Here is a 114,620-nt window from a genome sequence, read left to right on the forward strand (position 1 = left end):
GCGCGTGCCCCAGCCCTTCCGCCGCGACGCCCATCACTGGCTGATCCTGCATGGCCGCTATGTCTGCAAGGCGCGCAAGCCCGAATGCTGGCGCTGCATCGTGTCGGACCTGTGCCGCTTCAAGCCCAAGACGCCGGAACCCGGCAGCGTCGCGAAAGCCGCCTGATCGCGCCCGACAGCGGTGCTAGGATCGGTACGGAAATCAGCTCCGCGAATCGTCTTGTCAGCACGAAGGAGAGAGACAATGTCCATCCGCCCCATTCTCACCGCCGGTCTGCTGCTGGCCTGTGGCCTGACGCCTGCTTTCGCCAAGACCAAGGACAAGCCGGATCCCTATATGCCCAGCGGCGATCCGGTCGACTGTATTTCCATCAGCCAGATTCGGTCGAGCAACGTGCGTGACGATCGCACCATCGATTTCGAGGTGAGCGGCAAGAAGATCTATCGCAACAGCCTGCCCAACAGCTGCCCCAGCTTGGGCTTCGAGCGGCGCTTTTCCTATCGCACCAGCATGTCCCAGCTCTGTTCGGTCGACATCATCACCGTGCTGTTCAACGCCGGGCCGGGCCTGCAACCGGGCGCCAGCTGTGGCCTGGGCAATTTCCAGCCGATGGTGAAGGCCCCGAAATAAGTTTCGGGAACAGGTGATTTTGTGGCTGGCGCGGTTCGAAGCCCTTTGCTAAGCGCCCCTTCTGACCAGCGTCATGCACCCATAGCTCAGCTGGATAGAGCGTTGCCCTCCGAAGGCAAAGGCCAGTGGTTCGAATCCACTTGGGTGCACCAAACCTCGCATAGATCGGCTGGCTGACGCGCAGTTTCCTATTTTAGCGTTACGGAACGCTGGCGCCGATTGGTCGATTTCTGAGCCGTGATGCGATCAACGCATGATGACGAGGCGGCCTAAACCGATCTCGCTCCGGCATCGGCAAGCGGCATTGGCGCGAACGAAAAAAGATTGTCCCCGCCCTGCTCCAGGTCGAGCAGATATTTCTTGGTCTCGACGCCGCCGGCAAAGCCGGTGAGCGCGCCGTTGCTGCCGACCACCCGGTGGCATGGCGCGATGATCGAGATCGGGTTGCGGCCATTGGCAGCGCCAACGGCACGGGTCGCGGTCGGGCGGCCGATGGCGCGGGCGATGTCGGCATAGCTGCGCGTCTCGCCGAACGGGATGTCGAGCAGCGCAGCCCAGACCTGGCGCTGGAAATCCGTGCCCTGAAAATGCAGCGGGACGGAGAAATGCTGCCGCTGGCCGGCGAAATATTCCGATAGCTGGGAGGCCGTCTCGCGCAGCACCGGATGGTCGGTTGCTTCGGACCGGGCGCCCAGGCGGACGCGGGCGGGATCATCGTCGGGCCACAGGACCGCCATCAGTCCTTCGTCACTCGCGACCAGGGTCAGGTCGCCGACCGGCGAGGGCATCGTCATACAGGCCAGGGTCATCGTCATCCTCCATGCGTCATCGCTGGAGATAGGCGATGATCCCCGCCCCCGCTTCCTGCCGCTTGCGGTCAAAGTCCGCAAGCGGCAGGCCGCATCATTTCAGGCCACCGCCCATGGCGCGATACAGCTCGATCATGTTGGTGAGCCGTGCCAGCCGGGTCGATACCAGGCTCTGTTCCGCGCTCGACAGGGTCCGCTGCGACACCAGGGTCGGCAGGAAGCCGTCGACACCCGCGCGGAAGCGGGCCTGCGTCAGGTCATAGGCCTTGCGCGCAGCATCGCGTTGCGAGGTCTGCGCCTCGACCTGATCGGTCATCGTGCCACGCCGGGCGAGCGCATCGGCGACTTCGCGGAAGCCGGTCTGCACGCTCTTTTCATAGGTGGCCAGCATCGCGTCATAGGTCGCCCTGGCGTAACGCAGATTACCCTTGTTCCGGCCGAAGTCGAAGATCGGCAGGGTCGCACTGGGCGCCACCGACCAGGTATCGCTGCCCGACTTGAACAGGCCGGACAGGCCAAGGCTGACCGTGCCCAGCGCCGCCGTCAGCGACAGCTGCGGGAAGAAGGCCGCCCGCGCCGCACCGATATTGGCGTTGGCCGCGATCAGTTGATGCTCGGCCGACGCGATGTCGGGCCGGCGCAGCAACAGGGTCGAGGGCAGTTCCGCCGGAAGATTGTCGAGCGTGACATGGCCTTCCGGCAGGGCCGAGGGCAGATCCTCGCTGCCGAGCGTCGTGCCCGCCAGCAGGTTCAGCGCATTCTGGTCCTGCGCGACCAGCGTGGTGGCGCTGGCGATGGCGGCCCGCGCCTGGTCATAGCTGGTCTGTGCCTCGCGCACTTCCAGTTCGGACGCGATGCCCTTGTCGAAGCGGGCCTTGTTGAGGTCCAGCGTCTCCTTAAACGCGGTCGCCAGCGTCCGTGCGATCGACAGCAATTCCTGATCGGCGGCCATGTTCACCCAGGCCGTCGCCACTTCCGCCACCAATGCGGTCTGGGCCGCATTGCGGTTTTCGACCGAGGCGAAATATTGCTCCTGCGCCGCCTTTGTCAGGTTGCGCACCCGGCCGAACAGGTCGATTTCCCAGGCGGAGATGCCGACCTGCGCCTGATAGACGTCGGTGTTGAGCCGCTGGCTCTGGCCGAACTGGACCAGCGGCTGTTCCGAATAGGTCGCCGTGCCGGTGGCCCCGACGGTCGGCAACAGATCGGCCCGCTGCACCTTATATTGCGCCCGTGCCTGCTCCACATTGGCGACCGCGATCCGGAGATCGCGATTGTTGGCGAGGCTCGTCTCGATCACCCGCACCAGGCGCGGGTCGGTGAAGAAATCGCGCCAGGCGGTATCGGCCGGCACGATCGCCGCGCCGCCGTCCGCCGCGGCCGCATAGGCCGGCCCTTGGGGGCTGGCCTGCGGCACCGGCAGTTCGGGGCGGGCATATTTGGGCGCCATGTCACAGGCGGCCAGCGTCAGCGCCAAAGAGGCGACCGACATTGCTTTGATATTACGCAACATTCTTATGCCTCCTGCGGTGCGTTCGGCGTTTCGCCGTCGGCGTTACGCTGTTCTTCCCCTTCATGATGTTCGCGGAACAACCGCTTCACCACGGTGAAGAAGACCGGCACGAAGAAGATGGCGAGGACGGTGGCGGACAGCATGCCGCCGACCACGGCCCAGCCGATGGCGTTCTGGCCACCCGCGCCCGCGCCCTTGGACACGGCCAGCGGCAGCACGCCGAAGATGAAGGCGAAGCTGGTCATCAGGATCGGCCGCAGACGCAGCTTGCCCGCTTCCAGCGCCGCCTTGGCGGGCGGCAGCCCTTCGCGCATCTTCTCTTCGGCAAATTCCACGATCAGGATCGCGTTCTTCGCCGACACGCCGATGGTCGTGATCAGGCCCACCTGCAGATAGATGTCGTTGTTGAGGCCCGCCAGCGTCGCCGCGATCACCGCGCCGAGCACGCCGAGCGGCACGACCAGCATGACCGCGATCGGCACCGACCAGCTTTCATACAGCGCAGCCAGGCAGAGGAAGACAATCAGCATCGAGAGCGCATAGACATAGGGCGCCTGTCCACCGGAGGTCTGTTCCTCATAGGAAATGCCGTTCCAGGCATAGCCGATACCGGCCGGCAGCTTGGCCGCGAACTCTTCCATCGCCTGCATCGCGGTACCGCTCGACACGCCGGGTGCGGGGGCGCCCTGGATGTTCATCGACGGCACGCCATTATAGCGCTCCAGACGGGCCGGGCCCTGGACCCATTCCGTGGTGGAGAAGGCGGAGAGCGGCGCCATCACGCCCGTGCTGCCACGCACATGATAGGCGTTGATCGCGTCGGCCGAGGTGCGGAACGGTGCATCCGCCTGGACATAGACGCGCTTCACGCGGTCGCGGTCGATGAAGTCGTTGACATAGGATCCGCCCAGATTGGTGCTGATCGTGTCATTGACGTCCGACTGGGCGATGCCCAGCGCACCGGCTGCGGCCTGATCGACATTCAGCTTCAGCTGCGGCGTATCTTCCAGGCCATTGGGACGGACCTGCGCCAGGCGCTTGTCGCCCATCGCCATGCCCAGCAACTGGTTGCGGGCCTCCAACAGCTTCTCATGACCAAGATTGGCCTGATCGAGCAGCTGGAAATCGAAACCGGACGCATTGCCCAGTTCTTGCACGGCCGGCGGCACGAAGGCGAAGGCCATGCCCGACGAGATCTTCTGGAACGCCATATTGGCGCGCAGGGCGATCGCGGGCACGCGATTGTCCGCACCCGACCGTTCATGCCAGTCCTTCATGCGGGCAAAGACGATGCCGACATTCTGGCCCTGGCCCACGAAGCCGAAGCCGGCGACCGTGAACACGGCCGAGACATTCTTCTTCTCGTCGACCAGATAATGGTCGCGCATCCGGGCGAGGGCCCGCTCGGTCTCTTCCAGCGTCGTGCCCGCGGGCAGCGACACCTGGTTGATGATGATGCCCTGGTCCTCGTCCGGCAGGAAGCCGCTGGGCAGGCGCAGGAAGATGAAGGCCATGCCGACCACCACCAGGCCATAGACCAGCATGGTCCGAACCCAGCTGCGCTCGACCTTCTCGACGCCCTTGCCATAGCGCACCACGCCCTTGTCGAAGGTGCGGTTGAACCAGTCGAAGAAGCGGCCGAGGATCGAACCGATCGGCCCGTTCCAGCTATGCCCGTGCGAGGCGGGCTTGAGGATGGTGGCGCAGAGCGCCGGGGTCAGGATCAACGCGACCAGCACCGACAGGATCATCGACGACACGATGGTGATCGAGAACTGGCGGAAGATGACGCCGGTCGAGCCGCCGAAGAAGGCCATCGGCAGGAACACCGCCGACAGCACCAGGCCGATGCCGATCAGCGCGCCGCTGATCTCGTCCATCGACTTCTTGGCCGCTTCCTTGGGGCTGAGCCCTTCATCCTGGATCAGACGTTCGACGTTCTCGACGACGACGATCGCGTCGTCGACCAGCAGGCCGATCGCCAGCACCATGCCGAACAGGGTCAGGGTGTTGATGGTGAAGCCGGCTGCGCTGAGGATCGCCAGCGCGCCCAGCAGAACCACCGGCACCGCGATCGTCGGGATCAGCGTCGCACGCCAGTTCTGCAGGAACAGGAACATGACGACGAACACCAGCAGCACGGCTTCGAACAGGGTATGGACCACCTGCTCCACCGACAGCTTGACGAAGGTCGAGTTGTCGACCGGGAAGTCATATTTGACCCAGCTGGGGAAATTCTTCGACAGCTGGTCGACGCGCGCCTTGACCGCTTCCACCGTGTCGAGCGCGTTCGCGCCCGGTGCCAGCTTGATGCCGAAGCCCGATGCCGGATGGCCGTTGAACTTCACGCCGAAACCATAGGTTTCCGCGCCCAGTTCGACCTTGGCGACATCCTTCATCAGCACGACCGAACCGTCGCTGTTGCTGCGCAGGCGGATATTCTGGAATTCCTCCGGCGTGCGCAGGCGCGACTGGGCCGTGACGGTGGCGTTGAGCGCCTGGCCCTTGGGCGAAGGCGAACCACCGATCTGGCCGGCCGACACCTGGGCATTCTGCGCGGTGATCGCCGACTTCACGTCGCCGGTGGTCACGCCCAGATTGGCCATCTTGTAGGGGTCGAGCCAGATGCGCATCGCATATTGCGAACCGAACAGCTGGGTATCGCCAACGCCGGTGACGCGGCTCAGCGGATCCTGGAGGCTGGACGCGATGAAGTCCGCCGCGTCTTCCTGGTCATGGATGCCGTCGTCGGAATAGGCCGCCATGATGAGCAGGAAGCTGGACGTGGACTTGCCCACGCGCAGGCCCTGCTGCTGCACTTCCTGCGGCAACAGGGGGGTCGCCTGCGACAGCTTGTTCTGCACCTGCACCTGCGCGATGTCAGGATCGGTGCCCTGCTCGAAGGTCAGGGTGATGTTCAGATTGCCCGAACCGTCGCTGGTGGACGAGAAATAGCGCAGATTGTCGATGCCCTTAAGCTGTTGCTCGATGATCTGCGTCGTCGTGCTTTCCAGCGTCTGGGCGTTGGCACCGGGATAGGTGGTCTGGATCGTCACCGCCGGCGGGGCGATTTCCGGGAACTGCGCGACCGGCAGCGACCGGATCGCGAGCAGGCCCGCCAGCATGATGACGATGGCGATGACCCATGCGAAGATGGGCCTGTCGATAAAATAGCGGGCCATGGCTTAGTGCGCCTCGCCCGCGTTCGACGCGCCTTGTGCAGCGGCCGGCTTCGCGCCGCCCTGGGCGGCAGCGCCGCCTTCAGGCGCGGTCACCTGCTGCGGCGCGCCGGGCTTCACCACCGTGCCGGGGCGCAGATTGACCAGCCCCTCGACGATCAGCTGATCACCCGGCTTCAGGCCGCTGGTGACGATCCACTTGTCGCCGATCGCGCGATCGACGGTGACCTGGCGCATCTCGACCTTGTTGTCCTTGCCCACGACCATCGCCGTAGCCCGGCCGCGCGCGTCGCGCGAAATGCCCTGCTGCGGGGCCAGGATCGCCTGGGTGCGCTCACCCTCGATCAGCTTGGCGCGGACATACATGCCCGGCAGCAACAGGCCGTCAGCGTTGGGGAAGATCGCACGCAGCGTAACCGCGCCCGAGCTGGAATCCACCGTCACATCGGCAAATTGCAAGCGGCCTTCACCCGGATAGACGCTGCCATTGGGCAGGATCAGTTGGATGCGGGCGCCCTGCGCCTCGCTGATACCGCCAGCCTTCATCGCCTGCTTGAGGTCGATGATCTGCGCGGCCGACTGGGTCACGTCGACATAGACGCGGTCGGTGCGCTGGATGGTGGTCAGCGGATCGGCCTGGCCGGTCTGGACCAGTGCGCCCGGCGTCAACAGCGAACGGCCGATACGGCCCGAAATCGGCGCGCGGATGCGGGTGAAATTCTGGTTCACCTGCGCCGCCTGCACCGCGCCCTGTTGCGCCGCAACATTGGCACGCGCCTGCTGGGCCGCAGCCGCCGCGTCATCATATTCCTGCTTCGACACGGCGTTGATGCCGACCAGATCCTTGTAGCGCTGGGCCTGCAGCCCGGTCGAGCGGATCGCCGCCTGGGCATTGGCCAACGAGCCCTGAGCCTGGGCGAGCGCCGCGCGATAGGGCGCGTCCTCAATCTCGTAGAGCAATTGCCCGGCCTGGACATTGCCGCCTTCGGTAAACAGGCGGCGGCGGATCACGCCGCTGATCTGCGGCCGGACTTCGGCCGTTTCAAAGGCCGAGATGCGGCCCGGCAGTTCGTTCAGCAACGGTGCCGACTCGGTCTTGAGCGTCACCACGCCCACGCTCGGCGGCGGCGGCGCGGGCGGCGCTTCCTGACCGCAAGCGCTCAGCGCAAGGGCCGAAACACAGGCCAGCAATCCGAAGAAGTTCCCCTTTTGCATCAATTTTCCCAATCCGATAAATATCGCAGGACCGGAATGAACGTTCATTCCGCTTGCCGCGCACCTAAGAAGCTGTCAGAGGGAATTCAAGAGAAAAACAATTTTCCGAGGGTAAAATGGTTGCAGCGCAGCATGAAAAAAGCAGTCGCGACCGTGTACTTGCAGCGGCGCGAGACCTGTTCAACAGCCATGGTTTCCACCAGACGTCCATGGCCGAACTCGCTTCCGCCGCACAGGTATCAGTGGGGCAAATATATCGGCTTTTCAAAGGAAAGGAAGATATCATCGAGGCTATCGTCCATGCCGACGCCGATCAGTGGGCGGAGGACGTTGATATCCTGCGCAAACGACTCGACAGTGGCGAGTTGAGCATCGACGATACGTTCGAGCAACTGATGCTGCACGTCATTGACGAAAAGGATGAGGCACTGTCGTTCGACATCCTGGCCGAAAGCTTCCGCAATCCGACGGTCGGTGAGATGATCGGCACCATGTGCGGCCGCTTCCGCGACGATATTCGCGACTTTGCCTGCGCCGCCAATCCGGAGCTTTCGGGCGAGGCGCTGGACGGCGCGGAGGAGATGATCCTGGCCTGCATGTTCGGCCTGGGCCATCGCAGCCTGTCGCGCCCCAATCTCAGCCCGGAGGCGTCAGCCCGGCGCGCCGCCCAGATGATCGTGGCAGGCCTGAAGGCCGTGCGCTGATCGCAGCGAAAGCCGGTTCACGCCGATCGTGAACCGGCAGCGGCGGATCACTCCACCAGTTCGCCGCCCTTCACCACGTCGCTGACATGCTGCAGCAAGGTGACGTCCTTGAGCGGATCACCCTGCACTGCAACGATGTCGCCATAGCGGCCGACGGCGATCGCGCCGACATCGGCTTCCCAGCCCAGCGCCTTGGCGCCGCTGACGGTCGCCGCCTGGATCGCCTGCATCGGCGTCATGCCCCATTCGACCATCTTGGCGAACTGCTTGCCATTGTCGCCATGGGGATAGACGCCGGCATCGGTGCCGAACAGCATCGGCACGCCCGCCTTCACCGCCTTGCGGAAGGTTTCGCGTTGCAACCGGCCGATCAGCTTTTCCTTGTCCAGGCTTTCCTGCTCGGTGCCATTGGCCGTGCCCGTCGCCAGGATATAATCGTCATTATAGATATCCATGTCGAACCAGGTCTTCTTGCTGGCCGCCAGCTTGATCGTCTCGTCATCGGCCAGGCTGCAATGTTCGATCGTGTCGATCCCGGCTTCGATCGCGGTGCGGATACCGTCATTGCCATGGGCATGGGCCGCGACCTTGAGGCCCAGCATATGCGCCTCGTCGGCAATCGCCTTCATCTCGTCAAAGCTCAGTTGCTGGGCGCCGACCGCGTCGCCCAGCGAGAAGACGCCGCCGGTCGCACAGATCTTGATGACGCGCGCGCCATATTTGTGCAGCCAGCGCACCTTGGCGCGGCCTTCCTGCGGGCTGTCGACCACCGAGGGTTCCTTGCGATCCATCGATGGCGGCAGGCCACCGCCATCGCAATGGCCGCCGGTCGCACCGATTGCATAGCCGGCCGGAATGATCCGCGGCCCGACAATCTGCCCCTCCTCGATCGCCTGCTTGAGGCCCACATCGGCAAAATCGGCCGAACCGACATTGCGCACCGTGGTAAAGCCGGCCTTCAGCGTGATGCGCGCATTCTTGACGCCCACGGCCGTCCAGAAACTGTCGGTGTAACGCAGCCCCTGATAGCCGCCTACTTCCGCCAGGCTGGTCAAATGGACGTGCATGTCGATCAGGCCCGGCAGGATGGTCTTGCCCGACAGGTCGATATGCCGAACGTCGCTGCCCCAGCGCACGGTCCGGGCGTCGGCGATGCCGGTAATGCGACCATCGGTGATGAAGATGGCCGGATGATCGACCGTCTTGCCGGCCAGCACATCGACCATATGGTCCGCGGTGACGACCACCTGCTCGGCAAGCGCCGGCGCGGCAGCCAGCAACAACAGGATGGTGGTGGCCATGGCCGATGCCCGGACAGTCTTCAACATGCGATGCAAATCCCCTTGGGCGATCGATGTCAGGGCCGCGTATGGCCGGATCATCATTGCCCCAAGCCCCTGACCTAGCGACCAAAGCCCGCCAGCATCAAGGGCAAAGATGGATGGCGGCATCGCGCCACCCGCCCCTGTTTCACCCCCGTCCACCGCAAGCCGCTGCGCTGCCCGCAACCTGTTGGCGCCCCGCCCATTGGAGGGTCAATCGAGGGAGGTATTTCATGGATCTGGAAGCGAATTTCGGCCGCGCCTATTTCGAGCAGCGACGCGACCGCAATCGCCAGTTGGCGGCGCGATCGGCCACACCGGCGCTCCGCAACATGCATCTGGAATATGCGCGGCTCTACGAGCAATTGCTGCAGGCGGAGGACGCGCAAGCCGCCTCCGCCTGATCCAACCGCCTATTTGGCGGCGACGCCCTGAGGCAGCACCACTGCCGACCAGCTCTTGCCCGGCACCAGATATTTGGTGGCCAGCGCCTGGATGTCGGCCGGCGTGACGTTGAGCAGATCCTGGCTCATGGTCTGCATCGCCTGCACATAGCGGGGATCATGGGTCGATCCCTCCATCTGCCCCATCCAGAAGGCATTGCCGGTGCTGGCGCGCATCAGCAACTGCCGCATCGGCGCCACCGCCCGTTGCAGTTCGTCGGCGCTGATCGGCGTCTTCGCCAGATCGGCCGCCGTTTCCTTCACGACGCTGTAGAAATAATTGACCCGGTCAGGCCGCACCTGGCTCGTCACCAAGATATAGCCGCCACTGTCATAGGAGAAGGGCCAGCTATTCTGCACGCTGGGCGAATAGGCCGCGCCCTCGGTCGAGCGCAGCTTGTCGAACAACCGGTCATTGAAGATCTGGGTCAGGATTTCGAGCTGGCGCGCCTCCCTGGTCAGCGCAAAGCCGCCCGAGGTCGGCCAGGCCATGACGGCGGCTGCCTGCTCCTTGTCGCCATCATGGCGCAGGATGACCGGCTGTTCGACATGGGCAGGGAAACGCTGCACCTTGTTCGCAGCCGGCACCGGCACGTCCGGGCGGGCCGGCATCGCGCCAAAGGTCGCCGCCACGGCCTGGATCGCTTCTTCGGCCTTCACCTGGCCGAAAATCTGGATCTCGATCGGCCCCGAAGCCAGGATCGGCTCCCAGGTCTGGCGGAAGCTTTCGGGCGTCAGCGCGTTGATTTCCGCCTTGGACGGGGTGCGGAACCGCACATCCTTGTCATGCAGCAGCCAGTTGAGGTCGCGCCCCAGCACGCCATCGGGCGCGCGCGACATCGCGTCATAAGCGACCGAGGCGCCGGTCTTCACCCGCGCGATCGGCGCGGGATCCCAGCCGGGCTGGTACAGTTTGGCGGCGAACAGGCGCAACTGGTCCTTGTAATCGGCCGGGCGCGTCACCGCCTGCAATTCGAACGCGTCATCGTTGGTCGAAAACTGCATGCCCATGCGCCGGCCATTGGTCAGGTCGTCCAGCTCCCGCTGGCCCAGCTTGCCGATGCCGCTGGCCACCAGCGCATAATCGCCGGCCCAGCTTGCCACCGGCTTGGTCGGCGAGAAGGCCTGCTGGCCATGACCGAAGCGGACATTGATGCGCACCTTCTCGGTTTCCGCATCATTGGCGAACAGGGTCAGCTTGACGCCATTGGAGAAGGTGATGCTCTCCATGCCCTGCAACCCCACCGGCGTGCGCGACACGACGGTCGCGGGCGCACCGAATTTGGGCAGGTCGTCCATCGTCACCGCCTTGTCGGCCAGGCGGGCATTGGTCGCCGCCTTGACCGGCGCAGCGAGCGCAGCAGCCAGCTTCTGGTCCTGCCCCGCCTCGACCTTGCCGGTGATCAGCATCGCCCGGAACACCCCGGCGGAAAAGAGGCGGCGGGTGCAATCCAGTATCTTCTGCGGCGTCATCGCCGGCTTGCCGGAGCGGAAGATGTCGAGCGCGGCCTGCGGGCTGACCGTGGTTTCGCGAATGTCCACCGCGCTCACCAGATCGCTCGCCTGCTTCGCCCCGGCCTCCGTGTCGGCATTTTCGACCTGGATCGCCAGCGCCGTGTCAAGCTGCGCATATTCGCGGTCGATTTCCTGCTGGGTCGGCGGCGCGGCCTTGGCATCCTCGATGATCGCGCGCACATCGGCCAGCGCCTTCTCCCAATTTTCGCCGGTGGGCGTGATGGTGATGAAGGTACCGTCGGCCGACCGGCTGATATCCTGCTGATCGACACCCGCCGCCAGGAAGCTGCCCCCTGCCCGTGCCGCCTGCTCCAGCCGCCGGCTGACGATCTGCAGCGCCAGCATGTCGGTCAGCTTGTCCTGATTATAGACGATCGTGTCGGCATGCGGCTTCCACGGACGCAACCAGGCCATGGTGAGGCCCGTCGGCGAGCCCGGTTCCACCACGACGCGGGTAGCCGGCGCCTTGGCGTCCGGTTCTCCGAAATCGGGCTGCTCGGCGCCCTTGCCGCTATCCTGCCAGCTGGCAAAATTATCCTTGAGCAATTGTTCGGCCAGCGCCGGGTCGATATCGCCGGCAATCGCGATCACCGTGTTTTCCGGGCGATACCAGCGCTGGTGGAAGGCTTCGGCCTTGGCCGCGGTCACCGCGTTGAGCGTCGCGACCGTGCCGATCGGCGCATGGTCGGCCAAGGCCTGGCCGGCGAAGAAATGCTGGCGGCTGGCATCGGAAATGCGCATCTGCGGCCCGTCGCTCTCGCGCCGTTCGGCCAGCACCACCGCCCGCTCGGCATCGACCGCGCTGTCGACGATATTGGGGTCGGTCATCATGCCGGCCAGGATTTTCAGGCTTTCGCCAAGGCTCGTCTGATTGGCCTGGGGCAGGTCGAGCGCATAGGTGGTGCCGGTCGGCGTGGTCGCGGCATTGCTGTCGCTGCCGAAGGTTACGCCCAGCCGCTGCCAGATGCGCTTCGATTCGCCATCGGGCACATGGCGCGACCCGCGCATCGACAGATGTTCCATGAAATGGGCATAGCCCTGCTCATCGGGCCGCTCCATCAGCGATCCGGCGTCGATGCGCAGGCGGATCGACACCTGCCCTGGCGGCACGCCGTTACGGCGGATGGCATAGCGCAGCCCGTTGGACAGCGTGCCGAACCGCCACGCCGTGTCGATCGGCACGTCACTATTTTCGTAGAGCCAGGGGCGGATATCCGCCTGGCTGCCGCCCGGCGCAGCCTTTGCCCCGGCGACCGAAGTATCGGTCCTTGCCGCCAGCGGCAGGGGAGAGCCCGACAGAAGCAGGGCAAGAATGGTGAGCGAAGCGGCCGAACGGCGAGAGGTCAAACGCATAGGCATGGGAGCCTAACGGCATTTTCCTGAATGACCACTGACAAAGATGGTCACGCCGCGGCATCGGAGCATCGCGCACAGAAGTGAGAACCGGCTTTGCGCCCCACACGATCCGATAATGGAAATATGGCGCGCGCAAAATGGCACGCGCCAGAGCGGGGCGCCCCGGACGCTCCATGGGGGAGCGCCCGGAACCCCTTAGCCATTAGCCGCGCGGTGCGCCGGTGCGCTGGACCGCGCCCTTGTGCGTGCCGACGGCGCCACCGCCGCCACCGCGACGACGACGGAAATTCTTCTTGGCGCCGGCACCATCGCCCTCGCCACGATGCGCGCCCTCGCCACGATGCCCCCCTTCACCACGGCGAGCCTTGTCGGGCGCGCCGCGCTGGGCCTTCTGCCCTTCCTGATAGCGACGCTGGCCTTCGGCGCGCTTGGCCTGCTGGGCCGGGCTCTGGCTCGGCCCCTTGCGCTGCGGCGCGGGCTTGGGAAGGTTGCGCACGGCCTCCAGGAAATTCTCCGGCAGGGGCACGATCTCGGGCTTCACCTTGGTCGCCCGCTCGATCGCCTTCAGATAAGGCCGTTCATCATCCGCCACGAAGCTGATGGCGATGCCGTCCGCGCCGGCACGCGCCGTCCGGCCGATGCGGTGGACATATTGTTCCGGCACGTTCGGGATTTCGAAGTTGATGACGTGGGACACGCCCGACACGTCGATGCCGCGCGCGGCGATGTCGGTCGCGACCAGCAGCTTGCAATGGCCGTGGCGGAACGCCTGCAGCGCGGTGGTGCGCTGTGCCTGGCTCTTGTTGCCATGGATCGCGAAGGCCTGGATGCCCGCGCCCTCCAGGAAGCGCACGACGCGGTCGGCGCCATGCTTGGTGCGGGTGAAGATCAGCGCGCGGTCAATCTCCTCGGTCTTCAGCACGATATGCAGCAGCGCCTGCTTCTCCGCCTGGTTGACGAAGGTCAACTGCTGGCGGACGCGCTCAGCCGTGGTCGACTGCGGCGCGACGCTGACCTTGACCGGATCATTGAGGAACTGGCCGGCCAGCGCCTCGATCTCCTTAGGCATGGTGGCCGAGAAGAACAGGTTCTGGCGATCGCGCGGCAGCAGCTTGGCAATGCGCTTCAGGGGATGGATGAAGCCCATGTCCATCATCTGGTCGGCCTCGTCGAGGACGAAGATTTCCGTGTCCTTGATGGTGAAGGCGCGCTGGTCGATCAGGTCGAGCAGGCGGCCGGGGGTGGCGACGACGATGTCGACGCCGGCCGACAGGGCACGGATCTGCTTGTTGACCGGCACGCCGCCGAACACGGTTTCCACCGACAGGCGCAGGAAGCGGCCATAGTCGCGGAAGCTCTGGGCGATCTGGGCGGCCAGTTCGCGGGTCGGCGACAGCACCAGCATGCGACAGCCCTTGATCGGCGTCGGCTTGGGGTTGCGCGCGAAATAGTCGAGGCTGGGCAGCGCAAAGGCTGCGGTCTTGCCGGTGCCCGTCTGGGCGATGCCGCACAGGTCGCGGCCTTCCAGCAGGACCGGAATGGCCTTTTGCTGGATCGGCGTCGGCTCGGCATATTTCTTGGCGGTAAGCGCCTTGATGATCGGCTCGGAAAGACCAAGTTCATTGAAATGCATGAGAAACTCACAAGTCGGCCGGGCGCCAACCTGTCTGCGGACGCAGCAAGGGCGCAAGGCGGGTTAGGAAACGACCCGCGTGAATAGGGAAGCCTCAAGCTTGGCGCAGACTGTCATTGGCCGGTTCCCAGGGCCTGTCAGAGCCGGGAACGATCACGCTGCCAATCGCTATCGGGCCCCAAGGGCCATGCTGCGCTGCCGCACATATGGGGCAAATGCCGCCGAAAAGCAAGCGGCCACGGGATTTCGCCCGCGGCCGCCCAACATCATACCAGTCCTTTAGAGGCTGACCTCGGCATGCTTATCGCGCAACTCCGCCCGGACATCGCCGCCGAACATCATCTTGAACACCCCGCCGATCGACAGATCGGCGCGCCAGATCTCCGCCGTGCCAAGGTCAAAGCGCAGCATCAGCAGGTTGGGATCCTGCCGTCCGCCCGGATACCAGGCCTCGACCTGCTTCGACCAATAACGGTCGATCACCGCCTCGTCGGTCTCCGGCACCAGCGTGCCGTTGATGCAGGCGAACAGATAATGATCCTTCGCCGCGAACTGCGCCATCGCCGGGCCGCCGGGCGCCAGCCGATTGTCGCGACTGGTGTAGAACCAGAAGCAATGATCGGCATCCTTGTCCAGCTGCGCGGTCATCGGCACGCTGTGCGCATGGGCATCCTGCAACCCCACCATCAGGAACGGGCTGCTCGACAGATCCGTCCAGAAACGTTCGCGAATATCCTTGTCGTCGCTCATCTTTCCATCTCCTTATCTGGGGCTTCACCAAAGGAAATGGCCCGACGCCGCCGAAGTTCCGTTTGACCGCTTGATCTCGCGCGCGCACGTCGCCACATAGCGGCCATGCTGATCGAGACCGAACTCACGCCCAATCCGGCGACCGTCAAATTCCTCCCCGGCCAGGCCGTCATGGGCGCCGCGGGCACCCGCGACTTCGCCAGCCCCGAAGAGGCGGAAGTCTCGCCGCTGGCTGATGCGCTGTTCGGCCTGGGTGACGTGACCGGTGTCTTCTTCGGCGCCGATTTCATTTCGGTGACGATCGCGCCGGGCGCCGAGTGGAGCGACGTGAAGCCGGAAATTCTCTCGATCCTGCTCGATCATTTCTCGGCGAACATGCCGCTGTTCGCCGCCGGCAGCGCCGCAGGCTTCAGCGTCCCGGCCGAGGAAGAGGCTTTCACCGACGATCCGGAAGATGCCGAGATCGTCGACCAGATCAAGGATCTGATCGAAACCCGCGTGCGCCCGGCCGTGGCCAATGACGGCGGCGACATCATCTATCGCGGCTTCGACAAGGGCACCGTTTATCTGCGCATGCAGGGCGCCTGCGCCGGCTGCCCCTCCTCCTCCGCCACGCTCAAGAACGGCATCGAGCAGTTGCTCAAGCATTATGTGCCGGAAGTGACGGAAGTCCGCGCGGTCTGACGCTGCGATGACCGGATTTGGCAAATCGCCCCGGATCGATTAACCGCAGCCTTATCCATATCGGCACCGCGGCTTCGGGGGAGTGAATTTGCGCATATTGGTCATCGACACCGCCACACAGGCGCTGTCCGTTGCGCTGCTGGAAGACGGCCAGCCAATCGGCCATTTTCATGAAATCGTCGGCCGCGGCCATGCCGAGGCGCTGCTGCCTGCGATCGCCGCGCTGCCCGATGGCGGGCGCGCCGATGCGATCGCGGTCGATGTCGGGCCGGGCAGCTTCACCGGCGTGCGCATCGGCATCGCCGCTGCCCGCGCCTTGGCGCTCGCCTGGTCGGTGCCGCTCCATGGCTATAGCGCCTTTTCGCTGATCGCCGCGATGGCGGCCGTTGACCATCGGGGCGGCCCGGTCGCGGTCACCATCACCGGCGGCCATGGCGAACTCTTCTGGCAATTGTTCGAGACCGATGGCCGCACCGCAACGACCCAGCCCGCCTCCACGCCGATCGTCACGCTCGCGACCCAGCTGGACATGGCGCAATTTTACGGCACCGGCGCCGAGGCGCTGGTCACCGCACGCGGCGACGGCACCGCAATAGCCCTCTATCCCGAAGCCGCGCGCTACAGCCTGATCGCAGAGCTGCCGCCACTTGCCCCCTCCCCGCTCTATGGCCGCGAGGCCGACGCCAAGACGATCGCGGAGCGCGCCGCTTCATGATCCCCGCCGGCCTGACGCTCGACACCTATGATGAGGGCGAGCGCAATGCGCTCGCCGACGCCATGGAAGTGATGACCCGCGCCTTCGACCCGCTGTTCGGCGAGGCCTGGACCCTGCCCCAATTGTCGGGGGTCATGACCATGCCGGGCACCTGGCTGACCATCGCCCATGTCGATGCGGCCCCGCTCGGCTTCGCCCTGGTCCGCTCGGTACTGGATGAATGCGAACTGCTGCTGCTGGCGGTCGATCCGCTGTGGCGTGGCCGTGGCATCGGCCGGTCCCTGCTGGGACACAGCCTGACGCTGGCGCGTCGCCGTGGCATCACGTCGATGAACCTGGAAGTCCGCGCATCGAACATGGCGGTCAAACTTTATGAGACTATTGGTTTCGAATATGTACATCGTCGCCCCGGTTACTATCGAGGCAATGATGGAAAGCTTCATGACGCTTTGAGTTTTCGCATCGACATGCTTGTTTAAGGCAATCTTCTCTTGCGAAGGCAGGCCACAGGGTCTAGCCAAGATATACCGCTCTGAATCCATTTCCTCAGGCGGGTCGCACAATAGAAGCCTTTGCAGGAACCAAGAAAAATGGAAAACGAATCGGCACAGAGCGAACTGCTCGTCACTCTGACCTCCGACATTGTCGCTGCGCATGTCTCGAACAACAGTGTTGCTGTTTCCGACGTCGCAACCCTGATCCAGAATGTTCATGCCGCGCTGACCGGTCTTTCGACCCCGGCGCCCGCCCCCGAAGTCAAGCCGGAACCGGCTGTTTCGGTGCGCGCATCGATCAAGCCGGATTACATCATCTGTCTGGAAGACGGTAAGAAGCTGAAGATGCTCAAGCGTCACCTGATGACCCATTATCAGATGACGCCCGAAGATTATCGCGCCAAGTGGGGCCTGCCGGCCGATTACCCGATGGTCGCCCCCAATTATGCCGAACAGCGCCGCTCGCTGGCCAAGAAGATTGGTTTGGGCACCAAGCGCCGCCGGACCCGTGGCGGCAAATAAGCCCCACAACTTCGGCATTTACCTATTGCGAAAGGGGCGCATCGACGATGCGCCCCTTTTCCGTTGGAACAAAAGCGGCTAGGCAATGTCCGACTTTTCCATTTTTGAAGCGAGCCAGCCCCCCGCATGAACCGCAAGATCGACGTCGAAGCCCTTTGCCACGAGAAGGGCCTGCGCATCACCGAACAGCGCCGGGTCATCGCCCAAGTGCTGAGCGACGCGACCGATCACCCCGATGTCGAGGAACTGCACAAGCGCGCGTCCACCATCGATCCGGGCATCTCGATCGCCACCGTCTACCGCACCGTGCGCCTGTTCGAGGAAGCCGGCATTCTGGAGCGCCACGATTTTGGTGACGGCCGCGCCCGCTACGAAGCCGCCCCGGAATCGCATCACGACCATCTGATCGACGTCGAAACCGGCAACGTCATCGAGTTCGTCGATCCCGAGCTGGAACTGCTGCAGAAGCAGATCGCCGAAAAGCTCGGCTTCCGCCTGGTCGACCACCGCATGGAACTGTACGGCGTCGCCCTCGACCGCAAGGACTGACGCCTTGGCGCCACTGCGCCGGGCAGGCCGCATCGCCGCCCTGCTGGGCAGCCTGCTGCTCTGCCTGCCCCCGCACCTCTTGTGGCGCCTGCTTCGCCGTCCATCCCCCTGGCCACGCCGCTTCCTGGGGATGGCGGCCCGCTCGGTCGGCGCCAGCGTCCGGGTGGAAGGTCGCCCGGTCGACAGCGACATGTTCCTGGTCGCCAATCATGTCAGCTGGATCGACATTCTCGCCCTGGCCGACGCGACCGGTGCCGCGTTTGTTGCCCATGACGGCATTGCCAGCTGGCCGGTGATCGGCTGGCTCGCGGCCCAGAACAACACTTTGTTCGTCTCGCGCGAGAAGCGCGGCAGCCTGTCGGGCCAGCTCGATGCGTTGCGCGCCGCGCTCGCCGGCCATCAGCCGGTCGCGCTTTTCCCGGAAGGCACGACCAGCGATGGCAGTGGCCTTCTGCCCTTCAAACCCTCGCTGCTCGCTGTGCTGATGCCGCCGCCCCGCGCGGTGATGATCCAGCCGGTCCATATCGATTATGGCGCCGCCACGGCGGAAATCGCCTGGCATGGCGACGAGCCCGCCGGCGCCAATGCGAAGCGGCTGCTTGAGCGCAAGGGCAACCTGCCCGTCATCATCCGGTTCCTGGAGCCGTTCGACCCGGCAAGTTGCGCCGATCGCAAGATATTGGCCGCCACCGCGCACCAGCGGATCGCCGCGAGCATTGCCGCGCACCTGCCACCTTCCTCTTCGGGCCAAGCGCCTGTATAGCTGGACGGCATGAATCGTAACGACGCCCCCGAACATAAAGCCGGCAAGGGCCCGGCCACCTTCCAGGTCAAATCCTTCGGCTGCCAGATGAACGTCTATGATGGCGAACGCATGGCCGAAATGCTGGGCGAGCGCGGCATGACCGCTGCTGCCGATGGCGCAGAGGCAGACCTCGTCATTCTCAACACCTGCCACATCCGCGAAAAGGCGGTGGACAAGGTCTATTCCGACATTGGCCGCCTGACCCGCGAGGATGGCACGCGCCCGATGATCGCCGTCGCCGGCTGCGTCGCCCAGGCCGAAGGTGGCGAGATCCAGCGTCGCGCCCGCAATGTCGATATCGTCGTCGGCCCGCAAGCCTATCACCGCCTGCCCGACCTGATTGGCAAGGCGCAGCGCGGCGAGGAGGCTGTCGACACCGACATGCCGGCCAATTCCAAGTTCGCCGCCCTGCCCGGCCGCACCAAGCAGGCCCGGCCGACCGCCTTCCTGACGATCATGGAAGGCTGCGACAAATTCTGCACCTATTGCGTCGTGCCCTATACCCGCGGCGCGGAAATCAGCCGCAGCTGGACCGCGATCCTGGACGAGGCCAGGGCGCTGGTCGATGGCGGCGTGCGCGAGATCACCCTGCTCGGCCAGAACGTCAACGCCTGGACCGGCGAAGATGATCGGGGCCGGATGCAAGGCATGGACGGCCTGGCCCGCGAACTGGCGAAGCTGGGCGGGCTGGAGCGTATCCGTTACACCACCAGCCACCCCAACGACATGAGCGATGGCCTGATCGCCGCCCATGGCGACGAACCCAAGCTGATGCCCTTCCTCCACCTGCCGGTGCAATCGGGCAATGACCGCATTTTGAAGGCAATGAACCGCAGCCACAGCGTGGACAGCTATCTGCGCATCATCGAACGCGTGCGCGAGGCCCGGCCGGACATCGCCCTGTCGGGCGATTTCATCGTCGGCTTCCCCGGCGAGAGCGACGCAGAGTTCGAAGATACTCTCAAGATCGTCGACCAAGTGCGCTACGCGCAATGCTATTCCTTCAAATACAGCCCCCGCCCCGGCACGCCGGCGGCGGACATGGATCACCAGATCCCGGCGGCGGTGATGGACGAACGGCTGGCCCGGCTGCAGGCCGCGATCAATCGCCATCAGGTCGATTTCAACGCCGCCACGGTGGGCCGCACCACCAGCATCCTGCTCGAACGCAAGGGCCGCTATCCCGGCCAGCTGATCGGCAAGACGCCCTGGCTGCAATCCGTCCATGTCACCGCGCCCGAATATGGCATTGGCGACATGGTCGATGTCGATATCATCAGCGCCGGCCCGAACAGCCTGGCCGGCGAAATCAGCAGGAGGAAAGCCGCTTGAACCAAAGCCTCGTCATTCCCGCACAGCCGGGAAGCCATCTCCCCGACCCACGGCGCCTGCCGGTCCTTACGAGATGCATGACGAGCCAGGGAGGCTTTTGAATGGGCAAGAAACCGCACCATCCCCGCACCGACATTGCCGAGCGCGCGCGCCTGGAAGTGACGTTCGAGAAACCGCATCTTCTGGGTGCGCTGTTCGGCCAATATGATCAGAATCTGGTCGCGATCGAGAACCGGCTCGGCGTCTATATCGCCGCGCGTGGCAACAAGCTGCAGATCGAGGGCGAGGCCGAAGCCGCTGCCCGCGCCCGCGATGTGATGACCGGCCTCTACAACCGCATCGTCGCCGGGCAGGAAATCGACAATGGCGCGGTGGAAGCCGTGATCGCCATGTCGGCCGAACCGACGCTGGATGGCATCATCCGCCATGACGTCGCCGAACCGCCCAAGGTGATGATCCGCACCCGCAAGAAGACGATCGTCCCGCGCTCCGCCACTCAGGTCGCCTATATGGAGGCGCTGACCCGGAACGACATCATCTTCGCGCTTGGCCCGGCAGGCACCGGCAAGACCTATCTGGCGGTCGCCCAGGCGGTCAGCCAGCTCATCACCGGCAGCGTCGACCGCCTGATCCTCTCCCGTCCCGCCGTCGAGGCGGGCGAGAAGCTCGGCTTCCTGCCCGGCGACATGAAGGAAAAGGTCGATCCCTATCTGCGGCCGATCTACGACGCGCTGCACGACACGCTGCCGGCCGAACAGGTCGAACGGCGGATCGCCAGCGGCGAGATCGAGATCGCGCCGCTCGCCTTCATGCGCGGCCGGACGCTCGCCAATGCCTTCATCGTGCTGGACGAGGCGCAGAACACCACCATCGCCCAGATGAAGATGTTCCTGACCCGCTTTGGCGAAGGCAGCCGCATGGTCATCTGCGGCGATCCCAAGCAGGTCGACCTGCCGCAGCCGGGCATTTCGGGTCTGGCCGACGCGGTCGCGCGGCTGGACGGGGTCGAGGGCATCGCCATGGTCCCCTTCGGCATTGGCGACGTCGTCCGCCATCCGGTGGTCGGCCGCATCGTCCAGGCCTATGAGGGGCCGGATGCCTAAATCTTCACAACGGATCTTAACAATATGATCGAAGTCGCTGTCCTTCATGAAGAAGGCTGGCCCGGCCCGGACTGGGAATTTCTCGCGCAACAGGCGGTTTCGGCCGCCATTGCGCACAGTCCCTATGCCGCCTTCGCGACCGACTCCACCCTCTATGAAGTCGCGGTCAAGCTGACCGACGACGATGAGGTGCATCAGCTCAACCGCGCCTATCGCGAGAAGGACAAGCCGACCAACGTCCTGTCCTTCCCGATGGTGCAGGAAGACCTGCTGGAAGTGACGGCCAATACCGACGATGGCGAGGTTCTGCTGGGCGATATCGTGCTGGCCGAGGGGGTCTGCGCCGCCGAAGCCGCCGAAAAGGGCATATCGGTCGCCGATCATGCCACGCATCTGATCGTCCACGGGACTTTTCATTTGCTTGGATATGACCATATGGACGACAATGAGGCCGAGGCGATGGAAGCGCTGGAAATCCGCGCGCTCCTCAGCCTTGGTCTGGCTGATCCCTACGGGGATCGAGAAACAGGGGAATAGGAAGTAAGATGGCTGAAGGCAGCCCGAAGGATAGCGCCGGTTCGAAGGAAGCGGACAGTAGTAACGAGGGCGGTTTATGGAGCGGCCTGAAGTCGCTCCTGTTCGGCGAGAATGAAGCCCCCAGCCTCCGCAAGGAACTGGAAGAGGCGCTCGACGAATATGATGAGGAAGAGCAGGAAGAGGGCGCGGCCCCGCCTGCCAAGGGCGACCTGTCCGCGATCGAGCGGCAGATGGTCCGCAACCTGCTGCATTTTTCAGAACATACGGTCGACGACGTCGCCCTGCCTCGCGCCGATATCGTCGCGATCGAGGAAAAGGCGAGCTTTTCCGAACTGGCAGAATTGTTCGCCGAGGCCGGGCATAGCCGCATCCCGGTCTATCGCGAGACGCTCGATACGATCGTCGGCATGGTCCACATCCGCGATGCCTTCGCGATCCTCGCCGGCAAGGCGCCGGTGCCCGACACGCTGGCGCCGCTGATCCGCCAGCCGCTCTATGTGCCCGAAAGCATGGGCGCGCTCGATCTGCTCGCCGAAATGCGCGCCAAGCGCACCCATCTCGCCATCGTGCTGGACGAATATTCGGGCACCGAAGGCCTGCTGACGTTCGAGGATCTGGTCGAGGAAATCGTCGGCGAGGTCGAGGACGAGCATGACGACGCGCCCGAAGCGATGCTGGTGCCGCTGGAAGGCGGCATGTGGGACGCCGACGCCCGCGCCGAACTGGACGATGTGGCCGAGGAAATCGACCCGCGTTTGGGCGAGATCGAGGAGGATGTCGACACGCTGGGCGGCCTCGCCTTCGTGCTCGCCGGCCGCGTCCCCGAACCGGGCGAGATCATCCCGCACGAACAGAGCGGCTGGAAACTGGAAGTCCTGGCCAGCGACGGCCGCCGCGTCACCCGCCTGCGGCTCCACCCGCCGGTCGAGCAGGAACTGGAAGCGGAAGAGGCTTGAGGGCCTCTTCCTTTTTCATCCCCCAACCTAGGGCGTTTGGCTGTCAATTTCGCCGTCATCTTTGGCCTCAGGCACTAGCGCTAGTACGCCCAAGGGCTCGCGTTTTACCATCTTCCGGGCAATTCCCAGCAGATCGGCCGGCGAAGCGACATGACAATAGCGGGTGTTCAATATGTCGAGTTGCCGCCCTTTGCGCAGGGCTTGCCCCGTGCAGTCACGCTGCAAAAGAAAGAAGCGCCTGATGATCCCATCGCCGCGCTCGCGCGCCAGCAGCAGATAATCGCTGCCCGGTACAGCGCCCTTCTGCAACGCCCAAAGTTCCGTTGCGCCTTGCGTGCCCAGAAATATGAAAAAGGATGGCACGACCTCCGCATGAGCCAGCGCCTCGCGCGCAGATGCCTGCGCGACATTGGCCCAGCAATGGAACACCCCATAGTTGCTGATCCGGTACCAGAATGGATCCTCATCAGGATCGGACGGCTGGATCTGCCAGTCGCCGAAGGCAACACGACTAGTGCAACCAAATTCCTTGGCATCATCGCTCGAAAAAGCCTGAGGCCATTTATCCTCGGTCTCATCACCAAACAACGGCGTGTCGGCATGCAGGATCATTCCGGCCGGCAACTCCTCATCTGGCTCTTCCGCCCATGCCGGCGCCGCGAGCAGCATCAGGGCCGAAACAAACCAATATCGCATATTTTCGACCTTCATCTTCATCGCAAAATGTTAACGGGGCATATCTAGGGCGTATCAATATTAAACCGAACGGCGGGCATGCGCAGCGAGCGATCTTCTTCCAGACACCATCCTTATGCCGACATGGCGGTCGCCACGCCATGGTCGCGTCTCGAACGGATAGTGTTTCTTGCGATCGGCCTCGCGACTTTGTTCTTCGCGACCCTGACGCCTCCTTTCCAGGCGCCGGATGAGAACCAGCATTATATGAAGGCGCTGGCTCTGTCGCAGGGCCATGTGGTGACGCAAATCCAGGGCGACCGGATCGGCGCGGAACTGCCGCGCGCGGCTGTCGATCTTCATGCCAACGATTTCCCGACCGAACCGGACGGCCAACGCCACCGCTATGACAAGGCGATGATCGACCGGGCCTGGTCCGCCGACGCCGCTCGCCCCGGCACGCGCTTTGCCGAATTTCCCAATGTCGCCAGCTATGCGCCGACCCTCTATGCCCCTGGCGCCGTCGGCCTCGCGATAGGCGACGCGCTCGGCCTGCCGCGCATCGGCGCCTTCTATGCCGGCCGTATCGCCAATGCGCTGACCGCATTGCTGCTGCTTGTCGCCGCGCTGCGCCTTATCCCCTTTGGCCGGATGGCGCTGCTCGGCACCGCGCTGCTGCCGACCTTCTGCTACCAGATCGGCTCGCTCTCGCCCGATGCGGTCATCAACGGCGTCGGCTTTCTCGGCCTCGCTCTGGCACTGCGCGTCGGCTTCATGGCGCCGGACCGCGCAAGTACCGCCGCCACGCTGGTCACCGCGCCGCTGCTGGCGCTGGCCAAGGGCGTCTATCTGCCGCTGATGGCCGCCGGACTGCGCTGGCCCAGCCGCGCCAGCCTGCTTCGCAACGCGCTGATCCTGAGCGCGATGCTGCTGGGGGCTGTCATCTTCGCTGTCTGGATGAAGGCGAACGGCGGCAGCCAGGCGCTCTATCACATCACCTCCCGCAAGACCGGGGAGAGCGTGCTGACCGCGCCGCTGGCGCAGCAACTCGCCGTGATCCTGGCCGATCCGGCCGGCTATGCCCGGATCCTCGTCTCCAGCATCGTCGAGCGGGCACCAGTCTATGCGCTGCAAATCGTCGGCCGCTTCGGCTGGAACGCGATCCTGCTGCCGCTGCTCGCTTACCCCCTTGCCCTGCTGATGCTTGGCAGCGCCGTGCTGAGCGGATCGGGCGAGCGCTTCGGCCTCGGCCAGCGGCTCTGGTGGCTGGCGATCGCGCTCGGCACCGCGCTGCTGATTGAAACCGCCATGTATCTCACCGGCACGCCGCTCGGCGCCGATTATATCCAGGGGACGCAGGGCCGCTATTTCCTGCCGCTGCTGCCGCTCGTGCTGCTGGCATTGATGCCGACCGATCCGCTGCGCGGTGCCCGCCTGCTCTGCACCGGCGCAGGCCTGGCCCTGCTGCTGGTCGCGATGCTCAGCGCCTGGGACAGTTTCTGGGTCCATGGCTTCGTCACCGCCGACGGCATGCCACCGCACAGCAGCATCGGCCGCGCCTTACTGCTGCCCTCGCCGCGCTGGTAGCCAGACCGCGCACAGCATAAGCCAGCCCAGCCCTTCGACCCATCCGGCCATCACATCGCTTGGCCAATGCACGCCCAGCCACACCCGGCTGGCGCCGATCAGCGCGATCATCGCCCCGCCCGCACCATAGGCCCAGCGCCGCCCGGCCAGCATCGCCAGCGCGCCGAAAAACATCATGTTCCCCGCCGCATGGCCGCTGGGGAAGCTGTAGCTATGCACGATGTCGAGATGCGGCAGCAGGTCGGGCCGGGGCGCGGCGAATATCTGCTTGAGGATGAGGTTGAGCAGCGTGCCGCCAATCTCCACCCCCGCAAACCACGAGGCCGCCGCACGCCGCCCGGTAAAGACCAGCGCGCCCAGCACGACCAGCGACAGGATGATGCGGATCGCCGTGCCGCCGATTGCCGAGGCGAGCCGCATGACCATGGTCACATGCCCGCCCAGCGCCGTCTCGCGCCCCTGCCCGGCCCAGCCCATCAGACCGATGTTCAGATCGTCGAGCAGACCATTGCGCTGCGCCAGTGCAATTCCCAGCACGCAAAAAAGCGCGAGGATGAATATCCCCGCGCCCTTTGCCAGCGTCTTTGGCCGATCAGATATGGAGCGCACGCCCATAAGCGGCGAGCACGCTTTCATGCATCGATTCCGAGATGGTCGGGTGCGGGAACACCGTCTGCATCAGTTCGGCCTCGGTGGTCTCCAGCGTCTTGCCGATGGTATAGCCCTGGATCATCTCGGTCACTTCCGCGCCGATCATGTGGGCACCCAGCAGTTCGCCGGTCTTGGCGTCGAACACGGTCTTGGTGAAGCCCTCGGCCTCGCCCAGCGCGATCGCCTTGCCATTGCCGATGAAGGGGAACATGCCGACCTTGACGTCGTAGCCCGCTTCCTTGGCCTTGGCTTCGGTCAGGCCGACCGATGCGATCTGCGGGTGGCAATAGGTGCAACCCGGAATGTTGCGCACGTCCATCGCATGCGGGTGGACATCCTTGTTGCCCAGCGCCTGCGCGATCGCCTCGACCGTGGTGACGGCTTCGTGGCTTGCCTTGTGGGCCAGCCATGGCGGCGCAGTGACGTCGCCGATCGCCCAGATGCCGTCGACATTGGTGCGGCCATAGGCGTCAGTCTTGATGTGGAAGCGCTGGTCGGGCTCGACGCCAACCTCTTCCAGACCGATATTCTCGACATTGGGGACGATGCCGATCGCCACGATGACATGGCTATATTCGGCGGTGATCTCCTTGCCGGCCTTGTCCTTGATGGTCGCGGTCACGGCCTTGTCGGTCGCGGCGATCTTCTCGATCTTGGCACCGGTCAGGATGGTCATGCCTTGCTTCTTGACCGCCTTTTCGAGGAAGGCCGAGACATCGGCATCCTCGACCGGCACGATCCGGTCCATCATCTCGACCACGGTCACGTCAGCGCCCATGTCGTTGTAGAAGCTGGCGAATTCGATACCGATCGCGCCCGAACCGATGACCAGCAGCTTGGTCGGCATTTCCGCCGGGGTCATGGCATGGCGATAGGTCCACACGCGCTTGCCGTCGGCTTTCAGCTGCGGCAGGTCGCGGGCGCGGGCGCCGGTCGCGACGATGATATGCTTGGCGGTCAGCTCTTCGCTCTTGCCGTCCTTGGTGACGGTCAGCTTGCCCTTTCCGGTCAGCTTGCCATCGCCCATGTGAACGGTGATCTTGTTCTTCTTCATCAGGTGCGTGACGCCCTGATTGAGCTGCTTGGCGACGCCGCGCGAGCGCTTCACCACCGCCTCGATGTCGGCGCTGATCTTCTCGGCAACCAGGCCATAATCCTTGGCATGCTGCATATAATGGAAGATTTCGGCCGAGCGCAGCAGCGCCTTGGTCGGAATGCAGCCCCAGTTGAGGCAGATGCCGCCCAGATTTTCGCGCTCCACGATCGCGGTCTTGAGGCCCAGTTGCGCAGCCCGGATGGCGGCAACATAGCCGCCCGGGCCGGAGCCGAGGACGATCAGGTCATAGGTATCAGCCATGGTCTCTCTCGTTCTTTCGATATCTTGGTCAGGCCGCGCCCTTATTGAGCAGGCAGCGGCGGCACGGAACGGGGTTGGCGATCCTCACCGATCGCCACGAAGGTGAAGGTCGCCTGGGTCACGCGATAGGATCGGTCGTCGTGACGGGCACGGCGCCACGCCTCGACATCGATCTTCATCGACGTGCGGCCAACCGACTTCAGCATCGCGAACACCGACACCTCGTCGCCGACGATGACCGGGCGGTGGAAGGTCATGCCCTCCACCGCGATCGTCACCGCACGGCCGTGGCTGTAGCGCGCCGCAACCGAACCCGCAGCCGAATCCATCAGGCTCATCAGCCAGCCGCCGAAAATATCCCCGTGGGGATTGGTATCGGCCGGCATGGCGATGACGCGCACCGCCGGGCTATGCTCCGGCGGCTGCTCGTCGATCTTCGCCATCAGGCCAGCATGCCCAGCGGATTTTCGATGAGTTCGCGGAACGCCTTCATCAGGCGAGCGCCGTCGGCACCGTCGATCGCGCGATGGTCAAAGCTGCCGGTCGCCGACATGACGGTCGCGATCTGGAGCGAGTCATCGACCACGAAGGGACGCTTCTCGCCCGCGCCGATCGCCATGATCATGCCCTGCGGCGGGTTGATGACGGCTTCGAACTGCTTGATCCCGAACATGCCCATGTTCGACAGCGACGCGGTGCCGCCCTGATATTCGCTCGGCTGCAGCTTGCCGGCCTTGGCGCGATCGGCCAGGTCCTTCATCTCGTTCGAGATGGCGGCGACGCCCTTGATGTCGGCGCCGGTGACGATCGGGGTGATCAGGCCACCGGGGATCGACACGGCCACCGAAATGTCGGCGCGCTTGAACTGCAGCATCTGGTCACCGGCGAACTGCACGTTGCACTCGGGCACCTGCATCAGCGCGACGCCCAGCGCCTTGATCAGCAGGTCGTTGACCGACAGCTTGACGCCACGGCCCGACAGGCCGGCGTTCAGCTCGCCGCGCAGCTTCAGCAGCTTGTCGAGCTGGATGTCCACGGTCAGGTAGATGTGCGGCACCTGCTGCTTGGACTCGGTCAGGCGGCGCGCGATCGTCTTGCGCATGCCGTTGAGCTTGATGACTTCGTGCGGAATGCCGAAATCCTGCGCGGCAGCGGCCACCGGTGCCGGGGCAGCGGCGGGTGCAGCAGCGGCCGGGGCGGCAACCGGTGCAGCGGCCTTGGCCGGGGCAGCAGCGGCGCCATCCAGGTCAGCCTTGACGATGCGGCCGTTCGGGCCCGAACCGGCGACAGCAGCCAGATCGACGCCCTTGGCTTCGGCCAGGCGACGGGCCAGCGGGCTCGCCTTCACGCGGCCTTCCGCCGGAGCGGCGGCAGGCGCAGCCGCCTTCGCCGGCACCGGATCAGCCTTGGCGGCGGGGGCGGCGGCTTCGGCCTTGGCGGGAACCGCATCAGCCTTGGGCGCGGGGGCAGCGCCACCGCTGGCGGCCGCTGCGGCGACATCCTCGCCCTCTTCGGCGATGATCGCGATGACGGTGCCGACCTTCACGCCCTCGGCGCCTTCCGACACCAGGATCTTGGCGACGGTGCCTTCATCGACCGCTTCGAATTCCATGGTGGCCTTGTCGGTCTCGATCTCGGCGAGAAGGTCGCCGGACGATACCTTGTCCCCTTCCTTGACCAGCCACTTGGCCAGCGTGCCCTCCTCCATGGTGGGGGACAGGGCAGGCATCTGGATCGTCTTGCTCATGCGTTCGGGGCCTCTTCTTGATTATCTGGCACGCGCCGTTTCGGAGCCCGTTTTCACCCTTTGGCCGGAACGGTCAAGGCCACGCCTTGCGCAAGGGCCCATAATGCCCCACATTTCACCTCGTTGGTTCGTCGGGGCAGTTTTGACGGGCCGGCAAGGCCGATTTTTGTTTCTCGGGGATATCGAACAATGCGGACATATCTGGTGGTCGTGGACGAATCGCCCGAAGCGGAAACCGCGCTGCGCTTCGCCGCGCGCCGCGCCGCCAAGACGGCCGGAACGATCCGCATCCTGGCCCTCATCCCGCCGTCCGAATTCGTCCAGTGGGGCGGCGTCCAGGCGACGATGGAGGATGAGGCGCTGCAACGGGCCGAAGCGCTGGTGACCAGCGCCGCCGGCACGCTGACCGACGAATCCGGCATCCGCCCCAGCATCACCGTGCGCCAGGGCGATCCCGTCGCGGTGGTGCGCAAGACGCTGGAGGAAATGGACGATGTCGCCGCCTTGGTCCTGGGCGCCGCCGCCAGCGGCCCGCCCGGCGCGCTCGTTTCCCATTTCACCGGATCGGACGCGGGCAAGATGCCCTGCCCGATCATGATCATCCCCGGCGGCCTCGACAGCGACGCGATCGACCGGCTGAGCTGAACCAGAGCCTCAAGGCTTCTCCGCGGCGAAATGCGTCGTGCCGGCGCGTGCGTCCGCGGCGCCCCATCAAGCGCAGACCTCTCGCCGCTGCCGACAATCTCATCATGCCGCACGGTTGCGTGCCAGCGCAGCATCCGACAATCGCGCAAGGGGAGAATGGCGCGCATCGAAGATCAGCCCCGACCGAAACACCGCATTGCGATCTTCTTCATCGCACCGGAACGGAAACACAACAGAAATCATTGTAGTAATTATCTTGGCTCAACTCGACTTTTCCGCATCGCCATTTCAATTCCGCTCAAACACAACAAAATTTCATATTTCCTAAAAATATACAGGAAGACGCGCACCTTGCTTAACGCGATCTTCAACCTTGCAGGACAATCTTGCGGCAATTGATCTCGTCATAGCGGAAGAACTTCCTCCATGAGCTTTGTTGCGCCGTCCAGTCTCGGTCCTTTCGCCAGCGCCTATCCGCTGTCACCGACGATGCTGCAGCATAGCCTGACGGGCCATCCGCTGCTCTCGTTCGAAGCCCTGGCAAAAGCCAGCATCGACCTGCCACCGCAATTTGTCGAACGCCGGATCGGCAACGCCCCCAATGGCGGCGAATTCGCGATGGACCGCTCCGACGACGCCGATGTCGCCACCGTCATTCGCTCGATCCAGACCAGCGGCAACTGGATCATGCTCCGCTTCGTCGAGCAACTGCCCGCCTATCGCGAGTTGCTGGCCAGGCTGATGGACCAGATCGGCCCCGCAATTTCTCCAGCGACCGGTCCGGGGCTGACGGTGCGGGGGTTCATCTTCATTTCCGCGCCGGGAACGCTCACCCCGTTTCACTTCGATTGCGAATATAATATCCTCTTCCAGATCGCGGGCGACAAACAGTTCGCGACCTATCGCCCGATGGCACCATGGCTGCCGATCGACCGGCACGAATCCTATTATGGCGGCGGCGACAATATGCTGCCCTGGAACGACGCCTATGAGGCGGATGCCGACATCCACCCCATGCAGCCGGGCGACGGCCTGTTCATTCCCTATGCCTCGCCCCATTGGGTAAGGGCGGGCGCGGAGCCATCCATTTCGCTGTCGATGACCTGGCAGAGCCAGTGGAGCCAGGCGCTGGGCGACGCCATGCAGATCAATCCGCTGCTGCGGCGATGGGGCCTGCCCACCGGCGACGTGCCGATATGGCCCAAGGCGGCCAAATGGCGCTCGATCGGGTGCCGCGTGGCGCGCAAGGCCGGTCTGTTATGAGCCACCTTCCCGCCTCCGGCAGTTTCCAACCGGACGCCAGCCGTGCCTGGCCGATGTCGGATGCCGACCAACCCGCCGTCCGCATCCTGCGCCATGCCGATCTGACGGCCGATGATCGCGCGCAGTGGGCAGCCCTGTCGGCATTGGCCGGGGCGGCCAATGTCTTCGCGCAGGACTGGTTCATGGACGCCGCCCTGAGCCACGCGCCTGATGGCGCTGACGTGTTTCTGGCCGTCGTCGCCCCCATCAATGGACCATGGCTGGGCGTCATGCCGCTGATCGCCGTACCACGCTTCGGCCGATGGCCAGTGCGCATCTGGCGCAACTGGGCGGCGACCAACCAATTCCTGGGTACGCCGCTGGTCATCGCGCAGTCCGCTGATCTGTTCTGGAAGAGCCTGTTCGCCTTCCTGGACCAGCGCTCAGGCGGGGAGATCATGCTGCATGTCTCCGGACTGGATGCCGACGATCCGGTCAGTATCGCCCTGTTCGACCGCTGCGAACGGGAAAGGCGAGCATTCCACACCATCCATTGCCATGATCGTCCAGCCTATCGCGCCGGCAAGGAAGGGGAAGGCCGCGGCGACGCGAAAATGCGGAGCCGACTGCGCAGCCTGTCGAAGCGGCTGGAACAGGAACATGGCCCGGTCACGATCGACATTCTGGCGCCGGACGCGCCATGCACAGCCTGGATCGACGCGTTTCTGGACCTTGAGGCATCGGGCTGGAAAGGCCGTAGCGGCAGCGCATTGGCAAGCGACGGCGCGACCCAGGCCCTGTTTTGCGAAGTGATTGAGCGCGGTCATGCGAACGGCAGCGCCCGCCTCGCCACCCTGTCGGTCGGGGGCCGCGCCATCGCCATGTCGAGCTGGTTTGAAGCCGCCATCTGGGGCCATGGCTTCAAGATGGCGTTCGACGAGGATTATCGCGCTTATGCGCCGGGCCAGCTTCTGATGCGCGACATCAGGGATCGCATCGGGGGCCGCCCCGGCATGTCCTTCGACAGCTGCGTCCCACGCGGCGCCGGGCACTGCCATCGACTTTGGGGCAGCAACCGGAAGATTGTCGATGGTGCCGTCGCGATCGGCTCGCCCTGGCACCATGTCCAGTTCGACGCCCTGATGAAGGCGAGAGCCGCCTATGCGGCGATCAAGGCCCGTTTTCCCGACCGACCGGCGACCTGACGCCAGGTCGTAACGACATGCCGCCTAGCTGCGATCCAGTCCCAGAGCCCGATCATCGGCCGTTGCCGCCGCCATTTCGGCCTGGGCCGCGGCGATGCGGGCCTGCGCCTCGATCAGCTTGACCGCGGCGTCGGTGGCCGCTTCCTCGCGACTATTGACCAGGAAGAAATCGCTCGATCCCAGATCAAAGCGGCGCCGTTCGGCCTGAGCCAGTCGTTCGGCCAGGTCGCGCTGCCGCCGGGTCGTATCCACCAGCACGCGCGCGGCGTCGACCTCGATGCCGATGCCGGCCACTTCGGTGCGGATCTTTTCCGCCAGATAGCGCTGCTTGACGGTGAGTTCGTCGATCTTCGCCTGGCTCTCGGCGACCTTGCCCCTCGCCTTGCGGTTCTGCAGTGGCACCTTGAAGGTCACGCCGACGATCACCTCCAGCGGCGTGCGGCTATAGCCACCCAGCCCCTGGGCACCGACATCCTTGGCGACCTGTCCTTCGAAATCCAGCTTGGGGCGGGTGTCGTTCTCGGCCAGCGCCAGCTTGACCGAGGCGTTGTCGATTTCCTCCAGCAGGATGCCGAAGTCGGGGCGATCCTCTATTGCGAACAATGGGTTGATCCGCAGGCCGTCGAACGCGGCAGCGGACGCGGGCAGGCGCGCGGCATCGACGAGGATCGGCAATCCGTCCGCATCGCGATAATAGAGTGAGAAGCTGTTGGCCGCCGCCATGAACTCCTGTCGCGCCTGCACCACCAGCGCTTCGCGCTTGACCATGTTGGCTTCGTTTTCGGTCAGCAATATCGCGGACTTTGCACCCAGTTGCACCTGACGCGCAATGCCCTGGCTACGGCTTTCGGCCAGATCGTAGAGCGCCTCATAGGCCTTGAGCTTGAGGCCGCTCGCCACCCATTTCTGATAGGCGGCAATGGCGCGCGCCTGCACGCCGATGGCGGTCGCCCGTGTTTCAAAGCGCGCGATGTCGATATCGTTGCCGGCGATTTGCGACGCGGACCGCCGCGCGTCGATCAGGCGATCGCGCATCAGGGCATAGAGTGCCCCGATCTTCAGCTCGCCCGCGCGATTGGTATAGGCCTTGTTCTCATAGACCGGGAAATCCCCGCGCGAATTGCGATATTGGCCATAGACATAGCCGCCATTGCCGGTCAGCGGGCGTTCGACCTTGCTGTCGATCAGCGTGCCGTCATAATAGCCCTCGACCCGGCTGCGGGCATCCACGGAAAACACCGTGTCGAAAGCGCCCTGTGCGCTGATCGCGCGCCCTTCGGCCTGACGCGCGCGCGCCAGAGCGGCAATGATATCGGGCGCCGAGCGGGCCGAGGATTGCAGCACCTCATCCAGCGTCAGCGGCGTCGAGGGCTGCCCTGCGGTCGGCGCGGGCGTCGCATCGACCGACATGGCTGCACCAGCCGCGCACGGGAGGGTGCCCGCGCCCATGGCCACGACCAGCATGGGAAGCGCCATCGCGCGCCACATCGTCACTTCTTCTTCTCGATCGAACTCTTGTCGTCCTTGGGCGCTTTCGCCTCGCCCTTGCCGGCCACCTGATCCTGGCCAAAGTTGAGCGGGAAATCGTTGAGCTGGCGCCACAATTCATACCAGACCGGCACCGTGTCGCCCTGCACCCAGCCCAGCACCTTGCTGCCCTGACGGACGAAGCGTCGCTCCGGCCAGGCGGTCTTGCCCGGCGCCTGTTCCACCAAGATGCGGAACAACCCGTCGGTGCGCGGCGTGGGATCGACCGACCGCACCTGGCCGTCATAGATACCAACAGCAAAAGCCGGCCAGCCACTGAACTGGAAGGCCGGAAAGCCCTCAAATTCGAGCCGCACGGAGCGCCCCGGCTCGACCAGGGGCACGTCGCGCCCGTCGACATAGAGCTCAACCGCGCGGGTGATATTTTCGGGCGCGATCGTCGCCAGCACCGTGCCGGACGAGATCAGCGCGCCGCCCGCTGCGGCATTCAGATCCTGCACCCGACCTTCGCGCGGCGCTGAGACGATCTGTGCCGAACTTTGCGCGAGCTTGATCTCGATCTGCTTGAGCTTCGCCCGCGCTTCGGCCAGCTTCGCGTCCACGTCGGCGACCTTGATCTGGGTCTGCTCATAATCGCGCCGGGCGGCCAGCCCTTCGGCATAGAGCTGGCTGGTGCGATTGACGTCGATCATCGCGGTTGCCCGCGCCTGCTGGACCGCCGCGATCTGCGCCTCGACCTGTGCCTTTTCGCCCGCCAGCCGGGCAAGAAAATCCGGATCGACATCGACCACCCGGACGATCGGATCGCCGGCCCGGACATGATCGCCGTCCCTGACGTAGAACTCGGCGACGCGGCCGCTCACCAGCGAGGATACGTCGCGGGCGCGGTCCTGCGCGCTCAGCGTCGTGACCTGACCACCGCCCTGCGCGGTCTGCTGCCAGGGCACGAACAGGATCGCCAGCACGAGCAGGACGCCCAGCAGGATGAGCCAGGCGACGGTCATCACCAGTCGGGGCGGTCGCAACTGGGCGAGCGACGGAAAATGTTCGGCCTGGGCGCGATCGAGCGTCATGCCTGCGCCTCCCGCGCCGCAACGAAGCGGGCAAATTCATCCTTGTCGGTGAACCGTTGCTGCGCGCGCGCGCCGACCCAATACCAGGCGTCGAGGTCGAGCGCTTCGGGGCGCCCGCTGCTCAGCAGCACGGTCGTGCCCGCTGCCCGCAACTCGGCCAATGTCGCCTTGAGGCTGGCAATCGGCATCATGTCGTAAAGTTGCGACAACAGCAGAACGCGCGGACGGCTGAGCAGGGCATTGGCGAGCTTGAGCTGCATCACTTCGACGATCGACAGCGGCGAGCCGGAGCTGGCGAGCTGGGTATCCAGCCCGTGCGGCAGCCTGGCGAGCCGCGCGCCCAGGCCAACCCGTTCCAGCGCGTTCATGATCCGCGCCCCATCCATGTCGCGGCCTTCGGCGAACGACAGATATTCGCGCAGGGTGACATCGATGATGGTCGGGCGATTGAGCACCATCACCGCCGATCGCAGCAGATACATGTCGAAACTGCCCAGCTCACTGCCACCGATCAGGACGATGCCGCTGTCGGGCGCGGCGTGGCGCTTGAGCAGCAGCGCCAGGGCGCTCTCCATGCCCGGTTCGGCTAGGATCACCGCCTGTTCGCCGCTCGCAATTTCGAAATTGATCTGGGCCTTGTCGATCTCGACATCGCGGAAGCGCACCGATCCGTCGCGTGGTGCTTCCCCGCGCTGGCCAAGCCGCTCCTGCGGGATGGCCAGGATTTGCGACAATTCCTCGCTGCTCGCGACCAGATCATAGAAGGTGTCGAGATAGGAACCGAGCTGGTAGATGCCGTAGAAGACGCCGGACAGGATCAGTTCCGCCGCAACCAGCTGCCCGATCGAAAGCTGGCCGGCGAGGATCAGATTGCCGCCGAGCGCGAGCAAGGCAGCCGCCGCGAAGGCATAGACCAGAAAATAACCCAGCGTCTGCGCGAAACTGTAGCGGAAATAACGGCGATGCGCGGCGATATAGTCGGCAATGACCGTCTCGGACCGGTCCATCGCGAAATTCAGGTGCCGGGCCGATTTGTAGAAACCGTTCGAACCGCCGACGCTTTCCAGCCAGTGCGCGGCATTATGCTTGGCATGGCTGACGCCCACCGCACCGGTGATCGCGCCATGCCGCCAGGCCAGCCAGATCATCAGACACACCGTTACCAGCACCAGGTTAAAGGCCAGGAAGAAGGGATGGTAGAAGCTGGTCACCACCAGTCCCACCGCCCCCTGCAGCACGATGGTGAAGGCGCCAATCACCAGGCTGGGCACCGATTTCTGGACGATCACCATGTCGAAATAGCGGTTGAACAGGCTACCCCGGCTTTCATCGACGAAGAAGGGGTTTTGCGCATGGACCGCGCGCACGGTGATTTCCGCAACCACCCGCGCAAAGATGCGGCGTTCGAAGATCGCCAGCAGATAGACGCGCAGCGCGCTCAGCCCCGCCACGACCAGCAGCAGCGCCAGCAGCACGCCGGACAGGATCCACAAGGGCGCGACCAGCGCGGTACGCGCCACGGAGTTGATCAGCAGTTGCACGGAAATGGGGGTGGCCAGCGACAACAGGCTGATCGCCACCGTATAGACGATCCCGACATTCACATAGCTGCGGTCAGGCCCGACGACCTCCGACAGCCACGCGGCCGCCTGCCGCAAGCCGAAACGCTCACTCGCCAACTCGACACCTGTTCCCTGCCAGCCTCATCGAAAGCGCCCCTAACCGCGGCGATTACGGCCCACAATGGCCTATGCTGCACAGCAACATAAACTTATGAAGCGTTTGCAGAATGGTGCAGGCATCAGGGCAAATGATGCCCTCCCAGTCAGAAGTCCCCCGCTCTGGAGGGGGCAGATCGGTCCTTCAGCCAAATTGCGCGAGGAAATCCCGCCCGGTCATTGGCAGCGAGAACATCGGGAAATCCTTGGTGATCGCCACGCGCTGTTCCTCCTCGCCGATGGTGGCGCAGCAGTCGATCAGCGTCGCGACATGATAGCCCCGTTCATAGGCGGAGCGCATGGTGGATTCGACGCAGCAATTGGTGAGAAAGCCGCCGATGGCCAGGTGCGTGATGCCGTGCTGGCGCAGGATGAAATCGATATTGGTGCTGGCGAAGCAGTCCAGGCCACGCTTGCCCTCCACCACGATCTCGCCATCGGTCGGCGCCATCGCATCGGCAATCTGCGCGCCCCAGCTACCCCGGCGAAAGGCCTTGGCGGCGATCACGCCGGCAAGGATGCCATAGGGCCGGGGCGACAGTTCGGGATAGCCCTCCGCAAAGCTGATCGGCACATGAAGGATGGTGAGCCCCGCCTGGCGCGCGCCATCCAGCAGCGCGACGCTGTTCGCCAGCATGCTGGTGGCGCGCATCACATCCCGCACCGCCTCATGCTGGGCACCGCCCTCGCTGACGAAATCATTCTGATATTCGATCAGGACGATAGCGGTCTTGTCCGGCTTCATGGTCTTGCTCCGGTTAAGGGTCAGGCGATGTCGGGCATCTGGTCGAGATATTTGTCGAGCGTCAGCGGATAGTCGCGCACGCGGATGCCGGTGGCATTGTAGATGGCGTTGGCGATCGCCGATCCGGGACCGCATATGCCCAATTCCCCCACCCCCTTCGCCTTCAACGGCGAGACCACCGGATCGAGCGTGTCGAGGAAGATGCATTCCTGATGCGGGATGTCGGCATGGACCGGCACTTCATAGCCGGCAAGGTCGTGATTGACGAAGAAGCCGAAGCGGGTGTCGACCGCCAGTTCCTCCATCAGGGCGGAGCCGGCCGACATGACCATGGCACCGATCACCTGGCTGCGCGCCGACAGCGGATTGAGGATGCGGCCGGCATCGCACACCGCCAACATGCGGCGGATGCGGGTTTCGCCGGTATAGGCGTTGACCGCAACTTCGGCGAAATGGCCGGCATAGGTGCCGACATCATAGCCCTTCTTGAAATCGCCAAAGCTGATTTCATCCTCCGCCGTCAGGGCGCCGGCATCGGTCAGCGCCATGCGGCGACCGCCCGCGTCGATCCGGCCGTCGGCGAAGGTCGCGCTATCGGCGTCGAACCCCAATTTCTGGCCGATCGCCCGGCGCAACGCCACGCAGGCAGCATAGACGCCGGCGGTCGAGCTGGCCGCGCCCCATTGGCCGCCCGACCCCGATGAGGCGGGAAAATCGGAATCGCCCAGCACCACCTGGACCCGGTCGAGCGGCACGCCCATGGTTTCCGCTGCGGTCTGGGCGATGATCGTGTAGCTGCCGGTACCGATGTCGGTCATGTCGGTTTCGATGGTGATACGGCCATCCGTGCCGAGCCGCGCGCGCGCGCCGGACGTCGCCGTCGGCCCGCCGCGATAGCCCGCCGCGACGCCCATGCCGATCAGCCAGGCGCCTTCGCGGCGCTGCCCCGGCCTGGCGCTGCGCTGCGCCCAACCGAACCGCTCCGCCCCTTCGCGCAGGCAGCGGACGAGGTTGCGGTCGGAAATGCGCTGGGTCGCGTTGGCAGGCACCGTCCCTTCGGGCTCATTGCGGATGCGCAGTTCGATCGGGTCCATGCCGAGCTTTTCGGCCAGTTCGTCGATCGCCACTTCCAGCGCCAGATGCCCCGGCGCCTCGCCGGGCGCGCGCATCGCATTGCCCTCCGGCAGGTCGAGCATGGCGACATGATTGGCGGTCATGCGATTGGCGGCGGCATAGACTTTGGGCGTCTGGGCCGTGCCATCCTCGCCATCCGTGCCGTTGATGTTGCTCGACCAGTTTTCATGCCCGATCGCGGTAATCCGCCCGTCCCGCTCCGCGCCGATACGGATGCGCTGGATCGTCGCCTGGCGATGGGTCGCGTTATTGGCCATCAGCGGGCGCTGCACGGCAATCTTGACCGGCCGTCCGGCCGCCTTGGCACCCAGCGCCGCCAGCACGGCATCCGCCCGCACGAACAGCTTGCCGCCAAAACCGCCGCCAATATAGGGCGAATCCACCCGCACATTGGCAGGGTCGATGCCCAGGATCTTGCCCATGCTCTGCTTGGCCCAGGCGATCATCTGGTTGGACGTCCAGAGCGTCAGCCTGTCGCCGTCCCAGGCGGCGATGGTTGCGAACGGCTCCATCATCGAATGGCTTTCGTTCGAGGTACTGTACCGCGCGTCGAGCTTCACCGGCGCCGCGGCGAAGGCGGCGGCGAAATCGCCCTGACTGCTGGTGTCGGGCTTGCCCCCCTGCCCCTTGGCCAGCGGCGCGGCCGGGGCGACGGCAGGAAAATCGAACACGCCCTTGTCCCGCACATAATCGGTGCGGATGAGCGCCGCGGCGGCGCGCGCCTGTTCGAAGCTTTCGGCCACCACGCAGGCGATCGCCTGATGATAATGATGGATGTCGCTGCCACCGAACAGCGGGGCATAGTTCATCATGCCCTTGCCGACCGGCTTGGTATCGGGGGCGGTGACGATCGCAATCACGCCTGGCGCAGCGCGGGCCAGGCTGGTGTCCATCGCGGCGATCCGCCCCTTGGCGATGGCCGATCCGACGACGAAGCCATAGGCCTGGTTGGCGATGACATCATGGCGTTCGGCGGCATAGGGCGCCTGGCCGGTGGTCTTGAGCGGGCCGTCGATCCGGGGCGTCGACTTGCCGACGATCTTGGCCTGATCGAACAGATTGGCCTTGGCGGGAGCATCGAATTTCATGGGATCAACTCCTCGCCTGGGCCATGAGCGACGCCAGCGTCCGCTCGGCCAGTTTCAGCTTGAACCTGTTGTCCTCGGTCGGACGGGCATCGGCAAAGACCTTCTCCGTCACCGCGCGGGCGCCGCCTGGAAAGGCGGCTTCGGCCGCTTCCACTCGCCAGGGCCGATGGGCGACGCCGCCAAATGCCACGCGTCCGCTACCGTCCTTCTGGATGACGGTGGCGACCGAAACCAGCGCGAAGGCATAGGAGGCCCGATCGCGCACCTTGTAATAGAGTTGGGTGCCGCCGATCGGCTTGGGCAGGGTGACGGCGGTGATCAGTTCGCCAGCCTCCAGCACATTGTCGCGCTGCGGCTCATTGCCGGGCAGGCGATGGAAGTCGGCAAAGTCGATTGCGCGCTTTACGCCATCGGCCTTCACCGTCTCGACCTTCGCATCGAGCAGGCGCAGCGCCACGCCCATGTCGCCGGGATAGGTGGCGATGCACTGATCCGACGAACCGATGACGGCCAGCTGTCGGGAAAAGCCGCCGATCGCCGCGCAGCCCGTGCCGGGCCGACGCTTGTTGCAGGGCATGTTGGTGTCGTAGAAATAGGGGCAGCGGGTTCGCTGCAGCAGGTTCCCGGCCGTCGTCGCCTTGTTGCGCAACTGGCCGCTGGCGCCGGCGACGATCGCACGGGCAAGGACGCCATAGTCGCGGCGGACCGCCATGTCCGACGCCAGCGCCGTGTTGGTGACGAGCGCGCCGATCCGCAGCCCGCCCTCCGCCGTCTTCTCGATCCGGTCGAGCTTCAGATCCTGGACATCGACCAGATGGGTCGGCGTCTCGATCTCCAGCTTCATCAGGTCGAGCAAATTGGTGCCGCCAGCCAGATATTTGGCGCCTGGCCGGCCGGCCACGGCCGCGGCGGCCTGCTCGGGCGTCTTCGCCCGTTCATAGGTGAAGCTCTTCATGCCTTTGCTCCCGCGACCTGCGCCATGGCCTGCGCGATATTGGAATAGGCGCCGCAACGGCACAGATTGCCGCTCATCCGCTCGCGCACCTCGATATTGGAATAGTCCGGCGCGCGGGTGATGTCCGTCTGGACATGGCTAGGCACGCCCTGCTCGATTTCCTTGAGCACGGCGACGGCAGAGCAGATCTGCCCAGGCGTGCAATAGCCGCACTGATAGCCATCATGGGCGATGAAGGCCGCCTGCATCGGATGGAGGTTGTCGGGCATGCCCAGCCCTTCGATCGTGGTGATCTCGTCGCCCTGATGCTGCAGCGCCAGGCTGAGGCAGCTGTTGATGCGGGTGCCGTTGACCATCACGGTGCAGGCGCCGCACTGGCCATGATCACAGCCCTTCTTGGTGCCGGTCAGCTTGAGATGTTCGCGCAGCGCGTCGAGCAATGTCGTGCGGGTGTCGAGCTTCAACTGCTGCCGCTTGCCATTCACGATGAAATCGACCGCCATCATCGGCGGCGGCGCAGCGGGAGACGGCTGTGCCTGCACTGGTGCTGGAATGACGGCAACCGTCGCGGAGGCGGCACCGCCCGCCAATATGCCGCGTCGCGACACGCCCATATCCGGAAAATCGGCCATGAAAATCTCCCCTGCAGACGCTGATTGCGCGCTCTATCGAAGAAAACTGGCGGCCGTCTTCCGGCCTGCCATCTACCCAGATGGAGGATAACACAGGAGAGGCCGTTCAGGTTCATGCGATGATCGGCATGATGTCATGATCCGGGATCATGAATGCTGTGGCGGCCGACGAAAATCGCCAAACAAATACCGCGGTGGCCTTCCACACGCGACCTTGCACGCAAACCAGCATGGCGCTGCAACGACCGTTTCGCGCGGCCCGTAGCTGTGCCATGGTGGCCGATCCTGTATAGAGGCCCCATGACCGACATCGACCAATTCATCACCGGACTGCCCAAGGCAGAGTTGCATCTCCATATCGAAGGGACGCTGGAGCCCGAACTGATGTTCGCGCTGGCCCGGCGCAACGACGTGACCTTGCCCTACGGCTCGATCGACGAGATCCGCCAGGCCTATGATTTCGGCAATCTCCAGGATTTCCTGGATATCTATTATGCCGGCACCAATGTGCTGCGCACGCCGCAGGATTTCCACGATCTCGCCGCCGCCTATTTCGATCGCGCGGCGCAGGACAATATCGTCCATGCCGAAATCATGTTCGATCCGCAGGCACACACATCGCGCGGAGTGCCCTTCGCCCATGTGATCGATGGACTGCTGTCAGCCATGCGGGACGCGGAAGAACGCCATGGCATCACCAGCGACCTGATCCTCAGCTTCCTGCGCCATCTGAGCGAGGAAGAGGCGTTCGAGACGCTGCGCGCCGCCACCCCCTGGTTGCCGCAGATCAAGGCCGTGGGGCTGGACTCCTCCGAAGTCGGCCACCCGCCCGAGAAATTCGCTCGCGTCTTCGCCGCTGCAGCCGACGCCGGCCTCAAGCTGTGCGCTCATGCCGGTGAGGAAGGCCCGCCCGCCTATGTCTGGGAAGCGCTCGACCTGCTCAAGGTCGACCGGATCGACCATGGCAATCGCGCGCTGGAGGAGGATGCCCTGGTCGGCCGACTGGTGGACGAGCAGATGGTGCTGACCGTCTGCCCGCTCTCCAACCTCAAATTATGCGTGATCGACGATATCGCCAGCCATCCGCTCGACCGGATGCTGGATATGGGCCTGCGCGCGACGGTCAATTCCGACGATCCCGCCTATTTCGGCGGCTATCTCAACGACAATTATCGCGCTGTCGTCGCCGCACGCAACCTGACCCGCGAGCAGATCGCCCTGCTCGCGCGCAACAGCATCACCGGCTCCTTCCTGCCGCAGCAGGCCAAGGACGCCCATCTGGCGACCATCGACGCCTATCTCGAACAGGCGCGTTGAGGCCCTGATTTACCGGCCCCTTCCCCGATGATATAGTCTGTCTCGCAGGATGGCGGGCTTTTGGGGAAGGGCCGGACGCATGGCTGACTGGATAAGGGCAGCGACCGCGCTGGGCATCGGCCTGTCGCTCGCCTCCGTATCGATCGAACCTGCCTTCTCGCCCGCGACGCTTGCCGCGCTCGATCCCGTCCGCCTCGCCCGCAGCCTGTGTAGCGGCCCACGGGTCGGCTCCGCCCTCGCCCGCGAATTGCTGATCGCCGCCGCCGCCGCCCAGCCGATCGCCGACGCGCCGCCGATCCCGCTGTTCGACGATCTCACCCATTCGCGCTTTCCGCTGACCACCGCCAATCCGCAGGCGCGCCGCTATTTCAGCCAGGGCCTGCTGCTCATGTACGGCTTCAACCATGCCGGCGCGGTCCGCTCCTTCCGTGCGGCACAGCGGCTCGATCCGGCCTGCGCGCTTTGCTGGTGGGGCGAGGCGGTGGCGCTCGGCCCCAATATCAACGCACCGATGGACGCCGGCGACCGGGGCGCGGCTCTTGCCGCGATGGACCGGACGATGGCGCTGCGCGATCGGGCCTCACCGATGGAGCGCGGCCTGATCGAGGCAGCGGCGCTGCGCTATGCCCGTGATCCCGATGCCGACCGCGCCGCGCTCGACGGCGCCTATGCCGATGCGATGCTAGCGCTCGCGGCCCGCTTCCCGGCCGATGACGATGTCGCCGTGCTGGCCGCCGAAGCGGCGATGGACACCAGCCCGTGGAATTATTGGGAGGCCGACCGCAAGACCCCGATCGGGCGCGCCGGCGCCGCCATCCGCCTGGTCGAAACGGTGCAGGCCCGCAATCCCGCCCATGTCCAGGCGGCGCATCTGATGATCCACCTGCTCGAAGCGAGCGATGCAAAACGCGCCGAAGCTGCCGCCGATCGCCTCTCCGCCGATGGCGCGCCCAGCGCCGCCCATCTCGTCCATATGCCAAGCCACATCTATCAGGTCGTCGGCCGCTATCGCGACTCGATCAGCGTCAACATCGCCGCCGCCCGCGCCGACGAAGCCTTCATCCGCGCCACCGACGACCACAGCCTGGTGCGCTACGGCTATTATCCGCACAATGTCCATTTCATCGTCGCCTCCGCGCAAATGGCGGGCGACATGGATGGCGCGATGCGGGAGGCGCGGCGGCTGCGCACCATCCTCGATCCCGCAACCTCGGCCGCCATCGCCTGGATCCAGGCGATCGACGCCGCCCCCTATCTGGCCATGGCGCAATTTGCCGCGCCCGCCGCCATCCTCGCCCTGCCGGCGCCCGATCCGCGCCTGCCCTACGCCATCGCGATGCGCCATTATGCCCGCGCCGTGGCCCATGCCCAGCAGCGTAATCAGCACGGCTTCGATGCGGAGGTCGCAGCGATGACCGCGATCGCCCGCTCCGATGCACTGGCCCCGATGATCGCGCAGGGCGTCCCCGCCCCTGACCTGATCGCGCTCGCCACCGCGGTCGCGCGCGGCCGCCTCGCCACCGCCCAGCATCGCTATGCGCAGGCCGCCGATCATTATCGCGCCGCCATCGCGCTGGAGCGCAGGATCCCCTATCAGGAACCGGCCTACTGGTATTATCCGGTGCATCAGTCGCTCGGCGCCGCCCTCTTTCTCGCCGGCCGCCCCGACGATGCCAGCGCCGCTTTCCGCCAGGCCCTGATCCAGGCTCCCAATAATGGCTGGGCGCTCTACGGCCTCGCCCGCGCGGAGGCAGCCCAGGGGCATGAGGCAGAGGCCGCCGCCGCCCGCAAGGCTCTGACCAGCGCCTGGTCCGGCGATCCCGACTGGCTGCGGATGGACCGGCTCTGAGGGGCGATCCGCTTGTCGATCGGGAAAATGGACAAATAGCCGGAAAATACTGGCCATCGCTTATTTTGCTGGTAGGGAAGGCGCGTCCAGCCCACCGGGATCGATATTTCGCGCCATGGCATCCGCGCCGCCCCCTTTCCGCGTCCTGCGTCAATCGCGCCCCGGCGCGCAACGTCCATCATGAGCCGCCCCGGCCAGCGCTGGAGCCGCCGCCGCGCCCGCGCGCTGCTGCGCCATAGCGGGCCGACATCCTTGCTGTTTCGCCGTCGCCTCGCCCTGATCGGCGGCGCCGTGCTGGTGGGCCTCGCCGCGCTCGCCTTCGCCTGGGCCGCGGACGAAGCGACCGAGGCTTTCCATCGCCTCGCCACCGCCAATCGCTGGCTACCGCTGTTGCTGACCCCGCTCGGCTTTGCCGCCCTCGCCTGGATCACCCGCAGCGTCGCGCCCTTTGCCGGCGGATCGGGCATCCCGCAGGTGATCGCCGCCACCCAATTGCCCGAAAAGGTGGGCCGCTGCCTGGTTGACCTGCGCATGGCGCTGCTGAAGGTCGTGCTGACCATCGCCGGTCTGCTGGTCGGCGCATCGGTCGGCCGCGAAGGCCCCACCGTCCAGATTTCCGCCGCCATCCTTGCCCGCGTCCACGCTTTGCTGAACGTGCCGCTGCGCGCGTCCGTCATGGTCGCGGGCGGCGCGGCCGGCGTTGCCGCCGCCTTCAACACGCCGCTCGCCGGCATTGCCTTCGCGATCGAGGAACTGGCCTCCGCCTACGAGCAGCGCATGACCCTGCTGGTCATCACCGCAGTCATCATCTCGGGCATGGTCAGCCTCGGCGTCGCTGGCGACTATGTCTATTTCGGCGCGGTCGCGGCCCATCTGCCGCTGCAGTCGGCTGTGCCGATCGCGCTGCTGGCGGGGCTGCTGGGCGGCATGTCCGGCGGCCTGTTCGCCCGGCTGGCGCTCGACGCCGCCACCGCGCGCAATCGCATGACCGACTGGATGCGGACCCATCCGGTGCTGTTCGCCGGCGGCTGTGGTCTGCTGGTGGCGGCGATCGGCGTGGCCACCGGCCTCACCTGGGGCACCAGCTATGCCCCGGCCCGCACCATGATCGCGGGCGGCGACCAGCCGCTCTGGTTCGCCCCCGCCAAATTCCTCAGCACCCTCGCCACCAGCGTCTCGGGCATTCCCGGCGGCATCTTCGCCCCATCGCTCGCCACCGGCGCCGGCTTCGGCAATCTGCTGCGCTGGATTTTCCCCGGCGAACCGGCGAGCGCCGTCGTGCTGCTGGGCATGGTCGCCTATTTCACCGGCGTGGTGCGCGCGCCATTGACCGCCGTCATCATCATTTCGGAAACCACCGGCAGCCGCGGCTTCATGCTGCCGCTGCTGGGCGCCGCGCTGGTCGCCGACGCATCCGCCCAGATCTTCTGTCGCGAGCGCCTCTATCACGGCCTGTCCCGCAACTTCCTGGAGCGGGCCAAGGCCGCCGAAGCGAACCGCTGACATGGCGGCACTCGGCTGCCTGCTCCTGATGATATTGCCGATTATCGGCTTTCTCGCCGGCCAGCTGCTGGCCGGCATGGACGGCGCCTGGATCGGCGCCGCCATCGGCCTCACTGGCGCGATCGGCTTTTCGGCGATGACCTTCTACGCCCTGCTCCAGGCCGGTCGCCGCCGCTAGATCAGCCCTCGGCGCGCAGCTTGTCCGCCAGTTGCTGGATTTCATCGGGATTGAGCAGCCAGGTCCGGGTCTTCTGCCCCTCGCGATGCACCGGCTGGGTCAGCAGCACCCGCGCCTGTTCCTTGGCGAAAGGCTTGAACAGGCCATAATGGATGACGCAATCGCGCACCGTCGCGATCAGCGGTGCCTTGCCATCCAGGTCGATCATGGTGGCGGGCTGGTCCCAGGGGATGGTCGAGATAATCATGCATATCCCATCACCACCCACCGCGCGCGAAATCAAGGGAAAGCTTTCGCCGCCATGCCCCCGGAACCGCCCCGCCCCTTACAGCGCCCTCATCCAAAATTGCATCGGGTGGCTGACCTTTTCGCTGCCGCCGATTTCCTTCCAGCTCATGTCGCACAGCGCACCCTCGATCGGCGCATAGCCGCGCTTGCGCCAGAAAGGGGCCAGGTCGCGGGCGTCGGCCGGACGGCGCGGATCGTCCTCGCCGCGCACCACGCCGCAGAAGATCGCATAATCGGCGCCGGCCTCCCGCGCCGCCCCCTCGCGCGCGTCGAAGAAGAGATGGCCGATACCCCGACCATGATAGGCCGGCAGCAGCACGGACTCGCCGAAATAGAAGCTGCGCGCGACATCGACGCCCGCCGCCACCAGCGGCGCGATCAGGCTGTCGGGCTGGCCGGCCAGCGGCGATGCGGTGGCGATGCCGACCGGCTCCTCGCCGATCCGCGCCCGCACCAAAGTCGCACGCTCGCTCGCCAGGAAATCGCGGAGATATTCCTCCTCATGCGCGGCATCGCCCTCATAGAGATAGGGCCACTCACGGAAGATGCGGATGCGCAGCGTCGCCAGCGCCTCCAGTCCCTGCGCATCGCTGGTCACGCGGTCGACGATGATCGACGGCTCGGTCATTCTGCAATCTCCTGATCTTCGATTTGCGGCGCGGCCGGCGCATCGTCGCGCGCGGCATCGCTGGCCATCTGCGCGATCACGTCCGATCCCGCGCCATTCTGGATGATGTGGAAGGGCACATGCTGTTCGGGCCAGTGGCGGAAGGGCAGCACCGTGCCATCCGCACGCAACTGGTCGACCATGGCAAGGTCGATGTCCGCCACCACCCAGGCCGGGCCGTTCGCCTGCCCCAGCGCGATCACGCCATCATCGGGCATCATGCCATCGGGTGGTCCAAAGGCACCGGCGGCGCCGAAATTCTCGTCCATGCAGGGCAGCCAGGGGGCCATGCCGACGCTGGGCGACTGGACGACGAAGCATTGATTTTCCATCGCCCGCGCCTGCGCGCCGATCCGCACCCGCCAATAGCCCTGCATCGTGTCGGTGGCCGATGGCGTCAGGATCAGCTTGGCGCCCGCCTCCGCCTGCGCCCGCGCGATCATCGGAAATTCGACATCGTAGCAGATCGATATGCCGACCGGCCCAATCGGCGTGTGGATGAGGTTGATGCTGTCGCCGCCGCTGATGCCCCAGCGCTCGCGCTCGAACCGGGTCATCATGATCTTGTCCTGATGGCCGGTGGTGCCGTCGGGGCAGAAGAGCCGCGCGCGATTGACGATCCGGCCGTCGCTTTCCCGCACCGGCCGGCTGCCCGCCAGGATCATGATGTCGAGCCGCGCCGCCAGCTCGGCATGGAGGCGGTCATAGGCCTCGCCAAACTGCATCACCAGATCGAGCGAGGCGGTCAGATCCGCCGCCCGCTCCGGATCGATCCCGGCCAGCTCCATCGCCGCATATTCCGGGAAGATCGCCAGCGTCGCGCCCAGCGCAGCGGCGTCCTCCACCCAGCGGGTCAGCTTTTCCTGCCAGGCGGCAAAGCTCTGCATCTGCTCGATCGGATATTGGGCGGCGGCAACGCGAATGTGGGTCAAGGATACCTCGGGATGGAACGGCAACGGGGCAAGCGGCGGCTTTAGCGCCCTTCGACCTGCGCGATCCAGTCGGCCAGATTATAATGGTTGGAAATGCGGGCAATGCGACCGCCCACAATATCGAAGAAGGCGCCGACGCGCAGATGATAGGTCTGGCCGGCGGCCGGCGGCAGCCCCTCGTCGGTGACCAGATAGCGGCCGTCCAGCATGAACTCGGCCGCCGCCCGCGTCCCTTCCGCATTGGCCAGCACGATCGGATCGATCACCGTCTCGGCATAGCAAAGGTTCATATGGGCCAGGAAATCGGCGAAGGCCGCCTTGCCGATGCGGGCCGCGCCCTGGCTCGGCTCGTGCCGCACATCGTCGGCCAGCAGCGCCAGCATCCCCTCGGCATCCTGCCGGTTGAAGGCATCATAATAGGCATGGACCAGGGCCAGGGTCGCTTCGGACACAGATTTCTCCTCGGACTGGGAAAACGGGCGGGATCAGCCGACCAGCCGCATGGCCGATCGGCGATGGCGGGTGCGATAGCCGTCCGACTTCGCCTCCATCCGCGCCAGATTATGGACGGTCAGCCCGGCAATGCCACTGATCGCGTCGACCTGATCGGCGCCCAGCGTGAAGTCGTCGCCCAGGAAGACACGGGCCGCCTTGCCATCGCCGATCGGCGCGCGCACGAACACCTCACACCGCCCGCCCCTGCTGCCCGACAGGATCGCGGCCAGCTTGGCCACGGCCTCGACCATCTCGATGTCCAGCACCAGTTCCATGCGCGACACGTTGGCAATCTCGCGGAACGGCTCCATCCGGCGCACGGTGACGCGCGGCGTTTCCTCGCCCGGCAGGCGATCCAGCTCGACATGCAGCAGCGCGCAATCGCCCTCGCGCGCCAGTTCCTCGATCTGCTTGCAGGCATCCTCGTCGAAACAGCTCGCCTGGAACTGACCGCTCTGGTCGGAGAAGGTGGCGTTGGCATAGCGCGCACCCCGCCGCGTCTCGCGCCAGCGCACATCCTCGACCATCGCCGCCATGATGCCCATCACCCGCCCTTCGGCATTGGGCATGCCCATTGGCTGGGAACAGATTTCGCCATAGCTTTTCGCGCCGCGCGCATCGGCCAGATGGCGGAAACGATCGACCGGATGGGCCGAGAAATAGAAGCCGAACGCCTCCTTTTCCTGCGCCATCCGGTCCGACACGGTCCAGGCCTGGTGCGGCGGGATGCGGACGTCGGCATGCGCCGTCTCGACATCGCCGAACAGGCCACCCTGCCCGCTTTCGCGCGCCTGCGCCGCGCTTGCCGCGACGCTCAGCAGGGTTTCGGCCGCCGCATGCACCCCGGCGCGATCGGCATGGATGGTATCGAACGCACCGGCCGCCGCCAGGCTTTCGAGTTGGCGCCGGTTGAGCAGGCGCGGCTCGATCCGGTCGGCCAGATCGTCCAGATGCTTGAACGGACCATTGGCTTCGCGCTCGGCAACCAGCTGCTCCATCGCCTTCTCGCCCACGCCCTTGAGGCCGCCCAGCGCATAGCGCACGGCAAAGCCCAGACGCGGATCATCGCCCTCGAACGGTACCGCCTCGACGGTGAAGTCGGCCTCGCTCTGGTTGAGGTCGGGCGGCAGGCAGGTCATGCCCATGCGCCGCATATCGTCGACGAAGACGGTCAGCTTTTCGGTCAGATGAATATCGAAGGCCATCGACCCGGCATAGAATTCCGCCGGATAATGGGCCTTGAGCCAGGCGGTCTGATAGGCGAGCAGCGCATAGGCGGCGGCGTGCGACTTGTTGAAGCCATAGCCGGCGAACTTGTCGATCAAGTCGAACAGCTCGTTCGCCTTGGCCGGCTTGATGTCGCTCTTGGCGCAGCCCTCGACGAAGCGCAGGCGCTGGGCGTCCATTTCCGCCTTGATCTTCTTGCCCATGGCGCGGCGCAGAAGGTCGGCGTCGCCAAGGCTGTAGCCGGCCAGGATCTGCGCGGCCTGCATAACCTGTTCCTGATAGACGAAGATGCCATAGGTTTCCTCGAGGATCGGCTTCAGCAGGATGTGCGGATATTCAATCTCTTCCTGGCCGTTCTTGCGGCGCCCGAACATCGGGATATTGTCCATCGGGCCGGGACGATAGAGCGACACCAGCGCGATGATGTCGCCGAAATTGGTCGGACGCACGGCCGCCAGCGTCTTGCGCATGCCTTCGGATTCCAGCTGGAACACGCCGACCGTGTCGCCGCGCTGGAGCAGTTCATAGACCTTGGCATCGTCCCAGGCGAGCGTGTCGAGATCGACCGTGACCCCGCGCCCCTTGAGCAGCTGCACTGCCTTTTGCAGCACCGACAGCGTCTTGAGGCCGAGAAAGTCGAACTTCACCAAGCCCGCACCCTCGACGAACTTCATGTCGAACTGGGTCACCGGCATGTCGGATCGCGGATCGCGATAGAGCGGCACCAGCTGGCTCAGCGGCCGGTCACCGATCACCACGCCGGCCGCGTGGGTGGAGCTGTGGCGCGGGAAGCCCTCCAGCTTCATCGCATAGTCGATCAGGCGCTTGACCTGATTGTCATTGTCATATTCCGCCTTGAACTCGGCGACGCCGTTCAGCGATCGCTCCAGCGTCCAGGGATCGGTCGGATGGTTGGGCACCAGCTTGGCAAGGCGGTCGACCTGGCCATAGCTCATCTGCATCACGCGGCCGGTATCCTTCAGCACAGCGCGGGCCTTCAATTTACCGAAGGTGATGATCTGCGCGACATGGTCGCTGCCATATTTCTGCTGGACGTAGCGGATCACTTCGCCGCGCCGCGTTTCGCAGAAGTCGATATCGAAGTCGGGCATGGAAACGCGTTCCGGGTTCAGGAAGCGCTCGAACAGCAGGCCCAGTTGCAGCGGGTCGAGATCAGTGATGGTCAGCGCCCAGGCGACCAGCGAGCCCGCGCCCGAACCACGGCCCGGCCCCACCGGAATATCATGATCCTTGGCCCATTTGATGAAGTCGGCCACGATCAGGAAGTAGCCGGGGAAGCCCATCTGGATGATGATGTCCATTTCGAACTTCAGCCGCTCGAAATAGGGCTGGCGCGCCTCGTCCGCGATGATCCCGGCCTTTTCCAGCCGGGCCTCCAGCCCCGCGATCGACTGATCGCGCAGCATGATGCCCTCGCCCTCGATATCGCCGGCCAGGCTCGGCAGGATCGGCTTGCGCTTGGGCGCCATCACCGCGCAGCGCTGGGCCACGACCAGCGTGTTGGCCAGCGCCTCGGGCAGATCCTCGAACAGCCGCTTCATCTCCGCCGCCGGCTTCATCCAGGCGTCGGGCGAACTGGTGCGGCGATCGGGCGTCTCGACATAGGCGCCATCGGCGATGCACAGCATCACGTCATGCGCCGCGTGAAATTCCGGCTCGGCAAAGCAGGTCGGGTTGGTCGCGACCAGCGGCAGATTGCGGTCATAGGCCAGGTCGAGCAGATGCGGCTCCGCCTTGCCCTCGACCGGGTCGAGCCGGCGGCAAATCTCGACATAGAGGCGATCGGGGAACAGCGCCTGCAACCGGTCGGCGTAAGCGAGCGCAGCGTCAGGCTGATCCTCGGCGAACAGGCGGGCGATCGCCCCCTCGCCGCCGGCGGTCAGCGCGATCACGCCATCGGTCCGCCCCTCCAGCATGTCGAGCGTGACATGCGGCACTTCCTCCAGCGGCCGGTCGAGATGCGCCATCGACACCAGCGCGCAGATATTGTCATAGCCGCCCGCATCCTGCGCATAGAGGGCGATCCAGTCATGCACCGCCGGCGCATTGGACGGCCGGCCCGGCCGCACCACGCCCAGCATGGCGCCGACGATCGGCTGCACGCCCTCGCCCTTGCAGCCATCGGAAAAGGCCATCGACCCATAAAGGCCGTTACGGTCGGTGATCGCCGCCGCCGGAAAACCCAGGGCCTTGGCCTGCTTGGCGATCTTCTTGGGGTCGATCGCCCCTTCGAGCATGGTGAAGGACGAAAAGATGCGCAGCGGTACGAAGGCGGAATGAGACATCGCGGCAATCTAACGACGCCCGCGCCCGCGCGCCAGTCCCGCCCGGCGAAAAGCTGTGGACAAAAGCACCACTTGTCGCTTGCCAAGGGCTGCGCTTGCTGATCCTATCGCGCCCAAAGAACGGGCCAGAGGATAGGCCAGAGAACAGGGAGCACGGTCATGTCGGATAGCAACCCGGTTTCCACCCCGCCCGGCATCGCCGATCGGGCCAAGGCGATCATCCTGCGCCCCAGGGACGAATGGCCGCTGATCGAGGCCGAACCGGCGAGCATCGGCAGCATCTATACCGGCTATGCCATGATCCTGGCGGCGATCCCGCCGCTCGCGACCCTGATCGGCGGACAGGTCTTTGGCCATGGCCTGTTCGGCATTACCTGGCGCCCGCCGTTGATCGGCGCGATCGGCATGGCGATCGCCAATTATGTCCTGTCGCTGATCGGCCTCGCCGTGCTGGCGATCATCATCAACTTCCTCGCCCCCAGCTTCGGCGGCCAGCGCGACAAGCTCAAGGCGTTCAAGATTTCCGCCTATTCGGCGACCGCCGGCTGGCTGGCCGGCATCTTCTCGCTGCTGCCGGGCCTTGGCATGCTCGGCCTGCTCGGACTTTACAGCCTCTACCTCCTCTATCTCGGCCTGCCGCGCCTGATGAAGGTGCCAGAGCAGAAGGCGCTCCCCTACACCATCGTCACCATGGTCGCGGGCGCGCTGCTCTTCATCCTCGCCAGCCTGCTCGCCATGCCGTTCAGCGGCCTGTCCGGCAGCCATGCCGGGCCGGACGAGATCGGCGGTGAGATCACCGTGCCGGGCATCGGCAAGATCGACGTCGACAAGATGGACGCCGCCACCAAGCAGATGGAACAGGCCGCCAAGCGGATGGAGGAAGCGACCAAGAACGGCCGTTCCGCAGCGATCGCGCCCGATGTGCTGCAGGCGCTGCTGCCCGAGACGATCGGCCGCTTCACCCGCACCGAGATTGAGAGCAGCGGCATGTCCGCGGGTGCCCATGCCTCCGCCCGCTACCGTGCCGGCGACGACGAGATCGAGTTGGAGGTGAACGACATCGCGGTGGCCGGCGCCTTTGCCGGGATCGGCGCGGCGCTCAATGTCCAGTCGAACCGCCAGACCGCCAGCGGCTATGAGCGCACCCAGACGATCGACGGCCGCATCGTCACCGAGGAATGGGACAAGGACAGCCGCCACGGCAAATATGCCACCACGCTGGCCGACCGCTTCATGGTCGAGGCGGAGGGCACCGTCGCCGATATCGGGGAGTTGAAGGCCGCAGTGAACGCGCTCGATCTCGACCGACTGAGCGCGCTCGCCGCAAAATAGGCAATGTCATGAGGTCGCCCGCGTAACGAATTGCCAAGCTATCGGGCCTAGGTTAGGCGCCACCATGCGTTTATCCACGATCACCAACTGGGCCTATGGGGCCACCGTCCTGCTCACTCTGGCGTCGGGCACGACGATGTTGTTCGCGTCCGGCGCAGAACAGCGCGAGCGCGCTGCTGTCGCCCAGCGCGCCAGTTTCGACCAGTTGACCTCCACCCTGGAGGAGGATGTCTATCGCCTCACCGAACAGGCGCGGGGCTATGTGATTTCGGGCGATCCCAGCCATCTGGTCGTCTATCGGCGCGAGAAGGAAGCGCTGCGTTCCGTCGAGGATCGCATCCAGCATCTGAAGGATGCCGGCGCCAACGAGAATGAACTGAACGCGCTGCGCCAGGCGATCCAGTGGGCCGACGCCCTGTCGGACGAGCAGGATGTCGCGATCAAGGCAGCGCAGGCGGGCGATGACAAGACCGCCCGCACCATCCTCTTCGGCGACGAATATGGCCGCGAACTGGACCGGGTGGCGGCGCAGGTCGGCCGCTTCCAATATATGCTGGACCATCGCACCGACACGGCGGTGCAGGGCGCGACCGATACCGCGCGCCAGTGGCGGACCATGTCGGAAATCATGCTGGGCGTCACCGCCCTGCTGTTCCTGTGCGTCCTCTATTTCGTGCTGAAGCAGCGCATCCTGCATCCCGTCGTGCGGCTGAGCGATGTCGTCACCCGTCTTGCCGCGCAGGATTTTGCCGCGATCCCGCCCGATTTCCCGCAGGTGGACGAGATTGGCGACATGGCGCAGGCAATCCGTATTTTCCGTGAAAATGGCCTGGAGCGGCAGCGGCTGGAGCAGGAGCGCGATGTCGATCGCACCATGCGCGACCTGCTGTCGCGCATGACCCAGCGCCTGCAGGGCTGCGACAGCACCGCCGATCTGGTCGAGGTGGTGCGCCGCTTCACCCCGGAAATCACGCCCGATTTCCCCGGCCGCCTCTATATCCACGACATTCGCCGCAACATGATGCTGCAGGCCTGCGACTGGCTCGATCCCAAACAGTCGCGCAATGATTTCCCGGCCTCGGCCTGCTGGGCGCTGCGGCGCGGCCAGGTCCACAAGCCGCGCGGCGGCATGGTCGACATTGCCTGCGAGCATCTGGAAGGCGAAACCGCCGTCCCGACCATCTGCATCCCGCTGGCGGCGCAGGGGGAAAGCATCGGCCTGCTCTATTTCGAACAGACCCGCGAGATGGATGCCGAACATCTCGACCGGGCGGAAAAATATCTGGAAATGCTGGCGGAGAATATCGGCCTGGCGCTCGCCAATCTGCGCCTGCGCGACGCGCTGCGTGAAATGGCGATGGCGGACGCGCTGACCGGCCTGCCCAACCGTCGCCATTTCGACGCCATGTTCGAGGCGCTGGTGGACGAGGCGGAACGCAACCATGCCCCGCTCGCCTGCCTGATGGTCGACATCGACCATTTCAAGCGGTTCAACGACAGCTATGGCCATGACGCCGGCGACGCGGTGCTGCGCGCGGTCGGCGCGGTGCTGGGCGACTCACTGCGCGAACAGGGCTTTGCCTTCCGCCTGGGCGGAGAGGAATTTGTCCTCCTGATGCCCGGCTTCACGCTGGAGCAGGCGCTCGCCCGATCCGCCCAGATCCAGCAGCGCATCCGCGACCTGCGGGTCGAGCATCGCGGTCAGGAACTGGGGCCGATCACCGCCTCCTTTGGCCTGGCCGCCTGGCCCGACCATGGCGCCGCCGTCCGACTGGTCACCACCGCCGACGCCGCGCTGCTGCGTGCCAAGGGCGAGGGCCGCGACCAGATCATGGTCGCGACCGCGCGCGAGGGGCTGTTACCGGGCTGACGCCTCTTCCAGCCGCCCTTCGTGCAGGCGGACCACCCGGTCCATCTTTTCCGCCAGCCGCTCATTATGAGTGGCGACCAAAGCCGCCGATCCTTCGCCGCGCACCAGGCGCAGGAATTCGGCCAGCACCACGTCGGCGGTGCGCTCGTCCAGATTGCCGGTCGGCTCGTCCGCCAGCACCAGCGCCGGGCGATTGGCCAGCGCGCGGGCGACCGCGACGCGCTGCTGCTCGCCGCCCGACAACTGGCTCGGCCGATGGTCGAGCCGATGCCCCAGCCCCAGTGCCGTCAGCAGCGATTCCGCGCGGGTCCGCGCCGCGTCCATGGTCGCGTCCTTGATCACCTGCGGCAGCACCACATTCTCGGTCGCGTTGAAATCGGGCAACAGGTGGTGGAACTGATAGACGAAGCCCAGCGCATCGCGGCGCAGGCGCGTGCGCCCGTCATTGTCCAGCTTCGCGGCCTCCTCCCCAGCGATGCGGATCGATCCGTCGAACCCGCCTTCCAGCAGGCCGACCGCCTGCAACAGCGTCGACTTGCCCGAGCCCGAGGGGCCGAGCAGCGCGACGATCTCGCCCGGCCCGACCGTCAGGTCGACGCCGCGCAGCACGTCGATCGTGACCCCGCCCTGGGTGAAGCTGCGGGAAAGGCCGCTGACCTTGAGGACATCATTCATAGCGCAGCACCTGGACAGGATCGGTATTGGCGGCCTTGAAGGCCGGATAGAGGGTAGCGAGGAAGCTGAAGACCAGCGCCATCAGACAGATGATCACGATCTCGACCGGATCGGGCTTGGACGGCAATTCTGTCAGGAATCGGATCGAGGGATCCCACAGATTCTGCCCTGTCACGAACTGGATCACATTTACCACGCTCTGGCGGAAGAAGAGGAAGGTGAAGCCCAAAATCATGCCGGCGACCATGCCCAGCGTGCCGATGGTCACGCCGACGGTCATGAAGATCTTCACCAGTCCGCTCCGGCTCGCGCCCATGGTGCGCAGGATCGCGATGTCGCGCGTCTTGGCGCGCACCAGCATGATCAGCGAGGAGAGGATGTTGAACACCGCGACCAGCACGATGATCGACAGCACGACGAACATCGCCACCCGCTCGACCGCCAGCGCCTCGAACAGGCTGGCATTCATCTGGCGCCAGTCCTGCACCACGGCGCGACCGGCAACTTTCGCCGCCAGCGGCTCCAGGATCGCCCCGACCTTGTCGGCATTGACGGTCTCGACCTCGATCATGCTGACGACATCGCCCAGCAGCAGCAGCGTCTGCGCATCCTCGATCGGCATGACCACGAAGGCCTTGTCATAATCATAGACGCCGACCTCGAAGATCGCCGCCACCTGATAGGAAATCTGGCGGGGAACGGTGCCGAACGGCGTAGCGCGTCCCGCCGGGTTCATGATGCTGATATAGTCGCCGACCTGGATGCCCAGATTTTCCGCCAGGCGGACACCAATGCCGACCTTCTCGCTATTGGCGGTCAGCGCATTGAGGTCACCGGCGACGATCTTGCCCTTGAGCGTCGTGTTGCTGCGGATGTCGGGCACGGTCATGCCGCGCACCAGCACGCCTTCCACCCGTCCCTGATAGCTGCCGAGCAGGGGCTGCTCGATCAGCGGGGTCGCGCTGGTGACGCCCGGCGTCGCCTTCGCTTCCTTCAGCACATCGCGCCAGTCGGGCAGGCGCCCGCCATAGCCCTGCACCACGGCATGGCCGTTGAGGCCGACAATCTTGTCGAACAGCTCCGCGCGGAACCCGTTCATGACACTCATGACGATGATGAGCGCGGCGACTCCGAGCATGACCGCGGCCAGACTGATGCCGGCGACGAGGAAGATGAAGCCTTCCCCCTTGCCCGGCAGCAAATAGCGCTTGGCGATCATGCGTTCGTAGCGGGATAGAATCATGGTGGCGCGAATGGCCCTTCTGGTAGTGACGCGGCCGGTCTAGCAGGCTGAGCCTTAACGGCAAGGATTGCGGAATTGTTGCACGCGGGACACAGGCCGATACAGAAAATCACAGAGCCCGGATTTTGCCCGTGACAGCAGGCTGCGCCAGTCATAGCAAGGCTCCCGAGGCACAGGCAAAAGGCCGTGGTTCAGGGATACTGCTTCCCACTTCAAGCTTAGGGGGCTGAGAAGTCGGTAGAGGCAGGCCAAGGGGGAGACGAGCAATCGTCCATTAAGTGCCCGGATCGCGAAAGCGGCCCGGGCACTTTTTTGTTCGGCGACTCTTGGGCGCCCTTCCCGCTTAACTTCGCACATTTCCCGCACATCTTGGCATTTTCGGATTCAAGACGGAAATTTTGTTACGCTTCCGACCATTTTCCGTGCCCTCTTCTCGCCAGTCTATCGCCTGCGGGCACTGTAGGACAGGCGGCGCGATGCTTCGCCCTGCCCCCTCTTGAACAACACAAAGAGCCAACCATATCAATCCCGTCCGGCCGCCACATGGGGCCGGGCGCAAGCATAGGCCGGACGCCGAAGACCGGGTCCGGCAGGATCATTTTGCTCTGTTGGAGATTATGAGCATGCGTGGTTTCGACCTTACCCCCTATCGCCGCTCGACCGTCGGCTTCGATCGTCTGTTCGACCTGATCGAAAATAATGCCCGTCTGGCGCAGGGCGACAATTACCCGCCCTTCAACATCGAACGCCTGGCCGAGGACCGCTATCGCGTCACCCTGGCCGTCGCCGGCTTCCGTCCCGAGGAAATCGACATCACCGCCCAGCAGAACCTGCTCCAGGTGATCGGCCGCAAGGATGAGACTAATGCCGACCGTTCCAAGTTCCTGCATGTCGGCATCGCCAATCGCAGCTTCGAACGCCGCTTCGAACTGGCCGATTTCGTCCGCGTCGAAAAGGCGGACCTGGCCGATGGCCTGCTGGTGATTGAACTGGTGCGCGAAGTGCCCGAAGCGATGAAGCCCAAGAAGATCGCCGTGAATGGCGGCCATCTGGTCGACATCAACAAGGATCGCGACGCCGCCTGATCCGGCCACCCGAAACAAGCACAGGGCGCGACCGCAAGGTTGCGCCCTTCTTGCTGCCCGCTGGTCAGCGCACCTGCTGCGGCGGTGGCATCGGTATCGCGCTGATCGCGACATTGCCGAACATTACCAGCCCCGCGACGATCATCAGCGCCCCGCGCTTGCGGTCGCCGCGCTTCACGATCGCGTAAATTCCCCCGCCGGTCAGCAGGATACCCGCCAGCATCAATATCGAAAGGATCATGCCCGCCATGGGCCAGTCCATAGGCGCCTAGCTGGACTGTGGCAATTGGCGGCCCATGCCCCTATGAGGCGCGCAGAAACGAATCACCCCAAGCCGCAGGGGAACGCACCCATGAAAATCGCCATCGCTTCCGATCATGCCGCCGTCGACCTGAAGGCCGAACTTGCGCAATGGTTGCGCTACGAGGGCCATGAGGTCGCCGACCTCGGCCCAGCCACCGCCGACCGCGTCGATTATCCCGATTTTGGTTACAAGCTCGCGACCGCCGTCGCATCGGGCGAAGCGGAACGCGGCATCGCGCTCTGCGGTTCGGGCATCGGCATCTCGATCGCCGTCAATCGCAACCCGGCCTGCCGCTGCGCCCTGGTCGGCGAACCCCTGTCGGCCGCGCTGTCGCGCGAGCATAATGACGCCAATGTCCTGGCCATGGGTGCGCGCCTGACCGGCGTCGACATGGCCAAGGCCTGCGTCACCGCCTTCCTCACCACCGAGTTCGGCGGTGGCCGCCATGCCGGCCGCGTCGAGAAACTGTCCCAGCCCGCGCTCTGAAAGGACTTGAGATGAGCACCGAAACCCTCACCCAGCCCACCCTGTCGGACATTCGTTCGGAAGGCTATTTCACCGCAGGCCTGGCCGCTGCCGATCCGGCCGTGTTCGCCGGCGTCGCCCAGGAACTGAAGCGCGAGCAGACCCAGATCGAGCTGATCGCCTCGGAAAATATCGTGTCGCAGGCCGTGCTCGAAGCGCAGGGCAGCGTCTTCACCAACAAGTACGCCGAAGGTTATCCGGGCAAGCGCTATTATCAGGGCTGCGCCCCGTCGGACGTGGTGGAACAGCTCGCCATCGACCGCGCGAAGCAACTGTTCGGCTGCCAGTTCGCCAACGTCCAGCCCCATTCGGGCGCACAGGCCAATGGCGGCGTCATGCTGGCGCTGGTAAAGCCCGGCGAAACCATCATGGGCCTGTCGCTCGACGCCGGTGGTCACCTGACCCACGGTTCCAAGCCCAGCATGTCGGGCAAGTGGTTCAACGCCGTGCAATATGGCGTGCGCGAAGACACCCATCTGATCGACTATGACGCGGTTGAGGCCCAGGCGGTCGAATGCCAGCCCAAGCTGATCATCGCCGGCGGCAGCGCCTATCCGCGCCAGATCGACTTCGCCCGCTTCCGCGCGATCGCGGACAAGGTCGGCGCGCTGTTCATGGTCGACATGGCCCATTTCGCCGGCCTGGTCGCCGGTGGCGCCCATCCCTCGCCCTTCGGCCATGCCCATGTCGTGACCACCACCACGCACAAGACGCTGCGCGGTCCGCGTGGCGGCATGATCATGACCGACGACGAAGCGATCGCGAAGAAGATCAATTCGGCGATCTTCCCCGGCCTTCAGGGTGGCCCGCTGATGCACGTGATCGCTGCCAAGGCTGTCGCTTTCGGCGAAGCGCTGCAGCCCGAATTCAAGACCTATGCCCAGGCGATCGTCACCAACGCCAAGGCGCTGGCCGGCAAGCTGGAGCAGCGCGGCCTGGCCGTGGTCTCGGGCGGCACCGACACTCACCTCGCCCTCATCGACCTGCGCCCCTATGGCATTTCGGGCAAGGATGCGGACGAGGCGCTGGAGCGCAGCTTCATCACCTGCAACAAGAATGGCGTGCCGGGCGATCCGCTGCCGCCGACCAAGACCAGCGGCATCCGCGTCGGCTCGCCGGCCGGCACCACCCGCGGCTTCGGCGTCGCCGAGTTCGAGGATATCGGTGACATGATCGCCGACGTTCTGGAAGGGCTGCGCGACAATGGCGAACATGGCGATGCCGCCGTCGAAGCCAGCGTCCGCGAGCGTGTCGCCGCGCTCTGCGCCCGCTTCCCCATCTATCAGGGGTAAGCCCGCTTGCGCTGCCCTTTCTGCGCCCATGAGGACAGCCAGGTGAAGGACAGCCGGCCGACGGAGGATGGCAATGCCATTCGCCGTCGCCGGCAGTGCGAAGCCTGCGGCGCGCGCTTCACCACCTTCGAGCGCATCCAGTTGCGCGACATCTGGGTGGTGAAGAGCGAAGGCCGCAAGGAAGCGTTCGAGCGCGACAAGCTGGCCCGCTCCATCGGCATCGCCTGCCGCAAGCGGCCGATCGACCCGAGCCGGATCGAGAAGCTGATTTCGGGCATCCAGCGCCAGCTGGAAACCAGCGGCGAAAGCGAGATCCCGGCGCGATCGATCGGCGAGATGGTGATGGAGGGGCTGAAACGCCTCGACAGCGTCGCCTATATCCGCTTCGCCAGCGTCTACAAGGACTTCACCGACGCCCGCGACTTCGAGGATTTCGCGAGCACGGTGAAGGAGGTCGGGAGTGAGTGAGACGGAAGGCGCTATAATCTTCCGTTCGGCCTGAGCGAAGTCGAAGGCCCCAACCGAGCGAAGCGAGGGCGAGGAGACGGCATGGCGTTCTATTCCTATATCCTGCGATGCGCGGACGGCTCCTATTATACGGGCCACACCGACGATCTCGACGCCCGCTTCGCCGCCCATCAATCGGGCATCATCAAGGGCTACACATCGGAACGGCTGCCGGTCGAACTGATGTGGTCCGCCGAATTCCCGACCCGCGCCGAGGCGCTGGCCAGCGAGTTGCAGATCAAGGGCTGGTCGCGCAAGAAGAAGGAGGCCTTGATCGCGGAAGACTGGCAGAAGCTCAAGGCGGCTTCCGTCTCACCCACTTCGCCTTCGCTCAGTGACGCCCTTCGACTTCGCTCAGGGCGAACGGAAGTGGAGGCAGACGAGAAAATTGGTTCCATGAATATAGACACCTCCCCCCTCCCCCCCGTCATCGTCCTGGTTCGCCCGCAACTGGGCGAGAATATCGGCAAGGCGGCGCGGGCGATGCTGAATTTCGGGCTGACCGAGATGCGGCTCGTCTCCCCGCGCGCCGGCTGGCCCAATCCCGATGCCGGCCCGGCGGCGGCTGGCGCGGACTTCATCCTGGACAAGGCGCAGGTCTATGAGACGCTGGCCGATGCGGTCGCCGACTGCGCCCATGTCTATGCCACCACCGTGCGCAAGCGCGGCGTCACCAAGCCGGTGGTCACGCCCGAGGAAGCCGCGCAGGAAATCCATGCCGCACAGGGCCGCTGCGCCTATGTGTTCGGGCCGGAACGCTCGGGGCTGGAGACCGAGGATGTCGCGCTCGCCCGCAAGATCCTGACCGTGCCGATCAATCCGGAATTCGGCTCGCTGAACCTCGCCCAGGCGGTGATCCTGTGCGCCTATGAATGGTCCAAGCAGGCCAATTTGGCGCAGCCGACCGTGACCGAACTGGGCGAGCCCGCACCGCAGGAGGAGCTGGAAGGCATGATCCTGCAGCTCAACACGCTGCTGGAGAAGGTCGGCTATTTCTTCCCGCCCGACCGCGCACCCGCAACCAAGCTGACGCTGCGCAACCTGCTTACCAAGCCGGGCTGGAACCATCTGGAGGTGCGCACGCTCCGCGGCGTGCTGTCGCACCTCAACCGACCGCGCGAGCGTTAACCCCGCGTGCGGTCATATTCCGCCATTTCATAGGCGATCGAGGCTTCGACCAGTTGCTCCCACAGGTCCGCGATCAGGTCGCCGGGCGCGCCCAGCCGCTCGGCTTCCGCGCGTACATTGTCGATCACCTGGCGCTTGCGTGCCTCGTCGCGCACGGCACCGCGATCCGGCTTGATCCGGGCGGCGGCGCGCATATGGGCAAAACGCTGGTCAAGCAGGGCGACGAGCTGGCGGTCGAGGGCGTCGACACCGGCGCGCACCTCGGTCATGCTGGTATAGTCTTCGGGCTTCATGGCCGCCGGATTAGGCCGCGCTCCGCCGGCTGTCGAGGCCCCAGTGGCGACAGATGTCTGGGCTTGACATAATATCCGACCTTCTCCATAGGCGCGCCTTCGCGATTGGCCCCGCATCCCGGTGAAGCGGCGGCCCTGTCCCTGAAATATGGAAACAGGCGATGACCGGGAAGCCTTCGTCCTCCGCAATGCGCGGACCTCGGTTCATCGGATCCGGAGGGCGGATAACGTAGTATGCAGTTGTAAGGAATTAGGTATGTCGAAGCGCTCTAGCGCCAAGTACAAGCTCGACCGTCGCATGGGCGAGAACATCTGGGGTCGTCCGAAGAGCCCGGTCAACAAGCGCGAATATGGCCCCGGTCAGCACGGCCAGCGCCGCAAGGGCAAGATGTCGGACTATGGCATCCAGCTGCGCGCCAAGCAGAAGCTGAAGGGCTATTACGGCGACATCACCGAGAAGCAGTTCAAGAAGAACTATTTCGAAGCCAGCCGCATGAAGGGCGACACCGGCCAGAACCTGATCGGTCTGCTGGAGCGCCGTCTGGACGCCGTCGTGTACCGCGCCAAGTTCGCGCCGACCATCTTCTCGGCGCGCCAGATCGTTTCGCACGGCCACATCTATGTGAACGGCGTGAAGTGCAACATCGCCTCGCGTCTGGTGAAGCCGGGCGACGAAATCACCCTGGGCAAGAAGGCTCAGGAAATGGCGCTGGTTCTCGAAGCGCAGAGCCTGCCCGAGCGTGACATCCCCGACTATGTCGCCCCCGACGGCGCCACCAAGGTCACCTATGTCCGCGTTCCGACGCTGGACGAAGTGCCCTACCCGGTGAAGATGGAACCGAATCTGGTCGTCGAATTCTATTCGCGCTAATCGGTCCTTCCGGACAGAATTTGGAAAAGGGCGGCCCCGCAAGGGACCGCCCTTTTTCTTTGGCCTTTTTCCTTGGCCGTTGCCTCGCATGGCCACAGGACAAAAAAAGGGGAGGCTCGAAGCCTCCCCTTTCCTTTTCCTATTTCCCCGCCTGCAGCAGGAAGTCCGCACTCTGCTGGAGCATGTCGGCCCGTGCGTCGCTGTCGTCTAGGTCATGCGCCAGCCCATCATAGACCACCAGCCGACTACGCTTGCCCGCGCCCTCCAGCTTGGACTGCATGATCCTTGCCTGGGTGATGTCGACATTATTGTCGTCCGTGCCATGGAACATCAGCACCGGCGCCTGGAATTCGGCGGCATGATTGGCCGGCGATGCATTGGCCGCCTCGGGGCCCGTGCCCAGCATCTTGCGATCTTCCAGATAGGTTGCCGAATACCGGCTGCGCCGCAGCATATCGCTGATGTCGGTGACCGGCGCGATAGCCACCACCGCCTTGAACAGCCCGGGGTCGATCGCCTGCGCCTGCAGGGCCGCATAGCCGCCATAGGACCAGCCCAGAATGGTCAGTCGGGCGGGATCGGCAATCCCCTGCTGGACCAGCCAGCGTCCCGAATCTGCCACGTCGCCGACGGCCGCCTTCCACGAACGGAAGGCATTGCCCATCAACCAATTCTCACCAAAACCGAAAGAGCCCCGAAATTGCGGCTGGATCACGGCGAAGCCACGCGCCGCATAATATTGCACCAGCCAGTCGAAACCCCATTCGTCGCGCGATTCCGGTCCTCCATGGGCATGACTATCGCCGGCAGCCCCTTGGCGTCCTCCTTGCCCGGCGGCAGGGTCAGATAGGCGGGAATGACGGTTCCGTCCTGCGCCTTATACTGGATCGGCTTCATCGCCGCGAGCGCGTGTCCGGCCAGTTCCGGTCGATCGGGCATGATAGGCGACAATTTACGCGCAGCCTTGTCATACAGATAATATTGCCCCGGATCGACGTCGCTGCCGGCCCAGATCAGCGCTCTTTGCCCGTCGGCGCTGAGATCGCCAATATGGACGGACTTGCCGCCCAGCGCCTTGCCGAGCGATTTGACCATCGCCAGCACCGCCGGATCGAAATAGTCCGTATGGCGATAATCGTCGACATAGCTGACGCCGACGACGCGCTGGTCGCGCCCGGTCTTGACCAGACCAGCAACATCGACGTTCGGATTGGCATAGACCAGCGTCTTTTCCAGGCCGGGATCCAGTTGCACAGCCATCAGCGCAAAACGCCCGTCCTTGCGCTCGAAGCCATAGGCAATATTCTTGGCGGGATCGACCGCAACGGGCTTGAAGCCTGTTTCCGACTGCCAGTCATAGGTGGAAAGCTGGCGCCAGCCTCCTCCATCGGCACCACGGTACAGATATTTGAACTGGCTGGTGACATAACCGGTGTCCTTGCGGTCCCACAGCCCCATGACGCGCACATGGCCAAGCCCATCGGTAATGAAGTCAAAGGCATTCTTCTCGGGCGCCTCGACCCGCCGTGACGTTCCGGTGCGACTGTCGATCCGATCGACCCCCAGCCCTTCGGCCTTCTTCTCGATCAGGCTGCCAGCCTTGGCTTCAGGCACATAGGAACGCGTCATCAGGATCGCGCCGTCCTCGCCGGGCAGATAATCGAGCACCTCGCCGCCGCGCAGGTCATAGCCCAGAGCATTCTCGCCCCGCTTCTGGCTCAACCCCTTGATATTGCCGCCTTCCGCATCAACCGCCACGACATTGCTGGATGTGTAGACATTGTCGCCATAGCGTTGCGTGCTGAAAATGTTGCAGCTCAGGCGCGCTGGCCCGATCCAGTCGCAACTCGTCAGATATTCCGGCTTGCCACTGCCTGAAAGAACGATCTTGGGTTCCGCTCCCTCCTGCGCGTTCAGCACATGGACACGCGTCATTCGGCCCGGTCCGGCGGCGACCAGCGCAATCTTCTCGCCATCGGCGGACAGGCTGGCCGAAATCACCGTCTCGCGCGCGCCAAAGGCCTTGGCCAGCGCATCCGGCTCGGCATGGGCGATGGCCGACAGCGAACAGAAACCCATCAGCGCGCCCAGGCGCACCGTGCTTGCAACATAATTCATTCTGGAAAAACACTCCCCCCAAATTCCCCGGCCCAATTGCTAACCAAGTGCATCAATTGTGACAATCGGCATTTCTTGCCCTCGGCCCATCGCAGTGGCATCAGGCGCATTCCATAAAGACAAGGGTTCCTTCCATGCGCAGCTCCGTCGCGGCGATCGCCGCCGTTCTCGCCCTTTCCGCCCCCGCGCTGACGCCCGCCGTCGCGCTGGCCGCGCCCGCCGCCAAGAGCGACCCCGCCCCCTCGATCGACACGATGAAGCGGCTGGTGAAGGAGCTTTCGTCCGACGCCTATGAGGGCCGCGCGCCCGGCACCGTGGGCGAGGAAAAGACGCTGGCGCTGCTGACCGCCGAGTTCGAGAAGCTGGGCCTCAAACCCGGCAACAAGGGCAGTTGGTTCCAGGACGTGCCGCTGGTGGAGATCACCGCCAAGAATGTCTCGGCCTTGAGCTTCACCGGCGGCAAGGCCCCGGTCACCGCCGCCTATGGTCCGGAAATGGTGATCGGCACCTATCGCACCACCCAGCCCCGGATCGAGGTCAAGGACAGCCCGGTCGTGTTCGTCGGCTATGGCATCAACGCCCCGGAAAAGGGCTGGAACGACTATGCCGGCCTGGACGTGAAGGGCAAGACGGTGCTGATCCTGGTCAATGACCCGGATTATCAGACGCCGGGCCTGACCGGTCCGTTCAATGGCCGCGCCATGACCTATTATGGCCGCTGGACCTACAAGTTCGAGGAAGCCGCGCGCCAGGGCGCCGCCGCCGCGATCATCATCCACGACACCGAACCGGCCGCCTATGGCTGGAACGTCGTCCAGTCGAGCTGGACCGGGTCGCAGCATGTCGCAGACAATCCGGGCGGCAATGCCGACCAGTCGGCCGCGATCGGCTGGATCCAGAAGGACAAGGCCGCCGCGCTGTTCGCCGACGCGGGCCTCAACCTCGACCAGCAGATGGCCGCTGCCAAGCAGAAGGGCTTCAAGGCCGTGCCGCTGGGCACGATCAAGGCCAATGTCTCGTTCGACAATGACCTGCGCAAGCATGCGTCGAAAAATGTCGTCGCCCTGCTGCCGGGCAAGACCCGTCCCGACGAATATGTGCTCTACAGCGCCCATTGGGACCATCTGGGCCATTGCCAGGCGGCGCCCGACGGCGATGATATCTGCAACGGCGCGGTCGACAATGCCACCGGCACCGCCGCGCTGGTCGCCCTGGCCCAGGCCAATGTGAAGGCCGGCCCGTCGGACCGCAGCCAGGTGTTCCTGGCCGTCACCGGCGAGGAATCGGGCCTTCTGGGTTCGGCCTATTATGGCAACAACCCGGTCTTCCCGTTCAGCAAGACCGTCGGCGGCGTCAACATGGATGCCTTGAGCGTCGCGGGCCTCGCCAAGAATGTCGTCGTCATCGGCAAGGGCAAGTCGCAGCTCGACGCCTATCTCGACCGCGCGCTCGGTGCCCAAGGCCGCGTCGCCACGCTCGAACCGACCCCGGAAAAGGGCTATTATTACCGTTCCGACCATTTCAGCTTCGCCAAGCATGGCCTGCCGATGCTCTATTTCGAGGGCGGCGAGGATCTGGTGAAGGGCGGCACCGCCGCCGGCATGGCTGCGGCGGAGGATTATACCGAGCATCGCTATCATGGCCCCAAGGACGAATATGATCCCAATTGGGACTGGACCGGCGTCGCCGCCGACCTGAAGCTCTATTATGATGTCGGCCGGGCGCTCGCGAACACGACCGACTGGCCCAACTGGGTCGATGGCGGCGAATTCCGCGCCATCCGCGACAAGGACCGCGCGGGCAAATAAGCATCGTCAAGGCCGGCGACAGCATGGGGACGCTGTCGCCGGCCTTTCATCTTCGGGGCTATAAGGGGGATCATGACCCAGAAATTCGACCGGCGCATGTTGCCGATCACATCGGCCATGGCGGCGGCCCTGCTCGCCACCGGCTGCTCGCGCAGCCCCGACACCGCCGACCGCGACTTGCGTGTATGCCGCGATGCGCAGGGGCGCCGGGTCGAGGACCGCAATTGCAGCTGGGGCGGCAGCGGCGGCGGCCATGGCTGGTATTATCTGGGCCGGGGCAGCGCGGTCGCGCGCGTGGGCGAACGGGTGAGCGGCGGATCGATCGCCCCTTCCTATGGCCATAGCTACAGCCCGGCATCCTCGGCCAATGTGACGCGCGGCGGCCTTGGCCTGTCGGGGCGCAGCGGCCACAGCTGATGGAACGGATCGCCTGCACGCCGCGCCCGCACTGGCAGGCCCGCGTCGAGCATCTGGGCCTGGTCTGGCATGGCGCCGATGCCCAGCCCTATTGGGATGAAAGCGCCTGTTATCGCTTCAGCCCCGACGAGGTCGCGGAGGTCGAGCAGGCCACCGCCGAACTCTATCGCCTGTTCCTCGCCGCTGGCCAGCATGTGTTGGATCAGGATCTGCTCGGCAGCTTCGGCATTCCCGATTTCTGTCATCAGGCGATCCGCGAGGCGTGGGACGGAGAGCCGGCCGCGCTCAACTATGGCCGCTTTGATCTCGGCTATGACGGCGCCGGGCCGCCCAAATTGTTCGAGTTCAACTGCGACACGCCGACCAGCCTGCTGGAAGCATCGGTGATCCAGTGGGACTGGAAGGAGGCCGTCTTTCCCGGCGCCGACCAGTTTAACAGCCTGCACGAGCGGCTGGTCGACCGCTGGCGCGCCATCGCCCCGCCGCGTGGCACGTCGATGCTGCACCTCACCTATGTCGACGGCAATATGGGCGAGGATGCGGTGACCGTCGCCTATATGGCCGACACGGCGCGCGAAGCGGGGATCGACACCCAGTTGATCCAGACCCAGCAACTGGGATGGGACCATCAGCGCCGCCGCTTCGTCGATCTCGACAATCGGCCGATCGACGCGCTGTTCCACCTCTATCCCTGGGAATGGATCGTCCATGAACCCTTTGGCCGGGAAGTGGTGGAAAGCCTGTCCTCCACCCTGTGGATCGAGCCGATCTGGAAGATGATCTGGAGCAACAAGGCAATCCTGCCGATCCTGTGGGATCTGTTCCCCGACCACCCCAATTTGCTGGAGGCCAGCCGCGTGGCCATGACCGGCGACCATGTGGTGAAACCGCTGCTGTCGCGCGAGGGCGCCAATATCCGCCTCGTCCAAGATGGCGAAACGGTTGCCCAGAGCGGCGGCGACTATGGCGAGGAAGGCTTCATCTACCAGCGGCTCTATACCCTGCCCGGTGCAGGCGACCGGCGGCCGGTGCTCGGCAGTTGGGTGGTGGATGGCGACCCCGCCGGCATGGGCATTCGCGAGGATGGGCCGATCACCGGCAATGCCGCGCGCTTCGTGCCGCACATCATCGGCTGAAGGTTCAGCGCGGGTTCAGCGCCGGAAACCGACCTTAACCCGTCCTGTAGGAGCAACGCCATGCGCATAACCCTTGCCCTGCCCAGCCTGTTTCTGACCGCCCTCGCCCTGCCGGCCACGCTGCCCGCGCAAATCGCGCCCAAGACAGAGCCGACCGCACCGCCCGGCCCGTTCAATGTCCGGGTCGAGCCTCGGCCCTCGGGCGACTATGAACTGGATCGCGCGCGTCAGGACATACGCGACGGACGCAAGAGCGGCACGCTCAGCAAGAAACAGGCGCGCGCGCTGCGGCGAGAGGCCGACCGCGCCGACGCCCAGGCCGATCGCAGCGCCCGCGATGGCCTCAGCTATTCCGAACAGCGCGAAATAGACATGCAAGGCCGCGCCCTGCAGAGCCTGACCGAGGCCCAGCGCAGCCAGCCGGGCGGAAAACGGCCTTAGGGCTTAATGGGTGGTTTCCCGCCATTCCCCTCCCGTAAACGGGAGGGGTAGCGAGACTTATGCGCGCAGCGCATTAGTCGCAGCGGGGTGGGCTTGTCCGACGTACAGCCCACCCCCTACCCCCCTCCCGCCTGCGGGAGGGGGAACAGGTCTGGAATTAGTCGCCTCCCCTCATTGCCCCGCCGGCGCATATGTCCAGTTCTGGGCGTTGCTGCCGTCCATCATCGCGGTTTCGGCCATCAGCAGCCGGCCTTCGCGCCAGTAGCGGATGCGTTGGGGATAATCATGGTCGGGATTGGCGAAGCTGATGTCGCGCACGCCCTGTTCCAGCACGGGGAAGATCGTCTCCTTGCCGCCCTCCGGCGCCGCATGCAGCGTCAGCGTTCCGTCCGCCGCACGCACGATCCGCATCACCTCCCAGCTTTGCAGGCTTTCGCCCCGCCCGCTGCGCCCCATGCCGATCATCACCCCGCCGCGCGGCAGCGACCAGAGTTCCTCGGTCCAGCGGTCGCCCCGCTCCTGCTGCCATTCGCCGGTCAGCCATTCGGGCAGGTCCGCCGCCTGCGCCAGCGACGCCGCGCCCAGCATCAGTGCCGCCAGCATGATCGATACGCTCTTCTTCACCGCTACACCCTCTGTCCAGACCCGCGACCCTGCGCTATGGAGCGCGCAACATCTCTCCCGCTATCTCGGACCGGCCAGCGCGCCGGGCAAGGACAAATCTATGACTTTTCGCATGCCTGCCGAATGGGCGCCGCACGACTGGACCTGGATCGGCTTCCCGACCAACCCGGACGAATGGCCCGGCGCCTTTGACGGTGCGCGTCGCCAGATCGCCGATTTCGCGAGCGCGCTCCATGCCGATGGCAAGGGCGAGGAAGTGCGTCTGGTCGTCGCCAACCAGGCGGATGCCGACGCTGCGCGTGCGCTGGTCGCGCCGGGCGTCACCATCGCCGTCCACAGGCTGGGCGACGTATGGCTGCGCGACACCGCGCCGATCGCCGTGCTGAACGGCATGACAGGCGAGCGCGCACTGGTCGATTTCGGCTTCAACGGCTGGGGCGGCAAATATCAGATGCCCGGTGACGAGGATATTGGCGCGCGCCTGGCCGCAACCACCGGCATGGCGACCTCGACCCAGAATTGGGTGTTCGAGGGTGGCGCGATCGACACCGACGGCACCGGCCTGTTCGTCACCACCGAGCAATGCCTGCTCAATCCCAACCGCAACCCGGACCTTGATCGCGGCAAGATCGAGACGTTGCTGGCCGGCGCGCTCGGCCTGTCCGACATGCTGTGGCTGGGCGATGGCCTGCTCAACGACCATACCGACGGCCATGTCGACAATCTTGCCCGCTTCGTCGCGCCGGGCAAGCTGGCGCTGCCGATCGCGACCACGCCGGACGATCCCAACACGGCCATCTATGCCGACGCCCGCGCCCGCGCCAAGGCGCATGGCGTGGAGGTGGTCGACATCCCCTCGCCCGGCCTGGTGCTGGTCGATGGCGAAGCGATCCCCGCCAGCTACATGAATTTCTATGTCGGCAATGCCGCCGTCATCGTCCCCATCTATGGCCAGCCCAATGATCAGGCCGCGCTCGACGCCTTCGCACCCTTCTTTCCGGGGCGCCAGATTGTCGGCCTGCGCAGCGACGCGATCCTTTCGGGCGGCGGCAGCTTCCATTGCTGCAGCCAGCAAATGCCCTCGCTGGTCTAAGGGTTAGTCCCCCGTTGCGGGGATGCGCATGCGGGCGCAATTTCCGGGCCGGGCGGCGCAGCGTCGCCCGGCTTCAGGAGCATTGCCCCATGTTTCGTCCGACCCTTGCCACTTCACTGATCCTGCTGGGCGCGAGCGCCGGCACAGCCCAATTGCCCAGCATCATCGGCATGGGCGCCGACAATGCCGCAGGCGTGCTGGGCTATTGCGTCAAGAACCGGCTCGTTGATGCGACCAGCGCCAATGCCGTGCTGGACAAGCTGCACAAGAAACCGGGCGTGAAGGGCTCGGGCGCCTTCAAGTCCGGCGAGACCGGCATCATCCATGCCGGCAAGAAGGACATTTCGCTCGACAGCCTGAAGGGCGATGCCAAGGGCAAGATGTGCTCCATGGTGCTCAAGCAATCGGCGTCCCTGCTATAGGCGCTTCCCGGTAGCGCGGCGGCGCCATAGCCCCTATATCGCGCGGCGAACCCATCATGGAGTGATGAATGACCCGCGTGACCGTCGCCGCCCTGCAGCTCGCCTTTTCGGACGACATGGCCGACAATATCGCCATGGTCGCCGATCATGTGACCAAGGCCGCCGCCCGCGGCGCGAAGATCATCCTGCCGCCCGAACTGTTCGAGGGCCATTATTTCTGCCGGCAAGAGGACGAAGCCCTGTTCGACCGCGCCCAGCCGACCGACCAGCACCCCGCCGTGCAGGAAATGCGCAAGCTGGCCAAGGATCTGGGCGTCTATATCCCGACCAGCTATTTCGAACGGGATGGCCATCATTATTACAACTCGCTCGCCATGATCGATGATGAGGGCGAGATCATGGGCGTCTATCGCAAGAGCCACATTCCCGACGGTCCGGGCTATGAGGAAAAATATTATTTCCGCCCCGGCAATACCGGCTTCAAGGTGTGGCCGACCAAATATGGCACCGTGGGCGTCGGCATCTGCTGGGACCAATGGTATCCCGAAACCGCCCGCTGCATGGCGCTGATGGGCGCGGAAATGCTGTTCTACCCGACCGCGATCGGCTCCGAACCCTATGATGCGGAGTTGGACACCAGCCGCATGTGGCGCCGCGCGATGATCGGCCATGCGGTCAGCAACTGCATGCCGGTGATCGCCGCCAACCGCATCGGCGAGGAAGAGGGCCAGAAATTCTACGGCCACAGCTTCATCAGCGACGAATGGGGCGATTTCCTCGCGGAGTCCGACGCCAGGGACAATGGCGCGCTGGTCGCCACGCTGGATCTTGCCAAGGCAAAGATCCATCGCGCCGGCATGGGCTTCTTCCGTGATCGCCGCCCCGAACTCTACGGCCGCATCGCGCAGGATATCTGATGACGCACTGCAACCCGGCCCGGATCGGCTGATGCAGTCGATCCTGGTCTATATCGCCGCCGCCCTGGCCGAAATCGCCGGCTGCTTCGCCTTCTGGGCCTGGCTGCGGATGGACAAGTCGATGCTGTGGCTGATCCCCGGCACGGGATCGCTGCTGCTCTTCGCCTGGCTGCTGACCCTGGTCGACGCGGCGGCGGCGGGCCGCGCCTATGCGGCCTATGGCGGCGTCTATATCAGTTCGGCCCTGCTCTGGCTCTGGCTGGTGGAGGGCGTGCGGCCGGACCGCTGGGACATGGCCGGCGTGGCGCTCAGCCTGGTCGGCGCGGGCGTCATCCTGTTCGGCCCGCACCGCGCCTAGAGCATGATCCGTTCATACTGAATCGGATCATGCTCTGTTTGCCTTTTTGTTTTCCGCATTTTCCGAGCCAGCAGATGATGCCATCTGCTTCGAAAATGCTCTAATTGGCGGACGTCAGCCCCGCCAGTTCCACTGCCCGCGCGAACACCGCCTCGAACATCTCCGCCGTCAGCCGGTTGGTATTCTGGTTGTAGCGCGAACAATGATAGCTATCGATCAGCATCCGCCCGTCGGGCATGCGATGCTCCGCCCCATGGGCAAAACGCGCCTTGGGCAGCTTGCCACCTAGCACCTTCACCGCCGACTGATGCGCAATCTCGCCCAGCGCGACGAAGGTCCGCGCGCGCGGCAGTTGCGCCACGCCGTCGGCCAGGAAGGGGCGGCAGGCATGGACTTCGGCCGGCACCGGCTTGTTCTGCGGCGGCAGGCAGCGGACCGAATTGATGATGATCGCGTCGCGCAGTTCCAGCCCGTCATCGCCCCGCGCCTCATAATTGCCCTGCGCCAGCCCGAACTTCTTGAGCGTCGCGAAGAACAGCTCGCCCGCGACATCGCCGGTGAAGGGCCGGCCGGTGCGGTTCGCGCCCTGCTTGCCCGGCGCCAGGCCGATGATGCCGATCCGCGCCATCGGGTCGCCAAAGGCGGGCACCGGCGCATTCCACCAGTCGGGATGTTCCGCCCGGCATTCCACGCGCAGCGCGACCAGGCGCGGGCAGAGCGGACAGTCACGGGGCGGTTCACTTGAAAGGGGACTTTGCAGGATCATGGCGCTCAGATAGGCGCTGCACCATGCCGGACACAAGCCGCCACCTTTATGCGCTTTCGATCGGATCGAATCGGCCGCTCTCGGCCCGGCTGACGCCGCCGCGCCTGCTGGCCGAAGCGGTGCGCCGGATCGGCGCGCTGGGCGATGTGGTCGCCCTGTCGCCGACGATCGAGACGCCGCCGCTCGGCCCCTCGCGTCGCCGCTTCGCCAATGCCGCGCTGCTGGTCGACAGCGCCCTACCCCCGCCCGCCATGCTGGCCGCGCTTCAGGACATCGAGACCGGCCTTGGCCGCCGCCGTTTCCAGCGCTGGGGCGCGCGCCGGCTCGACATCGACATCATCCTCTGGTCGGGCGGACGCTGGCGCGGCCGCGACCTCACCATCCCCCACCCCGCCTTTGCCCAGCGCGACTTCGTCCTGCGCCCGCTCAGCGCCATCGCGCCCGACTGGAAATGCCCACATTCCGGGCACAGCGTGCGGCATCTCCATGCGCTTTTGCGAAAAGCATCCTATCATCGTGCCACAAGAGGTTGACCAGCCGCCCGCGCGCCACTAGTGCGAGCGGTCTCGACAGGGGGTCCATAGCTCAGTCGGTAGAGCAACTGACTTTTAATCAGTAGGTCGCTGGTTCGAACCCAGCTGGACTCACCACCCCAGACATCGCGATAGAAACCGATCCCGGCGCATCCTTGCCGATCGAGCGCGCGCATCCACGCCATTTCTGCGCACGGCGCACAACTGTCGTGCCGACAAACGACAGGACAGGACGCGCCCGGATGATATCGAGCGGGCGACGCGCTCGCTGCCAAGATCCGGGGCGCACACCGCGGTTTTCAAAAGCGGGCGCGTCACCTTTCCCATGCCCTGATCATCCCTCATTGCGCCTACCCGCAAAGCAAAACGCGGCCCCGGAACAAGCCCGGAACCGCGTCTTTGCCCTTCCCCAAGGGAATGGGATCAGAACTTGCCCTGGATACCGACGAAGAAGCGCTGACCGGGATAGGCCATCTCCACCGGCATATCGCTGTTGATATAGAGTTTGGTGGATTCCTTGGTCAGATTCTGCGCTTCCAAGAAGACACTGAAATGATATTGCGGGAAGCGCAGCGTGATCTTGCCGTCCAGATAGCCTTCACCCCTGCGATAGAGCGGATTATTACCGTTATTGGCATCAATCACCGTCTGCATCCACTTGGAGCGATAATTGTAGCTCAGGCGGAAATTGAGCCAATCCTTGTCGTAGAAGAAGCTGGCATTATAAGTATATTTCGACATGCCGGGATATTCTTTGAGTTCCGCCCCGGTCGCACTGTTGGTGAGGTTGGTCCGCAACGCCCGCGAATAGCTGAAATTCGCGCTAGCCCCGAAACCATCGAACGGCTTGGGCAGGAAGGTGAAGGCAGTCTGCGCATTCGCCTCGATGCCGTCGAGCAGCGCACCAAAGCCATTGACCGGCTGGCGCACCGTATAGCTGGAGCCGTCGTTGAACAGGTCCACGCCGCTGCGGGTCACATTGGGAATGACGAAGCTGGATTCATATTTCTTCCAATAGCCCAGGCTCAGCATCGTGTCGGCATTGGGATACCAGGCCAGGTTCACTTCCCACTGGTCGGCACGATAGGGCTTGAGCGCCGGATTACCCGCTGTGCAGGTATCGTCCGTGCCCGTGATGGTGATGTCATCCAAACAATTGATGTTCGGCACCAGGTCGGTCGGGCGCGGTCGCGCCAAATTCTTGGCCCAGTTGGCCCGCAGGAACAGGTCGCGCGCCAGTTCCAGATTGGCGTTGAAGGCCGGCATGATGTCGGTATAGCTGTTGCTGATCGTCACCGATTGCGCCGCCAGAACGACGGTTTCCGTGCCGCCGGTCGGGGTGAAGCGGGTCACGCGGCTGACATTGGTGCCGGTCCCTTCATCCTTGGTATGCATCCAGCGCACGCCGGCATTGCCGGTCAGGCGCATGCCGAAAATCTGGGTATCGATATCCGCCATGACATAACCCGCCAGCACGGTTTCGTCGATCTTGGCGCTGGGCACCTGCGGGAAACCATCGGCGAAGCGGACCAGATCATGATCGAACCCCGACAGATCGTAGAATTTCCCCAGTTCCTCGGCATCGAAATTGGGGAAGGCGAGCCCCGTGGGCAGGCCAGCCGGCGCGCCCTTCAGGCCGGAAAAGAGCGGCGCGCCACCCGTGGTGCCGCCAATCGCGCCGATCAGCGCGGTATATTGGGCGGGCGTCATATACCAGGTATTGCCGTTGCGCGTCTGGGTCGGATTGGCGACGATATTGGTGGTGTAGGAAACATTCGCCGACGACTGATAGGTCATGCTCGTGGGATCGAGCAGTACCGAACCACCACCCTGATAGTTCAGGAATTTTTGTTTGCGCCCCTGGGCACCAAATTCGATCTTGCTGACGATCGGGTGATCAATTTCCCAATCGACGTCGATCTTGAACTGATCTTCGGTATTGTTGAACTCGCCCGGACGATATTGCAGGCCGGGGCCATAGACCGGCAGCACCTGGCCATTGGCGCCGGTGCGGGTGAAGTCGGCATAGACCGCCGGATCGGCCGGGTCGAAATTGGATGGGAAGCTGAAGACCGGCAGCCCCTGGTCATTGTTGCGGTCGATGGTGATGCCCGACACGCTGGTGCCCAGCGAAATGAGGTTGGTCTGCTGATCGGTATGGGCGGTCGCATGCGATCCCATCACGTCAATCTTCAACCGGCTATTGGGTTCCCAGGTAAAGCCGCCCGAGAAATATTTGCTGTCCTGGTCATAATCGAAGTCGCGGCGCTGCACGCCGATGATGTTCGCCGCACCATTCCAGTTGGGGTTGGTTGCGGTACCGATGTTGACGGCGTCAAGCGCGGTGGTGAGGCCGGTGACAACATGGTTCCCGTTGACCGTCGAAGTGCCCAGCTGGACCCGGCGACGCGACGTGCCGCCGCCCGCGCCGGCTGCCAGCTGCGGATCGAGGTTGAAGCGCTCGATGCGGCCCAAATCCACCGAATAGTTGGTGTCCTGCAGCTTCTGGTTGCGCAGATTGACCTGGCCGTTGACATAGGCGCGGAAATTGGGCGCCACCTGATATTGCAATGTGACATCGGCCGAGATGCGCTTGTCATTACGCACCAGTTGGCGATAGCGCGGCACGGTCGGCGCCCAGTCGAAGAACTGGGTTTCGCACGCCAGCCGGTTGGCGGTGGCGGCCCCAGTGGTCGCACCACCGACGCCAGCGCAGCTCTCATATGTATTATAGTTGCTGTAGAGCGGGTTAGCGACCGTCTTCTCGGTCGAATGATCGAAATCGGCCAGCCGCTGCCAATTAGTGTTGCTGATATAATCCTGGCGTGTGTCGACGTCGCTATAGGTGGCGTTGACCAGGATGCCCAAGCCATCGATCAGGAATTTGGGCGCACCGGCAAAGAAGGTCAGGCGCGGCTTCCAGCTTTCCGTAAGATCCAGATGCTGGCCCGACGCGACCATCGAGATCAGTGGATCCTTCAGTTCCAGCGGCTTGCGCGTTTCGACGCGCACCGTGCCGCCGATGCCACCTTCGGTCAGGTCGACGGCATAGCCTTTATAGACGTCGATCGACTTGACCAGTTCGGCCGCGATTTCGCGGAAGTCGCCGGCGCGCGAACCGAGCGCGCTGACCTGGCTGACACCGTTGATCTCGACGCGGTTGAGGTCGGGTTCGACGCCACGGATCGAGATCTGGTTGCCCTCGCCAAATTCGCGGCTCAGCTGGACACCGGTGATGCGGGCGAGCGAGTCACCGATATTCTTGTCCGGGAAGCTGGCGATATCATCGGCGACGATCGAGTCGACGACGGTGTTCGCTTCCTTCTTGCGGTTGATCGCCGATTGCAGCGAGGCGCGGGTGCCGACAACGACGATATCGGCGGCCGAAACGGCGCCTTCCTTCTTTTCGCCTTCGTCATTTGTCTGAGCAATAGCCGAAGCCGACATCAGCATGACGCCCGCCATGGCGAGAGCAGAGGCGCCCTTCAGCGTCCGGCGAACCATTGCGATGTTGGAAAAATGTTGCACGCTTTCAGTGGTATGCTCGCGCATAGCCGATCCCCTCTCTCCCAGAACACCCCATGACCGACTCCGTTTCCCCACGGTCGTCGAATCAGTTTCTAGACGGAGAGTTACTGAACCTATATGTGGGATGCAATTCTAATATTTGGATCAGTAGTGATCCGGAGGGGAGATTGATGCAAATGCGCACCACTATTCGGGCCTTTACCATGACGCTCGGGCTGGCGACTTCGACCATGGCATTGGCAACTGGCCCCACCGCCCGAATAGCGGCCGAACGACTTGATCGTGGCGCGGTAGCGCTACCAACACAGGATGGCGGCATGCTCATTACATGGCGTCTGCTGGCCGATGATCCCGCCACCATCCGCTTTCGCCTGCTGCGCGACGGCAAGCCGATCCACGACAGCCGCGTCGGCGAAGCCACTGCCTTCGTCGACAGGAAGGGCAGCACGACCAGCCGCTATGCGGTGCAGCGGATCGGCGACAAGAGCGGCCCCTCCCCCGCCATGATGTGGGACAAATCCTATCTCTCCATCCCCCTAACGCCCCCCGCCGACGGCGTCACCCCCGCCGGCGAGTCGTTCAGCTACACCGCCAATGATGCCAGCGCGGCCGATCTGGACGGCGACGGCCGTTACGAGATCATCCTGAAATGGGATCCGACCAACAGCCATGACAACAGCCAGGGCGGCTATAGCGGGCCGGTCCTGCTCGACGCCTATCGGCTCGACGGCACGCGCCTGTGGCGCATCGACCTTGGCCGCAATATCCGCGCCGGCGCCCATTATACCCAGTTCCTGGCCTTCGACTTCGACAGCGACGGTCGCGCCGAAGTGGCGATGAAGACCGCCGACGGCACGGTCGACGGCATCGGCACGGTGATCGGCGACGCCAGGGCCGACTGGCGCGGCCATGATGGCGAAGTGCCGCAGCGCGACCGCACCGGTGCCAAGATACTGCCCGATGGCACCAAGGTCGCGCCGATGCAGGGCCGCATCGTTAAGGGGCCGGAATATCTGACCGTCTTCGACGGCCTCACCGGCAAGGCACTCGCCACCGCCCCCTATGATCCGCCGCGCTATCCCGGCGGCAATCCCACGACGCAGCAGCTGGCCGAAAGCTGGGGCGATGGCTATGCCAACCGATCCGACCGGTTCCTGGCCGGCATCGCCTATCTCGACGGACATCTGCCCTCCATGGTCTTTGGCCGCGGCTATTACGCCCGCACCGCGATCGCCGCCTGGGACTGGCGCGACGGCAAGCTGACCCAGCGCTGGCTGTTCGACAGCAGCCAGCCGGGCAATGGCGACTATGCCGGACGCGGCAATCACCAGCTTTCGATCGCCGATGTCGATGGCGACGGCCGCGACGAGGTGATCTATGGATCGATGGCGGTCGATGACGATGGCAAGGGGCTGTGGACCCAGCCGCTCTTCCACGGCGACACCATGCATGTCAGCGATCTCGACCCCGCCCGTCCCGGCCTCGAAAAATTCGGCGTGTTCGAGGATCAGCGCCAGAATGGCATGATCGGCTCCGCCCTGCTCGACGCGCGCACCGGCCAGATGCTCTGGTCCACCCCGGCCGAAAAGGACACCGGTCGCGGCGTCGCCGCCGATATCGATCCGCGCCACTGGGGCGCCGAGTTCTGGAACTCCAGTTCGGCCGAACTGTTCGACGTCGCCGGCAAGCCGATCGGCCCGCGCCCGCGCCAGATGAACTTCGCCATCTGGTGGGATGGCGACCTGCTGCGCGAACTGCTCGACAAGACGACCATTTCCAAATGGGACTGGGAAAATGGCAGAGAAATCCCCCTGCTCTCGCCCGAAGACCTGTCGTCCAACAATGGCACCAAGGCGACACCGGCGCTGCAGGCCGACCTGATCGGCGACTGGCGCGAGGAAGTGGTGTGGCGCAGCGCCGACAATCGCGAGTTGCGCATCTACACCACCCCCTATCCGACCACGCACCGCTTCGTCACGCTGATGCAGGATCCGGTCTATCGCCTCGGCGTCGCCTGGCAGAACACCGCCTATAACCAGCCGCCGCACACCAGCTTCTATCTGGGCGCCGGCAAGCAGGGCGAACGCTGACCCTCGATCGGGTGGGCGGCGCCACACACGCCGCCCACCTGACTGACCAATATATGGATCACATATCCATTTTTAGGGATATCTATTGACCCCTCGTCCGGCATCGCCCAAAGTGGCCTGACCAATATTCGGAGAGGGCAAGGGCATGAAGCGGAAATCGGCTGTCGGCGCGCGGATGCGTCAGTTGCGGGGTGGCCTGGCCCTGCTGGCGCTGGCGCCGCTCCTGCCCGCTCTCCCCGCCGCCGCCCATGACGCCTCCACCGTCACCGCCTCGCCGCGCCAGAGCTATAATCTCAATCCCGGCTGGCTGATGACCACCGGCGATCAGGCGGGCGCACAGCAACCCGTCTTTGACGACAAGGGCTGGCAGAGCGTCACCCTGCCCAACGCCTTCAACGAGACGCAGGCCTTCGCCCGCGACATCAAGGCGCTGTCCACCGGCATCATCTGGTATCGCAAGCACATCACCCTCCTTGCCGATGCCACACGCGGCAGGGCCTTCCTGGAATTTGAGGGCGTGCGCCAGGCCGCCGAAATCTGGGTCAATGGCCGCTCGGTTGCCCTGTCCGAACATGGCGTGATGGCCTTTGGCGCCGACATTACCGCCGCACTCAAACCCGGCGACAATGTCATCGCCGTGCGCGTCGACAATGACTGGAAGTACAAGGAACGCGCCACTGGCAGCGGCTTCCAGTGGAACAATGACAATTTCAACGTCAATTATGGCGGCATTACCAAGAATGTCCGGCTCCACCTGACCGGCCAAGTCTATCAGACGCTGCCGCTCTATTCGTCGCTGGGCACCACCGGCCAATATGTCTGGGCCGACGGCTTCGACATCGCCGGCCGCCGCGCCAATATTCATGCCGAAAGCCAGGTCCGCAACGACAGCGCCGCCGCGCGCGCCTTGTCGCTCCGCGTCGAAATCCGCGATCCCGCCGGCCGCCGCGTCGCCCGCTTCGACAGCGCCGCCACCTCGATCGCGCCCGGCCAGAGCGCCACCCTCGCCGCCGCCGCACCGGTCGCCGACCTCCATTATTGGAGCTGGGGCTATGGCTATCTCTACACCGTGACGACCAGCCTGATGGACAAGGGCAAGGTGATCGACAGCGTCGATACGAAGACCGGCTTCCGCCAGACCCGCTTCGGCGATGGCAAGGTCGACCTCAACGGCCGCACCATCATGGTCCATGGCTATGCCCAGCGCACCTCCAACGAATGGCCCGCCGTCGGCACCTCCATCCCGCCCTGGATCAGCGACTTTTCCAACGCGCTGATGGTGGAGAGCGGCGGCAATCTGGTCCGCTGGATGCATGTCACCCCGTCCAAGCAGGATATCGAATCCGCCGACCGCGTCGGCCTGATGCAGGCGATGCCGGCGGGCGACGCCGAAAGCGACGTCACCGGCCGCCGCTGGGACCAGCGCAAGGAAGTGATGCGCGACGCGATCATCTATAATCGCAACAATCCCTCGATCCTCTTCTACGAAAGCGGGAACGAGAATATCAGCGAAGCGCATATGGCGGAGATGAAGGCGATCCGCGATCAATACGATCCCCATGGCGGCCGCGCCATCGGATCACGCGAGATGCTGGACAGCCGCATCGCCGAATATGGCGGCGAGATGATGTATATCAACAAGAGCGCCAGGCATCCGATGTGGTCGATGGAATATAGCCGCGACGAAGCCGCCCGCGCCTATCAGGATAATTTCACCCCGCCCTTCCACAAGGATGCGCCCGCCTATAATCGCAACCAGGACAGCCATGCCATCGAGGATGTGAAGCGCTGGAACGACTATTATGTCATGCGGCCGGGCACCGGCACCCGCGTCAGCTCGGGCGGGGTCAACATCATCTGGTCGGACAGCAACACCCATTTTCGCGGCGACAATAATTACCGCCGCTCGGGCGAAGTCGACGCCGTGCGCATCCCCAAACAGGGCTTTTTCGCGCATCAGGTGATGTGGGACGACTGGGTCGACAGCGTCACCCCCGCCACCCACATTATCGGCCACTGGAACTACGCCCCCGGCACGGTCAAGGACATGAGCGTCGTGTCCAATGGAGATAGCGTCGAGCTGTTCCTCAACGGCCGCTCGCTCGGCAAGGGCCAGCGCAGCGATAGCTTCCTCTTCAGCTGGAAGAATGTCGCCTTCGCCCCCGGCACGCTGCGCGCCGTCGCCACCCACGCCGACGGCAAGACGTCGGAGTTCAGCCTCATCACCACCGGCCCGGCGGTCGCGCTCAAACTCACCCCCCATGTCTCGCCGCGCGGCTTCGTCATGGACGGCGCCGACATCGCGCTGGTCGATGTCGAGGCGGTCGATGCCCAGGGCCGCCGCGTGCCGGTCGACGCCAGCAAGGTCCATTTCGATCTCAAGGGGCCGGCGCTCTGGCGCGGCGGCATTGCCCAGGGCGACAGCCAGGGCAAGGTCCGCGCCGGCCAGACCGAAGGCGAAGCGGTGGTGACCAAGGCGCATGGCGCGGACGGCACCACCTCCTATGCCGGCACCGCACGCGAGGAGGATAATTATATCCTCTCGCCCGACCTGCCGCTGGAAGGCGGCGTCAACCGCGTCCTGATCCGCGCAGGCACCAAGGCGGGCACGGTGTCGCTCACCGCTACCGCGCCGGGCCTCAAGGCCGCCAGCCTGTCGATCCAGACCAAGCTGCCCGCCGCCACGAGGGGCGGCCTGTCCACCGATTTCGCCGACGCCTTCCAGCCCGGCAGCCTGGTGCGCGGGCCGACACCCGCCACCCCCAGCTTCACCCCGCACCGCACGACTTTCGTCGCGCAGGATATCCGCGCCGGGTCCGGACAGGCCGATGCCGGTGCCACCGTCGACGACAATGAACTCACCCGCTGGGCGAGTGACGGCAAGCCCGAAAATGGCTGGATCGAATATCATTTCGCCACGCCGGTGCGGCTCAGCGAAATCGACCTGAAGCTGGTCGGCTGGCGCTCACGCGCCTATCCGCTCGAACTGACGATCGACGGCAAGAGCGTCTGGCGCGGCGAGACCGAACGACAGCTCGGCTACACCACGCTCCGCTTCCCTGCCACGACCGGCCAGACGCTGCGCATCCGCCAGACCGGCCCGGTGCAGGACAAGGACGCCTTCGGCAAGGTGGTGGAACTCGCCAGCGCCCGCCAGGCCGGCGACACCGGCGCCGACGCCGTCCCGCCCGGCTGGCATCTGGGCATCGTCGAAGCCGAATTCCACGGCCCGGTGGACTGACGCCCCAAGCCCGCACGCCCCCACATCCGTTCGTTTCGAACTGTCGAGAAACGAGAAAACCGCGGCGGCCGTTTCCCTGATCGCCTGCCTTGCCAGAAGCGATCATTCCTTCTCCCGCTGGCGGGAGAAGGATACGCAGCCTTGCCGGCAAAGCCGGCTAGGCGAAGTTGGATGAGGGTAGCTTCTTTCAGAAGGCCCTCACCCTCCCACGCCTTTGGCGCGGGCCCCTCCCTCTCCCGTCAACGGGAGAGGGTAAACGCTACGACGCCTTTGCCAGTCCCGGCACCCGCACTGGCTGCGCCACTGGCCGGTTGAGCGCGACCGACAGCCGATCGGCCGTGCGCAGCGCCAGCGCGGCGATGGTCAGGGTCGGATTGGCCCAGCTCGACGTCGGGAAGGTCGAAGAGCCCACGACATAGAGATTGGCCTGGCCATGCACGCGCCCGTCCGCATCGACCACGCCCTGGCGCGGATCGGTCGCCATGCGGGTCGTGCCCATATGATGATAGCCGCCAATCGCGTGGGACGAGATGAGCGGATCGTTGCGCCACAGCTCGCCCGGCTCGTCCAGCCAATCGGCACGCTCGACCCGGCCCATGCCCAGCCGCTTGAGTTCGCGGCCCAGGCCATCGACCAGTCCCGTCACGCTATGCTTGTCGATCGCCGACAGCCGCCAGTCCAGCGCCACGCGCGGCACGCCCAGCGCGTCGCGCTCCTTCGTCAGCAGCACCCGGCTGTCGGGGTTGGGCGCCTGTTCGGCCCGCACCAGCAGCGCGATCTCCAGCTTGCCTGCCTTGTGCAGCAGCCAGGGGCGCAGCGGATCGACATGGCGCTGGGCCCAGGTCGCCGCCTTCTTGGTCATCATCCATAGCCGCCGGCCACTGCGCGTCGGCGACATGTCATGCTTGAGCGAGCCATAGGCCCGCATGCCCCAGAATTGCGACGCCCGCGCCGGTTGCCGTCCGACGATCGTCAACGAACTGTTGAGCAACCCCTCGCGCCGCTGCAGATCGGCAGACGGCGTGATCAGCGCCGCCATGTCATGGCCGCCGATCCGGTGCCGCCGGCCGAACGCCTTCAGCAGCGGCCAGGCCCTAGCATCGACGATCCGCCCGCCGCGCGCATGGGGATGTTCCATGAAGTTGCGGCCGACCTGGTCGCGCTCATTGCCGATGTGCGACGCCAGCAGCAGCCGGGCATTCTCGATCCCGCCGGCCGCCAGCACGAAGGCGCGCGCCTCGACATGCAGATGCGCGCCGGCCAGCGCCTTCGCCTCGATCCGGCTGATCGCGCCATCCTTCGTCACGATCCGCGTGACGCTGGCATGGGTGATGATCTCGCAGCGCGGATGATCGCGCAGATCCTGGCATGCGTCGAAGGTGAAGCGGTTGAAGCGCGGATCGAAATTCCACACCGGCATGTGCAGTTCCGACCGGTCGAACCCCGGCAGCGGCACGCCATGGGCGCTCAGCGCCTCCGCGCTCGCCGGCTCGTCGCCAATCTCGAATATGCCGCGCGCCTGGCCATAATAATCCTGCAGTTCGTCCCAGGACAGCGGCCAGCCTGATCCCGCCACCCAGTCGCGGCACTGGAGGTCGATCGGGTCCAACGTAGCACAGCGCCCGCCCCAGATCGCGGTCGTGCCGCCAAAGAAGCGCAGCCGCGCATCGTCCAGATCATAATAGGCCTGGCCGACATTCTTGCCGGCGTTGAGGTCGGCGGTTTCCCGCTCATAGTCCAGCCCGCCGCTTTCCAGCAGCAGCACCTGATGCCCGGCCGCCAGCAGCCGGCGCGCAGTGGTGATGCCGGCCGCGCCCGCGCCGATGACGCAGACATCTGCCCGCCGGCGCAGCGCGCCGGTCTGTTGCGAGAGATCAATGCTCATTCATGCGTCCTGATTATTGGCCAGATCGGCCGCGTGCTTCTGCAGGAAATCCTGGGATTCCACGCCGGTCAGCACATAGACGGTGCCCTTGCGGGCCCAGTAGGCGATGGTCTCGCCGTCGACGACCTGGGTGCGCGGCGTTTCCGGCAGGCCGGTGACGGCCCGCGCCGCGAACAGCGACACCGGCGCCTTTTCGCCCGCGTCGATCACCAGTTGCAGGCTCGGCCCATAGTCGGACGGGAACAGCTGCACATCCAGCACCCGCCAGCCCGCCGGCAGCACCGGCACGTTGATATGGGTGGCGGTGCGGACATCGGCCGGGTCGAAATGCGGGATTTCGGGCTGCGACTTCATGTGCGACCGCACCAGCGCGGTCTTGTGCGACATCAAGGCCTCCTCGATGAACACCGGCATCGCCTGCGCCGTCGGCGCGACGCCCATGTTCAGCTTGCCGACGCCCAGCGCCACCGCGGCAACGATGCCCGCCGCCATTGCCAGCCCGCCGCTCAACCGGCGAAACAGGCGGCTGCGGTGCAGCGCGCCTTCCACCTTGCGGGCGCTGTCCTGCAATCGTTGTGGCACCGGCTGCTCGTCGCGCTCGGCCAGTGCCCGCATCGCGTCCCGCACCGACAGATCGGCCAGCACACGCGCGGCGACATCAGGGTTACGCACCAGATAATCGGCCACTTCCAGCCGCCCCATGGCGTCGAGCTGGTCGTCGACATAGGCATGCAGTTCGCATTCGGTGATGGTGAGTTCCGCCATGGCTCAATCCCTCACGATGCGCAGATGGCCGGGGCGCACGGCTGGTGCCCCCTCCTCCAGCGCGCGCAGCTTTGCGCGGGCGCGGGACAGGCGCGAAATCAGCGTGCCGATGGGAATGCCGATCGCGTCGGCCGCATCCTGATAGGAAAGCCCCTCGACCGCGACGAGATGCAACACGGTCTGCTGCTCCTCCGGCAGGGCGGTCAGCGCCGCCTCGATCTGATGCAGCCGCACCATCTGCTCCTGCGCCGGCGCCGCCACCGGCTCGGCCTGCGCCACGGCGTCGGCACGGAACCGTTCGCGCACGGCCGCCCGGCGGGTGCCGCTGACGAAGACATTGTGCAGAATGGAAAACAGCCAGACGCGCAGTGGCCGGCCACGCTGATAACTGTCGGCATTGGCATAGGCGCGCACCAGCGCATCCTGGACCAGATCCTCGGCATCGCTTTCATTGCCGGTCAGTCGACGGGCATAGCGCATCAGCGCGGGCAGCAGGTCTACGACCTTGGGCGGCGTGGGTTTCATACGTCACTTACGCCTCAATGATCGCTTTAATCCCCCTTCGCCCAAATATTTCCGGATTATGTATCTTCAACCCGTCAGGGCTGGATTTCGCGCCTGTCCGCGCTGCTGCGCAGGCCTGCTTCCAATATCTCCATCACCGCGATCGCCTCGTCCGCCGGCACCGGATTGGCGCCCTCACCCCGGATCGCATCGGCCAGCGCCTGCCAGAACAGCCGGTAATCGCCGCACTCATTCATAATCACATGGCTATCCCCCGCCGCATCGGTCAGATGGCCCGGCTGCGGATCGACGCCCCAGTCCGCGCCCTCGGGCCGTTGCCCCGCGACCGTCGCTGCCTCCTGCCCGTCGGTCCCATTCTTGATCCAGCTGCCGCCCGTGCCATGGACGACGAAGCGCAGCCCGTGCGCTGCCGCCTGCTTGGTCGCATGCAGCAGCACCCGGTGGCGCGGATAGCGCAGCGTCACATGGAAATAGTCGGGCGACACCGCCCCTTGCCGCAAAGCCGCAATATCCGCGCTCACCCCTTCGGGCTTGCCGAACAGGCACAGCGCCTGATCGACCAGATGCGGTCCCAGATCCTGCCAGATACCCGCCGCCCGCGCATCCTTCCAGGTCGTCGCCGGGGTCGGCCGCCAGCGGTCGAAATGACTTTCGAACTGGATGATCTCGCCCAGCCGTCCCTCGGCAATCAACCGGCGCAAGGTGCGGAAATCGGCGTCCCAGCGCCGGTTCTGGAAGATCGCCAGCAACCTGCCCGCGCCTTCCGCCTCGGCCGCGACCCGGCGCGCATCGGCCAGCGTGGTGGCAAAGGGCTTGTCCACCAGCACATGCTTGCCCGCCCGCAGCGCGGCGATCGCATGGTCGGCATGCAGTTCATCGGGGCTGCACACGATCACCAGATCGATCCCCGGCAGCGCCAACAGCCCATCGACATCGGGCACCACCTGCATGCCCGGCAGACCGGCATGGACCTTGGCCGAGTCGCGCGAGACGACGGCGCGCAGCGCCATGCCCGGCGTCGCCAGCACATAGGGCGCGTGGAACGCACGCCCGCCCAGGCCATAGCCGATCAGGCCTACGCCGATTTCCTGCATCATCATCGTCCCATATCGCCGGGGCGGATCAGGGCGCACGCGCCTTGCCCCATAAAGATAGCATATACTATCTTCTTGCCGAATCCCGCGAACGGGATCATGCCGAGAGGATAGCGCCCATGTTGTTGCGCCGACCATCGCCGCTTGTCGACCCGACATCGGGCGTGCTGCGCGCCGACCATTTCCAGATCGCCTATGCGACCAATGATATCGACCGGGCGCAGGCGATCCTGGCTGACCGCTATGGCATCGGTGCTTTTCGCCGGCTCGAAGGACCGCTGGCGGCGGGCGGCCAGATCCGCGTCGAACTGGCCTGGGTCGGCCCGGTCATGTATGAATTGCTGACTGCTTCCGGGCCGGGATCGGCCATATATATGGACCGCCTCGCCCCCGGCGATGCTTTCCAGCTGCGCCATCATCATCTGGGCTATCTAATCCACGACGCCGCGCAGTGGCAGGCGCTGCTCGCCCGCGCCGACGCCGACGGCCTGCCCGTCCCCCATATCAGCCATAATCAGGGCTTCATGGACAGTTGCTTCGTCGATGCGCCCGAGCTTGGCCATTATCTCGAATATATTTTCCCGACCCAGGCGGGGATCGACTTCTTCGCCGCCGTTCCCGCCACCTGACCTGCCCGAAAGGACCAACCATGCCCCATGCCCCCCGCGCGATCGTCGTCGGCACCGGCTTTGGCTGTCGCATCCATGTCCCCGCACTGCGCGCTGCCGGGTTCGAGGTGGTGGGCCTGGTCGGTACCGATCCGGACCGCACCCGCCGCCGCGCCGATGCTGTCGCCATAGCTGACATCTTCACGGATCTGGGCGAAGCGATCGAGCGCACCGGCGCGGTCGCCGTAACGATCGCCACGCCGCCCGCCAGCCATGCCGCGCTTGCCCTGACCGCGATCGAACGGGGCTGTCACATCCTCTGCGAAAAGCCGATGGCCGCCGACCTGGCCGAGGCTCACGCGATGCTGGCGGCGGCGGAACAGGCCGGCGTCACGCACCTGATCGGCAACGAGTTCCGCTGGGCGCCCGACCGCGCGATGATCGGCCGTGCCATCGCCAACGGGCTGATCGGCGATCCGCGCTATGTCACCCTGTCCAGCGTCCTGCCGATCGTCGCCGATCCTGCCGCCCGTATGCCGCGCTGGTGGTTCGATGCCGGCGCAGGCGGCGGCTGGCTCGGCGCCCATGGCTCGCATCTGGTCGACCAGTTGCGCGTCTGGCTGGGCGAGGTCGACAGCCTCAGCGCCACCCTGCCCACCGTGTCGGACCGCCCGGCCAACGCGGCGGAGGACAGCTATATCGTCCGCTTCCGCATGAAGAATGGCGCGCAGGGCGTGCTCCAGCACAGCGCCGGGATCTGGGGTCCGTCCGAGAATGTGAGCCGCGTCGCCGGCACCCATGGCACGCTCTGGGTCGACAAGGGCGTGGTCAGGATCGCCGACCGGGATGGCGTGCGCGACCTGCCGGTCGATGCCGACCTCGGCCTGCCGCCGATCGAAGCCGACGATCCGCGCAAAGCGGCAATGCTGTTCGAACTCGCCCCCTTCATCCGCCTGTGCGAAGCCCTGCGCGCCGGCGTCGAAGGGCGGCCGATGCCCGATGGCGTCCCGATCCCGACCTTCCATGATGGCGTCGCGGCGATGGCGCTACTCGACGCGATCCGCCAGTCCGCCGTGCAGGATGGCGCGCTCGTCACATTGTCCTGAAAAGAGAGAAGGCCCGTCGACGGGGGGATGTCGACGGGCCCGATCTGCGAGACCGCCCGAGCGGGGGGAAGTGCGACGGCCTCGTGCAATAGAACGGGCCAGGACAGTGATGGTTCCAGACTTATTGCTGATGCGGCAGCAATTCGATGAACAGCCCCTCGGCGTCGGCACACAGCAGATCGCCGTCACGCAGTTCGCCGCGCACGAACCGCTTGCGTCCCTCGACCTTCGTCACCCAGGCGCTGACCTGCAATTCCTTGTCGATCGGCGTGATCGCGCGATAATTGACGTGCAGATAGGCGGTGCGCGCCATGCGCTGCGCGCTCATATTCGCCGGCAAGCCCAATATCTCGTCGAACAGCAAAGCCACTGCCCCGCCATGGGCGGCATAATTGGCGCCCAGATGGAAGGCTCCGAAAGTGACGCGGGCATGGAGCGAATCATCGCCCATCTGATCGGGGATGAAGGCCGGCGCGAACACCTGGCCATGGCCCGGCGCGTCGCGCACCCGGCCGAACATGCGATGCGCCTCGTCCGCCACCATCGGCGTCAGCCGCTGCGTCCAGGCGGCCAGGTCCGCGTCCAGCGCCTGTGCCGTAGCGTCGTCCAGCTTGGCCGCCGCGACATGGTCCAGAAAATCGCGCAGCCGGTCAATCATCGCACCATAGGGCGTATCGCCCGTCAGCCAGCGCCCGCCCAGCAGATCCCGTTCCTCGTCCGCTCCCGGTCCTGCCGCCGATCCTGCTTCCGTCATCTGTCGTCCTGCTCCCTTTGCCCCTGCTTAGCCATGCTTTGGCGGGTGAAGGAAGCCCCCGATCGGCGGGCAGGATGACGGCTGGAGCGCCGCGCATCAATCGCGCGCAGCCGCGCCTTCCGGGATAACGCTACGGCGTTGCGGCATCACGCTGCGTCCCGGCACAATCAGGGGACCATCCGGCAGATCGAAAAGAAAATCGCCCTCCGCGCCATTGATGCAGAGGCTGAGGCCCGACGCCCGGAAATGCAGCACCAGCCGCCGCCGCGCGGGGTCTTCCCATTGGGCGACGCTCAGCGGCTGACCGCCCTCGTCCAGCCAGACGACATCGCCCTCACCCAGCAACGCCACGTCGGTCAGCTCGGCACAACGCCGCCGCCATTGCCCCAGCGCAAAGGCATGGGCCTCGATCTCCCGGTCGCGCGCGTCCCACTCGATCCAGCTGATGCCATTATCCTGCGCATAGGCATTATTATTGCCCATCTGGCTGCGCCCGAACTCGTCGCCCGCCGTCAGCATGATCGTCCCGCGCGAGCAGAAGAGGGTAGAGAGCAGCGCCTTGATGTCGCGCCGCCGCGCCGCGACCACTGCCGGATCGTCGCTCACCCCCTCCACGCCGTTGTTCCAGCTGAAATTCTCGCCATGGCCATCGCGATTGTCCTCGCCATTGGCCAGGTTATGCTTGTCCGCATAGGCGGTGCAGTCGGCCAAAGTGAAGCCGTCATGGGCGGCGAGGAAATTGACGCTGCGGGTCGTCCCCTCGAAAATATCCGACGATCCCGCCAGTCGCGTGGCAAAGGCACCAATCGTGCCGGCGTCGCCCCGCCAGAAGCGCCGCATATCGTCGCGATAGCGGTCATTCCATTCCAGCCAGGGTGGCCCGAACCGGCCCAATTGATAGCCCCCCGGCCCGATATCCCATGGCTCGGCGATCAGGATGCGATCGCCCAGCACCGGATCGGCGCGCATCTCCGCCAGCAGCGGCGCATCAGGATCGAACCCGTCCGCGAGCCGCCCCAGCGCCGGCGCCAGATCGAAGCGGAAGCCGTCAATCCCCGCCTGCACCACGAAATGGCGCAGCGATTCCAGGATCAGCCGGCGCACCATCACCTGGTTGCAATCCACGCTGTTGCCGGTGCCGGTATCGTTGATCAGCCGCCCGTCCGCCTCGTGCCGGAAATAGGCGCGGGCATTGAGGCCGCGCAGCGACAAGGTCGGCCCCAGCCTGTCGCTTTCGCCGTCATGATTATAGACCATGTCCAGGATCACGCCGATCCCCGCATCGTGCAGCGCCGCCACCGTATCGCGCAATTCGGCAAGCCCGCCGGGCGCCAGTCGCGGATCGAGCGCGAAATAGCTGACCGGATTATAACCCCAGGCATTGCGCAGGCCGAGCGGCGGCAAATGCCGCTCGTCGATCCACGCGTTGATCGGCATCAGCTCGACCGCGCCGACACCCAGCTTCTTGAGATGGTCGATCATCACCGGATGGGCGAGCGCCGCGATCGTGCCGCGCTGCGCTTCGGGCACGTCAGGATGCAACAGCGAGAAGCTGCGCACCTGCAATTCATAGATCAGCCCACCCGGCTGGAAGCGCGGCGGCGTCGGCGCGACCGGCGGCAGCGGCGCGGTCACAACCCCTTTGGGCATCAGCGATGCCGTATCTTCCCCCTGCCCACGCGGCGCGGCCAGCATCGGATCATGGACGAAGGCCCGGTCGATCGCCGGCGCATAGGGATCGAGCAGCAGCTTGTCGGGATCGAACCACAGGCCGCTATCGGGATCATAGGCGCCATCGGCGCGCAGGCCATAGCGCGCGCCCGCGCCGACGCCCGGCGCCTGCACCTGCCAGACGCCATCCTCCCCTTGCGCCATCGGCAAGCGCGTTTCCCGGTCGTCGGCATCGAACAGGCAGAGCCAGAGCTGCGTTGCCTCCGGCGCCCAGACGGCAAAGCGGGTTCCGCCGGCATCGATCACCGGCCCGAACCCGTCCGCGCTCATGCGGCTTCGCGCTCCAGCAGGCTGCGATAAAGGGCCGCATAGCGCGCCGCACTGTGGGTCCAGCTGAAATCGGCGCGCATCCCCGCGCGCTGCATCGTCTGCCAGGCCTCCGGTTCACCATGCAGGCGCACCGTCCGCGCGATCGCACCATGCAGCGCCAGCGGATCGTCGCCGGCGAACAGGATGCCGGTCGCCACGCCCGCGCTCACCGCCGCCTCATTGGCGTCGATCACCGTGTCGGCCAGACCGCCGACCCTCGCCACCACCGGCACGCAGCCATAGCGCAGGCCATAAAGCTGGGTCAGGCCGCACGGCTCGAACCGCGACGGGATCAGGATCGCGTCGCCGCCCGCCTGCAACAGGTGCGACAGCGGCTCGTCATAGCCAATCTGCACGCCCACCCGGCCGCGATGGCGGTCCGCCGCCGCCAGGAAACCGCCCTCCAGCGCATGATCGCCCGATCCCAGCACCGCCAGTTTCGCGCCCAGCCCGACCAGATGGTCGATCGCCCCCATCATCAGGTCCATGCCCTTCTGCCAGGTCAGGCGGCTGATGATGACGAAGATCGGCGCATCGTCGCGCTGCAGGCCGAAGCGCTTTTCCAGCGCCCGCCGGTTGGCGCTGCGCCCGCTCAGCGCGCGCGCGCTGTAGCGCCGCGCGATCAGTTCGTCCTCCGCCGGGTTCCAGATGTCGGTATCGACGCCGTTCAAAATGCCGTGCAGCTTGTCGCTGCGTCCATTGATCAAGCCATCCAGCCCCATGCCATGGACCGGCGAGCGGATTTCCTCGGCATAGGTCGGGCTGACCGTGGTGATCGCGTCGGCCGACACCAGCCCCGCCTTCAGGAAGCCGGTGCCGCCATAATATTCGACGCCATCCATGCCCCAGGCTTCGGCCGGCAGGCCAAGCTGGGCAAATATCTCCGGCCCGAACCGCCCCTGAAAGGCCAGGTTATGGATGGTGACGACGCGCGGCACGGCATGGGCCGGGCCAAAGCGCATATAGGCTGCCGTCATCGCCGCCTGCCAGTCATGGACATGGACGATGTCGGGCACCCAGCCCTTCACGCCCTCCGCCGCAATGTCCGCACCGACCCGCGCCAGCGCGGCAAAGCGCCGCCAATTGTCGCCCCAGTCATTGCCGCCATGGTCGCCATAGGGCCCGCCTTCGCGCGCATAGAAATCGGGTGCATCCAGCACCAGCAGGTCGAGGTCGCCGACCTTGCCCGCCAGCACCGTCGCCGGGGCGCCGAACAGCGCCTCATAGCGGCGCATCGCCTTGGCCTTGCCCAGCTGCGACAGCACCGACGGATAGCCCGGCACCAACGTCCGGGTCTCGACATCATGGCCGGCCAGCGCGCCGGGCAGCGCGCCGACGACATCGGCCAGCCCCCCGGTCTTGATCAGCGGATAGATTTCGGACGCAACCGACAGAAGCTTCATCATCATCCTTCGTTTCAGGCCACCAGCCGATCGATCATCGGCTGCGTCACCAGGCATATGCCGCTGTCGGTGCGGCGAAAATGCTGCGCGTCAAAGGCCGGGTCTTCGCCGATGATCAGGCCCGGCGGGATGCTGATCCCAGAGTCCACCACGCATTTGTGCAGCCGCGCCCCGCGCCCGATCACGCAGTTCGGCATGATGACGCTCTCTGTAATGGACGAGAAGCTGTGGGTGCGCACCTCGGAAAAGAGCAGGCTGCGATGCAGCGAGGAGCCCGACACGATGCAGCCGCCCGCCACCAGCGAACTGGTCGCCGATCCGCGTCGGCCATCCTCGTTATGCACGAACTTGGCCGGCGGCGTGACCTCCGAATAGGTCCAGAGCGGCCAGCTGCGGTCGTAAAGGTCCAGGCTCGGCACGACGTCGGTCAGGTCGATATTGGCCTGCCAATAGGCGTCGATCGTGCCGACATCGCGCCAATAGGGCACCAACTCGCTTTCCGCCCGCACGCAGCTGCTGGAAAAGCGATGCGCCACCGCCTTCCCGTGCTTGACGATATAGGGGATGATATCGCCACCGAAATCACGCTTGCTGTTCTTGTCGTCGGCGTCCCGCCACAATTGCTCGATCAGGAAGCGGGTGCGAAACACATAGATGCCCATCGATGCCAGCGCCATGTCGGGCTGGCCGGGAATGGCGGGCGGATCCTTGGGCTTTTCGACAAAGGCGGTGATGACGTCCGCCTCGTCGACATGCATCACACCAAAGCCTACCGCCTCCTGACGCGGCACCTCCAGACAGCCAACAGTGACATCCGCGCCACTGTCGACATGCTGCTGCAGCATCAGCTCATAGTCCATCTTGTAGACATGATCGCCGGCCAGGATGACCATATATTCCGGCGCATAGCTTTCGATGATGTCGATATTCTGGAACACGGCGTCGGCCGTGCCCTCATACCATTGGCTTTCGGAAATGCGCTGGCTGGCGGGCAATATGTCGAAGCTCTCGTTGCGCTCGGGCCGCAGGAAGTTCCAGCCGCGCTGCAAATGACGGATCAGCGAGTGGGCCTTATACTGGGTCGCCACGCCGATGCGGCGGATACCGCTGTTGAGCGCATTGGACAGCGCAAAGTCGATGATCCGCGCCTTGCCGCCGAAATGCACCGCCGGCTTGGCCCGCCGGTCGGTCAGCTCGGCAAGGCGACTGCCGCGTCCGCCGGCCAGCACATAGGCCATGGCGTCGCGCGCGATCGGCTGATTGCGTTGTTGCATTAGGGCTCCTCTCTCATGCCCGCGACCGCCTGCACGCGTTCCTCGGTATCAATAGTCCAGTTCCAGCATCAAGGTTCCGAAGGGCGGGATGGTTATGTTCGCCCATCCGCTCTCATCGGCCTCGACCAGGCCCATATTGCCGGCTCCGCTGCCGCCATATTCGCACGCATCGCTATTGAGTATCTCGCGCCAGCGACCGCCCACGGGCAGCCGCATGCGATAGCCATGGCGCAGCACCGGCGTGAAATGGCTGATGACGACAATCGGCTTGTGGCCCGGAGCCCGCCGTTGCCAGGCAAAGACGCTGTCCGCTGCGCCGTCGACCAGCACCCATTCAAACCCCTCCGCCTCGCAATCGCGCGCATGCAATGCCGGCCGCGAGCGATAGAGACGGTTGAGGTCGCCGACCAGCATTTGCACGCCCTGATGGGGCGCATGATCGACCAGGTTCCAGTCGAGCGCCCGCTGCTCGCTCCACTCGGCGCGCTGGGCGAATTCCTGGCCCATGAACAGCAGCTTCTTGCCGGGATAGCCCCACATGAAGGCATAATAAGCCCGCAGCGTCGCGAATTTCTGCCAGTCGTCGCCCGCCATCTTGTGCAGCAGCGACGATTTGCCATGCACCACCTCGTCATGGCTCAGCGCCAGCACGAAATTCTCGCTGAAGGCATAGAGCAGGCCGAAGGTGATGTCGTCATGATGATGCTGCCGATGCACCGGCTCGCGCGCCAGATAGCGCAGCGTGTCGTGCATGAAACCCATATTCCATTTGAAACCGAAGCCAAGGCCACCCTGATGCACCGGCGCCGACACCTGCGGCCAGCTGGTCGATTCCTCGGCGATCGTCATCACGCCGGGAGAATCCGCATAGAGCGCCTTGTTCATCCCCTGGAGGAAGGCGACCGCCTCCACATTCTCCCGCCCGCCATGGTCGTTGGGGATCCATTCGCCGGGCTTTCGCGAATAATCGAGGTAGAGCATCGACGCGACCGCATCGACCCGCAGCCCGTCGATATGATAGCGCTCGGCCCAGAAGAGCGCATTGTTGGTCAGATATTCCGCCACTTCGCGCCGGCCGAAATTGTAGATCGCCGTGTTCCAGTCCGGCTGGAACCCCTTGCGCGGATCGGCATGTTCATAAAGCGCGGTGCCGTCGAACCGGGCAAGGCCATGCTCGTCGGTCGGAAAATGCGCCGGCACCCAATCGAGAAGGACGCCGATCCCCGCCCGGTGCGCACCATCGACGAAGCGGGCAAAGCCCGCCGGATCGCCAAAGCGCGCGGTCGGCGCATAAAGGCCCAGCGTCTGGTAGCCCCAGCTCGGATCATAGGGAAATTCGCTGATCGGCAGGAACTCGATATGGGTGAAACCCATGCCGACGACATAGGGGATCAGCCGCTCGGCCAGCGCATCCCAGTGCAGGAAATCGCCATTTCCGTCGCGCTGCCATGACCCGGCATGCACCTCGTAGATGGAGATGGGCTGGCGTCGCGCATCGGCCTTCTGCCAATGGTCGCGGTGATCCGCATCGCCCCATATATGCGCCGGCGGACCGTTGACGATCGACGCGGTCGACGGGCGCAGTTCCGAGCGAAAGGCGAAGGGATCAGCCTTGAGCGGCAGCACCACGCCGTCCGGCCCGACAATCTCGAACTTGTAGGGCTGGCCGATGCCGACTTCGGGCAGGAAGATTTCCCATACGCCCGCATCCTGTCGGTGCCGCATCGCCGCGCGCCGCCCGTCCCAGCGGTTGAAGTCGCCGACCACCGACACGCGCCGGGCATTGGGCGCCCAGACCGCGAAATGGGTGCCGGCTACCCCCTCATGCTCCATCGGATGCGCGCCCAGCTTCTCGAACAGCCGCTTGTGCGATCCTTCGGCGAAATAATAATCGTCCATCGGCCCCAGCACCGGGCCAAAGCCATAAGGGTCGATCGTCGCATAGCGGCCGCCATCGGCATATTGCGCTTCATAGCGCAGCGGCTGGCGCTTGCGGATCTTGACCTTGCCCTCGAACAACCCGGCCGGATGGATCAGCGCCAGTTCGCCGACCGGCTTGCCATCCAACGTCTGCGCGCTGACGCTGACGGCGTCGGGCAGCAGCACACAGGCGGTAAAACCGGCTTTGCCGCTGTCAGGATCGGCCGGGTGCACGCCAAGCGTCGCGAAGGGATCGGCATCCCGCCCTTCGACCAGCCGGTCGATCTGCTCCGGCGTCAGCACGCTCCTATCTCCCGTCTCCGCCGATAGCGGCCATTCTTATCATCCCATGTTCCAGATGTCGGCGGCATATTCGCGGATCGTCCGGTCGGACGAGAACCAGCCCATGCGCGCGACATTGTGGATCGCCTTCTTCGCCCACAATGCCTGATCCTGCCAGATGCCATCGACCCGCCGCTGGGCGGCGGCATAGCTGTCGAAATCGGCCGCCACCATGAACCAGTCATGGTCATAAATGCCCTGGATCAGATCCTTGTAGCGATTGGGGTCGTCGGGCGAGAAGACGCCGCTGGCAATGGCATTGAGCGCCTGTCCTAGTTCCCGGCTCTGTTCGATCACCGCGCGCGGATTATAGCCTTCGGCCCGGCGCTGGTTCACCTCGGCCGCGGTCAGGCCGAAGATCACGATATTATCCTCGCCGACATGGTCGCGCATCTCGACATTGGCGCCGTCCAGCGTACCGATGGTCAGCGCGCCGTTGACCGCGAACTTCATGTTGCCGGTGCCCGACGCCTCCATGCCGGCGGTCGAAATCTGTTCCGACAGATCGGCGGCCGGGATCATCATCTCGGCCATGGAGACATTGTAATTGGGCACGAACTGCACCTTCAGCAGTCCCTGCACCGACGGATCATGATTGATCGCGCGGGCCACGTCGCCCGCCAGCTTTATGATCAGCTTGGCATTATGGTAGCTGGGCGCTGCCTTGCCGCCGAACAGCTTGACCCGCGGTACCCAGTCCTTTTCCGGGTGAGAACGGATCTGGTCATAGAGCGCCACCGCCTCGATGATGTTGAGCAGCTGTCGCTTATATTCATGGATGCGCTTGATCTGGATATCGAACAGCGCATCGGCGTCGATCCGCGCATTGATCCGCTTGCGCAGCAGGTCGGCCAGCGCGACCTTGTTGAAGCGCTTCACTGCCAGGAACCGCTCCTGGAAGGCGGTGTCGTCGGCGAAATTGTCAAGCTCGCGCAGCGCCTCGGCATCGTCCATGAAGCGGTCGCCGATCGCCTCGCGGATCAGTTCGAACAGGCCGTGATTGCACTGCATCAGCCAGCGACGGAAGGTGACGCCGTTGGTCTTGTTGTTGATCCGCGCGGGATAGAGCTTGTGCAGGTCGGCAAAGACCGTGACCTTCATCAGGTCGGTATGCAGCGCCGACACGCCGTTGACGCTGTGCGATCCGGCAAAGGCCAGATTGCCCGTCCGCACCCGCCGCTCGCCGCCCTCGTCGATCAGCGAAATGGTGCCGATCGCATGATCGTCGAACTGGCCGGACTTGCGCGCCTCGCCCAGCAAGCGGCTATTGATGGCATAGACGATCTGCATGTGCCTGGGCAGCAGCCGCTCGAACAAGGGCACCGGCCAGCTTTCCAGCGCCTCGGGCAACAATGTGTGGTTGGTATAGCCGAAGGTGCGGCGAACAATGTCCCAACCCTCGTCGAAATCCAGCCCATGCTCGTCGACCAGGATGCGCATCAGCTCCGCCACCGACACCGCTGGATGGGTATCGTTGAGCTGGATCGCCGCCTTGTCCGGCAGGGTGCGGACATCGCCGAAATATTGGATATGCCGCCGGACAATGTCCTGCAGCGAGGCGGAGGAGAAGAAATATTCCTGCCGCAGCCGCAATTCCTGCCCCGCCGGCGAACTGTCGGCGGGATAGAGGACGCGGGTCAGCGCCTCGGCCCGGTTGCTTTCGGACAGCGCGCCCAAATGGTCGCCGGCATTGAACTTGTCGAGCAGGATCGGGTCGATCGGCTGCGCCTCCCACAGGCGCAACGTATTGACCCGCTTGCCGCGCCAGCCGGCGATCGGCGTGTCATAGGGGGTGGCGATCACCCGTTCGGCCGGACGCCAGCTCATCTGATAGGGGCCGCAATTCTCGCACTCGGCCGGATCGACGCGCCCGCCAAACCCGACCTCGTAACTCGCCTCGCGCCGCTCGAACTCCCAGGGGTTGCCGTGCGCCAGCCAGTTTTCCGGCAGTTCCACCTGCCAGCCGTCGCTGATCTCCTGCCGGAACATGCCGTTCACATAGCGGATGCCATAGCCATAAGCGGGGATGTCGACCGTCGCCATGCTCTCCATGAAGCAGGCGGCGAGGCGCCCCAGGCCGCCATTGCCCAGCGCCGCATCCGGCTCCAGCGCGGCGATCAGGTCCAGGTCGACACCCAGCGAGTCGAGCGCGGCCTGCAAATCGTCCAGCATTTCCATGTTGGACGCGGCATCGCGCATCAGCCGGCCGATCAGGAATTCCAGGCTCAGATAATAGACCCGGCGCCCCTGTTCCTCATAGGTCTTGTGGGTGGACTCGATCCAGGCGTCGATCACCCGGTCCCGGATCGAAAGGATGACGGCATGCAGCCAGTCATGCGGCTTGGCTGCCTTGGCATCCTTGCCGATGCGATAGGTCAATCGCTCGACAATCTCATGGGCCAGAATCTGCGGGTCAACCTGCCGGGGTGCCGGCTTGGGAAGCTGCGTCTCGCCCTTGAGATTCATGGCCGGGATCTCCCTCTATGAGTCACCGGGATGATGGCACAGCGCGCTTCGCCATGCCAATCCATTTTTTGCAGCGCAGCATGGACTTTTCCCGCTTCTTTCTGCGGGCTTGGCCTGCCTCAGCGCTGACCGCGTCGCGTAACGATGGCCGCCCCGATCCCGGCCCGCAATTCCGCCCGCACCGGATAGGTACTGGACGGCAGATGCTGGGTCATGAACAGGCCGATCAGTCGTTCGACCGGATCGATGAAGAAATAGGTCGAGAATACCCCGCCCCAGTAAAATTGCTGGTTCGCCAGCGTCATCGCGAAGCCCAGGCCGAAACCCACGCCGGCATAATCGGCTTCGCTGAACATCGCCTGCGACATGCTGGCGAGATCGCCGCCGCCGGGCAGGTGATTGCTTCGCATCTGCACCACCGTTTCGGGCTGCAACAGCCGCGCCCCATCCATCTCGCCACCGCGCAGCAGCATCCGGGCAAAGCGATGATAGTCGGCCGTGGCGGAAATCAGCCCGCCCCCGCCCGATCGGAAACGCAGCTTGCGCCGCCAACTGCTGGCCGCGCCCCGGTCACGCAGCCGCAACCCGTCCTCGCCCAGCCCCCAGGCATCGGTCAGTCGGTCGGTCCGGTCCGCAGGCAAGGTGAAGAAACTGTCCTTCATGCCCAGCGGATCGAAGATATTCTGACGAAAATGCGTCTCCAGATCCTGCCCCGACAGCCGCTCGACGATCACGCCCAGCACATCGGTCGACACGCCGTAATTCCAGCGCTCGCCCGGCGAAAATTCCAGCGGCAGGCTGGCCAGCGCGGCGATGAACTCGTCGGACGACCGCTTTTGCTGGAACTCGTCCAGCCCCAGTTCGCGATAGCGCGCATCGATCGGCGTCTGCCGTTGCAATCCATAGGTCAGACCCGATGTGTGGCGCAGCAGGTCGATCATCCGCATCGGCCGCGTAATCCGCCCGGTTCCGTCCGCGCCGACGCGCAGGTCGGCAAATTCGGGCAGCACGTCGGTCACCGGATCGTCCAGCGCCACCTTGCCCTGTTCGACCAGCCGCATGAAGGCAACGCTGGTGACCGGCTTGGTCATCGACGCGATGCGGAACAGCGCATCAGCCTGTAACGGCTCGCCGGTCGCCCGCGCCTGCCCCCGGCTGACCGACAGCAACGGCACCTCGTCGCGCGACACCAGCATCTGCATATGCGGCAATTTGCCGCTCTGCACATAGGTCCGGTCCAGATGATCGACCAGCGCGTCCAGCCGGTCGGGGTCCATCCCCGCCGCCCGCGCTGCTGCTGCATCCGTCACCTTCGCTGTCGCCATGTCCGCTCCTGCCATAGGCAAACCGAGCTAGAGCAAGCCGCGCACTAGGTAAATGATTTCAGGCCATGACCGGTCCATCAACGCCTTGCCATTGCCAAGACCCCACCCCTGCCTCTATGGCAACCCGCCTGATCGCCAATACCGGACGCACCACAGGCATGGCCACGGGCCTTTCTGCTATCTTCTTCCAGAACCGCGCTGCTTTGCTGCGCTTCCTGCGCGCGCGCGGTGCGGGCGAGGATGCGGAGGACCTGCTGCAGGACATGTGGATGAAGCTGGAGGCCAAGGATCTGGGGCCGGTCGCCGATCCCCTGCCCTATCTCTATCGCATGGCCAACAACCTGATGCTCGATCGCTATCGCTCCGCCACCCGGCGCGAGCGGCGCGAGCAGGACTGGGCCGAAGGCGCCGGCGGCGTGATGGCCGACCCGAATGACGATCTGGCGGTCGACGAACGCATGATCCTCAATCAGCGGCTGGAACAGGCGCGCGGCATATTGGCCGATCTTGGCCCGCGCGTCGAACTGGTGTTCCGCCGTTTCCGCATAGAAGGGGTCGGCCAGCGGCTGATTGCGGAGGAATTGGGGGTCAGCCTGACCACGGTCGAGAAGGATCTGCAAAAGGCCTATCGGGCGATGCTTGCGCTCAAGCAAAGTCTGGATACGGAATGAGCGGATCGGCGGCGTCTGGCTCTTCAAGGGGCAAGAAATGAACAGGGCACAGGCCATGATGAACGAGGAGGCGCTCGGGTGGGTGATCCGCACGCGCGATCCCGAATTTGACGACTGGGACGCCTTCACCATCTGGCTGGAGGGCGACCCCGCCCGCGCGACCGCCTATGATGCGCTGATGGCGGCCGAAGCAGATCTGGCGGACATGGTTCCGGCAGAACCCGTCGTCATGCCTGTTGCCGCCAATGATGCCGGCGAACGTCGCCACCGCCCGCTGCGCTGGATCGGTGGCGGCGCGATCGCCGCCGCGCTGGTCGCCGCCGTCTCGGTCGGCCTGCTCAACCGCAGCGACATCTACAGCATCACCACCCGTCCCGGCGAAACCCGCAGCATCGCGCTGGACGATGGCACGACGATCGAACTGAACGGCGGCACCACGCTGCGCCTCGACCGCAAGAATGCGCGCTTTGCCGCGCTCGACGCGGGCGAAGCCGCCTTCACCGTGCGCCATGACGCCGCCGATCCGTTCCGCGTGACCGTGGGCGACGCCGTGTTCGAGGATGCCGGCACCGTCTTCAACATCGTCCATAGCGGCAACGCCACCCGCATCGGCGTGTCCGAGGGCAAGGTGATCTACAATCCGCAGGCCGAAGCCATTTCGCTGCCCGCTGGCCGCGCGCTCAGCGACGGCGCGGAAGGGCTGCGCGTGATGGACGTCGCGCCCCAGGCCGTCGCCAGCTGGCGCCAGGGCCAGCTCATCTATGCCAATGCGCCGGTCGGCGACGTGACCCAGGATATCGCCCGCTCGCTGGGCGTGACGCTGGCCGCGACCCCCGGCGCGCAGGCCATGCGCTTTACCGGCACGATCCGGCTGGAACGGGATCCGTCCCGTTTCTTCGCCGCTGCCGCGCCCCTGATGGGGCTGTCCGCCATCCGACAGGGGAATGGATGGCTGCTGAAGGAAGGGGATGGGTCGCAAAACTGACGTCCTTTTCGTCACCGCCTTCGCCATAGCGGCCGCATCGCCTGCGCGAGCGGCGGACAGACAGTCGATCGACCTCGCTCCGGGACGCCTGGGCGAGGCGGTGGTGGCGCTCGGCCGTCAAACCGGCGCCAGCATCGGCATGTCGGACCAGTCGCTGGCCGGCATCGCCACCCCTGCGATCCGGGGCCGGATGTCGACCGCAGGCGCCCTTTCCCAGCTGCTGCGCGGCAGCGGCGCCAAGGCCAGGCAGATCGATGCCAGCACCTGGCGCATCGTGCGTGCCCGCAAGGCCGCGCCGCCCCCATCGCCCACGCCCGCCGCCGCCGTGCAACTCGCGCCGGTTGCGCAGGAACCGCCCGCCGACATCATCGTCACCGCGTCCAAGCGCGACATTCCCCTGCCCCGCTATGCCGGCATGGTCGAAACCGTGACCGGCGGCCTGTTCGAGACCGCCGACGCGGCGCAGGGCACGGCCGCGCTGCTCTCGCGCGTCGCCAGCCTCAGCTCCACCCATGCCGGTGCCGGCCGCAACAAGCTGTTCATCCGCGCCATCGCCGATTCCGGCGTTGCCGGGCCGACCCAGGCGACGACCGGCCAATATCTGGGCGACATGCGCCTCAACTATGCCGCGCCCGATCCCGACCTGCGCCTCTATGACGTCGGCGGGGTCGAGGTGCTGGAAGGGCCACAGGGCACGCTCTATGGCGCCGGCTCTCTCGGCGGCATCATCCGCATCATCCCCAATGCCCCCAATCTCGCGCAGTTCGGCGGCCAGATCTCGACCGGCGTGTCGGCAACCCAGCATGGCGATCCGGGCGGCGACCTGTCGGCCATTCTCAATCTGCCGATCGTGGCCGAGAAGGTGGCGCTGCGCGTCGTCGGCTATGGCGTGCAGGAAGGCGGCTATATCGACGATGTCCTGCGCGACAAGGATGACGTCAACCGCACCCGCACCTATGGCGGCCGCGCCACGCTGCGGATCGCACCGGCGGACGACTGGACCATCGATCTCAGCACCGCCTACCAGCATATCGAGGGCGACGACGCGCAATATGCCAGCCGCGAGGTCGGCCGGCTGGAACGCGCCTCCAGCGTCGCCCAGCCCTATCATTCCGACTATATCCTGGCCAATGCGCGGATCGAGCATCAGTGGGACGACCTGCGCCTCGTCTCCTCGACCGGCTATGTCCGCAATGTCCTCGCTGAAAGCTATGACGCGACCCAGCCGGGCGGCGCGCCGGCCCTGTTCCGCCAGCGCAACAAGGTCGAACTTTTCTCGACCGAAAACCGGCTGGTGCGCGACCTCGACAATGGCCTGGGCTGGCTGCTGGGCGTTTCCTATCTGGAAAGCACCTCGACCATCCAGCGGTCGCTGACCGGCTATGGCCCCCTGAGCGCACCGGCGATCGAGATCCTGCCGGGCGTCCCGGTCTATGGTCGCGGTCGTCCTGCCACGGCCACCGGCGTGCGCAACCGGATCAAGGAAGCGACCCTGTTCGGCGAAGCCTCGTTCGAACCGCTCCAGGGGCTGGTCGCTACCGTCGGCGGACGCCTCACCAACAGCCGCCTCAGCGGCGAGGCGATCGATCCGGTGGCGATGCTTTCGGCCGTCGCCGACCTTGCCCGTGTCGAGGCGCAGGCCGATCGCTCCGAAACCATCTTCCTCCCCTCCTTCTCGCTGCTCAGCGATGCGGTGAAGGGGGTCACCCTCTATGCCCGGTTCGAACAGGGCTTTCGTCCCGGCGGCCTGGCGGTCGACGATCAGCGCGCGCGCAGCTTCCGTAATGATCGCATCTCGACCATGGAACTGGGCTTCCGCAAGGGCGTGCCGGGCCGCGACACGGTCGCGCTCAGCGGCAATGTCGCCTATACCGACTGGCGCGATATCCAGGCCGACGTTACCGACCGCATCGGCCTGCCCACCACCGCCAATATCGGCGATGGACGCATCTATACGGTCGAAGGCCGGATCGTGGTCCGCCCGATCCCGCCGCTGACGCTGGATGGCTCGATCATCTACAATGACAGCCGCCTAACCCAACCGGCCCAGTTCGTGCGCGCTCTTTCCTATGAAGGGCGCTCGCTGACCCTGCCCAACGTCGCCAATCTGGGTGGCCGCGTCGCTGCCGATTATCGCGCGCCATTGGGCGACGATATGCGCCTGCACCTGTCGGCCTCGGCCCGCTATGTCGGCAAGTCGCGCCTGGGCGTCGGACCGATATTGGGCCGGGAACAGGGCGATTATGTCGATACGGCCCTGTCCGCCGCCGTCACCCGCGGCCCGGTCGAACTCTCGCTTTCGCTCACCAACCTGTTCGACAGCGACGGTAATCGTTTCTCGCTCGGCACCCCGTTCGACCTGAGCACCGACTATTATACGCCGCTGCGCCCCCGCACCGTGCGCATCGGCCTGGATTTCGCCTTCTAAAATCACGCCGACCGGCATTTTTCCTGACGGAACCGGCCCGGCGGCGGCGTCCCTCCCGCATGTACGCGCCCATCAAACGGCGCGGCATTCAGAGGAGATATCATGCGACATTTGCTGGCCTGCACGGCCATCGCCCCGGTTCTGGTTGCGCTGACCGCAACCAATGCCGCGGCGGAAACCACGATCGGTTCATCCACCACCACCGCCGTCAAGACCTCCACCGTCGCCTCGGGCGCGGCCGATGCGATCACGGTCAGCTCCGCCGGCAGCATCACGCTGACCAGCGGCACCGCGATCACGATGGACAGCAACAACAATGTCAGCAACGCGGGTTCGCTGACCATCAACGATGCCGACAATGCGACCGGCATCCTGGTCAAGGCCGGCACCACCGGCAACATCACCAACAGCGGCACGATCACGCTGACGGAAGATTATACCGCGACCGACACGGACAGTGACGGCGACATTGACGGCACGTTCGCCAAAGGGACGAACCGCAATGGCATCCTGGTCGAATCCGGCGCGGCCCACACCGGCAATATCGACACCACTGGCACGATCTCGATCGAAGGCAACAACAGCGCCGGCATCCGCGTCAACTCGACCCTGATCGGCAATCTGTCGACCTATGGCACGATCGGCGTGACCGGCGACAACAGCTATGGCGTGGTCGCCAACGATATCGATGGCAACGCCACGATCCGCGGTTCGATCAGCACCAAGGGCGCGAACAGCACCGCCGTCGCCCTGCTCGGCGATGTCGATGGCGCAGTGAAGATCCAGGGCACGATCGTCAGCACCGGCTATCGCTCCACCACCCGCCCGAGCGACGTCACCAAGCTCGACGCCGACGACCTGCTGCAGGGTGGCCCCGCCCTCGTCATCGCCGGCAATGTCAGCGGCGGCATCGTGTTCGACGTCGCGCCGACCGCCAGCGATGATGACGACGAAGATGACACCGACATCGATGATGACGGCCTGCTCGACAGCACCGAAACCACCGCCACGGTCATCAACTATGGCTCGGCGGCTGCGGTGCAGATCGGTTCGGCCAGCGCCGACACCAGCATCGGCGTGGTCCAGGGCGACAGTTCGGGCTATGGCGTGGTCGTGCGTGGCGCGATCGCGGGCTATGGCATCTATGACGGCGTCGATGCCAATGCGATGGTGATCGGCGGCCTGGGCGGCGATGTCGACATTGCCAAGGGCGTCCTGGTCGCCGGATCGATCACCGCCATCTCCTATGACAGCAACGCCACCGCGCTGCGCCTGGGTTCGGGCGCGACCAGCGACGCGATCGAGATTTCGGGCACCGTCGCCGCTTCGGGCGCGGCGCTCGCGAACACCACGTCGCGCGGCCTGGTGATCGACGCCGGGGCACAGGTGAATTCGGTCAAGGTCAGCGGCACCGTCGCGGCCGTCGCCGCCGATGATGAAAAGGGTCGCGCGATCGCGATCCTCGATTCCTCGGGCACCGTCTCCAGCCTCAGCAACACCGGCACCATCTCGGCGACCGGCGGCCTTACCAACACCGCCATTGACCTCAGCGCCAACAGCAGCGGCGTGACGCTGACCCAGGCACTCGCCTCCTCGACCGCGACCGCGCCCAGCATCGTCGGCGACGTCAAGCTCGGCTCGGGCGATGACGTCATGACGGTATCGGCCGGCCGGATCGTCGGCGATGTCAGCCTGGGCGCGGGCAATAACAGCCTGTCGCTCTCGGGCAGTTCGACCCTGACCGGCGATCTCAGCTATGCCGGCACCGGCGCCACCCTGGCCCTGGCCGATACCGCTAGCGTCACCGGCGCGCTCGACTTTGGCGGCGCCAGCGGCACGATGACGCTGAACGGCACCTCCAGCTATACCGGCGCGATCAGCAACAGCGGCAACATGGCGCTGGTGCTGAACGGCGGCACGCTGGCTGTCAGCAACACCGGTTCGGTCGCGCTTGCCTCGCTCAGCGCGTCCTCGGGCTCGGCGCTGGGCGTCACCATCAACGGCGCCGATGGCACCAACACCGTCTATGACGTCGCCGGTGCCGCCAGCTTCGCCAGCGGTTCCAAGGTGAAGGTGGCGCTGACCCAGGTCGGCGGATCGGAAGGCGACTATGTCATCGTCCGCGCCGCGTCGCTGTCGGGCACCCCGGCGCTCGATAGCGCGACCCTGCTGCCCTATATGTTCAAGGGCAGCGTCAGCAGCGACACGACGACCGGTGACGTGACCCTGTCGATCGCCGCCAAGACCACATCGGAACTGGGCCTGACCGGCTCGCTTTCAAGGGCTTATTCGGCGATCTTCAATGCGCTCGACAATGACAGCACTCTGGCCAACGCCTATTTGGACGTGACCGACGGCCAGACGCTGAACGGTGCGCTGCGCCAGATGCTGCCCGAACATTCCGGCAGCACCTTCGAAGCCGTCACCGCTGGCTCGCGGGCGACCGCGCGCATCCTGTCGGATCCCAACGGCATCTACAGGACCAAGGACGGCAAACTCGGCTTCTGGCTGCAGCAGGTGGCGTTCGGCAGCTCCAAGAGCATCGGCGACACCGCCTCCTACGACATTAATGGCTGGGGCGCGGGCGGCGGCGTCGAATATCTGACCGATCTTGGCGCCTTCGGTGGCTCCTTCGCCTATATTCATGGCCGGGACACCAGCGACAGCTCCAACAGCTCGGCGGATTCCGACCAGTTCGAACTGGCGGCGCACTGGCGCGGCAGCTGGGGTCCGCTCCAGGCCTTCGCGCGCGTTTCGGCGGCGCATATCGACTTTGACGGCACCCGCAACTTCGCGCTCGACGATGTCGTGCGCAAGGCGACCGGCGACTGGTCGGGCAAGCTCTATTCGGCCACGGCCGGGGCTTCCTATCAGCTCCAGTTCAACCGCTTCAGCCTGCGTCCGGGCATTGGCATCGACTATTACCGCCTGAAGGAAGGCGGCTATAGCGAAAGCGGCGGTGGCGACGCGTTCAACCTGACCGTCGATGGCCGCACCAGCGACGAAATGACCGCCAACGGCACGATCGCCGCCGGCTATGATTTCGGCAGCCTCAATCGCGAGGATGGCTGGGCGCGGTTCGAACTGGAAGGCGGTCGCCGCCAGCTGATCGGCGGATCGCTCGGCGACACGGTCGCCCATTTCAAGGATGGCGATGACTTCGTCCTGGTCGCCGACAAGCGCACCAGCGGCTGGACCGGCCGGGCCCGCCTCTATGGCGGCACCGACACGTTCCGCGTCGGCGGCGAATTCGGTGCGGAAGAACAACAAAATCACGTCGCAATCTCATTCCGGGCGACGGTTAACTTCGTCCTGTGACGTCTGAATAAGGAATTGGCGGGCCACACCCCACAGACCCTCCCGGTCCGCCAGTTGCGCCACGGCATGATGTTCCTCCCCAAGGGACGCCAAGGCAAAAAAGAGGGGCGTCGCATGGGTTTCACCCGAGCGGCGCCCCTTTTTCTTTGCTCCCCTCTGCGCCCTCTCCTTTCATTGGCCTCTTGCGGGCGGCATCGGCCCGTGCTGAATAAGTAGCGGGGAATCAGGCTCTTGAGCCTAATGGGGGATGAATGGGGGGAATTTCTCGCCTGTGCGCGACCTTGGTCGGCATATGGCTTGCGGCATTGTCGCCGGCGCACGCACAGACCGACGCCGCATCGGCAGATACAGATCATCGGAAGCCATGTGAGCTACATGTCTGGCCGGGAAACGGGCTGGGCTCGGTTTATCATGGCTGGCTGCATGGCGGCATCGTCAATGGCGCCGTCCAGGGACGCGAAGGCTACAAGGCCATGAATGCCAATCCGCTTGCCACGGCCGACCAACGCGCCTTGCTTGCTACGCTACCACTGGCCTCATGGCTTGGCCTGCCCGACCATCAGTTGGTCCTTCATGACGAATCTCTCGACAGCCGGACGATGCGCTCGACTTCGGGCCGCATCCGGCCGGACGGATCGATCTGCTACGCCGAATTCATGATCGACGACCTGATCTTTCAGGAAGATGTCGTTACCGGCCGTTTTCTCAAGATATTGTTCCGATTCCGCGATTTCGGATCGGAACAGACGGCGAGACGCAGCTTCGGCACCTGGACCATGACCAAGCTTACCCAGTTCCCGCCGCAAACGGCGGAGGCAGAAGGCGCGGCCCTGACTGACTTGAAATCGGCGTTTCAACAGGATGTCGAGAAATTCGGGGAATATCTGCGCCGCCCGGTAAGGACACGTAACTAAACAGCTTTTATCACGACATTTGGGGGAAATGATTATGTTGAAGACCATTTGGGTTGGTCTGGCATCGCTGACGCTTGCCAGTGCCGCCCAGGCCCAGACGGCCGAGGCTTCGTCGCCGGCCTGCGAATTGCACATATGGCCGGCCGAACGCATGGCCTCCGTGACAACCGGCCTGCTTGGCGGCGGTTTGCTCGATGCCGCCCTGCATGCCGGCAAGGATGCCAGCAACAAGGCACAGATGGCCAGCGCGCTCGACAGCCCCAGCCAGGTTGACGCACTCCAGGCGCTGGATCTGGCCACGTTGCTGGAACTGAAGCCGGGCACGGTTATCATCCGTCATGAAGCGCCGCTTGAGCGCAAGACCATGAACAAGGTGAAGACGCGCCGGTCCGATTCCACTGCCGCCTGCTACTCCGAGCTCATCACCGCAGATGTGCTGTATCACAAGGCAGCGATCTATGGCCGCTCGCTCAAGACATTGTTCATGGTTCGAGACTTCGGCAACGACCAGAAGATCGACTTCGAATATAAGGCGTGGGGCGGAAATGGCCTGTCGCTCTTCCCCGCAAAGGAAGGCGAAGACGCCGTGGCCGCGCTGGATGAGCTGGTTGGCGTCTTCAAGAAGAATTTCGAGGAATATGCCAACAATGCCCGCAAATCCATGGCATTGAAGAAGAAGGCCTGACCGAAAAAGGGGAGCGACCGTCAGGCCGCTCCCCTCAATCACGAAAGGCCATGGAGACCCGGCCTCAGCCGGCGAGCGCCTTCTTGACCAGTTCGTTGACGACCTGGGGATTGGCCTTGCCCTGCATCGCTTTCATCGTCTGGCCGACGAAGAAGCCGAACAAGGCTTCCTTGCCGCCGCGATACTGCTCGACCTTGTCGCCATTCTTGGCCAGGACATCGGCCACCGCCGCCTCGATCGCACCGGTGTCGCTGGTCTGCTTCAGGCCCTTTTCCTCGACGATCTTGCCGGGCTTGTCGCCGGTTTCCAGCATGATCTCAAACACCTGCTTGGCGATCGTGCCGCTGATCGTGCCATCGGCCACCAGTGCCAGCAATTCGGCTCCTTCCTCGGGGCTTACAGGGCTTTCCTCAAGGCTCTTGCCAATGCGGTTGAGCGCGCCATACAGCTCCGACAGCAGCCAGTTGGCCGATGCCTTGGCGACCTCGCCCTCGCTCTTCTTCTGGATGCGCGCGCCTTCCGCCAGCAGCGCCTCGAACCAGCGGGCGGTGTCGGCGTCGGCGGTCAGGGTCGCGGCATTATAAGCGGACAGGCCCAGATCCTGTGCATAACGGCGCAGCTTCGCGTCCGGCAGTTCCGGCAGCGACTGGCGGCATTCCTCCAGGAAGGCATCGTCCAGTTCCAGCGGCAGCAGGTCGGGATCGGGGAAGTAGCGATAGTCGTGCGCATCTTCCTTCGACCGCATCGAACGGGTCTCGTTGCGATCCGGATCATAGAGGCGCGTTTCCTGCACGATCTTGCCGCCGGCCTCCAGCACGTCGACCTGGCGGTTCGCCTCATGCTCGACCACGGCCATGACGAAGCGGACCGAGTTCACATTCTTGGTCTCGGTGCGGGTGCCGAACTCTTCACCGGGACGACGCACGGAGACGTTGACGTCGGCGCGCATCGACCCCTGGTCCATATTGCCGTCGCACGACCCGACATAGCGAAGAATGGTTCGCAGCTTCGAGAGATAAGCCCCTGCTTCGGCAGGCGAACGCATGTCCGGCTTCGACACGATTTCCATCAGCGCCACGCCCGACCGGTTGAGGTCGACATAGGAGCTGGTGGGATGCTGGTCGTGCATCAGCTTGCCGGCGTCCTGCTCGACATGGATGCGCTCGACGCCGATCACCTTGGTGCTGGCTTCGGGGTTCTTTTCGTCGAGGACGATCTCGATCTGCCCCTCGCCCACGATCGGGTGATAGAGCTGGCTGATCTGATAGCCCTGCGGCAGATCCGCATAGAAATAATTCTTGCGGTCGAAGCGCGACCATTTGTTGATCTGCGCGTCGATCGCCATGCCGGTGCGCACCGCCTGGCGGATGCATTCGCGGTTGGGCACGGGCAACATGCCGGGCATGGCCGCGTCGATCAGGCTGACCTGCGTATTGGGCTCCGCGCCGAACGCCGTCGCGGCACCCGAAAATAGCTTCGCGTTCGACGTCACCTGCGCATGGACTTCCAGGCCGATCACGACCTCCCACTCGCCGGTTGCGCCCTGGATGCGATAGGTTGATTCAGTCATTTCGCTTCTTGCCCATCAATTTCTGTCGGAGCGATCCGACCTCTGCTTCGGCGACCCTTGCCCCACAGACTGGTCTTGGGACGATCCGATGTCGCTTCTGCGGTAGCAGTGACGATCTTCCGCCGCTTGGCTGGCCGATCATCCTTACGCTGATATCGCCGTTTCTCGGAAACAGTGAAGGAACTGAGCAGATCGACCAGTCCTCCCAACAGTTCCGAGAAACTCATATCACCACCACTTGTTCGGCCGCGCGGTGAAGCCGGCCCGTTCCTCGATGGCGAGGCTGGCGTTCAGCACGGTTTGTTCGTCCAGCGCCTTGCCGATCACCTGCAGGCCGATCGGAAGACCGGCCGAATCCAGCCCGCCCGGAATCGCCATCGCCGGCAGTCCGGCCAGCGAGGCCGGCACGGTGAAGACGTCGTTCAGATACATGGCCAGCGGATCGGCCTGCTTCTCGCCCAGCGCGAAGGAGGCGCTCGGCGCGGTCGGCGTCAGCAGCAGATCGCACTTTTCGAACGCCAGTTCGAAATCGCGCGCGATCAGCGCCCGCACCTTCTGCGCCTGGGTATAATAGGCATCGTAGAAGCCAGCCGACAGCACATAGGTGCCGATCATGATGCGGCGCTTCACTTCCGGGCCGAAGCCGGCGGCGCGGGTCGCGGCATACATGTCCTGCAAACCTGCGCCATCGGGCAGGTCGCGCTGGCCATAACGCACGCCGTCATAGCGGGCGAGGTTCGACGAGGCTTCGGCAGGCGCGATGATATAATAGGTCGGCAGCGCATATTTGGTATGCGGCAGCGACACGTCCACCACTTCGGCGCCGGCGTCCTTGAGCCATTCGATGCCGCGATCCCACATGGCGGAGATTTCGGCATTCAGGCCATCGGGGCGATATTCCTTGGGAATACCGACCTTCTTGCCCTTGAGATCGCTCGACAGATTGGCTTCCCACTGCGGCACGGCCAGATCCAACGAAGTCGAATCCTTGGGGTCGAAGCCCGACATGACTTCCAACAGGATCGCATTGTCGCGCACGGTGCGCGCCATCGGCCCGGCCTGGTCCAGAGAACTGGCGAAGGCGACGATACCGAAGCGCGAGCAGCGGCCATAGGTCGGCTTAATGCCCGAAATGCCGGTGAAGGCGGCAGGCTGGCGGATCGAGCCACCAGTGTCGGTGCCGGTCGCCGCCGGGCAGAGCCGCGCGGAAATGGCCGAGGAGGAACCGCCCGACGAACCGCCGGGCGCCAGTGCGGCATTGTCGCCGCCGCCCCGCCGCCAGGGCGAGATCACATTGCCATAATAGCTCGTTTCGTTGGACGAACCCATGGCGAACTGGTCGAGGTTGAGCTTGCCCAGCATGCCGGCGCCGGCCGCCCACAGCTTGCCCGACACGGTCGATTCATAGGTCGGCACGAAGCCTTCCAGCATGTGGCTCGCGGCGGTGGTCTGGGTGCCTTCGGTGCAGAACAGGTCCTTCATGCCGATCGGCACGCCGGCAAGCTGGCCCAGCGTCTCGCCGGCGGCCTTGGCCTTGTCGGCAGCGTCGGCCGCTGCCAGCGCCTTTTCGGGCGTCTCGACGATGAAGGCGTTCAGCGCCTTGGCAGCAGCGACATTGGCATTGAAGCCCTCGGCCACTTCGCGTGCCGAAAAATCGCCCGCGCGGAAGCCGTCGCGGATTTCCGCCACTGTAAGATCAGTAAGATCAGTCAAATTCTTTTCCCCGTTCGGGCTGAGCGAAGTCGAAGCCCTCTACTGAGCGAAGCGAAGCTGCCTCCCTGCGGTCGGCCGAGCCCTTCGACAGGCTCAGGGCGAACGGATGGGGAGGCACCCGCATCATTCGATAACTTTCGGCACCGCGAAGAAGCCATGTTCGGCCTGCGGCGCATTGGCCAGCACCTTGTCACGCACATTGCCGTCAGTGACGACATCGTCGCGCAGGCGTTGATGGTTGGGGATGACGGCCGTCATCGGCTGCACGCCGGTCACGTCCACCTCGCCCAGCTGTTCCACCCAGCCAAGGATATTGTTGAGTTCGGGCACCATGGCTTCCGCTTCCGCATCCGTCACCGAAATGCGCGAAAGGCTGGCGATCTTTTTCACGGTCTGAAGGTCTATCGACATGGGCCAAGCCGCTAGCACCCGCACCAGTCCGCTTCAAGTGTCCTGCTGCACCATCTGCCATCTTGCATGCGCCCATCTTGCATGCCCCCATCTTGCATGACTGCCGCGCATGGGCCAGACAGGCCGCACGAAGGCGGGGCGATCCCCGCACAGGGATGGAGACGAGAGCAAGTGGCCCGCAAATTCCTCTATATCGTCGCCGGCCTGGTCGTGCTGGTGCTTGCGATGCTGCTTGCCTATCGCATCTGGGGGATGCAGATCATGCGGGCGGTCATGGTCCCGCGCGAAGCGTTCCAGCCGCTCCAGCCCCTGCCCGCCAACGCCTATGACGATCCGAAAATGTGGATCGCCCGCCCCGACCAGACCAAGGACAATCCCGCGCTCTGGACGCCGCAGGGCGCGGCCAAGCTTGCGCCGCCCGCGCAGAAGGCCGCCGTCTTCTTCATCCATCCGACCAGCTATGTGACGCCGCTTGGCAATGCCCATTGGAACGCGCCGCTGGACGACGCGGAAAGCAACGCGACCGCGCGCCGCTTCGTGCTGAGCCAGGCCAGCGCCTTCAGCGCCGCCGGCAATGTCTGGGCGCCGCGTTATCGCCAGGCCAATTATGGCGCCTTCCTCACCACCGGAGCGGAGGGCGACCAGGCGCTCGCCGCCGCCTATCGCGACGTGACCCAGGCCTTCGCCGCCTTCCTCAAGGCCAATCCCACCGGCCCGCTGATCCTCGCCGGCCACAGCCAGGGGTCACGCCACCTGCTGCAACTGGTGCGCGAACAGGTGGCGGGCAAGCCGGTCGCCGACCGGATCGCCGCCATCTATGCCGTGGGCTGGCCGATCTCGGTCGAGGCGGACCTGCCTGCATTGGGCTTCCCCGCCTGCGCCAGGCGGGATCAATCGCACTGCATCGTCAGCTGGCAAAGCTATGCCGAACCGGCCGATCCGTCCGCCGTGGTCGAAAGCTTCGAGCGCAAGCAGGGCCTCAATGGCCAGCCGCGCAAGGGCACGCACATGCTCTGCACCAATCCGATCACCGGCACCTTCAACGGCAATGCGCCTGCCAGCGCCAATATCGGCACGCTCGACGCCCGCGCCGCCGACAAGCCGGCCCATCTGGTCGCCGGCATCGTGCCTGCCCGCTGCGACACCAGCGGCGTGCTGATGATCGGCGATCCGGTCGACATGGGCCCCTACACGCTGCCCGGCAATAATTATCACGTCTATGATTATAGCCTGTTCTGGGGCAATGTACGCGACGACGCCCGCCAAAGGCTGGCTGCCTTTACCAAGATACACTGAGACGTAATGAAACTTGTCACGACTGACCGCGCGGAATTTCGCGCAGCCCTGCCCGAGGGTGGCCGCCTGATCGGCATGGACGTGGGCACGAAGACGATCGGCCTGGCCCTGTGCGACGCGCAATGGTCGATCGCCAGCCCCGCCTACACCGTCAATCGCGGCAAGTTCAGCAAGGACAAGCCGGCGCTCGAAGCCTTCATGGCGCAGCAGCAGGTCAAGGGCATCGTCATCGGCCTGCCGCTCAATCTCGACGGCACCAACAGCCCGCGCAGCCAGGCCAGCCGCGCCTTCGCCCATAATGTCGCGGACATCGGCCTGCCGGTGCTGCTTTGGGACGAGCGCTGGTCGACCCAGGCCGTCACCCGCACCCTGCTGGAAGCCGACGCCAGCCGCGCCCGCCGCGACGAACTGGTCGACAAGCTCGCCGCCAGCTACATCCTCCAGGGCGCGATCGACGGCCTCGTCGCCGGGCTGGAATAGGCACGCCTGTCCTACAGCGTGCCGCCCGGCTATATTCCCGGCGGCTCTTTCCCATCGCAACCCCACACCGCTTTCCGATAGGATCAGCGGAACGCAACATAATGTCAGAATGTGCGGGAAATATGCGAAGTTAAGCGCGCGATTTCCAACATTTACCCCGTCCAGCGCGCGCCGCCCGAGTTGCATATATCTGAAGTAACAGCATTAAAGCGCCGTTTACGTGATCGCGCTCACGGATTGATCGGTGCGAAAGCGATATTCCCTGCCCTGCAGTCGAACGGAAAAGGGCGGACGGATCGATGACCGAAGGCAAGAGTCCGGAAGATATCTGGCACATCATCAGCGAACAGCGGCGCATGATGCGCGACCATTTTCGCCGTGATCCCACCAGCTACTCGGTGCGTCGGGAAATGTCGCGCCGACAGATGGCACAAAAGCAGGACGATCAGACGCAGGACGTCTGAGCGCCGTCCTCGAACGCCGCGATGATCGGGCACGGCCCTTCATCGGAGGCATGGCATTGCCGGGCCAGCCGCGTCAGCGCCGCCCGCGCC

Annotated in this window: 103 protein-coding genes and 2 tRNA genes (2 of these 105 only partly in view); 55 read left to right on the top strand and 50 right to left on the bottom strand. The window is 65.0% G+C overall.

What is annotated here, in order from left to right:
- The 3 genes from nth to JQK15_RS09725 all read left to right on the top strand — a co-directional run.
- A protein-coding gene (nth, locus tag JQK15_RS09715; RefSeq protein ID WP_069338244.1) for an endonuclease III crosses the window boundary here: on the top strand, positions 1-166 show its end. 494 nt of this gene lie to the left of the window's left edge; only the last 166 of its 660 coding nucleotides appear in the window; the start codon falls outside the window, past its left edge; the stop codon is at positions 164-166.
- A 78-nt stretch (positions 167-244) separates the two neighbouring features.
- A complete protein-coding gene (locus JQK15_RS09720; RefSeq protein WP_214865230.1) occupies positions 245-631 on the top strand; it encodes a hypothetical protein in 387 nt (128 codons plus the stop codon).
- 75 nt (positions 632-706) lie between these two features.
- Positions 707-783 (top strand) — tRNA-Arg (locus JQK15_RS09725).
- Positions 784-900: 117 nt separating this feature from the next.
- Here JQK15_RS09725 and JQK15_RS09730 read toward each other — a convergent pair.
- The 4 genes from JQK15_RS09730 to JQK15_RS09745 form a co-directional block, all read right to left on the bottom strand.
- Positions 901-1,440, bottom strand: coding sequence for a methylated-DNA--[protein]-cysteine S-methyltransferase (locus JQK15_RS09730; protein WP_214865232.1), 540 nt, complete (start codon positions 1,438-1,440; stop codon positions 901-903).
- 94 nt (positions 1,441-1,534) lie between these two features.
- The gene (locus JQK15_RS09735) at positions 1,535-2,953 is read right to left on the bottom strand and encodes an efflux transporter outer membrane subunit (protein WP_214865234.1); all 1,419 of its coding nucleotides are present in this window, start codon (positions 2,951-2,953) and stop codon (positions 1,535-1,537) included.
- Positions 2,954-2,955: 2 nt separating this feature from the next.
- Positions 2,956-6,135, bottom strand: coding sequence for an efflux RND transporter permease subunit (locus JQK15_RS09740; RefSeq protein ID WP_004207583.1), 3,180 nt, complete (start codon positions 6,133-6,135; stop codon positions 2,956-2,958).
- A 3-nt stretch (positions 6,136-6,138) separates the two neighbouring features.
- A complete protein-coding gene (locus tag JQK15_RS09745) occupies positions 6,139-7,347 on the bottom strand; it encodes an efflux RND transporter periplasmic adaptor subunit (protein WP_010336036.1) in 1,209 nt (402 codons plus the stop codon).
- A gap of 116 nt (positions 7,348-7,463) precedes the next feature.
- Between JQK15_RS09745 and JQK15_RS09750 the strand changes: the two genes are divergently transcribed.
- Positions 7,464-8,051: a TetR/AcrR family transcriptional regulator gene (locus JQK15_RS09750; RefSeq protein WP_004207585.1), complete on the top strand. Its 588-nt coding sequence runs from the start codon at positions 7,464-7,466 to the stop codon at positions 8,049-8,051.
- 47 nt (positions 8,052-8,098) lie between these two features.
- Here JQK15_RS09750 and JQK15_RS09755 read toward each other — a convergent pair whose 3' ends face one another.
- Positions 8,099-9,379 (bottom strand): Xaa-Pro dipeptidase, encoded by a 1,281-nt coding sequence (locus JQK15_RS09755; RefSeq protein WP_285236555.1) that lies wholly within the window; start codon positions 9,377-9,379, stop codon positions 8,099-8,101.
- A 227-nt stretch (positions 9,380-9,606) separates the two neighbouring features.
- Here JQK15_RS09755 and JQK15_RS09760 point away from each other — a divergent pair, with 227 nt between their 5' ends.
- Entirely contained in the window at positions 9,607-9,777 is a 171-nt protein-coding gene (locus JQK15_RS09760; RefSeq protein WP_010336034.1) for a hypothetical protein, read from the top strand.
- A 9-nt stretch (positions 9,778-9,786) separates the two neighbouring features.
- Here the strand turns inward: JQK15_RS09760 and JQK15_RS09765 are convergent, their stop codons facing one another.
- From JQK15_RS09765 to JQK15_RS09775, 3 genes are all read right to left on the bottom strand, one after another.
- Positions 9,787-12,684 (bottom strand): M16 family metallopeptidase, encoded by a 2,898-nt coding sequence (locus tag JQK15_RS09765; RefSeq protein WP_214865237.1) that lies wholly within the window; start codon positions 12,682-12,684, stop codon positions 9,787-9,789.
- 205 nt (positions 12,685-12,889) lie between these two features.
- Positions 12,890-14,320, bottom strand: a complete 1,431-nt coding sequence (locus JQK15_RS09770) for a DEAD/DEAH box helicase (RefSeq protein WP_004207589.1) — start codon at positions 14,318-14,320, stop codon at positions 12,890-12,892.
- Between the two features lie 279 nt (positions 14,321-14,599).
- Positions 14,600-15,070 carry a pyridoxamine 5'-phosphate oxidase family protein gene (locus JQK15_RS09775; protein ID WP_125986702.1) on the bottom strand — a complete coding sequence of 157 codons (471 nt, stop codon included), beginning with the start codon at positions 15,068-15,070 and terminating at the stop codon, positions 14,600-14,602.
- Between the two features lie 105 nt (positions 15,071-15,175).
- On the opposite strand from JQK15_RS09775, the gene JQK15_RS09780 reads away from it, so the two are divergent.
- From JQK15_RS09780 to JQK15_RS09825, 10 genes are all read left to right on the top strand, one after another.
- Positions 15,176-15,754, top strand: a complete 579-nt coding sequence (locus tag JQK15_RS09780) for a NifU family protein (protein WP_214865239.1) — start codon at positions 15,176-15,178, stop codon at positions 15,752-15,754.
- A gap of 88 nt (positions 15,755-15,842) precedes the next feature.
- Positions 15,843-16,469 (top strand): tRNA (adenosine(37)-N6)-threonylcarbamoyltransferase complex dimerization subunit type 1 TsaB, encoded by a 627-nt coding sequence (tsaB, locus tag JQK15_RS09785; RefSeq protein ID WP_214865241.1) that lies wholly within the window; start codon positions 15,843-15,845, stop codon positions 16,467-16,469.
- A complete protein-coding gene (locus JQK15_RS09790) occupies positions 16,466-16,948 on the top strand; it encodes a GNAT family N-acetyltransferase (protein ID WP_037511585.1) in 483 nt (160 codons plus the stop codon). The genes tsaB and JQK15_RS09790 overlap by 4 nt, the downstream gene beginning before the upstream one ends.
- Before the next feature lie 111 nt (positions 16,949-17,059).
- Complete coding sequence (locus JQK15_RS09795) at positions 17,060-17,485, top strand: Ros/MucR family transcriptional regulator (protein ID WP_004207595.1); 426 nt, start codon at positions 17,060-17,062, stop codon at positions 17,483-17,485.
- Positions 17,486-17,611: 126 nt separating this feature from the next.
- Positions 17,612-18,034, top strand: coding sequence for a Fur family transcriptional regulator (locus JQK15_RS09800; protein ID WP_004207596.1), 423 nt, complete (start codon positions 17,612-17,614; stop codon positions 18,032-18,034).
- 4 nt (positions 18,035-18,038) lie between these two features.
- Positions 18,039-18,797 (top strand): lysophospholipid acyltransferase family protein, encoded by a 759-nt coding sequence (locus tag JQK15_RS09805; protein WP_214865243.1) that lies wholly within the window; start codon positions 18,039-18,041, stop codon positions 18,795-18,797.
- A 9-nt stretch (positions 18,798-18,806) separates the two neighbouring features.
- Complete coding sequence (miaB, locus tag JQK15_RS09810; protein ID WP_214865245.1) at positions 18,807-20,171, top strand: tRNA (N6-isopentenyl adenosine(37)-C2)-methylthiotransferase MiaB; 1,365 nt, start codon at positions 18,807-18,809, stop codon at positions 20,169-20,171.
- A gap of 101 nt (positions 20,172-20,272) precedes the next feature.
- Positions 20,273-21,274: a PhoH family protein gene (locus JQK15_RS09815; RefSeq protein ID WP_010336027.1), complete on the top strand. Its 1,002-nt coding sequence runs from the start codon at positions 20,273-20,275 to the stop codon at positions 21,272-21,274.
- Positions 21,275-21,298: 24 nt separating this feature from the next.
- Positions 21,299-21,811, top strand: coding sequence for an rRNA maturation RNase YbeY (gene ybeY / locus JQK15_RS09820; RefSeq protein ID WP_214865248.1), 513 nt, complete (start codon positions 21,299-21,301; stop codon positions 21,809-21,811).
- An 8-nt stretch (positions 21,812-21,819) separates the two neighbouring features.
- Positions 21,820-22,767, top strand: a complete 948-nt coding sequence (locus JQK15_RS09825) for a hemolysin family protein (protein ID WP_214865250.1) — start codon at positions 21,820-21,822, stop codon at positions 22,765-22,767.
- Between the two features lie 27 nt (positions 22,768-22,794).
- Here the strand turns inward: JQK15_RS09825 and JQK15_RS09830 are convergent, their stop codons facing one another.
- Positions 22,795-23,484, bottom strand: coding sequence for a hypothetical protein (locus JQK15_RS09830; protein WP_010336025.1), 690 nt, complete (start codon positions 23,482-23,484; stop codon positions 22,795-22,797).
- A 102-nt stretch (positions 23,485-23,586) separates the two neighbouring features.
- On the opposite strand from JQK15_RS09830, the gene JQK15_RS09835 reads away from it, so the two are divergent.
- Positions 23,587-25,029, top strand: a complete 1,443-nt coding sequence (locus JQK15_RS09835) for a DUF2142 domain-containing protein (RefSeq protein ID WP_214865252.1) — start codon at positions 23,587-23,589, stop codon at positions 25,027-25,029.
- On the opposite strand, the gene JQK15_RS09840 is transcribed toward JQK15_RS09835, so the two are convergent.
- From JQK15_RS09840 to JQK15_RS09855, 4 genes are read right to left on the bottom strand one after another with little or no spacing between them, the layout of a single operon-like run.
- Positions 25,003-25,644 carry a phosphatase PAP2 family protein gene (locus JQK15_RS09840; RefSeq protein WP_214865597.1) on the bottom strand — a complete coding sequence of 214 codons (642 nt, stop codon included), beginning with the start codon at positions 25,642-25,644 and terminating at the stop codon, positions 25,003-25,005. The genes JQK15_RS09835 and JQK15_RS09840 overlap by 27 nt on opposite strands.
- On the bottom strand, positions 25,622-27,037 hold the full coding sequence (lpdA, locus tag JQK15_RS09845) for a dihydrolipoyl dehydrogenase (RefSeq protein WP_214865254.1): 1,416 nt from the start codon (positions 27,035-27,037) through the stop codon (positions 25,622-25,624). The genes JQK15_RS09840 and lpdA overlap by 23 nt, the downstream gene beginning before the upstream one ends.
- Before the next feature lie 41 nt (positions 27,038-27,078).
- The gene (locus JQK15_RS09850; RefSeq protein ID WP_017503271.1) at positions 27,079-27,480 is read right to left on the bottom strand and encodes an acyl-CoA thioesterase; all 402 of its coding nucleotides are present in this window, start codon (positions 27,478-27,480) and stop codon (positions 27,079-27,081) included.
- Positions 27,480-28,784 (bottom strand): pyruvate dehydrogenase complex dihydrolipoamide acetyltransferase, encoded by a 1,305-nt coding sequence (locus tag JQK15_RS09855; protein ID WP_097383582.1) that lies wholly within the window; start codon positions 28,782-28,784, stop codon positions 27,480-27,482. The genes JQK15_RS09850 and JQK15_RS09855 overlap by 1 nt, the downstream gene beginning before the upstream one ends.
- Positions 28,785-28,973: 189 nt before the next feature.
- Between JQK15_RS09855 and JQK15_RS09860 the strand changes: the two genes are divergently transcribed.
- From JQK15_RS09860 to JQK15_RS09875, 4 genes are all read left to right on the top strand, one after another.
- Positions 28,974-29,429, top strand: coding sequence for a universal stress protein (locus JQK15_RS09860; protein ID WP_004207608.1), 456 nt, complete (start codon positions 28,974-28,976; stop codon positions 29,427-29,429).
- A gap of 156 nt (positions 29,430-29,585) precedes the next feature.
- Entirely contained in the window at positions 29,586-29,828 is a 243-nt protein-coding gene (locus JQK15_RS09865; RefSeq protein WP_214865256.1) for a hypothetical protein, read from the top strand.
- A gap of 27 nt (positions 29,829-29,855) precedes the next feature.
- A complete protein-coding gene (locus JQK15_RS09870; RefSeq protein WP_214865258.1) occupies positions 29,856-30,692 on the top strand; it encodes a cupin domain-containing protein in 837 nt (278 codons plus the stop codon).
- On the top strand, positions 30,689-31,876 hold the full coding sequence (locus JQK15_RS09875; RefSeq protein ID WP_214865260.1) for a GNAT family N-acetyltransferase: 1,188 nt from the start codon (positions 30,689-30,691) through the stop codon (positions 31,874-31,876). Before JQK15_RS09870 ends, JQK15_RS09875 begins: the two co-directional genes overlap by 4 nt.
- Positions 31,877-31,900: 24 nt before the next feature.
- Here the strand turns inward: JQK15_RS09875 and JQK15_RS09880 are convergent, their stop codons facing one another.
- From JQK15_RS09880 to JQK15_RS09915, 8 genes are all read right to left on the bottom strand, one after another.
- Positions 31,901-33,364 (bottom strand): TolC family protein, encoded by a 1,464-nt coding sequence (locus JQK15_RS09880; RefSeq protein ID WP_214865599.1) that lies wholly within the window; start codon positions 33,362-33,364, stop codon positions 31,901-31,903.
- Positions 33,365-33,366: 2 nt separating this feature from the next.
- Positions 33,367-34,437, bottom strand: a complete 1,071-nt coding sequence (locus JQK15_RS09885; RefSeq protein ID WP_214865262.1) for an efflux RND transporter periplasmic adaptor subunit — start codon at positions 34,435-34,437, stop codon at positions 33,367-33,369.
- A complete protein-coding gene (locus JQK15_RS09890; protein WP_037512656.1) occupies positions 34,434-36,116 on the bottom strand; it encodes an ATP-binding cassette domain-containing protein in 1,683 nt (560 codons plus the stop codon). Before JQK15_RS09890 ends, JQK15_RS09885 begins: the two co-directional genes overlap by 4 nt.
- Positions 36,117-36,300: 184 nt before the next feature.
- The gene (locus tag JQK15_RS09895) at positions 36,301-36,900 is read right to left on the bottom strand and encodes a cysteine hydrolase family protein (RefSeq protein ID WP_214865264.1); all 600 of its coding nucleotides are present in this window, start codon (positions 36,898-36,900) and stop codon (positions 36,301-36,303) included.
- A gap of 20 nt (positions 36,901-36,920) precedes the next feature.
- On the bottom strand, positions 36,921-39,122 hold the full coding sequence (gene paoC, locus JQK15_RS09900; RefSeq protein ID WP_214865266.1) for an aldehyde oxidoreductase molybdenum-binding subunit PaoC: 2,202 nt from the start codon (positions 39,120-39,122) through the stop codon (positions 36,921-36,923).
- Between the two features lie 4 nt (positions 39,123-39,126).
- Positions 39,127-40,077, bottom strand: a complete 951-nt coding sequence (locus tag JQK15_RS09905; protein WP_214865268.1) for an FAD binding domain-containing protein — start codon at positions 40,075-40,077, stop codon at positions 39,127-39,129.
- Positions 40,074-40,709: an aldehyde dehydrogenase iron-sulfur subunit PaoA gene (gene paoA, locus JQK15_RS09910; protein ID WP_214865270.1), complete on the bottom strand. Its 636-nt coding sequence runs from the start codon at positions 40,707-40,709 to the stop codon at positions 40,074-40,076. The genes JQK15_RS09905 and paoA overlap by 4 nt, the downstream gene beginning before the upstream one ends.
- A gap of 112 nt (positions 40,710-40,821) precedes the next feature.
- Positions 40,822-40,983, bottom strand: a complete 162-nt coding sequence (locus tag JQK15_RS09915; protein WP_214865272.1) for a hypothetical protein — start codon at positions 40,981-40,983, stop codon at positions 40,822-40,824.
- A gap of 26 nt (positions 40,984-41,009) precedes the next feature.
- Here JQK15_RS09915 and JQK15_RS09920 point away from each other — a divergent pair, with 26 nt between their 5' ends.
- The 4 genes from JQK15_RS09920 to JQK15_RS09935 all read left to right on the top strand — a co-directional run bounded on the left by JQK15_RS09920 (position 41,010) and on the right by JQK15_RS09935 (position 45,556).
- The gene (locus JQK15_RS09920) at positions 41,010-42,026 is read left to right on the top strand and encodes an adenosine deaminase (protein WP_214865274.1); all 1,017 of its coding nucleotides are present in this window, start codon (positions 41,010-41,012) and stop codon (positions 42,024-42,026) included.
- Between the two features lie 79 nt (positions 42,027-42,105).
- A complete protein-coding gene (locus JQK15_RS09925) occupies positions 42,106-43,875 on the top strand; it encodes a tetratricopeptide repeat protein (protein WP_214865276.1) in 1,770 nt (589 codons plus the stop codon).
- 180 nt (positions 43,876-44,055) lie between these two features.
- Entirely contained in the window at positions 44,056-45,378 is a 1,323-nt protein-coding gene (locus JQK15_RS09930) for a chloride channel protein (RefSeq protein ID WP_214865278.1), read from the top strand.
- A 1-nt stretch (position 45,379) separates the two neighbouring features.
- The gene (locus JQK15_RS09935) at positions 45,380-45,556 is read left to right on the top strand and encodes a hypothetical protein (RefSeq protein WP_214865280.1); all 177 of its coding nucleotides are present in this window, start codon (positions 45,380-45,382) and stop codon (positions 45,554-45,556) included.
- A 1-nt stretch (position 45,557) separates the two neighbouring features.
- Here JQK15_RS09935 and JQK15_RS09940 read toward each other — a convergent pair whose 3' ends face one another.
- The 5 genes from JQK15_RS09940 to dnaE form a co-directional block, all read right to left on the bottom strand.
- The gene (locus tag JQK15_RS09940; RefSeq protein ID WP_010337356.1) at positions 45,558-45,803 is read right to left on the bottom strand and encodes a hypothetical protein; all 246 of its coding nucleotides are present in this window, start codon (positions 45,801-45,803) and stop codon (positions 45,558-45,560) included.
- Between the two features lie 78 nt (positions 45,804-45,881).
- Positions 45,882-46,472, bottom strand: a complete 591-nt coding sequence (locus JQK15_RS09945) for a GNAT family N-acetyltransferase (RefSeq protein ID WP_214865282.1) — start codon at positions 46,470-46,472, stop codon at positions 45,882-45,884.
- Complete coding sequence (locus tag JQK15_RS09950) at positions 46,469-47,443, bottom strand: carbon-nitrogen hydrolase family protein (RefSeq protein ID WP_214865284.1); 975 nt, start codon at positions 47,441-47,443, stop codon at positions 46,469-46,471. Before JQK15_RS09950 ends, JQK15_RS09945 begins: the two co-directional genes overlap by 4 nt.
- A 41-nt stretch (positions 47,444-47,484) precedes the next feature.
- Positions 47,485-47,895: a ketosteroid isomerase-related protein gene (locus tag JQK15_RS09955; protein WP_017501819.1), complete on the bottom strand. Its 411-nt coding sequence runs from the start codon at positions 47,893-47,895 to the stop codon at positions 47,485-47,487.
- A gap of 33 nt (positions 47,896-47,928) precedes the next feature.
- Entirely contained in the window at positions 47,929-51,471 is a 3,543-nt protein-coding gene (gene dnaE / locus JQK15_RS09960) for a DNA polymerase III subunit alpha (RefSeq protein ID WP_017501820.1), read from the bottom strand.
- A 159-nt stretch (positions 51,472-51,630) separates the two neighbouring features.
- On the opposite strand from dnaE, the gene JQK15_RS09965 reads away from it, so the two are divergent.
- Together JQK15_RS09965 and JQK15_RS09970 are read left to right on the top strand one after the other, a co-directional pair.
- The gene (locus tag JQK15_RS09965; protein WP_214865286.1) at positions 51,631-52,803 is read left to right on the top strand and encodes a Yip1 family protein; all 1,173 of its coding nucleotides are present in this window, start codon (positions 51,631-51,633) and stop codon (positions 52,801-52,803) included.
- Positions 52,804-52,867: 64 nt separating this feature from the next.
- Positions 52,868-54,673: a diguanylate cyclase gene (locus JQK15_RS09970; protein ID WP_169861344.1), complete on the top strand. Its 1,806-nt coding sequence runs from the start codon at positions 52,868-52,870 to the stop codon at positions 54,671-54,673.
- Here JQK15_RS09970 and JQK15_RS09975 read toward each other — a convergent pair.
- Together JQK15_RS09975 and JQK15_RS09980 are read right to left on the bottom strand one after the other, a co-directional pair.
- Entirely contained in the window at positions 54,662-55,348 is a 687-nt protein-coding gene (locus JQK15_RS09975; protein WP_004211993.1) for an ABC transporter ATP-binding protein, read from the bottom strand. The two genes, JQK15_RS09970 and JQK15_RS09975, sit on opposite strands and share 12 nt — an antisense overlap.
- On the bottom strand, positions 55,341-56,591 hold the full coding sequence (locus JQK15_RS09980; protein WP_214865288.1) for a lipoprotein-releasing ABC transporter permease subunit: 1,251 nt from the start codon (positions 56,589-56,591) through the stop codon (positions 55,341-55,343). Before JQK15_RS09980 ends, JQK15_RS09975 begins: the two co-directional genes overlap by 8 nt.
- Before the next feature lie 617 nt (positions 56,592-57,208).
- Between JQK15_RS09980 and JQK15_RS09985 the strand changes: the two genes are divergently transcribed.
- Positions 57,209-57,676: an Hsp20 family protein gene (locus JQK15_RS09985; RefSeq protein WP_010337347.1), complete on the top strand. Its 468-nt coding sequence runs from the start codon at positions 57,209-57,211 to the stop codon at positions 57,674-57,676.
- A 64-nt stretch (positions 57,677-57,740) separates the two neighbouring features.
- On the opposite strand, the gene JQK15_RS09990 is transcribed toward JQK15_RS09985, so the two are convergent.
- Positions 57,741-57,926 (bottom strand): hypothetical protein, encoded by a 186-nt coding sequence (locus tag JQK15_RS09990; protein WP_125986656.1) that lies wholly within the window; start codon positions 57,924-57,926, stop codon positions 57,741-57,743.
- Positions 57,927-58,028: 102 nt separating this feature from the next.
- Between JQK15_RS09990 and rpiB the strand changes: the two genes are divergently transcribed.
- The 4 genes from rpiB (at position 58,029) to JQK15_RS10010 (ending at position 61,432) form a co-directional block, all read left to right on the top strand.
- The gene (rpiB, locus tag JQK15_RS09995) at positions 58,029-58,466 is read left to right on the top strand and encodes a ribose 5-phosphate isomerase B (protein ID WP_214865290.1); all 438 of its coding nucleotides are present in this window, start codon (positions 58,029-58,031) and stop codon (positions 58,464-58,466) included.
- 11 nt (positions 58,467-58,477) lie between these two features.
- Positions 58,478-59,797, top strand: coding sequence for a serine hydroxymethyltransferase (gene glyA / locus JQK15_RS10000; protein ID WP_214865292.1), 1,320 nt, complete (start codon positions 58,478-58,480; stop codon positions 59,795-59,797).
- Positions 59,798-59,803: 6 nt separating this feature from the next.
- Positions 59,804-60,265, top strand: a complete 462-nt coding sequence (gene nrdR, locus JQK15_RS10005; protein WP_010337343.1) for a transcriptional regulator NrdR — start codon at positions 59,804-59,806, stop codon at positions 60,263-60,265.
- 81 nt (positions 60,266-60,346) lie between these two features.
- Positions 60,347-61,432, top strand: a complete 1,086-nt coding sequence (locus tag JQK15_RS10010; RefSeq protein WP_214865294.1) for a TrmJ/YjtD family RNA methyltransferase — start codon at positions 60,347-60,349, stop codon at positions 61,430-61,432.
- Here JQK15_RS10010 and JQK15_RS10015 read toward each other — a convergent pair.
- A complete protein-coding gene (locus JQK15_RS10015; protein WP_214865296.1) occupies positions 61,429-61,725 on the bottom strand; it encodes a chorismate mutase in 297 nt (98 codons plus the stop codon). The genes JQK15_RS10010 and JQK15_RS10015 overlap by 4 nt on opposite strands.
- 256 nt (positions 61,726-61,981) lie before the next feature.
- On the opposite strand from JQK15_RS10015, the gene rpsD reads away from it, so the two are divergent.
- Entirely contained in the window at positions 61,982-62,596 is a 615-nt protein-coding gene (rpsD, locus tag JQK15_RS10020; protein WP_004211980.1) for a 30S ribosomal protein S4, read from the top strand.
- A 139-nt stretch (positions 62,597-62,735) separates the two neighbouring features.
- On the opposite strand, the gene JQK15_RS27425 is transcribed toward rpsD, so the two are convergent.
- Together JQK15_RS27425 and JQK15_RS10025 are read right to left on the bottom strand one after the other, a co-directional pair.
- A complete protein-coding gene (locus tag JQK15_RS27425; RefSeq protein ID WP_353047195.1) occupies positions 62,736-63,341 on the bottom strand; it encodes an alpha/beta hydrolase family protein in 606 nt (201 codons plus the stop codon).
- Positions 63,308-64,714, bottom strand: a complete 1,407-nt coding sequence (locus tag JQK15_RS10025) for a hypothetical protein (RefSeq protein WP_353047196.1) — start codon at positions 64,712-64,714, stop codon at positions 63,308-63,310. Before JQK15_RS10025 ends, JQK15_RS27425 begins: the two co-directional genes overlap by 34 nt.
- A 134-nt stretch (positions 64,715-64,848) precedes the next feature.
- On the opposite strand from JQK15_RS10025, the gene JQK15_RS10030 reads away from it, so the two are divergent.
- From JQK15_RS10030 to JQK15_RS10045, 4 genes are all read left to right on the top strand, one after another.
- Positions 64,849-66,522 (top strand): M28 family peptidase, encoded by a 1,674-nt coding sequence (locus JQK15_RS10030; RefSeq protein ID WP_214865297.1) that lies wholly within the window; start codon positions 64,849-64,851, stop codon positions 66,520-66,522.
- Between the two features lie 72 nt (positions 66,523-66,594).
- Positions 66,595-66,939, top strand: coding sequence for a hypothetical protein (locus tag JQK15_RS10035; RefSeq protein ID WP_214865299.1), 345 nt, complete (start codon positions 66,595-66,597; stop codon positions 66,937-66,939).
- Positions 66,939-68,075 (top strand): glutathionylspermidine synthase family protein, encoded by a 1,137-nt coding sequence (locus JQK15_RS10040; RefSeq protein WP_214865301.1) that lies wholly within the window; start codon positions 66,939-66,941, stop codon positions 68,073-68,075. The genes JQK15_RS10035 and JQK15_RS10040 overlap by 1 nt, the downstream gene beginning before the upstream one ends.
- Positions 68,076-68,135: 60 nt before the next feature.
- Entirely contained in the window at positions 68,136-68,516 is a 381-nt protein-coding gene (locus JQK15_RS10045) for a hypothetical protein (RefSeq protein ID WP_214865303.1), read from the top strand.
- A gap of 171 nt (positions 68,517-68,687) precedes the next feature.
- Here JQK15_RS10045 and JQK15_RS10050 read toward each other — a convergent pair whose 3' ends face one another.
- Positions 68,688-69,140 (bottom strand): DUF6265 family protein, encoded by a 453-nt coding sequence (locus tag JQK15_RS10050; RefSeq protein WP_214865305.1) that lies wholly within the window; start codon positions 69,138-69,140, stop codon positions 68,688-68,690.
- A gap of 100 nt (positions 69,141-69,240) precedes the next feature.
- Here JQK15_RS10050 and JQK15_RS10055 point away from each other — a divergent pair, with 100 nt between their 5' ends.
- From JQK15_RS10055 to JQK15_RS10070, 4 genes are all read left to right on the top strand, one after another.
- Entirely contained in the window at positions 69,241-70,233 is a 993-nt protein-coding gene (locus JQK15_RS10055) for an agmatine deiminase family protein (RefSeq protein ID WP_214865307.1), read from the top strand.
- Positions 70,234-70,322: 89 nt separating this feature from the next.
- Positions 70,323-70,655 carry a DUF2501 domain-containing protein gene (locus tag JQK15_RS10060; protein WP_214865309.1) on the top strand — a complete coding sequence of 111 codons (333 nt, stop codon included), beginning with the start codon at positions 70,323-70,325 and terminating at the stop codon, positions 70,653-70,655.
- A 68-nt stretch (positions 70,656-70,723) separates the two neighbouring features.
- Positions 70,724-71,572, top strand: coding sequence for an N-carbamoylputrescine amidase (gene aguB, locus JQK15_RS10065; RefSeq protein ID WP_099230338.1), 849 nt, complete (start codon positions 70,724-70,726; stop codon positions 71,570-71,572).
- 31 nt (positions 71,573-71,603) lie between these two features.
- Entirely contained in the window at positions 71,604-71,930 is a 327-nt protein-coding gene (locus JQK15_RS10070; protein ID WP_037507824.1) for a YnfA family protein, read from the top strand.
- Positions 71,931-72,030: 100 nt separating this feature from the next.
- Here the strand turns inward: JQK15_RS10070 and JQK15_RS10075 are convergent, their stop codons facing one another.
- Positions 72,031-72,696: a uracil-DNA glycosylase gene (locus JQK15_RS10075; protein ID WP_214865311.1), complete on the bottom strand. Its 666-nt coding sequence runs from the start codon at positions 72,694-72,696 to the stop codon at positions 72,031-72,033.
- A 23-nt stretch (positions 72,697-72,719) separates the two neighbouring features.
- On the opposite strand from JQK15_RS10075, the gene folK reads away from it, so the two are divergent.
- Together folK and JQK15_RS10085 are read left to right on the top strand one after the other, a co-directional pair.
- Positions 72,720-73,229 carry a 2-amino-4-hydroxy-6-hydroxymethyldihydropteridine diphosphokinase gene (gene folK, locus JQK15_RS10080; protein WP_214865314.1) on the top strand — a complete coding sequence of 170 codons (510 nt, stop codon included), beginning with the start codon at positions 72,720-72,722 and terminating at the stop codon, positions 73,227-73,229.
- Positions 73,230-73,270: 41 nt separating this feature from the next.
- Positions 73,271-73,346, top strand: a tRNA-Lys gene (locus tag JQK15_RS10085).
- Between the two features lie 306 nt (positions 73,347-73,652).
- Here JQK15_RS10085 and JQK15_RS10090 read toward each other — a convergent pair.
- Complete coding sequence (locus JQK15_RS10090; protein WP_214865316.1) at positions 73,653-76,781, bottom strand: TonB-dependent receptor; 3,129 nt, start codon at positions 76,779-76,781, stop codon at positions 73,653-73,655.
- Between the two features lie 152 nt (positions 76,782-76,933).
- On the opposite strand from JQK15_RS10090, the gene JQK15_RS10095 reads away from it, so the two are divergent.
- Together JQK15_RS10095 and JQK15_RS10100 are read left to right on the top strand one after the other, a co-directional pair.
- Positions 76,934-78,847: a rhamnogalacturonan lyase gene (locus JQK15_RS10095; RefSeq protein WP_502956807.1), complete on the top strand. Its 1,914-nt coding sequence runs from the start codon at positions 76,934-76,936 to the stop codon at positions 78,845-78,847.
- A gap of 145 nt (positions 78,848-78,992) precedes the next feature.
- The gene (locus JQK15_RS10100; protein ID WP_214865318.1) at positions 78,993-82,088 is read left to right on the top strand and encodes a DUF4982 domain-containing protein; all 3,096 of its coding nucleotides are present in this window, start codon (positions 78,993-78,995) and stop codon (positions 82,086-82,088) included.
- 259 nt (positions 82,089-82,347) lie between these two features.
- Here JQK15_RS10100 and JQK15_RS10105 read toward each other — a convergent pair whose 3' ends face one another.
- The 4 genes from JQK15_RS10105 to JQK15_RS10120 all read right to left on the bottom strand — a co-directional run bounded on the left by JQK15_RS10105 (position 82,348) and on the right by JQK15_RS10120 (position 86,363).
- Positions 82,348-83,973, bottom strand: a complete 1,626-nt coding sequence (locus tag JQK15_RS10105; protein ID WP_214865320.1) for an FAD-dependent oxidoreductase — start codon at positions 83,971-83,973, stop codon at positions 82,348-82,350.
- Positions 83,974-84,738 carry an anti-sigma factor family protein gene (locus JQK15_RS10110; protein WP_214865321.1) on the bottom strand — a complete coding sequence of 255 codons (765 nt, stop codon included), beginning with the start codon at positions 84,736-84,738 and terminating at the stop codon, positions 83,974-83,976. It lies immediately after the preceding gene.
- Positions 84,739-84,741: 3 nt separating this feature from the next.
- Positions 84,742-85,263, bottom strand: a complete 522-nt coding sequence (locus JQK15_RS10115; RefSeq protein ID WP_214865323.1) for a sigma-70 family RNA polymerase sigma factor — start codon at positions 85,261-85,263, stop codon at positions 84,742-84,744.
- A 74-nt stretch (positions 85,264-85,337) separates the two neighbouring features.
- Positions 85,338-86,363, bottom strand: coding sequence for an oxidoreductase (locus JQK15_RS10120; protein ID WP_214865325.1), 1,026 nt, complete (start codon positions 86,361-86,363; stop codon positions 85,338-85,340).
- A gap of 113 nt (positions 86,364-86,476) precedes the next feature.
- On the opposite strand from JQK15_RS10120, the gene JQK15_RS10125 reads away from it, so the two are divergent.
- Together JQK15_RS10125 and JQK15_RS10130 are read left to right on the top strand one after the other, a co-directional pair.
- Positions 86,477-86,986: a VOC family protein gene (locus JQK15_RS10125; protein ID WP_214865327.1), complete on the top strand. Its 510-nt coding sequence runs from the start codon at positions 86,477-86,479 to the stop codon at positions 86,984-86,986.
- Between the two features lie 20 nt (positions 86,987-87,006).
- Positions 87,007-88,071, top strand: coding sequence for a Gfo/Idh/MocA family protein (locus JQK15_RS10130; protein ID WP_214865328.1), 1,065 nt, complete (start codon positions 87,007-87,009; stop codon positions 88,069-88,071).
- Positions 88,072-88,192: 121 nt separating this feature from the next.
- On the opposite strand, the gene JQK15_RS10135 is transcribed toward JQK15_RS10130, so the two are convergent.
- The 7 genes from JQK15_RS10135 to JQK15_RS10165 all read right to left on the bottom strand — a co-directional run bounded on the left by JQK15_RS10135 (position 88,193) and on the right by JQK15_RS10165 (position 99,595).
- The gene (locus tag JQK15_RS10135) at positions 88,193-88,825 is read right to left on the bottom strand and encodes a PaaI family thioesterase (RefSeq protein WP_037507444.1); all 633 of its coding nucleotides are present in this window, start codon (positions 88,823-88,825) and stop codon (positions 88,193-88,195) included.
- Positions 88,826-88,921: 96 nt separating this feature from the next.
- Positions 88,922-90,826 (bottom strand): glycogen debranching protein GlgX, encoded by a 1,905-nt coding sequence (glgX, locus tag JQK15_RS10140; protein WP_214865330.1) that lies wholly within the window; start codon positions 90,824-90,826, stop codon positions 88,922-88,924.
- Positions 90,823-92,274: a glycogen synthase GlgA gene (glgA, locus tag JQK15_RS10145; protein ID WP_214865332.1), complete on the bottom strand. Its 1,452-nt coding sequence runs from the start codon at positions 92,272-92,274 to the stop codon at positions 90,823-90,825. The genes glgX and glgA overlap by 4 nt, the downstream gene beginning before the upstream one ends.
- A gap of 8 nt (positions 92,275-92,282) precedes the next feature.
- Positions 92,283-93,542, bottom strand: coding sequence for a glucose-1-phosphate adenylyltransferase (glgC, locus tag JQK15_RS10150; RefSeq protein ID WP_069336317.1), 1,260 nt, complete (start codon positions 93,540-93,542; stop codon positions 92,283-92,285).
- A gap of 48 nt (positions 93,543-93,590) precedes the next feature.
- Complete coding sequence (gene glgB / locus JQK15_RS10155) at positions 93,591-95,765, bottom strand: 1,4-alpha-glucan branching protein GlgB (protein WP_214865334.1); 2,175 nt, start codon at positions 95,763-95,765, stop codon at positions 93,591-93,593.
- A 39-nt stretch (positions 95,766-95,804) separates the two neighbouring features.
- Positions 95,805-98,270, bottom strand: coding sequence for a glycogen/starch/alpha-glucan phosphorylase (locus tag JQK15_RS10160; protein WP_214865336.1), 2,466 nt, complete (start codon positions 98,268-98,270; stop codon positions 95,805-95,807).
- Between the two features lie 119 nt (positions 98,271-98,389).
- On the bottom strand, positions 98,390-99,595 hold the full coding sequence (locus tag JQK15_RS10165) for a serine hydrolase domain-containing protein (protein ID WP_214865338.1): 1,206 nt from the start codon (positions 99,593-99,595) through the stop codon (positions 98,390-98,392).
- Positions 99,596-99,753: 158 nt separating this feature from the next.
- Here JQK15_RS10165 and JQK15_RS10170 point away from each other — a divergent pair, with 158 nt between their 5' ends.
- The 6 genes from JQK15_RS10170 to JQK15_RS10195 all read left to right on the top strand — a co-directional run bounded on the left by JQK15_RS10170 (position 99,754) and on the right by JQK15_RS10195 (position 108,596).
- Positions 99,754-100,266 carry an RNA polymerase sigma factor gene (locus JQK15_RS10170; RefSeq protein ID WP_029547652.1) on the top strand — a complete coding sequence of 171 codons (513 nt, stop codon included), beginning with the start codon at positions 99,754-99,756 and terminating at the stop codon, positions 100,264-100,266.
- Positions 100,267-100,321: 55 nt separating this feature from the next.
- Entirely contained in the window at positions 100,322-101,251 is a 930-nt protein-coding gene (locus tag JQK15_RS10175) for a FecR family protein (RefSeq protein WP_026109295.1), read from the top strand.
- Positions 101,235-103,679 (top strand): TonB-dependent receptor, encoded by a 2,445-nt coding sequence (locus JQK15_RS10180; protein WP_214865341.1) that lies wholly within the window; start codon positions 101,235-101,237, stop codon positions 103,677-103,679. Before JQK15_RS10175 ends, JQK15_RS10180 begins: the two co-directional genes overlap by 17 nt.
- A 102-nt stretch (positions 103,680-103,781) precedes the next feature.
- A complete protein-coding gene (locus JQK15_RS10185; RefSeq protein ID WP_214865344.1) occupies positions 103,782-106,997 on the top strand; it encodes an autotransporter domain-containing protein in 3,216 nt (1,071 codons plus the stop codon).
- Between the two features lie 251 nt (positions 106,998-107,248).
- Positions 107,249-107,911, top strand: a complete 663-nt coding sequence (locus JQK15_RS10190) for a hypothetical protein (protein ID WP_196246594.1) — start codon at positions 107,249-107,251, stop codon at positions 107,909-107,911.
- Positions 107,912-107,945: 34 nt separating this feature from the next.
- On the top strand, positions 107,946-108,596 hold the full coding sequence (locus JQK15_RS10195; RefSeq protein WP_214865346.1) for a hypothetical protein: 651 nt from the start codon (positions 107,946-107,948) through the stop codon (positions 108,594-108,596).
- A gap of 64 nt (positions 108,597-108,660) precedes the next feature.
- Here JQK15_RS10195 and gatB read toward each other — a convergent pair whose 3' ends face one another.
- The 3 genes from gatB to gatC form a co-directional block, all read right to left on the bottom strand.
- Positions 108,661-110,166, bottom strand: coding sequence for an Asp-tRNA(Asn)/Glu-tRNA(Gln) amidotransferase subunit GatB (gene gatB / locus JQK15_RS10200; RefSeq protein ID WP_010337156.1), 1,506 nt, complete (start codon positions 110,164-110,166; stop codon positions 108,661-108,663).
- A gap of 228 nt (positions 110,167-110,394) precedes the next feature.
- The gene (gatA, locus tag JQK15_RS10205; protein WP_214865348.1) at positions 110,395-111,879 is read right to left on the bottom strand and encodes an Asp-tRNA(Asn)/Glu-tRNA(Gln) amidotransferase subunit GatA; all 1,485 of its coding nucleotides are present in this window, start codon (positions 111,877-111,879) and stop codon (positions 110,395-110,397) included.
- 123 nt (positions 111,880-112,002) lie between these two features.
- Positions 112,003-112,290, bottom strand: coding sequence for an Asp-tRNA(Asn)/Glu-tRNA(Gln) amidotransferase subunit GatC (gatC, locus tag JQK15_RS10210; protein WP_004211845.1), 288 nt, complete (start codon positions 112,288-112,290; stop codon positions 112,003-112,005).
- Between the two features lie 171 nt (positions 112,291-112,461).
- Between gatC and JQK15_RS10215 the strand changes: the two genes are divergently transcribed.
- The 3 genes from JQK15_RS10215 (at position 112,462) to JQK15_RS10225 (ending at position 114,530) form a co-directional block, all read left to right on the top strand.
- Positions 112,462-113,586 carry a DUF3089 domain-containing protein gene (locus JQK15_RS10215; protein ID WP_214865350.1) on the top strand — a complete coding sequence of 375 codons (1,125 nt, stop codon included), beginning with the start codon at positions 112,462-112,464 and terminating at the stop codon, positions 113,584-113,586.
- Between the two features lie 6 nt (positions 113,587-113,592).
- Positions 113,593-114,066: a Holliday junction resolvase RuvX gene (gene ruvX, locus JQK15_RS10220; protein ID WP_004211843.1), complete on the top strand. Its 474-nt coding sequence runs from the start codon at positions 113,593-113,595 to the stop codon at positions 114,064-114,066.
- A gap of 299 nt (positions 114,067-114,365) precedes the next feature.
- Positions 114,366-114,530 (top strand): hypothetical protein, encoded by a 165-nt coding sequence (locus JQK15_RS10225; RefSeq protein ID WP_004211842.1) that lies wholly within the window; start codon positions 114,366-114,368, stop codon positions 114,528-114,530.
- Here JQK15_RS10225 and JQK15_RS10230 read toward each other — a convergent pair.
- A protein-coding gene (locus JQK15_RS10230; protein WP_214865352.1) for a MerR family transcriptional regulator crosses the window boundary here: on the bottom strand, positions 114,512-114,620 show its end. 299 nt of this gene lie beyond the right edge of the window; the window shows 109 of its 408 coding nt (coding positions 300-408); its start codon lies beyond the right edge, outside the window — the gene reads right to left on this strand; the stop codon is at positions 114,512-114,514. The genes JQK15_RS10225 and JQK15_RS10230 overlap by 19 nt on opposite strands.

This window comes from Sphingobium sp. BHU LFT2, assembly GCF_018604485.1.
GTDB classification, from domain to species: Bacteria; Pseudomonadota; Alphaproteobacteria; order Sphingomonadales; family Sphingomonadaceae; genus Sphingobium; species Sphingobium yanoikuyae_A.

Bases quoted from the DNA above. Each gene is read 5' to 3' on its own strand.
- gatB (WP_010337156.1), bottom strand. From the start codon at position 110,166: ATGACTGAATCAACCTATCGCATCCAGGGCGCAACCGGCGAGTGGGAG.
- JQK15_RS10195 (WP_214865346.1), top strand. From the start codon at position 107,946: ATGTTGAAGACCATTTGGGTTGGTCTGGCATCGCTGACGCTTGCCAGT.
- JQK15_RS09750 (WP_004207585.1), top strand. From the start codon at position 7,464: ATGGTTGCAGCGCAGCATGAAAAAAGCAGTCGCGACCGTGTACTTGCA.
- JQK15_RS09730 (WP_214865232.1), bottom strand. From the start codon at position 1,440: ATGACCCTGGCCTGTATGACGATGCCCTCGCCGGTCGGCGACCTGACC.
- glgX (WP_214865330.1), bottom strand. From the start codon at position 90,826: ATGAGCGCGGACGGGTTCGGGCCGGTGATCGATGCCGGCGGAACCCGC.
- JQK15_RS09945 (WP_214865282.1), bottom strand. From the start codon at position 46,472: ATGACCGAGCCGTCGATCATCGTCGACCGCGTGACCAGCGATGCGCAG.
- JQK15_RS10190 (WP_196246594.1), top strand. From the start codon at position 107,249: ATGGGGGGAATTTCTCGCCTGTGCGCGACCTTGGTCGGCATATGGCTT.
- miaB (WP_214865245.1), top strand. From the start codon at position 18,807: ATGAATCGTAACGACGCCCCCGAACATAAAGCCGGCAAGGGCCCGGCC.
- JQK15_RS10100 (WP_214865318.1), top strand. From the start codon at position 78,993: ATGAAGCGGAAATCGGCTGTCGGCGCGCGGATGCGTCAGTTGCGGGGT.
- JQK15_RS09830 (WP_010336025.1), bottom strand. From the start codon at position 23,484: ATGAAGATGAAGGTCGAAAATATGCGATATTGGTTTGTTTCGGCCCTG.
- JQK15_RS10040 (WP_214865301.1), top strand. From the start codon at position 66,939: ATGGAACGGATCGCCTGCACGCCGCGCCCGCACTGGCAGGCCCGCGTC.
- JQK15_RS10090 (WP_214865316.1), bottom strand. From the start codon at position 76,781: ATGCGCGAGCATACCACTGAAAGCGTGCAACATTTTTCCAACATCGCA.
- ybeY (WP_214865248.1), top strand. From the start codon at position 21,299: ATGATCGAAGTCGCTGTCCTTCATGAAGAAGGCTGGCCCGGCCCGGAC.
- JQK15_RS10180 (WP_214865341.1), top strand. From the start codon at position 101,235: ATGGGTCGCAAAACTGACGTCCTTTTCGTCACCGCCTTCGCCATAGCG.
- JQK15_RS09875 (WP_214865260.1), top strand. From the start codon at position 30,689: ATGAGCCACCTTCCCGCCTCCGGCAGTTTCCAACCGGACGCCAGCCGT.
- JQK15_RS09740 (WP_004207583.1), bottom strand. From the start codon at position 6,135: ATGGCCCGCTATTTTATCGACAGGCCCATCTTCGCATGGGTCATCGCC.
- JQK15_RS09825 (WP_214865250.1), top strand. From the start codon at position 21,820: ATGGCTGAAGGCAGCCCGAAGGATAGCGCCGGTTCGAAGGAAGCGGAC.
- JQK15_RS09930 (WP_214865278.1), top strand. From the start codon at position 44,056: ATGAGCCGCCCCGGCCAGCGCTGGAGCCGCCGCCGCGCCCGCGCGCTG.
- JQK15_RS09905 (WP_214865268.1), bottom strand. From the start codon at position 40,077: ATGAAGAGCTTCACCTATGAACGGGCGAAGACGCCCGAGCAGGCCGCC.
- JQK15_RS09935 (WP_214865280.1), top strand. From the start codon at position 45,380: ATGGCGGCACTCGGCTGCCTGCTCCTGATGATATTGCCGATTATCGGC.
- JQK15_RS10055 (WP_214865307.1), top strand. From the start codon at position 69,241: ATGACTTTTCGCATGCCTGCCGAATGGGCGCCGCACGACTGGACCTGG.
- JQK15_RS10135 (WP_037507444.1), bottom strand. From the start codon at position 88,825: ATGACGGAAGCAGGATCGGCGGCAGGACCGGGAGCGGACGAGGAACGG.
- JQK15_RS09885 (WP_214865262.1), bottom strand. From the start codon at position 34,437: ATGACGCTCGATCGCGCCCAGGCCGAACATTTTCCGTCGCTCGCCCAG.
- JQK15_RS09880 (WP_214865599.1), bottom strand. From the start codon at position 33,364: ATGTGGCGCGCGATGGCGCTTCCCATGCTGGTCGTGGCCATGGGCGCG.
- JQK15_RS09985 (WP_010337347.1), top strand. From the start codon at position 57,209: ATGAGCATGCGTGGTTTCGACCTTACCCCCTATCGCCGCTCGACCGTC.
- JQK15_RS09765 (WP_214865237.1), bottom strand. From the start codon at position 12,684: ATGCGTTTGACCTCTCGCCGTTCGGCCGCTTCGCTCACCATTCTTGCC.
- JQK15_RS09745 (WP_010336036.1), bottom strand. From the start codon at position 7,347: ATGCAAAAGGGGAACTTCTTCGGATTGCTGGCCTGTGTTTCGGCCCTT.
- JQK15_RS09850 (WP_017503271.1), bottom strand. From the start codon at position 27,480: ATGGCGAAGATCGACGAGCAGCCGCCGGAGCATAGCCCGGCGGTGCGC.
- glgA (WP_214865332.1), bottom strand. From the start codon at position 92,274: ATGATGATGAAGCTTCTGTCGGTTGCGTCCGAAATCTATCCGCTGATC.
- JQK15_RS10060 (WP_214865309.1), top strand. From the start codon at position 70,323: ATGTTTCGTCCGACCCTTGCCACTTCACTGATCCTGCTGGGCGCGAGC.
- ruvX (WP_004211843.1), top strand. From the start codon at position 113,593: ATGAAACTTGTCACGACTGACCGCGCGGAATTTCGCGCAGCCCTGCCC.
- JQK15_RS09990 (WP_125986656.1), bottom strand. From the start codon at position 57,926: ATGGCGGGCATGATCCTTTCGATATTGATGCTGGCGGGTATCCTGCTG.
- JQK15_RS09755 (WP_285236555.1), bottom strand. From the start codon at position 9,379: ATGTTGAAGACTGTCCGGGCATCGGCCATGGCCACCACCATCCTGTTG.
- glyA (WP_214865292.1), top strand. From the start codon at position 58,478: ATGAGCACCGAAACCCTCACCCAGCCCACCCTGTCGGACATTCGTTCG.
- JQK15_RS09865 (WP_214865256.1), top strand. From the start codon at position 29,586: ATGGCGCGCATCGAAGATCAGCCCCGACCGAAACACCGCATTGCGATC.
- JQK15_RS10185 (WP_214865344.1), top strand. From the start codon at position 103,782: ATGCGACATTTGCTGGCCTGCACGGCCATCGCCCCGGTTCTGGTTGCG.
- JQK15_RS10110 (WP_214865321.1), bottom strand. From the start codon at position 84,738: ATGGCGGAACTCACCATCACCGAATGCGAACTGCATGCCTATGTCGAC.
- JQK15_RS10030 (WP_214865297.1), top strand. From the start codon at position 64,849: ATGCGCAGCTCCGTCGCGGCGATCGCCGCCGTTCTCGCCCTTTCCGCC.
- JQK15_RS10070 (WP_037507824.1), top strand. From the start codon at position 71,604: ATGCAGTCGATCCTGGTCTATATCGCCGCCGCCCTGGCCGAAATCGCC.
- JQK15_RS09800 (WP_004207596.1), top strand. From the start codon at position 17,612: ATGAACCGCAAGATCGACGTCGAAGCCCTTTGCCACGAGAAGGGCCTG.
- JQK15_RS09860 (WP_004207608.1), top strand. From the start codon at position 28,974: ATGCGGACATATCTGGTGGTCGTGGACGAATCGCCCGAAGCGGAAACC.
- JQK15_RS10015 (WP_214865296.1), bottom strand. From the start codon at position 61,725: ATGAAGCCCGAAGACTATACCAGCATGACCGAGGTGCGCGCCGGTGTC.
- JQK15_RS10075 (WP_214865311.1), bottom strand. From the start codon at position 72,696: ATGATCCTGCAAAGTCCCCTTTCAAGTGAACCGCCCCGTGACTGTCCG.
- lpdA (WP_214865254.1), bottom strand. From the start codon at position 27,037: ATGGCTGATACCTATGACCTGATCGTCCTCGGCTCCGGCCCGGGCGGC.
- JQK15_RS09870 (WP_214865258.1), top strand. From the start codon at position 29,856: ATGAGCTTTGTTGCGCCGTCCAGTCTCGGTCCTTTCGCCAGCGCCTAT.
- dnaE (WP_017501820.1), bottom strand. From the start codon at position 51,471: ATGTCTCATTCCGCCTTCGTACCGCTGCGCATCTTTTCGTCCTTCACC.
- gatC (WP_004211845.1), bottom strand. From the start codon at position 112,290: ATGTCGATAGACCTTCAGACCGTGAAAAAGATCGCCAGCCTTTCGCGC.
- JQK15_RS09835 (WP_214865252.1), top strand. From the start codon at position 23,587: ATGGCGGTCGCCACGCCATGGTCGCGTCTCGAACGGATAGTGTTTCTT.
- JQK15_RS09980 (WP_214865288.1), bottom strand. From the start codon at position 56,591: ATGATTCTATCCCGCTACGAACGCATGATCGCCAAGCGCTATTTGCTG.
- JQK15_RS09895 (WP_214865264.1), bottom strand. From the start codon at position 36,900: ATGAAGCCGGACAAGACCGCTATCGTCCTGATCGAATATCAGAATGAT.
- JQK15_RS10025 (WP_353047196.1), bottom strand. From the start codon at position 64,714: ATGAATTATGTTGCAAGCACGGTGCGCCTGGGCGCGCTGATGGGTTTC.
- JQK15_RS10045 (WP_214865303.1), top strand. From the start codon at position 68,136: ATGCGCATAACCCTTGCCCTGCCCAGCCTGTTTCTGACCGCCCTCGCC.
- JQK15_RS10125 (WP_214865327.1), top strand. From the start codon at position 86,477: ATGTTGTTGCGCCGACCATCGCCGCTTGTCGACCCGACATCGGGCGTG.
- paoC (WP_214865266.1), bottom strand. From the start codon at position 39,122: ATGAAATTCGATGCTCCCGCCAAGGCCAATCTGTTCGATCAGGCCAAG.
- glgC (WP_069336317.1), bottom strand. From the start codon at position 93,542: ATGCAACAACGCAATCAGCCGATCGCGCGCGACGCCATGGCCTATGTG.
- JQK15_RS09720 (WP_214865230.1), top strand. From the start codon at position 245: ATGTCCATCCGCCCCATTCTCACCGCCGGTCTGCTGCTGGCCTGTGGC.
- JQK15_RS09970 (WP_169861344.1), top strand. From the start codon at position 52,868: ATGCGTTTATCCACGATCACCAACTGGGCCTATGGGGCCACCGTCCTG.
- JQK15_RS09975 (WP_004211993.1), bottom strand. From the start codon at position 55,348: ATGAATGATGTCCTCAAGGTCAGCGGCCTTTCCCGCAGCTTCACCCAG.
- JQK15_RS10095 (WP_502956807.1), top strand. From the start codon at position 76,934: ATGCGCACCACTATTCGGGCCTTTACCATGACGCTCGGGCTGGCGACT.
- JQK15_RS09940 (WP_010337356.1), bottom strand. From the start codon at position 45,803: ATGATTATCTCGACCATCCCCTGGGACCAGCCCGCCACCATGATCGAC.
- JQK15_RS10105 (WP_214865320.1), bottom strand. From the start codon at position 83,973: ATGAGCATTGATCTCTCGCAACAGACCGGCGCGCTGCGCCGGCGGGCA.
- JQK15_RS10160 (WP_214865336.1), bottom strand. From the start codon at position 98,270: ATGAATCTCAAGGGCGAGACGCAGCTTCCCAAGCCGGCACCCCGGCAG.
- JQK15_RS10130 (WP_214865328.1), top strand. From the start codon at position 87,007: ATGCCCCATGCCCCCCGCGCGATCGTCGTCGGCACCGGCTTTGGCTGT.
- JQK15_RS09795 (WP_004207595.1), top strand. From the start codon at position 17,060: ATGGAAAACGAATCGGCACAGAGCGAACTGCTCGTCACTCTGACCTCC.
- JQK15_RS10035 (WP_214865299.1), top strand. From the start codon at position 66,595: ATGACCCAGAAATTCGACCGGCGCATGTTGCCGATCACATCGGCCATG.
- JQK15_RS10225 (WP_004211842.1), top strand. From the start codon at position 114,366: ATGACCGAAGGCAAGAGTCCGGAAGATATCTGGCACATCATCAGCGAA.
- JQK15_RS09920 (WP_214865274.1), top strand. From the start codon at position 41,010: ATGACCGACATCGACCAATTCATCACCGGACTGCCCAAGGCAGAGTTG.
- JQK15_RS10120 (WP_214865325.1), bottom strand. From the start codon at position 86,363: ATGATGATGCAGGAAATCGGCGTAGGCCTGATCGGCTATGGCCTGGGC.
- folK (WP_214865314.1), top strand. From the start codon at position 72,720: ATGCCGGACACAAGCCGCCACCTTTATGCGCTTTCGATCGGATCGAAT.
- JQK15_RS09855 (WP_097383582.1), bottom strand. From the start codon at position 28,784: ATGAGCAAGACGATCCAGATGCCTGCCCTGTCCCCCACCATGGAGGAG.
- JQK15_RS09925 (WP_214865276.1), top strand. From the start codon at position 42,106: ATGGCTGACTGGATAAGGGCAGCGACCGCGCTGGGCATCGGCCTGTCG.
- JQK15_RS09915 (WP_214865272.1), bottom strand. From the start codon at position 40,983: ATGGCACAGCTACGGGCCGCGCGAAACGGTCGTTGCAGCGCCATGCTG.
- JQK15_RS09780 (WP_214865239.1), top strand. From the start codon at position 15,176: ATGCTGATCGAGACCGAACTCACGCCCAATCCGGCGACCGTCAAATTC.
- JQK15_RS10170 (WP_029547652.1), top strand. From the start codon at position 99,754: ATGGCCACGGGCCTTTCTGCTATCTTCTTCCAGAACCGCGCTGCTTTG.
- paoA (WP_214865270.1), bottom strand. From the start codon at position 40,709: ATGGCCGATTTTCCGGATATGGGCGTGTCGCGACGCGGCATATTGGCG.
- JQK15_RS09770 (WP_004207589.1), bottom strand. From the start codon at position 14,320: ATGCATTTCAATGAACTTGGTCTTTCCGAGCCGATCATCAAGGCGCTT.
- rpsD (WP_004211980.1), top strand. From the start codon at position 61,982: ATGTCGAAGCGCTCTAGCGCCAAGTACAAGCTCGACCGTCGCATGGGC.
- JQK15_RS09735 (WP_214865234.1), bottom strand. From the start codon at position 2,953: ATGTTGCGTAATATCAAAGCAATGTCGGTCGCCTCTTTGGCGCTGACG.
- JQK15_RS10165 (WP_214865338.1), bottom strand. From the start codon at position 99,595: ATGGCGACAGCGAAGGTGACGGATGCAGCAGCAGCGCGGGCGGCGGGG.
- aguB (WP_099230338.1), top strand. From the start codon at position 70,724: ATGACCCGCGTGACCGTCGCCGCCCTGCAGCTCGCCTTTTCGGACGAC.
- JQK15_RS09815 (WP_010336027.1), top strand. From the start codon at position 20,273: ATGGGCAAGAAACCGCACCATCCCCGCACCGACATTGCCGAGCGCGCG.
- JQK15_RS10010 (WP_214865294.1), top strand. From the start codon at position 60,347: ATGGCGTTCTATTCCTATATCCTGCGATGCGCGGACGGCTCCTATTAT.
- JQK15_RS10115 (WP_214865323.1), bottom strand. From the start codon at position 85,263: ATGAAACCCACGCCGCCCAAGGTCGTAGACCTGCTGCCCGCGCTGATG.
- rpiB (WP_214865290.1), top strand. From the start codon at position 58,029: ATGAAAATCGCCATCGCTTCCGATCATGCCGCCGTCGACCTGAAGGCC.
- JQK15_RS09760 (WP_010336034.1), top strand. From the start codon at position 9,607: ATGGATCTGGAAGCGAATTTCGGCCGCGCCTATTTCGAGCAGCGACGC.
- JQK15_RS09840 (WP_214865597.1), bottom strand. From the start codon at position 25,644: ATGGGCGTGCGCTCCATATCTGATCGGCCAAAGACGCTGGCAAAGGGC.
- JQK15_RS10175 (WP_026109295.1), top strand. From the start codon at position 100,322: ATGATGAACGAGGAGGCGCTCGGGTGGGTGATCCGCACGCGCGATCCC.
- JQK15_RS09790 (WP_037511585.1), top strand. From the start codon at position 16,466: ATGATCCCCGCCGGCCTGACGCTCGACACCTATGATGAGGGCGAGCGC.
- JQK15_RS09775 (WP_125986702.1), bottom strand. From the start codon at position 15,070: ATGAGCGACGACAAGGATATTCGCGAACGTTTCTGGACGGATCTGTCG.
- JQK15_RS09965 (WP_214865286.1), top strand. From the start codon at position 51,631: ATGTCGGATAGCAACCCGGTTTCCACCCCGCCCGGCATCGCCGATCGG.